A 115343-nucleotide genomic window follows, 5' to 3' on the forward strand; every position below is an offset into this window, starting at 1 on the left:
TTGTTTTTTTTCAGCTACTATTACTAATTGCTTAGGTTGGCCAAGACGAGATGAACTTCCAGCAGCCATTAATAATAGGGCTATTTTTTTATGCTTAAGTTCACAAATCATTAACAACTCTAGAATATAATATTAAGAAATAAAAGTAGGACTATAATTTTATAGTAGAACCACTTTGTCAAACACACTTAAAAAATAGAATTATCTTATAACTAGATTTCTCAATAAAAACACGATGTCTGCACAAGTCATTTAACATCTATTTCACTAAATGTATTGGACTATCAACCTTACTAGTTTTTGCTTCTTTAGGTGATGTAATCGATACATCTTTAGTGACAGATTCACCATTTTGATATCTGTGATATGAACACTGTTTTAAGCCTATTTGATAACAAAAATCATTAAAACTTTGTAAGTCATCACGAGTAATTGTCTCTCCTTCTTGAGTTAATAAGCCATCTATATACATAGAATCACCATTAATATTACAATTAGCAATAGCTGAATACGGTTTACCATACTCATCAACTTTTAACGCTCTGACCATTTTAACTTCGAAAATCCAATCACCAATTTGCACATGCTTTGACATTGACTCTGTCACTTGAAACTCCGAAAATAAAGTACATATAATAAGCTATTAATTATACATTTGATTAACATTAAAATCTAAATAAAACATTATTTTTATATTATATTAAAAACAGTAACTTAAGGTTTACTTTTATTTACAATTGAATAAAAGTAACAAAAGCTTCGCTAGTTTGTTTTAATCAGTTATTCTTTCTATCATTATTTCTCATCAATATTTTGACTACTATTCACTATGTTAAAAAGAATTATTATTTCTTTATTACTTATCAGCTCCCTTATTATCGCTTTTACCGCAACTTGGATATATAGCCAAATAGACAGTGCGTTACCTATTTTAGATGGTAAAAAAACAGTCTTTGGTTTAACAAAAAGTGCGACAATCGAACGCGATGAGCAAGGAATTGTCACAATAAAAGCCAGTAACCGGCTTGACGTTGCGGTAGCAACAGGTTTCGTTCATGCACAAGAACGCTTTTTTCAAATGGATTTATTAAGACGTAACTCAGCAGGTGAATTATCGAGTTTATTTGGCTCTGTTGCCCTTGAATATGATAAATCTATTCGTATTCACCGCTTTAGAGAAAGAGCGACTGACATAGTTAATCAGCTACCTGCAGAGCAAAAAGCATTACTAAAAGCTTATACTCGCGGCGTAAATCAAGGTTTAAAATACATAAGCTCACACCCCTTTGAATACCTTTTACTTCAACAAGAGCCCACACAGTGGAGCGAAGAAGACTCTATTTTAACTATTTTCAGTATGTATATAGACCTTCAATATACCGATGGAAAACGTGAACGTACTTTAGGTTTAATGAAAGCTATTTTATCTGCTGATGTTTATGATTTTTTAAACCCTAACGGAAGTATTTGGGATGCAACCATTGATAATAGCCAATATCAATCATCGAAAATGCCAACAGAGGCTTGGCCGTCTGCATCAAGTGCGAACATATATACCGAAAATAGCAGTGACTTAGTTAACAATAAAACTCCCTCAACATATCAAGCAGATGAATTTCCAGGATCGAATAACTGGGGAATATCAGGGAATATAAGCAGCACAGGCAGTGCCATTATTGCTAATGATATGCACTTAGGAATACGTGTACCTAATACTTGGTTTAGAGCAAGTTTTGAATATCCGAGCATAGCGAATAAAAAAGTAAAAATTACTGGAGCAACACTACCTGGTACACCTAACATTACTGTAGGTAGTAATGGTCAGGTTGCCTGGGGGTTTACTAATAGCTATGGTGATTATAGTGATGTAATTAAAATAAAAAGTGTTAATAACGACACCCAATATATGACCAACAATGGTGCTAAAGACTTCAGTTTTCATAAACAAATAATTGCCATTAAAGATGAACAGCCTGTTGAAATTACCATTAAAGAAACTATCTGGGGCCCTATTATAGGTAAAAATAGCCAAGGTGAATTACTTGCCTATCGTTGGGTTGCTCACGACAAAGAAGCCGTGAACTTTATAGCAACCGAATTAGAACTTGCGACCAGTGTAAAAGAAGCATTTACTATTGCCGCACGTAGTGGTATTCCATCACAGAACATGATGGTAGGGGATAAATCAGGTAACCTTGGCTGGACAATTATGGGCCCTATCCCAAAGAAATTTGGTAACACCGGCGAAACACCAACCTATTGGCATAATGGTGACAATGGCTGGACAGGCTATTTATCTCCTGCGCATTACCCTCAAGTTTTAAATCCAAAAGACAATCGATTATGGACGGCTAATTCTCGTGTTGTTGGTGGTGTGATGTTAGAAAAAATAGGTAATGGTGGTTATGCATTAGGAGCACGCTCTAAACAAATTCGTGATAACTTATTTTCACTTAACACGTTTAATGAAAAGTCTTTATTAGCTATTGGTTTAGATGATCGCGCTACATTTTTACAACCTTGGACAGATTTTCTTATCACTAAAGTACTTAATGACGACGCTTTAACCAAGGAAGCTATAGCGGCACATAAGCAATTTCAACAAGTTAAAGACTTACTATCAGAAGACAAGGCATTAAACGCGAGCATAGATTCAGTAAGTTATAGAATAGTAAGAAACTTTCGTATTAATGTTCGTGATTTAGTTTTTAGTGAACTTAATAGTACGCTCAAAAATATCGATGGTATCTATAGCTTTCGTAGTATTAGCGCTCAAATTGAAGTGCCTTTATGGCAATTGGTTAATCAACAACCTGATAATTTTTTAATGCGACCTTTAAATAGCTGGCAAGCAGTGTTTAACCAAGCACTACAACAAACAATTGATGATATGACCTATCTCGATGAAAACAACAAACAAGCGCTAACCAAAGCGACTTGGGGGCAACAAAATACAACCGAAATAAACCACCCGCTTAGTCAATCAATCCCCTTTATTGGCCAGTGGTTAGACATGCCAGCTAAAGCACTTTCAGGCGACAGCTATATGCCAAAAGTGCAAGGTAAACGCTTTGGTGCATCAGAGCGTATGGTCGTTTCACCCGGCCATGAAGAAACGGGTATTTTTCATATGCCAACAAGCCAATCTGGTCATCCATGGAGTCCTTACTACGGTAAAGGACATAGAGATTGGGAACAGGGGGTTGCCTCCCCTTTCCTACCAGGTGAAACTAAATATAAACTGACACTACTGAGTTATTAATCATTATTCTTAACTATAAAAACATTAACTTTAAAAATACTAACGATACAAAGGAAAAAAATGACGATATTAATTTGGTGCCTCTTTATTGCAGGGCTACTTCCATTAGTTGCTAAAGCCCCCGTAGTTTTCGCAATGAACAAACTTGGTGGTTACGACAACAATCACCCAAGAGAACAACAAAGCAAACTTACCGGGTTTGGCGCCCGAGCCTTAGCCGCGCACCAAAATGCGTTTGAATCATTTATTATCTTTGCACCAGCCGTATTGTTAGCAATAGCGACTCATCATATTGGTGCTAATATCACATTATTAGCCATAGTCCATGTTTGTGCGCGAGTGGCTTATAATATTCTTTATTTAATGAATATTGATAAACTACGCAGTGTGGTGTGGTTTATTTCAACCTTGAGCAGCCTTAGTATTATTGTTTTATGTATCCCATAAAGTACAATTACAACAAAAAACGGTCTAAATAAACTATTGACAGAAATCACTCAAGCTCGCTAGAGTAGTGGCTCTAGCGAAGTACTGATCTAAAACCTTCATTTGGAAGGTTTTTTCATAAACAGAACAGCATAAATTAGCAAAATAGGAAATAAAAGTGAGCGAAAAATTAGATTTGAATGAAATACGTAAAGAAATTACAAGCTTAGACAATGAACTATTAACCTTATTTGCTAAACGTCGCGCGCTCACACTTAATGTTGCTAAAAGTAAAGTGCAACAAATTCGTCCTATTCGTGATCAACAACGTGAACAAGAGCTATTAATTCGCTTAATCAAACAAGGCAAAGAATTAGGCTTAGACGCGCATTATGTTACAAGTGTTTTTCAAACTATTATTGAAGATTCAGTTTTAAATCAACAAGCTTATTTACAAAACTTAACAAATCCGAATATTCAAACACCTACGGTTAGTGTTGCCTTCTTAGGTGACAAAGGTTCATACAGCTACTTAGCAAGTCATCGTTACTTCTCAAGACGCGCTGAAAAAATTATAGAATCTGGTTGTCAAAATTTTGGTGATATTTTACAACAAGTGGAATCAGGTCAAGTTGACTACGGTATGTTACCTATTGAAAATACTAGCTCTGGTAGTATTAATCAGGTTTATGACTTACTTCAACATACCAATTTATTTATTGTTGGCGAAATAACCCAGCCTATTGAACATTGCTTGTTAACCGCAGTTAATACCTCTTTAGATAAAATAAAAACAATTTATGCTCATGGTCAACCTTTTGCACAATGTAGTAATTTTTTAGATAAACAAAACAATATTCGTATTGAGTATTGTGACAGCACCGCAGATGCCATGGTAAAAGTTTCAGAGCAACAAGATGAAACAATTGCAGTTATTGGTAGTGAAGAAGGTGGACAATTATATAAATTACAAGCCTTAGAAAAATCAATCGCCAATCAAAACGAAAACCATTCACGCTTTATTCTTGTGGCGAGAAAAGCGGTGGATGTAGCAGAGCAAATTCCAGCAAAAACCGCTATTATTTTAGCAACCGGTCAAAAAGCAGGAGCTTTAGTTGAATGCTTGTTAGTGCTAAAAGAAAAAGGCATTAATATGTGTAAACTTGAATCTCGTCCTATTCAGGGCCGTCCATGGGAAGAAATGTTTTATATTGATGTAGAAGCAAACTTAAAGAGTTTTGCTTTACAAGAAGCGATTAATGAAATTACTGCTCACACAAACTTCATTAAGGTATTAGGCTGTTACCCTATCGAACATATAAGCCCAACGAGTGTTCCAAGCAATAAGATTTAAAACCAAAAAATAACAATGTAGACGAGCTACCAATCGTCTACATTATTCTCTTCAGATATTACCTTCCACTTGCATAACCTTCTACGAATTAAAACTAATCAGAGCAATATTAATTAGAACAGCATTAATAATACCAGTTTCATTAATTAAGTGAACAATTTTATACGTAGAAAAAATCGCCTAATACAAGGCATTTATTTCAATAACTAGTTGTTCTAATTATTAAATAAATAACGATGTAGTTGGTGATTTTAGCAAGTAGAAATGATCACATAGCTAGTGAGATTGGTATAAATAGAAAAAAGTGCTAACTATAGCAAACCTCTCCAAGGAAACATTTCAAGTTAAAGACTCTAAACAATGATATCTACTGCATTATTTATGTCAGTTATCGGAATGTAATATAAAGGTAAAGGTACAGCTACAATAGTAATTAAACGCGACTAGCCTAATATAATTAAAAGCCTAATCGCGTAAATTTCATTATTCTTTTGTATCTAACGCTGTATTAGTTGTTAATGCTTTTTGCTTTTCTGCGATTTGATTCGCAATCGCTAATGGTGAACCCGTATTTCTACAAAGCCAGTAATAAGCTCCAGGCACAATAAACAAAGTAAACACACTCGCCAATGAAACACCGGCAAAAATAACAACACCAATAACCATTCTACTTTCAGCGCCAGGCCCTGATGCAAAAACTAATGGTACAGCACTCGTAACCGTAGTAAACGTTGTCATAACAATAGGTCTTAATCGTTGTTGTGCCGCGCTAATTAATGCTTCTTCAAACATAATACCTTTATCGCGAAGCTGGTTAGCAAATTCTACAATTAATATCCCATTTTTGGCGGACAGGCCAATTAACATCACAATACCAATTTGACTATATATATTTAAGCTCATCCCCATCAACTCAAGTCCCGTAAGCGCACCAACTAAACCTAAAGGAACAGTCAAAAGTATAACCAAAGGATGAACAAAACTTTCAAATTGTGCCGCTAGCACTAAAAAGGTAATTAACAAGGCTAATAAAAACACCAGTAAAATAGAGCTACCTGACTCTTTTAATAATAACGATTGTCCTTTGTAGTCTATTTGTGTTTCTTCAGGTAAATGTTGGTCCGCAACATTTTCTAAGAATTTTAAAGCGTCGCCCAAAGCATATCCATCGGCTAAGTTTGCAGTAATAGTAATGCTGCGTAATCGATTATAGCGATTCAGTTGAGATGACGTAGCGTCTTCAGTAATAGTAATTAAGTTTGATAACGGAATTAACTCATCTGAACTTGATGAACGAACATAAATATTGTCAATATCAGCAGGACTTCTATATTGCATTTCATCCCCTTCAACAATCACATCATACTCTTCACCACGATCAACAAACGTGGTTACTCGGCGCTGCCCTAACATGGTTTCTAACGTTTGTGCGATATCACCAACAGACACACCTAAATCGTAAGCTCTGTTACGGTCTATCTTCACCATAAGTTGTGGATACGTTTCTTTATAATCACTATCAATAGAGGATAAATTAGGATTCTTTTGCGCTTCCTCAATAACAATATCGCGCCACTTTGCTAGCTCACTGTAGGTATTACCTTGTAATACAAAAGCCACAGGCGAGCTACCGCCACCGCCGCCAATACCACGGCGCATAATAGCAAAAGCTCTTACATCGGTAACATCTTGTAATTCTTTATTTATTTTCCCAATAAATTCAAACGTATCAAAGCTTCGCTCGCCCCAATCAGGCATACCAACAACAGCAGTACCACCTTTCCCACCAAAACCAGGTACTCGTACTATTACGCGATCAAGCTCACTACGCTCTTGATACGCTAATAGCTTTTCTTCTATTGTTTGCATGTTTTTTACATTATTTTCGTAACTTGCACCCTCAGCACTTTGCATCACAATAAAAAAGTTACCACGGTCTTCTTTCGGTGTGTATTCAGCAGGTAGCTGTATAAATAACAAGTACACCGCGACAAGTGATACCGCTACAATACTAATAATAAGGAAAGGTTGATGAATACTTTTCGATAAAGCGCGCCCATAAGCAGCTTCAAAACTCGCAAAATTTCTATCTAAAAACTGACCAAATGACGAACTACGTTTTCTGTATTTCAACATTTTTGAACACATCATTGGCGTCAACGACAAAGCCGTAATACTTGAAAAAATAACAGCTGCTGCGATCGCAATAGCAAATTCTGTAAATAACCGACCGACATTACCTGATAAAAAGACTAAAGGCACAAATACTGCGACCAAAACCAAAGTAGTAGCAATAACAGCAAAAGCAACTTCTCGCCCGCCTTCATAAGCCGCCATTAAAGGCGTTTGTCCGTTTTCGATACGACGATAAATATTCTCTAAAACTACAATGGCATCATCAACCACCAAGCCTATTGCTAAAACAAGCGCTAGTAAGGTCAGTAAATTAATAGAAAAGCCAAACCAAGAAAGTGTCATCATTGATCCAATCAAGGCCACAGGTACAGTAACAGCAGGTATTATCGTTGCTCTAACATTCCCCAAAAATAAGAATATAACCAACACAACCATCAACATAGCGATAATTAGTGTGCTGTAAACCTCATCAATTGAGCCTTCTATAAAGACAGATGAGTCATAGCTGTTAATAATTTTAGTTCCAATAGGTAATGAACTACGTACTGCTATCATTTCCTTACGTGCTTCTTTTACTACTTCTAATGTATTCGCTTTTGACTGTTTGATAATACCCAGTCCAACCATGTTGTTGCCATTTCCACGGAACAAATTTTCATCATCTTGAGCGGCAACACTCACATGAGCTATATCGCCTAAACGCACCAACGAGTTGTCATCAGCTCGAGCAACAGCCATATTAGAAAAATCTTCCGCGGTTAAATAACTACGTTGTACTCTTATTGAGAAATCTCGCTCAATAGATTCAACTCGACCCGCCGGTAATTCAATATTCTCACTACGTAAGGTTGACTCTATATCTTGTACCGTTACGTTACGAGCAGCCATAGCAGAACGATTTAATAGTATTTTCATCGCATACGTCCGTCCCCCACCTACACGAACTCGGGCAACACCATCAACAACAGCAAATCGATCAACAATATATCTATTAGCATAATCGGTTAACTCTAACGTCGTCATATTCTCGCTTTGTAAGGCAAACCAAACAATAACGTCTTCGTCATCATTCGCTTTAGAAACTTCAGGAGGATCGGCTTGTTCAGGAATATTATTTAAGGCACGTGATATACGATCACGAACATCATTGGTCGCGGCATCAATATCACGGTCTAAATGAAATTCAATCGTAATATTTGATCGCCCTACTCGCGAGTTTGATGTTATGGTTTTAACCCCCTCAACACCACTAATTCTATCTTCAAGTACTTGCGTTATTTTTGTTTCAACAATGGCTGCCGAGGCACCAGGATAATTAGTATTAATGCTGACAACAGGTGGATCAATATCAGGGTATTCTCTTAAAGGTAATAGTAGAAAAGCGACAATACCAAACGTAACTATCAGTAAATTAATTACTGTGGCAAAAACAGGCCTTTTAACAGAGAGATCAGATAAAATCACTTAACTTCTCCCGCTACGATTGGGCTTTCAAACTGATTAATTATTTTTACTTTAGTGCCATCACGTAACTTCAATGCGCCTTCAATAACAACTAACTCTTGTTGCGTAACACCACCGATTATTTCAACTACTCCAGGTAAGCGACGTCCAATAGTCACACTTTTACGCATAGCAATTTTATCTTGTTCACTTTCTAGAATAACAAAAACATAATGCTTATCTTCTATAGGAATGATAGAGCTCTCAGGTAATTGCAATAATGTTTCAACTTGTCTTACTAATTCAATATTAAGTAACATACCCGGGCGTAACGCTAAATTTTCATTAGGGATTATCGCTCTTACTTTTAAAGAGCGTGTTATCGGATTAATACGAGTATCAATTGAGCTGATCTTTCCAATAAATTGTCGTTTCTTATAAGCAGAACTAAGGGCTGTAATTGATTGCCCTAATTTAATTGTCGGTAGAAATCGTTCAGGTAAATCAAAATCAACCTTAATTACAGATAAATCATCAAGGCTTGTAATCACGCTACCAGCATCAATGTAGCTTCCAACACTGACATCTCTAAAGCCTAAAACACCATCAAAAGGTGCTTTTATAATAGAATCATTTACCCGTGTACGTGCACTTCGCAATTGTGCAGCAATGGCTTTGGTTTTAGCTTCTTGTTGATCAACTATTGATTTAGAGGTTGCTTTTGAACTTAATAAGTCTTGAAAACGTTTTAATTGCGCGACTGATTCAGATAAATTAGCTTCTAACTCACTTACTTTGGCTAATTCTTCCTGATTATTTAAACGAACAAGTACATCACCCTTTTTTACTAGCTCGCCATCATTAAAAGAAATCTTCTCAACTAAATCTGCATACTTAGTTGTAATAAAAACTTTCTCATTCGCTCGGGTAGTCCCTATCGCTTCAATACTGTCCCTAAATTTATTAAATTTTGCAGTAGTTACTTTAACTGACACAATACGTTGATATTCTGCTTCTTCTTTTTCTTCGGCAGGCCATTGGATATAAACTACAATACTTATAAGTAAAAATAGAATAATAAATAAAGGTAAACGGTTCATGATAGAGCTGTTATTAGACATAGATTAAAGTCTCAATTTTTTAATAATTAGTATAAGAAAACTTTTATAGTATAAACTAATGCAATATACATGACATTTACCTGACCTACTATTTACCTTAGAATATCAACCATTAACCGCAAACGAGATACAACTTTGAATAAACTAGCTGTTTTAGCCTTTTCTATACTCATATTTTTAAGCACTATGCTTTGGTATTTAGCCAACGGATCCCTTAATGAATACATAAAAAGTCAAATAGAATTACAGGGACATTATTACAGTGGGCAAACAACATCACTTTTGCTAGCTGAATTTTCTGATAGTACTAATAGTGCTCAACTCAATCAACTTACTTTAGCCAATATAAGCCATTATCAAGCGGAAAATTTACTGACCGTTGATGAAGCTATTGTCGAATTATCTGCAATACAAAACCGCACTTTAGTTACTGCAATAAAGAAGGTAACAGTCAATAAACTCACCATAAATATTGAGGAAGATAAAAACAACATCAATAATATTGACCAACTTATACAAACAATCAGTCTAACACTTGCTAAGGACTACCCTCAAAGTTACCCGGCAATAAGTGCCAAGATATATGCCCAGGAACACCCAGATCTTGATGCTGAGCAATATGCAAAAAATCATCCCGAAGCAAGATCGATCGATGAGCCGACTAAAACAAAGAAAAGTAGAGGGAAAGCTAAACTAAAAGTGACAATAGCGGCTATCAACATTAAAGATCTAGAGCTAAATATTATAAGAAATGGCATCACCCAATCGATACTAAAACATAATATAACAATCGAAGGAATAGGTGGAGATGAGGGTTTAGAGGCGAATCAAATTGGCGGCGAAATTTTGCTAAAGATTCTTAGCTTAGCAAGTGATTAGCTCAGCATTAGATAGTTTGCGCTAATCTATAAGCAACTTGTGTTTTACAAAAGACAGATTAAGCTTAAATAGTATAAGTCTATAAAACGCTAAAAAATAATAAATAGGTGCATTCAGTCATGTCAATATTCAAGCTTTATCCTTGTAAATTAATAGTATTAGGCACCTTTTGTTTCATACAATTATCTTTAATTAATCTCCATGCAACTGAATTTGAAGTGACCTCAATGATTGGTCACAACTTAAGTCCAGATCTTAGCAGTAGTTCAACAGATACTTTACCAACCAGTAACGAAAATAATATTGCTTTAGCATTTGCATGGCAAGACTCCACATCAGGACAAGGTCAAATTTTAGTTAACTATATTTCTCGTGATTTTACTGATAATACTACCCAGTCAACACACTCTTTCGATACTCTTTATGCTCACTTTAGTGGTGTGGGTTACTTTAAAGAAAGAAACTATATAACTACCGTCAGCTTAGGTATTGGCGCAACTTACTTTAGTAGCGATTTTGATGATGTAATTTCACCTTCAATCACTGCAGCTATTGGCACTCGATATACGCTATCAGATTCGTTAACATTAATTACTGAAGTACGTGGATATGCCACACTAACTGACGATGACGACACTTTATTTTGCGAAGGCGATAACTGCTTAGCACATTTCGATGATGCAGTATGGTTTGATACGCAAATATCAATAGGGATAGCCTACAGTTTTTAGCTTCTTTCAAATCTGAAAAATTAATACCTTTTAGAAATAATAAACAAGTTCAAAGGCCGAGTTAGTTGAAATTAATAAAATTATTCTCTTAAAACTCGCTTTTATTTATTTAGATCAAGATAAAAAATAATAATACTGGTATGTTAGCTTAAATTTAACCTTAAGTTTTGTGAGGAAATGTGACATCAACAAGCCAGCAATTAATCTCTGTTACAGATCGTAATGGTGTATTTACCTATGTTAATGAACATTATTGTAATTCTACCGGTTATGACGCTTCCGAATTACAGACAAAGAACATCAAACAATTAACACATACAGATATGCCGAACATAGTGACTGATGAATTATCTGACACTTTATCAAAAGGCTTTTCTTGGCATGGGGTCATGCGAATAAAAACCAAGCAAAATGAAGATGTTTGGCTTGATACTTTTACTACTCCACAGTATGAAAAAGGCCAAGTAGTGGGTTACCAATCAATCAGTAAGATTGCTGATTCAAGCTTACAAAAAAATGCTCATAGTATTTACAATGCATTAAATAGAAAAAATAAATGGGCTATTTTTGAATTAACCAAAAACCACAAGTTTTTATTTTTAGTGCTCCTTTCAATAATAAGCCAAATATTTATTTATTTTTATATTGGATTAACCACCTCAATTATTGCGGCATTAAGCGCCATAGCCCCCATTTTAGTTTTTTGGTCAGATATAATTCCTACCGCCCAAAGAGCACAAAAAATGCAAAATGTATTCGACTCTATTTCTCGGAAAATTTATTTTGGTAAAGGCACAGCAAGTATATTTGATTTTAACTTTTCGATGTTAAAAACTAAAATCAAAGCCATTTTAGATCGCACAATAGATGCAGCTACGCCAATAAAAACGGTTATGGCCAAAGTATCAGAAGGTCTTGATGAGAGCAGAGAAACCTTAGCAGAACAAAAAAGAGGGATTGAAGAACTCAATACCTCAATGGCACAAATGCAATCATCAACCACAGAGATTGCACATAACACAACAATTGCGGCCGGTGATTTAGAAAGTACCTTTTCACAATGTGAACAAGCACAACAAGATATTTACCAAACCACAAATAAAATACAAAACTTAGCAAAATCAGTTGAAAGTGCATCAAGCTCAGCAAATAGCTTAACGCAATCGGCAAATGGCGTTGGAGAATTAATGGAAGATATTCAATCCATTGCTGATCAAACTAACCTACTTGCTTTGAATGCAGCAATTGAAGCGGCACGAGCAGGTGAACATGGACGAGGCTTTGCTGTTGTTGCTGGTGAAGTGAGAAACTTATCCTCACGTACTCAAGACTCCGCAAAAGAAATTCATCAACGTTTAACGGTTATGCTTAACACCATTCAACAGTGGGTTGAGCTAATGAATAAAAATAAAGAAGAAGCTAATTTTTGTGTTGAAAGCGCACATGCGTCACACAGTACAATAGATTTAGTTGTTGATAGAATGCAAAATATTAGCCACGCAGCAACACAAATAGCTATCGCAGCAGAAGAACAAAGCGTGGTATCGTCTCAAATAACCAGTCATCTTGATGATATTAGTAACACGACAGAAAAATCATTATCAGAAACAGATAATGTTGCGCAACAAATGCTATTACTTGCGAAAAGTGTTGAAGGGATTACCGATGTGGCAAACACTTTTATTCCTAAACAATAAAGCTAGGGGGAACTATAATTTATCCTAGCTTCCCCTAGCCTTAAATTTTGGTTTTTACCCATAGCTTTAATATTAGTTTTAATATTGGCTTTTAATGATTAAAGCTAATGTTTTTTCAATTCATTAGCTTTTAATAACATTGCCTTACTTTCTGCTAAAAAGTCATCGGCATAATCACCAAACCAATGAGAAACCTGTTTAAACATACTAACAAAAGCTTCTTTATCGCCTACTTCAACTTCTTCTAATAATTCTAAAAAGCGATAAGCAAAGCGTTTCATCATCGTGATATTATCGGGATTAGAGAAAATAATATCTGAATACAAAATAGGATCTTGAGCGAATAGTCGACCAACCATAATGAGCTCTAAACGATAAATAGGAGAACTCATATTGACCAAATTCTCAATATCAGCCCCTTCCGACATTAAATGATAACCATAAGCTATCGTAGAGAAATGTCGCATCACTTGTACCATTGACATAGCTTGATCATGCTCATGTGCTGACACTTGGTAGGTTTTAGCTCCCCATACTCTAAATTGTTGTAACAGCCATTCATATTTAGCTTTATCGCGGCCATCACAAACAATAATAGTTTGTTTAATGAGCCCAGTTACATCAGGACCAAACATAGGATGCAAGCCAACAACAGGTCCTTGATGCGCTTTCATCATTTCAAATAAAGGCGTTTCTTTGATACTGGTAAAATCAGCTAAAATACAGTCATCCGGTAAGTTATTTAACTCATGAATAACCTTAGAGGTTAAACGAATAGGCACGGCAACAATTACCACACTAGCATCGGCTAAAATGGCTTTACTTTGCGGCCAGTCTTCTTGTTCAATAACGGCAACTTGATAGCTAGAGCGCTGAAATAAATCAACAAAAATACTACCTAGTTGTCCTTTACCACCAACAATAACGACTTTATTGCAATTAGGGTTAATACATTGATAACCACTAGCATCTTGACTTATATAAGAATCACGCATTAATCGACGTAAAATATCTTCAATTAAATCGCCACTTAATCCGGCTTCTTCAGCTTGTTGCCGACGCTGCTGAATTAATGCTGCTTCTCTGTCGGGCGCAAAAATAGGCATGCCTTCCGCGCTTTTTAACTCGCCTACCTTTGTCGTCACAGCAAGTCGTTTAACTAATAACTTCACTAATTTACTATCAATGTCATCAATCTCATCGCGCAACACTTTAAGATTGTCATCAAAATTACTCATAGTTTCTCTTACAGCTAATTTAATAAACAACAGGTGCTTAATAAGTCTGATGCTGAATCCATTATAAATTCAGCATCCCACTGTGTTTAAACACGTTTCTTAAGCACCTCATGAAGCATAGCATCGGCTTCAACCAATAAGGCTTTAGTACTATCTAAGTCAATACAAGCATCAGTAACCGATACGCCATATTCCATATCGGCAATAGCTAAGTCACTACTTTGATTACCTGCTTTTATATTACTCTCAAGCATTATACCAATAATTGATTTATTTCCTTCAACAATTTGATTAAAAACATTCGTTGCAACCAGTGGTTGGCGACGGTAATCTTTATTTGAATTACCATGACTACAATCAACAACGATACCTGATTTTAAATTATGCTTAGCTAAAATGTCTTCACATTCTTTAATATTCACACTGTCATAATTTGGCTGTTTACCGCCACGTAAAATAACATGACCATCCGGGTTACCAGACGTTTTAATTAACGCTACCTGCCCTTGCGGATTAATTCCCATAAAGCGATGTGAAGAAGCTGCAGACTGTAATGCATTAATAGCCACATCTAAACTGCCATTTGTGCCATTTTTAAAACCTATAGGCATTGATAAACCACTTGCCATTTCTCTATGCGTTTGTGATTCAGTAGTACGCGCACCAATAGCTGACCAGCTAAATAATTCTGCTAAGTATTGTGGACTAATAGGATCAAGTGCTTCAGTAGCTAAAGGTAAGCCTAACTCTGTTAAGTAAATTAATAATTCACGTGCTTTTCTAAGACCTGACTCTACATCAAAAGATCCATCCATATGAGGATCATTAATTAAGCCTTTCCAACCAACAGTGGTACGAGGTTTCTCAAAATAAACGCGCATTACAATGTAGAGAGAATCTTGGTATTTATCATGAAGCTTCTTTAATTCACGTGCATACTCTTTAGCACCTTCTACATCATGTACTGAACATGGACCACTAATCACAAGAAAACGCGGGTCACGCTTATGCGTAATATCCGCAATGATTTTACGCGCAGATTTTACAAAAGCTCTACCTGGATCTTTTAAAGGTAACTCATTTCTAAGTTGCTCTGGCGTTATTAGTACATGCTCTTCATTAACATGAATATCATTTAAAGTGCTTTTGTGAGCCTTATTGTCAGCAGTTAAAGTTGCCATAATTATTTTCCTAAAATTAATAATCTAAAATTGATGATTGAAAATACACAGAATAAAACAAGATTTACAGAAAATATTGAAAAGATAAAATTGTAATTTTAGAGGCTTACAGCTTAATCAAAAATAAAAACATAAAATCGTAAAGATTTAATTACGTACTTTGTAATGTTATTTTTACACATAATTTTATTATAGTACAGCGTAAATTTTAAAAAATTCATCCGTCATTACCGCTTTCATATAACCGTAATATTTACGTTATGTAATTGTCATATTCAATTTCTACACTGTCACTAGATTAGTAAAGCTCTGATAAATAATTTTAATCACTCTTAATACTCAATAAAGTGAGAATAATATGAACAACATAATGAAAAGTAGATTAACAAAAATAGTATTTACTTTATCTTTAAGTACGACAGCGCTAATAACAAGTATGACTAGCGCCCATGCTAATAGTCGCGACACAATTACAGCTGTCGGCTCTTCCACGGTATACCCTTTTTCAACGGTTGTTGCTGAGCGTTTTGGTAAAAGTACCGACTTTAAAACATCAAAAATTGAATCTACCGGCACTGGTGCTATGAAACTATTCTGCTCTAGTAATGCGATTAACACACCCGATTTATCAAATGCTTCTCGCCGTATGCAAAAAAGCGAATTTGATATGTGTGCTAAAAACGGTGTAACAAGCATCACTGAAGTGCTTATTGGTTATGATGGTTATGTGAATATATTGTTTATTTAGTCGAAAGCAAAGATGTTCGACACGCTACAATGGAACAAATTAGAGCATCAATAGAAAAGTAACAAAAGAGTTTATTACACAGTAACTTACATCGTTAATGGTCTAAACAAGTAGGGTTTCGACTGATTCAACAGGTTAATGCTATTTTAACTCAGCCGACATCATTTACTTAGTAGACGCCTTTTAAAGAGAGATCCCACTGTTAGTCGCCTGTTTAATAATGCCTATCAATGAAAGATGCTTCAACTTTCCCATAAAACTTTGTAGACTCACTACACAAAAAATATCACTACTAAAGATAAAACCTATGCAAACAATAGTTACCCCAGAATCATGTCCTTTTTGTCAGGGGGATAATACTTGCATGGTTAATGATATAAAATCTTGTTGGTGTAGTAACACGCCAGTCCCTGCTGAATTAATTGCTTTAGTACCAACGCACCTACAACGTAAAGCATGTATTTGTGTTGCCTGTATAAATCTATTTAATGAGAACCCGTCACTCTTTATGAAAAAACACTCAAAAAGAACAGCTAACTAAGTATATAGTTAGATGAAAAAACTCATAGCACAGATTAAACAATGCCGCTTATGTGAAAATATTTTACCCTGCGAGCCTAACTCTGTATTTCAAATAAGCGAGCAAAGTAAAATTCTCATTTTAGGTCAAGCACCAGGAATAAAAGCTCATCAAACATCTATCCCTTTTGATGATAAAAGTGGCGATAGGTTAAGAGTATGGCTAGGCGTAAATAAATCCCAGTTTTATAATGACGAACTATTTGCCATTTTACCCATGAGCTTTTGTTATCCTGGTAAAGGTAAATCGGGTGATCTGCCACCACTGACTCTTTGTGCGCAAATATGGCGTGATGCACTATTGGCAAAGCTTACTAATGTAGAATTAACAATAATATTAGGGAAATATGCTATTGCATGGCATTTACATACCAAAGCCCCGGTTACACAGCTAGCACAGCAATGGCAAACGCTATTAAACTCAAAAAAAATTGTACTTCCACACCCCAGTCCTCGAAATAATATTTGGTTAAAGAAAAATAGCTGGTTTGAAGATGATGTTATTCCTAAACTTCAAAGTAAAATTCAAGAACTAATTTAAAAACAGGGAAAGGCAATCTATTCTATTTAAAAGATCGTTTATACATTCCTTAAAACGGTCTTTTATTGAAATAAAAGTCAATTCATCGTATCTTAATATTACTTGCTTATACTTTTTATATTAATCATATTGGATACGTTAAAATAATGAACAAACCCAACAGCTCATTGTTACTCTTCATTTTTATGTTAACAAGCCTCCTGTTGGGTTGTAACTCAAATAAAGAGCCTAAAATGTCTGAAAAAGAAGTGGCTACCTCTTTTTTTAATGCTATTTATAATGAAAAAGACATCGATAAAGCTCTAGCTTTAAGCTCCTCTGACTTTAAAAAAGAGTTAGAAAAGTACCATACCGCCAGCAATGTCGCTCGTCGTTTATTCAATATGAGCTTTGAATCTGTTTCATTACATACCTCAGCCCAGAAAAAACAAATACTTGATAATTATAATATTCAAGTAACTATGACGATACAGTTCAACGGCAAACGTAATGGTAATAATTACAAAGATTATAAAAAAATTAGATTAATTAGAGACAATAATCAATGGTTGGTCGATAAGTTAATGGAATACTAATCTTACTGTAAATTCTCCCTTAACATTAAGAGAAGTAATATCACTCAACTAAAAAAAGAGCATATATGTGCTCTTTTTTTTTGTTAAACATTATTTTTTGATTACTATCATTTAGCAAAAAATATCACTACATTAGCCCTAACAGGTTAATTAACAATTAAGCTTTTTCATTTTATTTATATTTCAATAATTAAAATGAATAATAATTATCACTAAAGTCTAACTCTCTTTTTTCACGCCGCTCATCTTTATAAGCCTCAATTTCTCGCCATTTACGCTTACTTTGTTTTTTGTTTTTCTTTTTTTCAAATTCTGTATCTTCTTCAAAATCACTAAAGTCTAATTCTTGCCATTGTTCATCTTGCATAATAAATACTCGTATAGGTAATGTTTATTGCAATATAAATAGCTAATATGACAATTTGTTTACAAAAAAATTAAAGTAAAATGATAGTTACTTTTTTAATGAAATAACCTCAATAAATAACTGATTTAAAGCTTACTTTACTTTAGCGAGTAAGTTGACAATAATGTAAATTCACAATATCAATATACCGCTGATATATAACACTATAAGAGTTTATTTATGACTACCAATAATAACCACAAAGATAACTTCACTATTCCACAAGAAGCATTTGATTGGTATGACGAATATGCTCATGGCATGATTGATAGAAGAACATTCATGAAACGTCTGGCAAGTTTAGCCGTTGTTGGTATGAGCACTAATATACTCGCCTCAGCATTATTACCAAACTACGCGCAAGCTGAACAAGTTTCATTTAATGACGAAGACATCACTGCAAGTTATGAAACATTTGAGTCGCCCCTAGGACTTGGTAGCGTTCAAGGTTACTTTGTTAAACCTGCTAATTTATCAGGCACTGCCCCTGCTATTTTGGTAGTACACGAAAATAGAGGATTAAACCCTTATATTAAAGATGTAGCTCGCCGAGCGGCTAAAGCTGGTTTCATTGCATTCGCTCCCGATATTTTACATACATTGGGTGGTTACCCGGGCAATGATGATGAAGGTAGAAAAATGCAACGCACGTTAGACCGTGCAAAAGTAGAACAAGATTTTATCGCTTCAGCTAAATATCTTAAAAGCCATGAATTATGTAATGGTAAACTTGGCGGTGTTGGTTTTTGCTTTGGTGGTTATGTAATTAATATGCTTGCTGCAAGAGCGCCAGAGGTTATCAATGCTGGCGTACCTTTTTATGGCACACCAGCCGCTAAAGAATTAAGAAAAAATATAAAATCACCTTTAATGATTCAACTAGGCGAATTAGATAAACGTGTTAATGCCACCTGGGATGAATATGAGCAAGATTTAAAAGCAAATAACGTTGATTATGTAATGCACATGTACGAAAACGCCAACCATGGCTTTCATAATGATTCAACCAGCCGTTATGTCCAAAAAAGCGCTGACTTAGCTTGGGAAAGAACAATCACTTTCTTTAATAAGCATTTATCTACAGCGCTGTAATTAACAGAATCATAATATGGGTAGCTTTATACTGTAATCTATTCAAAAAAAAGTGATGGTTGAGTCATGCTAGCCTACTCCTTACCTGAGTTTAATTAAAGCGCTCAACCATTATATTATCCCCCGGAAAAAAATTGCCGATTTGGCGGCAAAAAGTGTTTATTTATCCTTATACCAGTTTCATTAATTAGGTGAACAATTTTATACGTAGAAAAAATTGACAAATATAAGGTATTTATTTCAATAACTAGTTGTTCTAATTATTAAATAAATAACGATGTAGTTGGTGATTTTAGCAAGTAGAAATGATCACATAGCTAGTGAGATTGGTATTATATTCCCTTCATCCATTCCTCATCCAACAACCTGTTTACTATTCATAATATATGACAAAACGCTATGTAAGCTGAGCTAGGTTTAATAAATATTTCTCTAGCCGCTATTTTTACTGACTTCATCATAATGGCTCATATATTGCTATACCCTTGAGTAGCAAGATAATAATAGCAAACCCAACAATAAAGAAACGGATATTCATTATGATGATTTTTCACAATTATGCTCAAGCAATCTCAAATGCAAAAGCGAATAATGAGTCACAAGTAAATTTTAACAAACCTATAACCGCCGTAGAGGCAATTCCCAGTGAAAAAGACACAGTAACATTATCAGATAAAGCCCTAGCGATGATGAGCGGCCAAGAATATAGCGAAGAAGCACCAATTTATATTCGCCCTCAAACGTCAAAATCATTACTAGCAGCGAATGAAGCGCAAAACACCGTAGAAAATACTAAGGCTAATGAAGAAAAAGCACTTGATACTCGTTTTTCTGAAATGATGCAGACTATATTGGATAAACGATTAGGAATCGATAGTGAAAAACTGGAAGAAATAGAAGCTATGATCGAGCAAGTAGCTGATGATGATAGTTTGAGCCCAAAAGCGAAAAAAGAAGCCTTAGAAAAATTGGAAGAAATGAGAGAACAAATTTTTAAAGAAAGTAGAGAAATACTAGAAGCCACAGAAAAAACTGACTAATAAAATACCTTGTAAGATTTTACAAGCCTGTTTATTTAAACCGCTTTATAACGTTTATGTTAAGTGACTAATTAAAGGTAATAGAGTTTCTGGTCCTTATAACAAAGCTTATATAATTGTCGTTTTAGGTACTTATAAAATAACAAAGCTGCTCTTCCAATCTTGTCCGACCAACACCAAGCCCCCTTCACAAATGTATCAGCCAACAAAAGCGTTCATTTATTACATGATTGCATGAAATTCTAAGAAGCCAATCAATAATAGTTAAGCAGCACGTGATTACTCACTTAAACATCTATTTCATTAACCTTTACCTTATTAAATAATGCAATATTAGATACATTACTAATGTACTTAATATTACTAAATAACAAATTACGATAAAAAAACACTCACCACCATATAATTTAAAAACAAAAATGTAATAAAAAAACAATATAACAGAAGCAAAATCGTAACAAACAAGCTATAACCCTAAAATAAACGTCATTTAATTCCTTTTCTGTAATTTAATTACAAAAATATGTTTACATCCGTCAAAATATTAGTATAATTACTCTACTTCTTGAGGTGATAATCATTTCAATTCTTTTCTTACGTGATACAGAGGTCTACATGAAAAACTTATTGATAGCATTAACGTTAGTTTTAACTGCAACAACAGCAACAGCGTCAAATACAAATGTGAAATTTGTGACAGCTGATAACTCTACTGAAAGTAGCCTATGCATATCAGCCGCAAAAAATGGTTTGAAATCAGCGCTAAGAAAATCACACAAAAAATTAAACCATGACATTATTTGTAATGGTCAAAGCATAAGAGAATTCTCTAAAAACTATAATGTTGAAGCAAAGAAAGTAAATGACAACTTAACTACACAGTTTTTAGTTATACCAGCTAATGAGAATTCAGCATCAAAAGTTTGTGCACAAGCAGTAAGATCAGGCATCGATTCTGTTAAGAATACCGTAGACTTTAATGTTAAAAACATTACTTGCAATGGCAAAAGCATTTCTAAATTCGTTAAAGCATACAAGAACACATAGTTAAAAAATTTTTAGACTTTTTTATTCCCCGACAAAAAAGTTGCTTTAGCCACGTAATATTACGTGGCTTTTTTTTGCCTAAAAATTATAGCAAGTTGATTACCCTTTCCCCCCTCAGTAAGAATTCCCCCACCAACCTGCTTTAAGCTCCTTCATTACCTTGCCACATCCTTGCAATATAAAAGCAGATCCAAATAAAGGTTAATGTTACTCTGACCCTATTTATTATTGTATACAATGAGGACTTCACAATGACCATTGGCGTTGGCGGCTCTACCCCAGAAATAGAACTGAACAAATTAACAGATATGACAACAGATATTGTTGCTATTAGTGAGTGTGAATTTAACGCGCGTATTGCACAAGCACAAACCTATATGCTCGAACAAAACATTGATGCTATGTACTTAGATGCTGGCACAAACCTAACCTACTTTACAGGCTTAAAGTGGTATAAGAGTGAACGCTTAGTTGGCGCAATTTTACCTGCAAAAGGCGAGTTAGCGTTTATCGCACCACACTTTGAACAAGGCTCTTTGCTCGATCATATGATCATACAAGGTCAATTTAATGGTTGGCATGAACATGAAAGCCCGTATGCTTTATTTGCCCAAATATTAATAGGCATGAATATCCGTTCAGGTAATGTCGCAATAGATGAATCGGCACCTTTTTTTGTTTTTGATGGCTTTCGCAAAGCTGCTCCGCATATTAACTATACCAACGCATCAGATATTACCGCCCTGTGCCGACAAATAAAATCGAGCACTGAAATAGCGTTAATGCAACGCGCTAAAGACATGACTATTGAAGTACATAAAGCAACGGCACGCATACTAACACCCGGCATTAGCACGGTTGAAGTTACGCAATTTATTAATGAAGCTCATAAACGAGTTGGTGCAACCGGCTCATCATTTTGTATTGTGCTATTTGGCTTAGCGACATCATTTCCACATGGCGTAAAAAATCCACAAATTTTACAAGACAACGATTGGGTATTAATTGATACCGGATGCTTAGTACAAGGCTATAACTCCGACATTACACGAACTTACGCATACGGAGAAGCAACACCTGAGCAGCGTAAGGCTTGGCAAGTTGAAAAGGATGCCCAAATCAATGCTTTTAATGAAGCGAAACTCAATATGCCATGTGGTAATGTTGACGATGGTGCACGTGCCGTATTAGAAAAACACGGTTACGGACCCGATTATCAATTACCGGGCTTACCGCATCGCACTGGTCATGGCTGTGGTCTTGATATTCATGAATGGCCATATTTAGTTAAAGGCACTGAAACTAAACTACAAACTGGTATGGTATTTAGTAATGAGCCGATGCTAGTCATTCCCAATAAATTTGGTATTCGTTTAGAAGATCACTTTTACATGGATGAACAAGGCCCAGTGTGGTTTACCACCCCATCACACTCAATCGATGATCCCTTTGGATTAGAAGCCTAACTTTTATCTTACATATCAGATAATAGTGACTTACGAAATGACGATGTTGAGTGTAAATGTTAGCCAATGCCCATTCAGCTCTCGTCATTCACGTATCCTCATCATGGAGGGTTATACTTAATTATTGCTTGTCCTTGGTTCACTGTTCGCGTCGCGGTGGCGACAACACCCAAAGGGAGTCTGCCTCCGGCCTCCCCTTGGAACCCCACGGAGCCCCAACTCAGCAGCACATTCAATTATAAACGAGCGCAGTCCACGATACCTGCCGATTTATCGTCCATGAACAACGGCAGCCCTCGACGTCCTGTCTCGGGTCGAGGCCTACCTTTGCTCGTTTATCATTTCATTGCTGAGGTGGGTATTGAGGCACTTGGCTAATTTACTTCACACTAGCTAACTTGCGTCTTTTGATCATTCAAAAATAAAAATTAATGTTACTCTGACCCTATTTAATTGCTATTAGGCAAAGTCTTACCGCATTAACACGTAAACTTTCCCCTTATTAACTACCTTCCCCTGCAGATACTTACAATAATATATGTTTTTCAACAGCTTACAATGAATATAATATTTGGTACATACTTTGCTTTATAGCCACCATGACTACTGAATAGCTAAAAAGTACAAGGAATTACTCTAATGATGATGAACATTGATTATACAAGCATAATAGATAAAGCTAGAACAAGCGGAGCCACCCGTGTTGACTTTAATAACGCAAGCCCCGTTAAACCAATAGATCCAATATCAAGTCAACAAGATACAGTAACACTATCTAAGCAAGCTTTAGCACTAATGAATGGTGATAATGCGACTACTGAAGAAGCTGCCCCTACGTATATTAAGCCAGAAACAGCTAGTTCGTTATTAGCACAAAATGAAACAACATCAGCAGCAGACATTGAAAAATCAGAAAAAGCCATTCGCTTTGAAGAAATAATGCAAAGCGTTTTAGATCAACGTACAGGCATTGATCGCGATAAGCTCGCCGAAATAGACGCAATGATAGAAGAAGTTCAAAATAATGAAGATATGAGCCCAGAAGAAAAAGAAAAAACGATTGAAATGTTAGGAAAAATGAAAGAAGAAATCATTGAAGGGAGTATTGAACTACAAAAGATAGCCAAGCAAACGGATAAAAATAAAGAGGATGCTTAATAATTTAGAGTGAGTGTCCCACTAATTTTCTTATTTAAACATCCAAAGTCTCAAAATCAATATTATTATCCCCTCACCTATCAACACGCGCCAAGTCTGCTTGAATCAAGTGCCGTAATGAAAAGTAATATTCACGTATGTTCATCATGGATGATGAACAAAGCGATGTAGGGCATGGATGCCCGTTCAGCGCTGTTACGTCGAAGATATTACTTTTCATGGAGGAGCACACTTGATTAGCAGCTCCTAGGGAGTCCAGAGGGATGCCGGAGACAGTATCCCTTTGGGTGTCGTCGCCACCGCGACTACTGTAGATCAAGAGAATGAAAAATTAATGTTACTCTGACCCTATTTAATTACAAGCCCCGTTAAACCAATAGATCCAATATCAAGTCAACAAGATACAGTAACACTATCTAAACAAGCTGTAGCACTAATGAATGGTGATAATGCGACTACTGAAGAAGCTGCCCCTACGTATATTAAGCCAGAAACAGCTAGTTCGTTATTAGCACAAAATGAAACAACATCAGCAGCAGACATTCAAAAATCAGAAAAAGCCATTCGCTTTGAAGAAATAATGCAAAGCGTTTTAGATCAACGTACAGGCATTGATCGCGATAAGCTCGCCGAAATAAACGCAATGATAGAAGAAATTCAAAATAATGAAGATATGAGCCCAGAAGAAAAAGAAAAAACGATTGAAATGTTAGGAAAAATGAAAGAAGAAATCATTGAAGAGAGTATTGAACTACAAAAAGTAGCCAAGCAAACGGATAAAAATAAAGAGGATGCTTAATAATTTAGAGTGAGTGTCCCACTAATTTGCGTTACAAAGTTAAGCAATAACAGTGTTTATAACAAAACATCAAAAATAGAAATTAATGTTACTCTGACCCCACTTATTTTTTAAACATCAAAGTCTCAAAATCAATATTATTATCCCCTCAGCTATCAACACGCGCCAAGTCTGCTTGAATCAAGTGCCGTAATGAAAAGTAATATTCACGTATGTTCATCATGGATGATGAACAAAGCGATGTAGGGCATGGATGCCCGTTCAGCGCTGTTACGTCGAAGATATTACTTTTCATGGAGGAGCACACTTGATTAGCAGCGTCGGGGGATTCCAAAGGGGGTTCGGCGTTAAGCCCCCTTTGGGTGTCGTCGCCACCGCGACAATATAAACCGAAATATACAAAGTGACGTGGTTTAATTGATTCGACTACCCCAGTTAAGGAATAATGAACTTAACCGGAGAATGAAAATGACAACACGTAAAAAATATTCCAAGGAATTTAAACTTGATGCTATCTCTTTAGTCAGAGATCAAAACATTAGTATTTCTGAAGCTAGCAGGAATCTAGGGATTGGAAATCAAATGCTCGGCCGCTGGATCAAAGAAGCTGAAAATGAAGATGGTCAAGCTTTTCGAGGTAATGGAAAACTGACACCCGATCAAGAAGAAAATCGTCAATTAAAAGCGCAAGTCAAACGCCTAGAAATGGAGCGCGATATATTAAAAAAAGCGACGGTCTTCTTTGCAAAAGAAACGAAGTAAAATATTCGTTTATTACCCATCATAAGAAGATCTGGTCAGTGGTATTAATGTGCCGCGTATTGGGTGTGAAAACTAATAATTATTATAGTTATCAGAAACGTAATACAATAAAACAAATGATGCAACACATCAAGAAATGATTGAGTTAGTAAAGGATATTGCCAAATTCAGTGACAATACTTATGGCGAAAGGCGTATTAAAGCGGTACTGAATGCTTTGAGTTTTCCTATCAGTCGATGGAAAGTAGCCAAATTAATGAAAGAGGCAAATGTTTGGGTTCGCTATAAAAAGAAATATAAAGTCACTACTAATAGTGCTCACAATAAGCCACTTTATAAAAATGAACTTGAACAAAACTTTACCACAGAGCAAGCAAATCAAGCATTTGTCGGTGATATTACTTACATTTGGACAGCAGAAGGTTGGCTCTATTTAGCCGTTGTTATTGACTTGTACTCTCGTAAAGTTGTTGGTTGGAGCATGGGGTCGAGAATGAAAGCTCAACTTGTCTGTGATGCACTAACAATGGCTATTTGGCAAAGAAGCCCTGAGAAAGGACTTATTGTTCATTCCGATCAAGGTGTTCAATACGCAAGTCACCAGTATAGACAATTACTCAATAACAATGGCTTTATTGGTAGTATGAGTAAAAAGGGTTGCTGTTGGGATAATGCCGTTGCCGAAAGCTTCTTTGGCAGCCTAAAGCAAGAGCGTGTTCACTGGAAAAATTATGAAACACGCTATGAAGCTCAACAAGATATAATGAATTACATAACCATGTGGTACAACAGTAACCGACTACACTCTTACTTAGGGTATCAAAGCCCTAATGATTTTGAATTGAAAATTAATGAGTTAGAAAAAGTAGCTTAACTAGGGTGTCTGAATTTACTTGACCAGGTCAAAGCCTAAATAATTAAAACTATATAAGTTTCATAAAAAAATCAGTAATCTATACTGAGCAATTAGATCTAAGAATAAAATAATGAATAAAAAAGAAATTACAAATTTGATAATCCTTCTAACAATCCTAATAAGTGTATGTTTTGGGCTTGCAGGTGTTGCAGTATTGTTAAGTACAATACAAGTAAATAATGATGGCTTGACTGTAATATATGACACAATATCAGCAATCACCTCAATAATTAGTTCAGTAGCAACTGTACTAGCCTTATTGCTCGCATTTTCTGGTATTGACACATGGAAAAAACAGTTAAAATACGGAAAACACTTATCGATTATTTGGGATTCCAAGCATTGCTTAAGGGATCTACAAAGCTCAAGAATAAAATGGTATATTTATTTATATGCATTTGGTAAAAATGAATTAAATTCAAATGAAAATTTAAAACTGGAAGCACAAATATTAGAAAAAGATTTAGAGCAATTAAAAAAATCATTTACTGCCCTAGATACAATTATAGTTAAAAACAAATGGGAATGGTCTAATTACGCAGTTGAGTTAAATACTTCTTTCGGAGAAATATCTAAAATATTAAAAAACAATCAAAAAAATCCTCAAGATTTAGAGGAAAAACTACTAAAGCAAAATAACTTAATAGACAGTCATTTTATATATCTAGAAACTCAATTAGAAGAACTTGAGTTACAATACTCATAGAATAACAAAAAACCCGCATTCTTTTATAGAGAATGCGGGTTTTCATTAAGAACAACAGTTTGCAATCAAAAGCTGATTACCAACCTGTTTTCTCTTTAAGTGCATTGCCAATTTCAGCTAAAGAACGAACAGTTTTAACACCAGCCGCTTCTAGTGCTGCAAATTTCTCATCAGCAGTACCTTTACCGCCAGCGATAATTGCGCCAGCATGACCCATACGCTTACCTTCTGGTGCAGTAACACCAGCAATGTAAGATACGACAGGTTTAGTAACATTAGCTTTGATATATTCCGCAGCTTCTTCTTCAGCAGTACCACCAATTTCACCAATCATTACGATTGCTTCAGTTTGAGGATCGTTTTGGAACATTTCTAAAACGTCGATGAAGTTAGTACCTGGGATAGGATCACCACCAATACCTACACAAGTAGATTGGCCAAAACCAGCATCAGTAGTTTGTTTAACAGCTTCGTACGTTAATGTACCAGAACGTGAAACAATACCAACTTTACCTGGTAAATGAATGTGACCAGGCATGATACCAATCTTAGTTTCGCCAGGAGTAATAACACCTGGACAGTTAGGACCGATCATACGAACGCCAGATTGATCAAGCTTAGCTTTAACGTCAACCATATCTAAAGTTGGAATACCTTCAGTAATAGTTACGATAAGCGTGATGCCAGCATCAATGGCTTCTAAAATTGCATCTTTACAGAACGGAGCTGGAACGTAGATAACTGTAGCTGTTGCGCCAGTTGCTTCTACAGCTTCACGTACTGTGTTGAATACTGGAAGGCCTAAATGCGTTTGACCGCCTTTACCTGGGCTTACGCCACCAACCATTTGTGTACCATACTCAAGTGCTTGTTCTGAATGGAAAGTACCCTGACCACCAGTGAAACCTTGACAGATAACTTTAGTATCTTTGTTAATTAATACAGACATTATTTGCCCTCCGCAGCTGCTACAACTTTTGTTGCTGCATCAGTTAATGATTCAGCAGCAATGATGTCTAATCCAGAATTTTTAAGAACTTCACGACCTAATTCAGCATTAGTACCTTCTAAACGTACAACTACAGGAACTTTAACGCCTACTTCTTTAACCGCGCCGATAATACCTTCTGCAATCATGTCACAACGCACGATACCACCAAAGATGTTAACTAAAACAGCTTTAACGTTGTCGTCAGAAAGGATGATTTTGAAAGCTTCAGAAACACGCTCTTTAGTAGCACCGCCGCCAACATCTAAGAAGTTAGCTGGCTTGCCGCCGTGTAAGTTAACGATATCCATAGTACCCATTGCTAGGCCTGCACCGTTAACCATACAACCTACGTTGCCGTCTAAAGCTACGTAGTTTAATTCATATCTTGCAGCATGCGCTTCACGCTCATCTTCTTGAGATGGATCATGGAAAGCACGCATTTTAGGTTGACGGTATAAAGCATTACCATCAATACCAATTTTACCATCTAAACAGTGAAGATTACCTTCGTCAGTAATAACTAACGGGTTGATTTCTAATAAGGCGAAATCGAAATCTTCGAACATTTTAGCAAGACCTAAAAAGATCTTAACAAATTGCTTCATTTGCGTAGGGTTTAAACCTAACTTGAAACCTAGTTCACGAGCTTGGTATGGTTGTGCGCCAACAAGAGGGTCGATTTCAGCTTGATGAATTAACTCTGGAGTTTCTTCAGCAATCTTCTCAATATCAACACCGCCTTCAGTAGACGCCATAAATACTACTTTACGACTTGCGCGGTCAACAACAGCACCAAGGTATAATTCGTTAGCAATATCTGTACAGCTTTCTACTAATATTTTAGCAACAGGCTGTCCATTTTCGTCAGTTTGATAAGTAACTAAATTCTTACCTAACCAGTTTTGAGCGAAATCTTTAATTTCGTCTTTAGATTTAACTAGTTTAACACCACCAGCTTTGCCGCGTCCCCCCGCGTGTACTTGAGTTTTAACAACCCACATAGTGCCGCCAATTTTATCAGCAGCTTCTGCAGCTTCTTGAGGTGTATCGCAAGCGAAACCTTCAGAAACTGGTAACCCATATTCAGCGAATAATTGTTTCGCTTGATATTCGTGCAAATTCATGGTGTTTTATCCATTTATCTGTAAATGAAAGCGATTGAAATTTTCTATTTATTAAAATTATAAAAATTTACAAAAGCCAAGGAAAAGTCGACTAATTATAATACAAAAGCTCTAATGACGGTAGTCAAAAGAGCTAATACTATAGTCTACTTAATTACTGTTTTCGTTACTCAAAAACATATAGTTAATGTCTATACATCTAAAAGTAAACGAGCTGGGTCTTCTAGTAATTCTTTAATCGTTACTAAGAAGCCAACAGATTCTTTACCATCAATCAAACGGTGATCGTATGAAAGAGCTAAATACATCATAGGAAGTATTTCAACTTTTCCATCAACCGCCATAGGTCTATCTTGGATTTTATGCATTCCCAAAATAGCTGCTTGTGGTAGGTTTAGAATTGGTGTAGAAAGCAATGAACCAAATACGCCGCCATTAGTGATGGTAAAGTTACCACCCGTCATGTCTGCCATTGAAAGCTTGCCATCACGACCTTTAAGCGCTAAATCACGGATACCATTTTCAATACCAGCCATGCTTAATTGGTCTGAATCACGTAATACTGGTGTTACTAAACCGCGAGGAGTAGAAACAGCAATAGAGATATCGAAGAAGTTATGATAAACAATATCATCACCATCAATTGATGCATTCACAGCTGGGAAACGTTTAAGTGCTTCTGTTACCGCTTTAACGTAAAAAGACATAAAGCCTAAACGTGTATCATGCGTTTTCTCGAAGATATCTTTATATTGTTTACGTAAATCCATAATTGGCTTCATGTTAACTTCGTTGAACGTTGTTAACATAGCCGTTGAATTTTTCGCTTCTAATAAACGTGTTGCAATAGTTTTACGAAGACGTGTCATTGGTACACGTTTTTGAGTACGCTCACCAAGGTCTTGTACTACAGGTGCAGCTTTAGCTGGTGCTGCAGTTGTGTTTTTAGCTGCAAGGGCTGCTTCAACATCTTCTTTAGAGATGCGTCCGCCTTTGCCTGAGCCAGCAACGTCATTTGCTGATAAACCTTTTTCAGTCATCAAACGACGAACTGACGGGCTAGCTAGTTCATCAGAACTTACTGCTTCATCAGGTGTTGCTGTCGCTGTAGTGCTAGCTGCTGCGCCGGCATTTAATTCACCAATTTTTTGTGCGCCTAATACTGTATCGCCTTCAACATGGATTATTTTACCAATAACACCATTGTCTTGCGCTACAACTTCTAAGACTACTTTATCAGTTTCAATATCAACTAAGTTTTGGTCAACTGATACTGTATCGCCTTCAGCTACATGCCAAGTTGCTACCGTCGCATCTGCTACAGATTCTGGTAAAACTGGAACAACGATATCAATTACTTTAACTGCACCGCCGCCATTGCTTGCTGCTGGAGCAGAAGCTGGAGCAGCGTCTTCTTTAGGAGCTGCAGCTTCTGCACTACCTTCAGAGTATGTACCAATAACTTGGTCGCCTAATACAGTAGCGCCTTCAATTTGGCTGATATCAGTTAAAACGCCATCAGCTGTTGCTGGCACTTCTAAAACTACTTTATCAGTTTCAATATCTACTAATACTTGATCACGGCTAAATTTTTCGCCTACTTGTACATGCCAAGTAGCAACTGTTGCATCCGCAACTGATTCAGGTAATACCGGAACTTTTATTTCGGTTGTCATTTTATTTTATTCCTTACAAACTTTTTAGCACTTCACTGTTACTTATCTTTTTAAACAGAGTAAGCAGGAGCTAGTGCACTCAATAGTTAATCTAATTTTATCTAACATTAGCGCTTGAGTGACAAGCGCTTATTATTCACTAATGTTAGTCCAATGTTAACGCTTGAGTGACAAGCGCTTGTTGTTCTTTTACATGTAAAGCCATATAACCTACCGCTGGTGCTGCAGAAGCATTACGGCCAGCATAGCTTAAATAACTTGCATCAGGGATAGCTGCTCTAAAGTGATGTTGAGAACAATACCAAGCACCTTGGTTTTGCGGCTCTTCCTGACACCAAACAAATTGCTTCACATGCTGATAATCTTTAATAGCATCTTTAAGCTCTTTCTCTGGGAATGGATATAATTGTTCAATACGAACAATTGCAACATTATTTAGTTCATTCTTACGACGTTGTTCAAGTAGCTCGTAATAAACCTTACCACTACAGAATACAACACGCTCGACAGCTTTAGCATCTAACTCGTCTATTTCGCCGATCACATTTTTAAATTCACCAGTAGCAAGTTCTTCTAAAGAAGATACCGCTAATGGATGACGTAACAATGATTTAGGTGACATTACTACTAATGGACGACGCATAGGACGAACAACCTGACGACGTAACATGTTAAATACTTGTGCAGGTGTTGATGGCACACATACTTGCATATTATGGTCAGCACAAAGCTGTAAGAAACGCTCTAAACGGGCTGATGAATGCTCAGGACCTTGTCCTTCGTATCCATGTGGTAATAACATAGTTAAACCACATAAACGACCCCATTTTTGCTCACCTGAACTGATAAACTGATCAAAAACTACTTGTGCACAGTTAGCAAAATCACCAAATTGCGCTTCCCAAATAGTTAAACCAGCAGGTTCAGCTGTAGTATAGCCATATTCGAATGCCAACACTGACACTTCTGATAATACTGAATCATGTACATCAAAAGGACCTTGTCCTTCACGAATATTTTGTAGCGGTAAATACGTACTTGCATCATCTTGGTTATGTAAAACAGCATGACGATGGAAGAAAGTACCACGACCTGAATCTTGTCCAGTAATACGAACTCTTTGCCCTAAGTCAACAATAGAAGCATAAGCAATATTTTCAGCCATCCCCCAATCTAATAACTTTTCACCAGTTGCCATTTTCATGCGATCATCATAGATCTTTTTAACACGAGAATGTACAGGGTGATTTTCAGGGTAAGATGAAACTTTAATCGCTAATTCTTTTAGCTTCTCAATACTAATTTCTTTATCGTAGTCATCATCCCACTCATGACCAAGATAAGGAGTCCAATCAACTGAATGTGCAGTCATTGGTCGCCATTGCTCTACAGTACATTGACCTTCATCAAGCAATTTTCGATAGTATGAAGTTAATTCATCAATAGTATTTTTGTTTAAGCTACCTTCTGCTATCAATTGATCTGCATATAATTGACGAGGTGTGGCATGCTTTTTAACAATTTTATACATTAATGGTTGCGTAGCGCTTGGCTCATCCGCTTCATTATGACCATGACGACGGTAACAAACTAAATCAATAACAACATCACGTTTAAATTCGTTACGGTAATCTAATGCTATTTGTGTCGCTAAAATTACCGCTTCAGGATCATCACCATTAACATGAAGTATTGGTGCCTGAACCATCTTGGCAATTTCTGTACAATATTCGCCTGAACGCGTATCGGCTTCTTTCGATGTAGTAAAACCTACTTGGTTATTTACTACAATGCGAACAGTACCGCCAACTTTAAATGCACGCGCTTGCGACATATTAAAAGTTTCTTGTACAACACCCTGACCTGCAATAGCAGAATCACCATGAATGGTAATTGGTAGAACCAAATCGCCTTGATTGCCGTCACGTCTATCTAAACGTGCTCTTACGCTACCAATAACAACAGGGTTTACAATTTCAAGATGCGAAGGGTTAAACGCTAACGCCAAATGCACATTACCACCAGGGGTAACAAAGTCAGAAGAATAGCCTTGATGATACTTAACATCACCTGAGCCTAATATTCCGTCGTGCTTTCCGCCAAATTCATCAAATAATTTTGTTGGGTTTTTACCCATAACGTTAACTAAAACATTTAAACGGCCGCGATGAGCCATGCCCATTATTACTTCTTTAGTACCAGCAGCACCAGCACGAGTAATAAGCTCTTTAAGCATAGGAACAAGTGCGTCCCCACCTTCTAGAGAAAAGCGTTTAGCACCTGGGAATTTTGCACCTAGATATTTCTCTAAACCATCAGCTGCAATTAAGCCTTTTAGAATTTCAGTTTTTTCATCAACAGATAATTTTGGTACAGACTGCACTGATTCTAAACGATTTTGTAACCAACGTTTTTCATCTGTAGAAGTAATGTGCATATACTCTGCGCCAACTGAACCACAATAGGTTTTTTTCAGGGCTTTGTATAACTCACCTAACTTCATTGAGTCTTGACCAATATCTAATGAGCCGACATTATATTCTTTGTCGAAATCATTTTCTGATAGATCATGATGGGAAAGCTGTAAATCACGGACTTTATCACGTTGCCATAATCCTAATGGATCTAAATTGGCATTTTGATGACCTCGAACTCTGAAAGCATTAATAAGCTGTAAAACTTTAACTTGCTTGGCGTCACCGCCACTCGTAACAACTTGTTTTTTTTGTTGTTTAGCTAAAACTTTAAACTCATCGCGTATAGCGCTGTGGCGATATTCCACATCACTACCTTCAACTTTAGGAAGTTCTGAAAAGATTTCACGCCATTCTGCAGAAACAGAGGCCGAGTTATCTAAGTATGATTCGTACAATTCTTCAATATAAACGATGTTACCACCGTTTAAATGGGAAGACTCTAGCCAAGCCTTCATTACACCTTCTGGCATTGCCTTTTCCTTGCTGGGGTAAAGCAAAAAATAAATAATCGTATAAAAAAATACGGTTACGGTTAAATTGTAATAATGCGTATTTATCAAAGAAAATACGTAAAAAACTTTTTTATCTATTGGGTAATAGCTAATTTTAACGTTAACTATTACCACTATACGTTATTTTAAGCAGTTAAACAGCACGGCTTAATAACATAGATTTAATATGACCAATGGCTTTAGTTGGGTTTAATCCTTTTGGACAAACATCAACACAGTTCATTATGCCATGACAACGAAATACACTGTATGCATCTTGTAAGTCATCTAAACGTTCTTCTGTAGCAGTATCACGGCTATCGATTAAAAAACGATAAGCATGTAATAAACCAGCAGGCCCGATAAACTTATCAGGATTCCACCAGAACGACGGACAAGAAGTTGAACAACAAGCACATAATATACACTCATAAAGACCGTCTAGTTTGTCACGTTCTTCAATGGTTTGTATATTCTCACGCGCTGGTTGCTGAGCATCGTTGATTAAATATGGTTTAATCTTCTCATATTGCGCGTAAAACTGACTCATATCAATAATTAAATCACGTACTACTGGTAAACCAGGTAAAGGACGTAAAATAATTTTACTCGATTTCAACTCAGATAATGGCGTAATACAAGCTAAACCATTTTTACCATTCATATTCAAACCATCACTACCACAAACACCTTCACGGCATGAGCGACGGAAAGATAATGTAGGATCGGTCTCTTTCAACATAATTAATGCATCTAGCACCATCATGTCTGAACCATCAGGTATTTCTAGCTCATAGTCCTTCATGTAAGGTGCATTGTCTACATCAGGGTTATAACGGTAAATTGAAAATATCTGTTTCATCAAATTATTCCTTAGTAAACACGAGCTTTAGGTGGGAAAGCTTCACGATGAACTGGTGCCATATTTACATTACGCTTAGACATATCTTGTGTCTCAGGCGTGTAAATTGAATGACATAACCAATTAGCATCATCTCTATCCTGGAAATCTTCACGTGCATGTGCACCACGAGATTCCGTTCTAAAGTTAGCCGCTTTAGCTGTACTAAAGGCCGTTTCCATTAAGTTATCTAGCTCTAAACATTCAATACGTTGAGTATTAAAGTCTGAAGATTTATCACTTAAATGAGCCGTTTGTAAACGTTCACGGATTTCTGTTAATTCTTTCATTCCCTGTGCCATCGCTTCGCCTTCACGGAAAACAGAGAAATTAAACTGCATACATTTCTGTAGATCTTTGCGAATTTGAACAGGATCTTCACCTGATGTAGATGATTCCCAACGATTAGTACGTGCTAATGAAGCTTCTAAATCAGATTCTGAAGCTTCTTTACCAAATTCTGTATCATTTAAGTATGTACCTAAGAAGTTACCTGCGGCACGACCAAATACAACTAAATCAAGTAATGAGTTACCACCTAAGCGGTTTGCACCATGTACAGATACACAAGCTATTTCACCAACAGCAAATAAACCTTCAACAATAGTTTCTTTACCATCAGGGCCAATATTAAGTGCTTGACCATTAACATTACAAGGAACACCACCCATTTGGTAATGACATGTTGGAATGACTGGAATAGGCTCATCAGCAGGATCAACGTGTGCAAATGTTTTTGATAATTCACAAACACCTGGTAAACGTTTGTATAACGTTTCACGACCTAAATGATCAAGCTTAAGTTTAATGTGTGGACCATACGTTGGATGGTCACAACCGCGACCTTCACGTATTTCAGTCATCATAGAACGAGCTACAACATCACGACCAGCTAAATCTTTAGCGTTAGGTGCATAACGTTCCATGAAACGTTCGCCATCTTTATTTAAAAGATAACCACCTTCACCACGACAACCTTCAGTTACTAATGTACCCGCACCTGCAATACCTGTAGGGTGGAATTGCCACATTTCCATGTCTTGCATTTGAATGCCAGCACGAAGTGACATACCAACACCGTCACCAGTGTTAATATGAGCATTAGTTGTTGATGCGAAGATACGACCTGCACCACCAGTTGCTAAAACAGTAGCGCGTGCTTTAAAGTAAACAACTTCGCCTGTTTCAATACAAATAGCGGTAGCACCAACAACGGCACCGTCACTGTTTTTAACTAAATCTAATGCATACCATTCTGAGTAAACGTTAGTTTTATTTTTAACATTTTGTTGGTATAAACAATGTAATAACGCATGGCCTGTACGGTCAGCTGCTGCTGCTGTACGAGCGGCTTGCTCACCACCAAAGTTTTTAGATTGGCCACCGAATGGACGTTGGTAAATTTTACCTTCTTCCGTACGAGAGAATGGTAAACCCATCTTCTCAAGTTCGATAATAGACTCTGGGCCAGTTTTACACATGTATTCAATAGCGTCTTGGTCACCGATATAATCAGAGCCTTTAACAGTATCGTACATATGTTGTTCCCAGTGATCTTCATGAGCATTACCTAAAGCAACAGTAATACCACCTTGAGCAGATACAGTATGAGAACGAGTTGGAAATACTTTAGAAATCAAGGCACAAGATTTGCCTGACTCTGAAATTGCTAATGCAGCGCGCATGCCCGCGCCGCCTGCGCCAATAACAATGGCGTCAAATTCACGAATTGGAACGCTCACTTACACACCCCACACAATTGAGAAGCCAAACACTACGTAGGCTAGTAACAAAACTGAAAAGAAAAATTGCAATGCACCACGCAAAAATGCTGGCTTGATATAATCTGACAATACTTGCCAAACACCAATTTTAGCATGCACAAGTAACGCGAGTAGCGCTAACATTGTTGCAACTTTTACACTCATACAAGCAAAGAAGCCTTGCCATGCATCATAAGTGACACTTGGCGTTACTATAAAGAAGCCCGCAATAAGTAAAGTGTATAGCACAAGGATAATTGCACTAGCTCTCAGAAGAATAAAATCATGTACGCCATTACGGCCTACTGATGCGACGACGCTTACCATAACCAAACTCCTATTGCTGCCGATACAGCTAACCAAATAATCATAATAAATTTGGCACTTAAATTACCCGACACTAACTCTTCAAAGTGACCTAAATCCATTAACAAGTGACGAACACCTGCTAATAAATGATAAGTCAGCGCAGAAAGGCAGCCGAAAATAATAAATTTAAAGAACAAGCCATCAAGACATTCTTGAATGTTGGCAAATCCTTCAGCAGAAGAAAGAGAGGTAGAAAGCGTTAGCAATAAGATACCAATAGCAAATACCATAATTACACCGGAAATACGGTGAAGAATTGAAGCATTAGCTGCAGGATGCATCTTGATTGTAGTTAGATCTAGGTTTACAGGACGTTGTTTTTTCACAATTGTTGCCTAAAGAGCTCGAAAGCCTTCAACTTTTATTATTGTTACTCATGAACTACCTTTTTAGAATATTAGTATTCATTAACTTTGCATACACAAAAGAATACTAAAGAGATTACTAAATAAGTAATTCCCGAAATGCACGGTAACTGCTTTTTATTAATAAAAATAATCTATTATTACTTACTAAAGTTAACCGAACCGCATAATAATAACGAACTTAGCCTAATTTGGCTAAGCAATTCAATTAATACTTTAGTAAAAGAAGAAATTATTTTTATTATTAAAATAACCTCTAACTTAACAAGACATTTACTATTTATATATTCTTATTAAAGCTACAAAATATAAAAAACATTTACAGAACGAATTGATTATATAGTTGATATTACATAAATTCAATTTTCCTACAGCAATAATAAATTGTAATTTATTAAACGGTAGTTATTCATGGTTAATTATTGTACGATTCGATGAGCACCTTCAAACTTTAGTCGAATGGCTATTACATTTTAATTACAAATTGAGTTAGAATGTCGCCAGTTCAATTTACCCAAGTTAAGTATAAATACTGATTGTTATTTATTAATTACTTTAAATAAGATTAATTACTTATTTAAAGTAATTAAAAAGATGTTCAGAAATCAAAATTGTAAATTTTTAAAATTATAGGGGATAAAACATATGGCTGAATCTAAAGCCTTGCTAAGTATTGACGGCAAAGAAATTGCTGAACTGCCAGTTCTTAAAGGCACTGCAGGTACCGATGTAATAGATATTAGAACCTTAGGTAGTCACGGTTATTTCACTTACGATCCAGGCTTTTTAGCGACGGCATCTTGTGAGTCATCAATCACGTTTATTGATGGTGGCAAAGGTATTTTGCAACATCGTGGATATCCTATTGATAACTTAGCTAAAGAAGCTGATTATCTAGAAGTTTGCTATATTCTTCTTAATGGTGAAGCGCCAAATAAAGAACAATATGAAGAGTTTAAAATAATCATAACCAATCATACGATGGTTCATGAGAAAATAGCTCATTTCTTCCATGGTTTCTTACCTGATGCTCACCCAATGGCAATGCTTTGTGGTGTAGTTGGTGCTTTGTCATCTTTCTACCATAGCGATTTAGACATTAACGATCCTGAACAGCGTCATCGTAGCGCGCATCGTTTAATTGCTAAAATGCCAACTATTGCGGCAATGGCTTATAAGTATAGCGTTGGACAACCTTTTGTTTATCCACGTAATGATTTAACTTATGCAGAAAACTTCTTACACATGATGTTCTCTGTACCTGCTGAAGAATACAAAGTAAGTCCTATTATTGCTAAAGCAATGGATAGAATCTTCACTTTACATGCAGACCATGAGCAAAATGCTTCAACGTCAACAGTGCGTTTAGCTGGCTCTTCAGGTGCTAACCCTTATGCATGTATTGCAGCTGGTATTGCTTCTTTATGGGGCCCTGCACATGGCGGCGCTAACGAAGCATGTTTAACTATGCTTGAAGAAATTGGTGATATTTCTCGTGTTGATGAATACGTATTAAAAGCTAAAGATAAAGACGATTCGTTCCGTTTAATGGGCTTTGGTCATCGTGTTTACAAAAACTTCGATCCACGCGCTACTGTAATGCGTGAAACGTGTCATGAAGTACTAGCCGAATTAGGCATCAATGATCCATTGTTAGACGTTGCTATGGCACTTGAAAAAGTTGCATTAGAAGACGAATACTTTGTTCAAAGAAAACTTTACCCTAACGTAGATTTCTACTCAGGTATCATTCTTAAAGCAATTGGTATCCCTTCAAGCATGTTTACAGTTATTTTTGCTATGTCTAGAACTGTTGGTTGGATTGCTCACTGGGATGAGATGTTATCTCAACCAGGTCAAAAAATTGGTCGTCCTCGTCAAAAATATACTGGCGAAATTGACCGTACATTTGTTCCTTTATCTAAATAGTAATAGAAATATTATTTACGGGTAATATTTACACCCGCGATAAACGATATAAATGACGAAAAAAGGTAGCATTAGCTACCTTTTTTTATTGCCAAAAATCAAAAACCAGCCTTTTTCACCATAATGAAAAAGTCTATATTGCTTACTTTTAAGCCATAAAAAAGATGACAAAGGAGTAAATACTCTATTTTCATCATTCACAGCAACAATACCAATTATTCACACAAGACATACCAATAGTAGAGTTTTTAGTCTAAAACCCATCGTTTTAATATGATTTTCTACTCCCTTTTTTACTAAAATTTACCGCTTCACCATAAAAAAGTAACAAAATTTCACACAAATATCTCTTTCAATCAGGGATTACTAAGCAAATTAGTTTTCACGATAATGCTTAAGACGTTATAATAATGCCAATTTCGTATTACTTTTTTTTAAGAACATAATGTCAGATTACTCTCTAAGATTTGGTGGTATTGCCCGCCTTTATGGTTTACAAGGCGCTCAAGTCATCAAAGAATCACACTTTTGTGTTATTGGAATTGGTGGGGTTGGCTCTTGGGTGGCAGAAGCACTGGCTAGAAACGGTGTTGGTAATATCACGTTAATTGATCTTGATGATATATGCATTACTAATATCAACCGTCAAATACACGCATTAAGTGACACCATTGGTGAAAGTAAAGTAGAAGTAATGGCTGCACGTATTAACCAAATTAACCCTAATTGCCAAGTTAATGTTATTGAAGACTTTATCACTGTCGAAAACTTGTCTGACTTACTCAGTCATAATTATGATTACGTGATTGATGCTATTGATTCGGTCGATATAAAAACCCGACTCATTGCTTTTTGTAAACGCAATAAATTACCTGTAATTACTATTGGTGGTGCAGGTGGACAGGTTGATCCCAGTAAAATAGCTATCACAGACTTAAGTAAAACGTATCAAGATCCTTTATTAGCAAAAGTTAAAAACCAATTACGCCGTGAGTTTAACTTTCCGCGTTCGGATATTAAGAAAGCCAGCAAAAGAAAATTCTCTATTGATGCTGTTTTTTCTACTGAACAATTACGTTACCCAACAGAAGTTGGAGACGTTTGCTTAGCAAAGCCTGATGTAAGTGAGGGTAATACTAGTTCTATGCGATTAGACTGTAGTGGCGGCTTTGGTGCAACAACCCATGTAACGGCTACTTTTGCATTTTTTGCTGTTAGTAGAGCAATTGATAAGCTATTACAAAAATCAGCTTAGAATACCGAAAAACTTAACATTCAGTAATATACTGTCTTAACATTTCTCCTGGAATACCCAGCTTGAGCCTGTAAAAAATAGACAGTATTAACAGCTAGCACTAACAATTAGCAATAACCCACTATTACTAATTGTTAGTACGTCAGGCTACAAACTTTTATTAAACGACGCGACTGCATCTACTACTTCTCTTGCCCCAATTTGAATCTCATTCATTACGTTGCCAGCCTCGTTTGAAAGTTGTAACGCTTTCTCTGCTTCATTCATGCTCGCTTCAATAATGGAAACAGCATTTTCAGTTAATTGTTTATTCTTAGCAACAACACTAATGATTTCTTCCGTTGCGGTACTTGTACGTGAAGCAAGTAGCCTCACCTCATCGGCAACAACGGCAAAACCACGACCTTGCTCACCTGCCCTAGCCGCTTCAATTGCAGCATTAAGCGCAAGCAAATTAGTTTGATCGGCAATACCTCGAATATTATCTACAAGCAGCGACACTTTCTGAGATTGTTCATCTAACTCAAATATTCCTTTACTGGCATCACTCATTTGCTTTGAAAGTTGTCCCATGGTTTCTATTGTTGAATTAATAACATTGATTGCGTTTAATGTGTCATCATCCGTTTTTCGAGAAACTTCATAAGCAATTTCAGAAGTCTTAGCGATCGCTATTTCTCTATTTATCTGTTCAGTAATCACGGTTGCAAATTTAACAACTTTATATAAATCACCACTATCGTCATGAATAGGATTATAAGAGGCTTCAAGCCATACAACATTTCCATTACTATCTAAACGCTTAAATCTATCTGAAATAAATTCGCCTCTTTTTAGCCGTTCCCAAAAGGCTTTATATTCTTGAGACTTAACAAGCTCTGGCTCACAAAAAATACTGTGATGTTTACCAAGAATTTGATTCTGTTTATATTTAGTACCTTTTAGAAAGTTGTCATTTGCATATAAAATAATGCCATCTAAGTTAAACTCGATAACAGCCGAGGAACGCGTTAATGCAGCAAGCATATCTTTTTGTGCTCGGTATTCTGTAATCGTTTGGGTAAGCTCTGCAGAATATACAGCGAGTTTTTTTGAACAGGTTTTAGGCTGGATAATTGTTCGATACCAAATACTTTGATTTGATTTCGATATTAGATGCATTGCACCATGCCAATGAACACCTTTTTTTATACACTCCAACATTTTTTTACAAATAGCGCTTTCTTGTATTTTAGGAGACAGTAACATCTCAATAGGCTTATTAAGTACTTCATGCTCTGCATAGCCACATGACTTTAAGAAAATGTCATTAACTCTGGTAATATTCCCTTGGAAATCCAAAGAAAAGAATGCCATTTCACATTGAAGATCACTTTGAATATCATGAAAACAGGTTAACTCTTGTTCTAAATTTTCTATACGTGCTAATAGCTTACCTTTACCAAAAAACATATGTTTACCCTAATAATTATTATTTTTAATCACATACTCTAGATCTTGAGCGATATTTTATGAAAAAACACACCACAGTTTACTAATCTATTAAAAGATAAGTGTAGGAGATAGATTAATGCTTTGCCATACAATTTATCAATGATGATGGATGCATTCTCATAATAGTAACAACATAAATATTTATTGCTGATAACTTTTAACAAATAAATGAGCATGATTTAGACTCAATAGCCACATTTAAAATTTTAGCCGTTAACTAAAGCAAAGATATATCTGACAATTGGTAGCTATAAAGTTTAGAGGTTTAATACCAGTTTCATTAATTAGTGAGATTGGTATAAGTTCTTGAGGCGTACTAGGAGTTATTTGAAGCAGAGAAATAAGAAAGTTGTTTACAGACGACGTTATTTGCTCATTATTTCGCTTAGAGTAAATAACGCCATCAATATCTTTTGGCATAGCTGTTTTAGCTTAGCTGTTTTGGTTTAGCTTTTATAACTTAACTGTTATGACTACGCCTTAATTTCCCAAAGGTTATCTTGTGCAACAAGATCATATAAAACTTCAGCTTTGCTAATTAATACTTGAGCAAATTTCTCTTGTTCTTTTTCACCTGTTTGCAGTAATACTTCTGCCTGCATTTGCCATTTTAATGAAAAATGACGCGCAGCATCTCTAGCACTACCAGCAACATTTACAGCATTGTAATCACTAGGTAAGTCACCACAAATAACCCAATAATAATTACCATCAAGTGCCTTTAGTTTCCATACCGACATAAAAGGTATTAAATAACGACTTTCTTCAGCCGAAACACTATTCGTTACCAACCCTTGAGTTGCTAGGTACTTCGTAGCTATTTGATATTGTTCTCTAATCCATTGCTGTTGTTGTTCAACAGTCATTTTTTGTTCTTGTGCCATGAAAATCTCTTTATATTTTTAATAATAACGTTAATAAAAGAAAGGAACGAAAATTAATCAACCAACTGATATTGTTCACGTAAAATACTAACAATTTCAGCTTTAGGGTTATCACTCAATACGATTTTTTTACCCGTGATTTTTTCTGCAATATCAATATAAGTTTTAGACACATCCATCAATACCGATAAAGGTAACTCATTATCACGTGCTAGCGCTTCTCGTTCAGGCATACGTTCTTTATTTAATAGTATGTCAGCATCAGGGAAGTGTTGAAGTAATAATTGACGAAAGCCTTCTTTAGAGTTTTCAACAACCTTACCTGCTTGGTATTGTTCACCGTCCCAAATACGAGATGAGTCAGGCGTACCAACTTCATCCATGTAAATTAACTTATCATTACCTGCTTTGTCTTTTACATAGCCAAATTCGAATTTTGTATCAACAAAAATTTGGTCTATTTGACTTAACGCAGTTGAAATAACATCAAAACCTTCAGTCAGCAGTTTTTCATATAACGTAATGTCATCTTTAGATTTAAAATTAAATGCTGCAAAGTTGTCTTCAATATTCTTACGAGTAATATTTACATCATCCGCTTCTGGCACACCCGGAATTCCTTTTAGAATACCTTTGGTTGATGGTGTTTGTAATAACTCAGGCAACTTACTATCTTTAGCTAAACCTTCAGGTAGCTCGATACCACAAAAATCTCGTTCACCTTTTACATAGCTACGCCACATAGAGCCGGTAATGTACTGGCGACAAATCGCTTCAATCATTACGGGCTTGGCTTTTTGCACTATCCATACAAATGGATGAGGAATATCAAGAATATGACTATCTGCAAGGCCTTGCTCTTTAAACAGCTTAAACCAATGGTTTGAAATTGCATTAAGGGCTGCACCTTTACCTGGTACACCTTTCATACCGCCCTCACCTTGCCAAATGCAATCAAAAGCAGAGATACGATCACTGATAACCATAATTGCTAACGGTGTGTCGCTAGGCACATTATAGTTTTTTTCTTCAATTAAGCGCTTACTGTCACTTTCAGTTAACCAATAAACAGAACGAACTTTACCGCTATGAACGGGGGCATCGGTACGAATAGGTAAATCATTATTTATCGCTAAAACTTTATCAGCTAAATTCATGGAGGTAGACCTTAACATTAAGACTTAAAAATAATTGTAATGAATAATATCTTTAGTATTTATTAGGAGCAAATAAAATAGTATTTATTACGTTTATCTTTTTTATTAATATAATTTAGTTTTACATACCAGCTTTTATACAATTGATTTATACAATAGCTATTTGATCTGATTGAATTAATTTTGAGTAGTTTTTCTTACCAGTTAGTTCAATTTCAAAAAAATAAATGTACCAGGATTATACTTACTTATTAAGTATATTTAATGTAGAAATCAGCTTATACCAGTTTCATTAATTAAGTGAACAATTTTATGCGTAGAAAAAATTGCCAAATACAAGGCATTTATTTCAATAACTAGTTGTTCTAATTATTAAATAAATAACGATGTAATTGGTGATTTTAGCAAGTAGGAATGATCACATAGTTAGTGAGATGGGTATTAATACCAATTAAAATTAATTACTTAAAAAAGAAAAGGACGCCAATAGGCGTCCTTTTCTAGTAAAGCTTTTTTCAATTCTTATGCAGCTAAAGAAGCTTTCGCTTTTTCAACTAAGAATGTGAATGCTGCTTTGTCGTATACTGCGATGTCAGCTAGGATCTTACGATCAATTTCAATCGAAGCTATTTTCAAGCCATTGATGAATTTGCTGTAAGATAAACCATTTTGACGAGCTGCTGCGTTAATACGAGCGATCCAAAGCTGACGGAATTGACGTTTACGTTGACGACGATCGCGGTAAGCGTATTGACCTGCTTTAGTTACTGCTTGATAAGCAACACGGTAAACACGACTACGTGCTCCGTAATAACCTTTAGCTTGCTTTAGAACTTTTTTATGACGTGCACGAGCTTGTACACCACGTTTTACTCTAGCCATTTTCTATATCTCCTAATTAACCGTGACGTAAAAGTTTTTTAACTGACTTAATGTCAGATGCAGCGATCATGTGCTTAGCACGAAGATGACGCTTAACTTTAGTACGACGCTTAGTCAAGATATGACGAAGGCCAGCTTGTTTGAACTTGTAGCCAGAAGCTGTTTTTTTAAAGCGCTTTGCAGCACCTTTATTGGTTTTCATTTTAGGCATGTGAATAACTCTCAAATGTATACCTTGACCATAAAAATGGTGGGTATATGCCAAATATTAAGTAGCGAGGGCGAAATTATTATTAACACAAAGTGATAATAAACAATTTACTTGCAAGCCTGTACTACCAGCGTAAAGATAAAATTGGTGAATTAAGTTTTAAGCCTTATTTAAAAGGATAAAACTTAATTACTTGTCAAACCAAAGATTATCTATTTTTAGGGGCTAGAACCATCACCATTTGACGACCTTCCGCTCTACGCGGAAAGAATTCTAGAACAGTTAGTTCTGCTAAATCGTTTTTAACGCGAGTTAGTAGTTCTAAACCAAGTTCTTGGTGGGCCATTTCACGGCCACGGAAACGTAATGTTACCTTGACCTTGTCGCCGCCTTCTAAAAAGCGTTTCAGGTTACGTAATTTCACCTGATAATCGCCTTCATCTGTACCAGGACGGAATTTAATTTCCTTAACCTGTATTTGTTTCTGCTTTTTACGTTGCTCTTTCTGTTCTTTAGATTTCTCATAAAGAAACTTGCCGTAATCCATAACGCGGAGTACCGGAGGTTTAGCCGTAGGGCTTATTTCAACAAGATCGACACCTGCTTCTTCCGCTTGGTTCATAGCTTCATCTAATGTAACTATGCCACCCGCTTCGCCGTCAAACTTAATTAAACGAACTTCATTATCAGGAATACCTGTGATTAACTCATTTAAACGATGTGCTGGCTCTTTTTGCCCGCCTCGTTGTCCACCTTTAATAGCCATGTTCCTCCAAAGAACTTTGTTCCAAGTAATCGACGTTATTATAATTTAGCGATTACTCAGATTAAAAAATATTTTTATGTTTGTTTTATACTCTATTATAAGTAATTTTCTCTCTAAGTACGAGAACTAACTTCTTCACTTAATTTTGTAATAAAGCTATCAACAGACATTTTACCTAAATCTTCACCACTTCGAGTTCGTACTGCAATTTCGCCAGATTCCATTTCTTGATCACCGACTACTAACAAATATGGAACTCTCTTTAAAGTGTGCTCGCGGATTTTAAAGCCTATCTTCTCATTTCTCAAGTCTAACTTTGCTCTAAATCCATTTTCTTTTAGTTTTTTCACTACTTTTTGACAATATTCGCTCTGTTTGTCCGTAATATTCATTAATGTCACTTGAATTGGAGATAACCACGTTGGAAACTTCCCAGTGAACTCTTCAATTAAAATACCAATAAAACGTTCAAGTGAACCTAAAATTGCACGATGAATCATGACAGGAATATAGCGTTCGTTATCTTCACCAACATAAGTTGCGCCTAAACGCTCTGGTAAAGCAAAATCTAATTGCACTGTGCCACATTGCCAAGCACGACCTAAACAATCCATTAACGTGAATTCAATTTTAGGACCGTAAAAAGCACCTTCACCCGGTAAGTATTCAAACTTAATATTACTGTCTGTTAATGCTTGTGCTAAACCTGCTTCCGCTTTATCCCAAATTTCATCACTACCAATGCGATTTTCTGGACGCGTAGACAATTTAACAACAATATCTTCAAAGCCAAACGAACCGTAAACGTCATATACCATTTCGATACATTTTTTCACTTCGTCTTGAACTTGTGATTCCATACAGAAAATATGCGCATCATCTTGTGTAAAGCCACGAACACGCATTAAGCCATGTAAAGAGCCTGACGGTTCATTACGATGACAACAGCCAAATTCAGCAATACGTAAAGGTAAATCACGGTATGATTTTAAACCTTGGTTAAATATTTGCACATGACCAGGGCAGTTCATTGGTTTTATTGCGTATTCACGCTTTTCAGATTCAGTAGTAAACATGCCATCAGCATATTTGTCCCAGTGACCTGACTTTTCCCAAAGACTTCTGTCCATCATCATTGGTGCTTTAACTTCGTCGTAATCATACTCATGTAGTTTTTCACGCACGAATTTTTCTAATTCAGTGTAGATTGTCCAACCGTCGTTATGCCAAAACACCATGCCTGGCGCTTCTTCTTGCCAATGGAATAAATCTAATGTTTTACCAATTTTACGGTGATCACGCTTTTCAGCTTCAGCTAAACGAACAATATACGCTTTAAGTTGTTTTTTATCTGCCCATGCAGTGCCGTAAATACGTTGCAACATTTTGTTGTCTGAATTACCGCGCCAGTAAGCACCCGCAACTTTCATTAATTTAAAATGATGGCAATGACGCATACTTGGTACATGAGGACCACGACACATATCAATGTATTCTTGATGATGATATAGCGCAGGTGTGTCTGTTTTCTCGATGTTTTGATCAAGAATTTCTAATTTGTATGTTTCACCGCGTTCAGTAAATGCGTCGTAAGCATCTTGCCAAGAACCGGTTTTTTTCACAACTTCATAACCAGTACGGGCTAACTCAGTCATGCGTTTTTCTAATTTCACTAAATCATCTTCAGTGATTGATTCTTCTAAATCAACATCATAATAAAAACCATTATCGATGGTTGGGCCTATAGCCATTTTAACATTAGGGTATAGTTGCTTAATAGCATGCCCTAATAAATGCGCACATGAATGACGAATGATCTCAAGCCCTTCACTATCTTTACTGGTAATAAGTTGTAAAGCAGCATCTTGGGTGATTAATTCACAAGCATCAACAAGATTTCCGTCGATACGACCAGCAATAGTTGCTTTCGCTAAACCAGGGCCAATATCAAGTGCTACATCCATTACAGATACTGCATTGTCAAATGAACGTTGTGAACCATCTGGGAGAGTAATTACAGGCATTAAATTTCCTTGTCAGTGGCGACACACACTAAGTGCCGCTTGATGTTTATTATGTTTAAAGTAAATGAAAAATCGATAAATATTGGAGATTATTCTAACGCATTAAACTCAACTTACAGCTGCTTAGAATAATTCGAGGTCCGCAATATAGGGCAATTTAGCTTAATTTGCAATTTTTTTAGTCACTATAGTGACTATTCAAGCATTGATAACGCCATTGCTTCGGCTATTTTAATACCATCAATGCCCGCCGATAAAATACCACCGGCATAACCTGCGCCTTCACCTGCTGGGTATAAACCTTTAGTATTTAAACTTTGCAGTGTTGTTCTATCACGCGTTATTTGTATAGGTGAAGAGGTACGTGTTTCAACGGCAGTTAACGTAGCGTCTTTCATCGAGAAGCCTTTAATTTTACGCTCAAAAGCAGGTAACGCTTCTCTAATAGCCGTAACAGCATAATCAGGTAATGCTTCACTTAAATCACAATAAACCACACCTGGTTTATAAGAAGGTATAACACTACCGTGCTCACCCGTTTTATTTCCTACTAAAAAATCACCAACAAGCTGCACAGGTGCATCGTAATTTTCACCACCCATTCTAAAAGCTTGCTCTTCTAACCGACGTTGAAATTCAATACCCGCTAATACCGAGTCGTCTTTAGAGGCAAATTTACCCGAGGTATAATCTTTTGGCTCTATACCCACCACAATGGCACTGTTTGCATTACGCTCGTGGCGAGAGTATTGGCTCATACCATTAGTAACTAATCGACCTTCCTCTGATGCTGCAGCTACTACCGTACCACCTGGGCACATACAGAAACTATAAACACTTCGGCCATTACTCGCATGATGAACAAGTTTATAATCTGCCGCGCCTAAAATTTCATTACCGGCATTTTCACCAAAACGTGCTTCATCAATAACTGATTGCTCATGCTCGATACGAAAACCAACTGAAAAAGGTTTAGCTTTAATAAAAACACCTTCGTTATAAAGCATTTTAAAGGTGTCTCTTGCGCTATGCCCTATCGCCAAAGCAATGTGACTTGTTGCAATATGTTCACCACTTGCTAGCGTTAACCCCGTTACTTGTTTTGCAGTAAAGTCGGTTAGTTCATCTTCATCAAACGTAATACTTTCGTCATTTTCAAAATGAATTTGTTCAACCCTTTCACCAAAGCGCACTTCGCCGCCCAATTCAAAAATTTTCGCACGCATTTTTTCAACCATAGTCACTAGTTTAAACGTACCAATATGTGGCTTGCTTACATATAAAATTTCTTCTGGTGCGCCTGCATCAACAAACTCATGCAAAACTTTTCGGCTATAGTGCTTAGTATCTTTTACTTGGCTGTATAATTTGCCATCAGAGAACGTACCCGCCCCGCCTTCGCCAAACTGTACATTTGACTCAGTATTTAATATTTTTTTACGCCAAAAACCAAAGGTATCTTTAGTGCGCTCTCTTACTTCTTTACCACGTTCTAAAATAATTGGTTTAAAGCCCATTTGTGCTAATACTAAACCAACAAATAAACCACAAGGGCCCATACCAATAACAACAGGACGTTGTTTTAGTTTTTCAGGTGCTTGTGCGACAAACTTATAAGCCATGTCAGGCGTTACTTTCACATGCGGGTCTTTACTAAAAGCAGCCAGTAATGCTTCATCCTTAGTTGTAGTAATATCTAAGGTATAAATTAAGAAAATATTATTTTTTTTACGAGCATCATACCCACGTTTAAACACGGTAAAATTAACTAATTCAGCTTTAGTAATCGCAAGTTTTTCAAGTATTGCCTGCTCAATAGCATCAGCTGGATGATCTAAAGGTAATTTAATATCGGTTAAACGCAACATGGTCTGAGATCCAAAAATAAGGGCTGTATATAAAATATGGCGGCATTTTACCTGATAGTAAGACGCATACCAATTAAAACAAGAGATTGAATTTAAAATAAAGCAAGGTATGATCCACACCAAATTGATTAAAGAGTAAATAAATTATGGCTTTTGTTGTTACCGATAATTGTATTCGCTGTAAATACACAGATTGTGTTGCGGTATGTCCGGCAGACGCTTTTTTTGAAGGACCAAACTTTCTTGTTATTAACCCAGACGATTGTATTGACTGTGATTTATGCCCAGTAGAATGCCCTGCAGGTGCTATTTACCAAGAAGATGAAGTACCTGAAGATCAAAAAGAATTTATTAAATTAAATGCTGAACTATCACAAATATGGCCAAGAATTACTGAGATTAAAGACGCGCCTGATGATGCAAAAGAATGGGATGGTGTTGAGAATAAATTAAAATTTTTAGAAATTGAAGATTAACCAATAATTATATACTCAAGTTATCCGCTCAAAGACCGATATAAAGCTACTGAGGCAATCTTACTGATAACATAACTGATAACGTAACTAATATTAAGTTACCTTTTATTTGTCTTCAATACCTTATCAGTTCATCAATTTTATAAAATAGGAAGTCGTTATGGACAACATGACTGTTAATATAAAAACACCAAATCATCAACCCAATCAAATAAACAAGTTTTCGACAATAAAAGATGATGAAGCATTAAATACCAATCCCCTTGCTTCTACTGAAAATAGCAAAACGGAAGAAGGTGAAGAAAAAGAAGACCCGTTAGACCAAATGATAGAAGAATTAGAAGAGCAAATAGCCGAACTAGCACAAGAAATAGCACAAGAAATAGCACAACTTAATACCAATGATGAAAGCTCACAAGAAAAAGCAAAAATATTAAATGCTGAGTTAGCAGGATTACAGGCACAGTTAATTGAATTAGTAAGCCAGAAACTTGGATCTTAAAAAGTAATAAATACCCCCTGTAATGAAATCGTTTACAGGCTCATAATGATACCTAGCTATTTATTGTTAAACCTATCCTGAGTAATTATTCACTATGAATATGCGTAATAACAAACATTTTTTTAATAGTTAGCTGTAATGGTTGCCTGTGTTAGGCTTCTTCAATATGATGGCCTACCTTTAGACCTTTTATCTTATAGCCTACAGTCAAAACTTAATGAATCTTACTCCCTTTTACACAAATGTTAAAAGTTTAGCTAAACTTTCTTACCCTATTCTCATCGCACAGCTTATTCAAAATTTAATGGGATTCATTGATATTGTTATGGCTGGTCGAGTTAGCGCAATTGATATGGCTGCAGTCGCCGTAGCAAATAGTATTTGGCTACCCTTAATATTAACCATTTATGGCTTAGTGATGGCACTGGCTGTTATTGTTTCCCAACTAGCAGGTGCAAAAGACTACATAGCTATTAGTGAGCAAACCTATCAAACCGCTTGGATTGCGCTCGCATTAGGCCTATCGCTTATTGGGTTATATTACTTGCTGGCCCCCATGATCGCGCCAGCGATTGAATTAGAAGGCAACTTAAAACCATTACTGTTTGATTATTTACGTTACATTGTGTGGGGGGCCCCTGGTTATTGCCTTTATTTAGTGTTAAGAAATTACGCTGAAGGGCTTTCATATACTAAACCAACCATGGTTATTAGCATTATTGGCTTATTGGTAAACATTCCGGCTAATTATATATTCATTTACGGCGAATTTGGTGCACCTGCATTAGGTGGCGCCGGTTGTGGTGTTGCTACTGCAATCGTCTATTGGGCAATGTTTATTGGTATGTTTTTATATGCCTTTTATTCAAAAACATTAAAAAAATCATCGCTGTTTGATAAATGGTATTGGCCTAGTTGGTCTAAAATTAAAAACATTTTAAACCTAGGCACGCCTATCGCCTTATCCTTATTATTTGAAGTTAGCTTATTTGCCGTTGTTGCTATTATATTAGTGCCTTTTGGTGCTGAAACCGTTGCAAGCCATCAAATAGCGCTTAACTTTAGTGGCTTGATCTTTATGGTGCCATTAAGTTTGGCTATGGCGACTACGATAAAAGTTGGTAACGCATTAGGTAATAAAAATCACCAACAAGCAAAAGCCTATACCACGCACGCAATTGTTCTAGGCTTACTACTCGCTGTTTTTACCGCAATAATTACCCTAGTGTTCAGAGTACCTATTGTTGGCATTTATACTGATGAACTTCCTGTAATAGAGCTTGCAGCAAACATTATGCTTTTAGCAACCCTGTACCAGTTTTCAGACACCGTACAAGTTGTTTCCGCAGGCGCATTACGTGGCTATAAAGATACCAAATCTATTTTATATATCACGTTCGTTTCATATTGGTTAATTGGCTTGCCTGTAGGGATAGTGCTAGGCATTACCGACTGGTTTGTTCCCAAAATGGGCGCTTATGGTTTTTGGATAGGGTTTATCGTCGGTTTATCTACTGCGGCAGTATTACTTGCTTGGCGTTTAAAGGTAGTTCAAGCCCGTCTTGCGTTAAAAACAATCAATTAAACTTTATTTAAGCGAATTTAAGCAAAAGCGCTTGCAAGGACATAAGTTGACGGCTAACATAGCGCCCGTTGATTGATTCAATTAAGCATTTTGCTCGCTTAGCTCAGTTGGTTAGAGTACTTGCATGACATGCAAGGTGTCGCAGGTTCGAGTCCCGCAGCGAGCACCAAATTAGGTTCATTAAGAACCCAAAGAAACCCGTAATATTATAGAGATATAATGTTACGGGTTTTTTATTGTCTGTAACGTGCATAACAACCTAATACCATCCATTAAAAAAGCGGTACCATAAGCGGTACTGGTTTCAATTACATAATCTGGTACCGCTTTATGGCTAAAGTCACTCCCCTTTCAAACGCCTAAAGCAACTAATATGGCAAGCATTAGACCTGATGAACTTCGTAAGCTAATGAATGATTTAAGTTACGCCAGTATCAAGTTAGTTACGCGATGTTTAATTGAATGGCAATTGCATACCATGACACGTCCGAGTGAAAGTGCAAAAGTTCCTATAACCCCACAAACTATTGAAATTTTAGCCCGCTCCCCCCCTTCGCCAATATAAATAACCATAGAACATAAACTAAACGAACCTTTATTATTATTGTTATCTAGGTTAAAACAGAGTAAAACGAAACAAACGCTTATATTTTACAAAACCACTTGCTATACTCATAATAATATAAACGAATGTTTAGATATCATTATGAGTATACAGATAAAGAAAATAGAACAATTAGGATTATTGAGTAAATTGGTTAGAAAATCGCAAAATATTCGCCAAGATGACTTAGGCATGATGACAGATAATAGCCATGTTTTTATTGGTCAATTTGAAAACGGTAAAGATACCGTTGAAATAGGCCGGGTACTAAAAATCATGGAAGAACTGGGTATTCGTTTATATGCAGACCTGCCTCCAGAGTTAAATGAAAATGAGCTTAAAGAAAAAATAGCATTACTCTTATCGACAAGTAAGGACAAATAGCATGATAGCAATAGAAACTAGGCTATTAATTGTTTATTTCGAAAATCATGTTATTGGCAAGCTGCAAGAATATAATAATACTTGGCAGTTTACCTATCATGAAAGCTGGTTAACTACACCACTAGGATTTGATATATCACCCCATTTATCACGCCAAACTCAACCTCATATTGATGGTGCTAGTGAACGTCACGTGCAATGGTTTTTCGATAACTTACTGCCCGAAGAAGATGCTAGAACATTACTGGCTCGCGATGCGGAAGTAACTAAAGATGATGTGTTTGGTCTATTGGAATACTATGGAGCAGAATCTGCAGGGGCTTTAACATTGTTACCCGTGGGGAAAATAAATCCAGCGGGCACATTCGATGAATTATCATTAGAAGTGTTATCTGAGCGCATTAAAAAGCTACCGAAAATATCACTTAACAAAGGCGCAAAAAAAAGAATGTCGCTTGCTGGGGCTCAACACAAGCTTGCAGTCGTCTTTCATCAAGGACAATTATACGAGCCTTCTGGTTCAGCGCCTTCAAGTCATATATTAAAACCTGATCACCCTAAACCTGATGAGTATTGGCAATCAACAAGAAATGAATGGTTTGTTATGTCACTTGCCAAAAGCTTGGGATTTGATATTCCTGCTGTTAATTTAATTTATGTACCTGAGCCTGTTTATCTTGTTGAGCGTTTTGATCGTGACAATACATGGCCTGATCAAAGCAGACTTCACATGTTAGACGCATGCCAATTACTAGCGCTTGATAAAGCATTCAAATATAAAAGCAGTAATGTAGAGTCATTATGCATATTGAATGATCACTGTCGTAATAAAGCAAAAACCAGAATGCTATTGTTTAACTGGGCGGTGTTTAATGCCATTGTTGGCAATACTGACGCTCATTTGAAAAACTTATCTTTTTTTATAACGAACGATGCTATTACGTTAACACCCCATTATGACCTATTGAGTACAGCTATATATGCTGATAGTAATCGTTTATTTGATGATGAATTATCTCAGCCTATGGGCGAAGCGAGAACACTTGGTCAATTAACCGTTAAAGATGTTGTCTTATTTGGTGAATCTTTAGGGTTGAAGGAAAAGCAGTGTTTAAAGCAACTGAAAGCCTTATTATCTTCAATAGAAGAAAGAGCGATGCTTTTATATTCTGAAGTAGAAGCATTACCTACTAATATTTATAAAGCAGGTGAATTACGCATGCTTCGAGAGATAATACACATCATCATAAAAGAAATGGTTAAAAGACTTTCTTAACCAATAAACATCAAATTAATTAGCATACAGATACGGACATTCACCGCTTAGCAAGTTAATATCATTGTGTTGCTTGGTAAATAAGGACTCACCGAAAAGCGATACCAATGCTGACATACTTCATCTCAAGCGAGAAAGTAAGTGTAATAGTAAAGAGGTGACGTTTAATCAGAAGTTTATGGATGTACCATTGTTCTTCCCATGTTAACGTCTATTGAGAGGGTATCGGTAACAGCTTCTTTTCAACAAGCGCTTGCTCATCGAAATAAGGGTTATTAATGATAATTATTTTTCGGTCTTTTAAATTTGCACGGTCAATATCTTCTTTATAATATTTATTAAAGAGGTCTTTTAGCTCACCATTTTCAAGCATCATCTGTAAACCATATTCAAATCTTTTAATAATAGTTAATTCGTCTGTTGACACATAAATATAAGACACCATAGGAATATAGAGCGCAAGTGTAGGCTCAACCATAATATTTTCTAATGTACTTATTCTATCGTCTAATTCGTTATAAGCTTCATAAATAGCTCGGGGGAAATAATCAAACCGATTTTTATTGAGCATTAAAAAGAGCCCTTCAAAATTACTACCAATGACTGTTTCTATATTCGATTTATGTAATAAACTATTAATAGTCCAGCCTTGTTGTACACCGGCGGTTAAATTTTTGAGGTCGTCAAATGAATTGACAAGCGCAAACTTTTCAAGATTACTTTTATTAATTAATAATAAACGATAGCTTAATTGCCCAAACCTAATAGGTATTCTAATAGGGGTTGCCACACGATTCCATTCTGTACTTGCTGCGGCAATAAATACATTAATCATTTTATCAACTTTAAGAGAATGAAGCGCTCTTATTGTCGTCATGTCGACATTTATAAATTCTAAAGTAAAAGGGCCAAAATTTGATTCTGAAATTTCTAATGCACGCTGTATTACTTCATCTTTATGCAATGATCTTTTATCTTCTCTTAGAATAGGCTTATGCATTTTTATATTATCTATCGCATATGACGTATTCATAATAGCTAAGATAAATAAAACACAAATTAATTTTATAAGATGCATAGTATGTAATTACCTTTAAGTCTATTTCACTAGAGTATAGGTGGTTATTACTTTTATGCTAGCGACACTCGGGAGTCAAGAGCTTAATAAAGCCTGCAACGGTAAGCTTATAGTCGACATAGGCCATACACGCCAATACCGCCTTTTCATAAAGCATTGCTTGTGACTTAAATCGCCCTTCCCAAAGCCTACCTTTGCAATTATCTTCAATATTGGCTTTACGCGCGATATGTTCATTTAAGTTGCGCATCAGCGAAGATAAATCACTTAAGCGGTTTCGCCATTCATTAATAATATCATGCGCTTTGTCTTTTTCAGCTTGGCAGCTACTTTGTTATTTTTGTAAACGCTCAACTAGCGGGTGATTATGGTAAAACTGTTGCCAACGCTGAGAGACTTTCTCTTAACTACAAGCGAAAGCTTCACTTTCATCAACATAAACAACCAAGTGAAATGACATGGTGTATTGGCATAAATTATAAAGGATAGTCATTTAAATTTGAACAACACTTACAATTCAACTAATGCTTTATAAGCGACTATCCTTATTATTTTGGTTACCCATTTAGCTTCATTGCGAGATGCTTTTCGTAACTTCTTATCAGAGATAGTTAATTCACCACAATTAATGGCAGTTTTGGCTTTTGGAAGTACTCCTCTCTACTAGGTTTGGTTTTTCTGAGGTCGTCTTTGTTAATTTGCATTGCTGAATGCATGACATATATCCTGTTAACGCTTTGGTATTACTGGGCTTATGTTTGCTATTGACGAGATTATATCAAGATTATTTGGAACTGACTGAAATCATTCTTAATATTTCTTAATTTATTCAGCAATAAGCTTTGGCTTGAAGTAAACTACACCGCGACAATTATCTTATATTATCTAAAAACAGTAAAACTTCTATGCAGACTCTATCTCAATTAAAAAATGGTGACTTACTGGGTGTTAAACGCTTAGCACTTTCTGAAAACTTAACTTCATTTCCTCTAGAGATTTTAAGTTTGGCTGACAGCTTAGAAATATTAGATTTATCGAATAATCAATTAACCTCTTTGCCTAAAGAGTTAGTTCAATTAACTAAACTCAAAATAATTTTTGCTTCTGATAATCCTTTTACTACCTTGCCTGAAGTACTTGGACAATGTGAAAGTTTAGAAATGATCGGCTTTAAAGCGAATAAAATTAAAACGGTACCTGCTAATGCCTTACCTAAAAAGTTACGCTGGTTAATATTAACGGATAATTGTATTGAGCTTTTACCTGATACTTTAGGCGAATGCCCTCGATTACAAAAACTCATGGTTGCAGGTAATCAATTAACTGAACTGCCACTCACCATGGCGAAGCTGACAAATCTTGAGTTAGTGCGTATTTCAGCTAATCAACTCAACGAGTGCCCTACTCATTTATTAAAGTTGCCTAAGCTTGCTTGGCTGGCTTTTTCTGGCAATCCTTTTAGCAAAACTGAAACAGATACTGCTAGCTTTGATGAAGTTGAGGTGAAAGAAGCAAACATTCAGACTTCCGTTCCTTTAGTCCCATCTTCTAGTTACGTCTTACAAGATGAACTCGGGCGCGGTGCATCAGGTGTTATTTCACGCGCCGTATGGAAAGAAAGCCAGTCAAAGTTCCCTAATGAAATTGCAGTAAAAGTATTTAAAGGCGAAATCACTAGTGACGGTTACCCTGAAGATGAATTACAAGTTTGTTTAAAAACAGGTAACCACAAAAATATTGTTCGCTCTTTAGCCCAAATAAACGAAGAAGGCTATTTAGCGCTTATTATGGGATTGATACCAGCAGGTTATAATAATTTAGGCTTACCACCCTCTTTGAAAAGCTGTACTCGAGATACTTTTCCCACTGACTTCACTTTAAGTATTCATCAAATAAGTAAAATAGTGATGCAGATGCAAGACGTTTTTGAACATTTACATAGCAACCAAGTTTCTCATGGCGATTTGTATGCTCATAACACCTTATTTGATGATAAAGCCAATATTATATTTGGTGATTTTGGCGCAGCAACCATGTACCACAAGCTAACAAGCGAACAGCAGCTATTAATCCAACAGATTGAAACGCGTGCTTTAAATCACTTTATTGATGATCTATTGGGTGTTTGCTGTGAGCAAGATAAACACAGCGAAGTTTATAAAGAATTACTCAAAAAAATAGGCTAAACATTTAGTTTCTAATAATATTTGATGGGATAACTATTCATTCAATTACAGTGAAATAAGCATGTAAAATTGAATGAATAGATGAATATTAACAGGTACTCATGTCTCAGCTTATTAAGACGCTTGTTTTGGAAAAGCGGTTATATCTTCTGGAATAACAAACCAACTGAGCTTTTAGCTAACCCATACATGAACACTAGGTTCCAAAAAATTTAACGAGTACAGTCGCTCAAAGTTCTTTTCTCAAAGTAACTTTTGTTGCAGTTCAACTTGTTTTATTGGTGAAGCCATTCCTGACCTCTTACTGTTTATACTCCTAGCCCATCCTCCTAAAGTATTAAAAATATAAGCGACTAACCTTGTTAATTTCTCGAATTCATGTTCTATATCCACCTAAATTTGCTATCATAACGGCTTTCAAAGCAGCATTAAAAACAATAAGGCAGCAGTACTGAGTGGCAGCTTTCCAACTTAGAGATTATCAACAAGAAGCCGTATCGAAGGTGCTTAAACACTTTAAAAGAACCAACGAATCTGCAGTGATTGTTTTACCTACGGGCTCAGGTAAAAGCCTGGTAATCGCCGAACTTGCTCGCTTAGCAAAACGAAAGATACTCGTGTTAACGCACGTAAAAGAGTTGGTCGAGCAAAATCATCAAAAATTTGAAAGCTATGGTGTTACTGCCGGAATTTACTCTGCGGGATTAAAACTTAAAGAAACTCAACACCAAGTCACGTTCGCCAGCATACAATCGGCAGCCCGCAATTTAGATGATTTTAATACCCCCTACTCCTTAATTATTATTGATGAATGTCATCGCGTTAACCTAGCCAGTACTGACTTGACTGGTGAGCAGTCTGATGTGCCGTCTAAAGGCTTGCTTATAGATAAGTCTCAATCCCTGCTTAAAGATAGGTCTAAATTCCAGCTTAAAGATAAGACTAAAGACGCGCTAAATGGCGAATCAAAAGAAAGCGCAAGTAAACTGGGCAATAGTAATCAGTATCAACAAATCATTGATAAGTTAATGCAAGTAAATCCCGAAGTGAAATTATTAGGTTTAACCGCAACCCCTTATCGTTTAGGCATGGGCTGGATTTATAAAAAGCATTACCGTGGCTTTGTGCGAACCCAAGAGAAACGACCTTTTGAACACTGTATTTATGAACTACCTCTGCACTATTTAATTAAGAAAAACTATTTAACCAAGCCCAATTTAGTTGATGCCACCATAGAACATTATGATTTTAGTAGCCTGCGAGCAAACGCTTCTGGCGACTATAGTCCTACGGATATGAATTATCTATTAAATAAAAACCCAAGGGTGACACAAAGCATTATTGAACAGGTCATTGAGTTAGGTGAAAAACGCCAAGGTATTATGATTTTTGCCGCCACAGTTGAACATGCTAAAGAGGTTTATAGTTATTTACCCGCCACATTAAGTGCCTTAATTACTGGCGCTACCGACAATACTGAGCGCGACGCGTTAATTAAAGCATTCAAGCGAAAAGACATTAAATATCTGGTTAATGTGTCGGTATTAACCACTGGTTTTGATGCGCCCCATGTCGATATGATTGCGATATTGCGTCCAACACAATCAGTTAGTCTTTATCAGCAAATAATTGGTCGTGGCCTGCGCTTAAGTGAAAACAAGAAAGATTGCTTGGTGATTGACTATACCGGCAATGATTTTGACCTTTATCAACCCGAAGTAGGTGAGAAAAAGCCAAATAGTAAAAGCCAGCCGGTGCAAGTTGTTTGCCCTAGTTGTGAATTTCCCAATATATTTTGGGGTATTTGTGATGATGACGGCTATTTAGTAGAGCACTACGGCAGACGATGCCAAGGCCTGGTTTATGCTCCCGCTGAAGAGCAAGAACAGCAAGAGCAACCAGAGCAGCAGATCAGCGAGAGCCAATGTGACTACCGCTTTGTTTTTAAAGAATGTCCTCACTGTGGTGGTGAAAATGACATAGCTGCGCGTACCTGTTTACAGTGCTTTGAGGTCTTGGTCGACCCCGATGATATGTTAAAAAAGGCACTGCAACTTAAAGATTCAAAAATAATTCGCTGCGCAGGTCTTAATTTAACCCGAGTTAATGGTAAGGTGAGTGATAAAGGCGCTGATAAGTTAAAAATCATTTACCATGATGAAGAAGGTACTGAGCTTAATGAGTCTTTTGACTTTGCTAGGCCTAATCAGGTTAAAGCGTTCAATGCTATTTTTGCTAAACGCCTAAGCGCTAAATTAAATGTTCAACTGGGTTCAACTGAGTCGTTTGAAGTGACTACTTTAGATCAAGCATTAAAGCTAGCGAACCTATTGCCTTGTCCTGATTTTGTCATTGCCAGAAAACAAAAATACTATTGGCGTATTAAAGACAGACTTTTTGATTATCATGGTAAATACCGAAAAGCCAATGCGCTTAAATAACCTGAACTCTGGATAAGCAATATGACTCAAGTCGACTTACTTTATGAGGTGATGATTTTTAATAATAATTTATCCTCATATTTGATATAAGTATTACTCACCAACACATTTATTCTTTGCTTGTTTTTCTTTTAACGCCACATCTGAACTCACAGAAAAAAAATAATATGTATATCTTTATCAATTAAGATTGAGACAGTCATTAATTTTGATCTTTAAATTGATGGGTGACCTAATTGTTTATTGTGACTGTAACCAATTTTCTATACTTTCACTTTTATCTCTTTGTATCCACTTTGAGCGACTGTCCTTGTTAATTGATGATAACCTCAAAACTATAAGGTATATTTTAATTAGCAAAACGATAATATGTTAATTTTGAAAGTAATAATCAATGGAGTCAAGTTCATAGAGAGATGGACTTTATAAATCTATTAGATTCATTAAAAAGTTATGATAACTAATGTTAATTTAATTATAGACAATTACTCAATAACAATGGCTTTATTGGTAGTATGAGTAAGAAGGGTTGCTGTTGGGATAATGCCGTTGCTGAAAGCTTCTTTGGCAGCCTAAAGCAAGAGCGTGTTCACTGGAAAAATTATGAAACACGCTATGAAGCTCAACAAGATATAATGAATTACATAACCATGTGGTACAACAGTAACCGACTACACTCTTACTTAGGGTATCAAAGCCCTAATGATTTTGAATTGAAAATTAATGAGTTAGAAAAAGTAGCTTAACTAGGGTGTCTGAATTTACTTGACCAGGTCACGTCGATATCATCTTTAATGCTTACCTGAGTAACATCAGCTAAAAATGACTGATATGAATTAAGCGCGGCACTATACATGCCATTACCCTTATCATTTTTCAGCTTAAACTCCTCAACTTGCATAGCCTTGCTAGCAACAATTGAGTATTTAGCATAAGAGCCTATCGATAATAAATTATCTTGTGATATACCAGCGTCAAACAACCAATTTGAAATTGAACCCTTTAATGCTGTGGTATATTTTTTAACAGTACTTTCTGACTTACCTAGTGTTAATGCCCAACGTTGATATTGAGCTTCAAGGCTACCTAAATTTTGTGTTAAAGCGTCTTTTAATGCTGGCCTTGTTATGGGGCTCTTTAAGTAATCAAAAAGTTCATCATCAACATATGCAAAATTTACGCACCGATCAATCGCAGCATTAGAAGCCGATTTAAGTTGCTTAAATTATTGTTGATATTCTGAGTTGATATTCAGATGCCAAAAAGGGCTACTTTGTAGATGATAAAAAGGTAAGAATGGCGTGTCTTTATCGTTACCCTGCTTTAACTGATTAAAGTAATGAGTAAAACTCGATTTTAATTGTTCAACATATTGAATTTGATTGTGGGTAATAGTACCTTGTTCTATAAGGTCAATAATCGCCAGCATTAAACACACTTTATGTGGTTTAGTATGACCACTCGATTTATCAAGCTTCAGCGATTGAAATTTTTCAACGTAGTACTGTACGGTCATGTTTAGTCCCTTTCGAAAACAAGTGTTTGCCAGGTTACATTTGAACGCTGCATTTTATCATTTGAAATATTATTAATTTTAATTGTTAACTTGTTATTTTTAGCTTGCTCAACTAATTCATCAGCATTAAACGGATATGCTGTACGTCCATCCTCGAAGTTACCAACCCTTATGGTTATTACCAACAATCCTCTAAACTTAATTAAAGGCATTAATCGCTCAAGAGATTTACACTGATTGATGGGGGATAAATGCATCCAAACGGCACTCACTAAAACGACATCAAAACAACATTCATTATTAATAGTTTTCAACGATGGCAATGAATCGTTTAACCACTGGATATTATTATGAGGAAAATTTTTTTTTGCTTGGGAGAGTAATTTCTTAGCTGGTTCTAATGCTGTAACTTGGAAGTTTTGGTTGGCTAACCAACTAGCATCTCTGCCAGAGCCAGCACCTACATCTAGTGCTGTTTTAGTTGCCTTGTCTAACTTCAATAAAAGATGTTTCCAACTGCCATGAACAATACTAGCTGAAATGGATTTGTATTGTACAGCTAAAAACTCAGCATTGGCGTTGTAAAAATTGATGTTTTCGTTCAATCAGTTAATCCTTTTATAACTTTATTATTTAGTGCTATATAAAGCATTCCTTTATTCAAGAGATAAGGTGCAACAAATGTAATTCATTGTCAAACCAATAAGATTAAGAACTAATTTAAATCAACGCATTATTTATAAAAAACAAATGACATCCAAAAACTTTAATAATAAGCAATACCGTACATAAATAACTTTGCCAAATTAGGCGATGGTATAAATTTAATTGTTCTATGCACTTATTCAGCTAATCTAGCTTGTGAAACGACAAATCAATGAAGTAAGCCGTTACAGTTATTCATTGCACTTTATGTGACTAAATCAGGCCAGTTTATTTTTGATTGGTCTACACTGCCTTTACAGCTCATCGGTTCATTGCCTTTATAATTTCGACATCCCCAAAACTCACCCTTTTTACTTGAACGTAAAACCATTTCTGCATTACATTTAGCGCAGGTTGGTATCAGAGTTTTGCATGCCTCATTTAGGCAAGATTTAAAGCCTGAGTGGCGTTTTCTTGTCATAGGGCTTTCACATTGGGTACAAGACTTTTCTTTATGATCACAACGAGGAAAGTGTGAGCAGGAAAAAAATGCACCATATTGTCCTGTTCGTTTTTTTAGTATACCGGTTTCACAAACCAAACAATTTATGTCGCCTACAAATGACTGACTCACTGTCGCGTCAAATTCATTGCATTCAATGTTATGCTCATCAACAAGTTCTTTAACAAAGCTGCTGGCATCTGCCATGTCTGCAATAATATAGGCTCTGTCTTTGGCTCGAGTTAGCGCTACATAGAATAATCGCCTTTCTTCTGCATATTTAAACGCTTCTTTTTTCGCAAGTAATGCATCAAGCAATGGCGGCGTTACTTTTTCAGAAGGAAAACCGTGTATCCCCTTTTTTAATCCCATAATAATTACATAATCAGCTTCTTTGCCTTTAGATGCATGAAAAGATTGAGATTCAATCGTTAGTAGCGGGTATCGGTTGTTTAATCGATTAATGTCAGTTTGGTTGGGTAATAGAAACCAAAATCGAGCTAATAAAAAAATGTTAACGGGTTTGCATGTTTTAGAGGAAATAGCCGTTAAAATATCGTCAATAGCACCATTTGCCATTTCATCAACAATACCCGTTTTGTGCGAATTGGTTTGACTGCTATCTCTTTTGAGTAGCGAAACCGCAGGTGCTTTAACTTGCTTTAAAGACTTAATCACTTTAGGAATTTGTACCGGATTTTTACTGATAAAATCTGTGGCTACTTTACCTATTTGGTTATTAAACCGAAACGTTTGATCTAACACTGACTGAGTTGTTGCCCCAAAATATTGTGCAAATTGCGTGGTTAACGATAAATCAGCGCCACTAAATCGATAAATGGCCTGCCAATCATCCCCTACCGCAAAAACAGAACATTCTTTGTTGTCACGCAACGCTTTTACTAAACGTGCTCTAGGCTCTGATATATCTTGAAACTCATCTACCATGATGTAACGCCAAGGCGATTGAAACTTTCCTGCCTGAACATACTTTATCGCTTTGTTTACCATGTCTTCAAAGTCAATGTCATTATGGGATTTTAGGTGGTTTTCATAAGCGGTTAAAATGGGTTTGAGCAGCTTTAATGCTTGTTCTGTTTGTTTTGGATCTGTAGCATTAGCGATAATCTCATGTTCTAAGCGACTGTCTAGACAGGCCGCTTTGTAGAGCCCTACAAGCTGAGTAAAGATTTTAGCAAGCGCTGATATTCTGCCACTTTCATGTAGTGTTGTGAGCATTTGTTCTTCAGTTAACGGTTTAAATTGAATTTTCAGCTCATTTAGGGAATTTTCTAGGTAGCTAAGTAACTTACCCTGCTTGTGATGGGCATAGGTAAATTCAAGACAATGAGTGCCATATTCACGATGGGTGTTTTGTTTCCATTGAATACTTTCATGGTATTCATCTTTGTTTATATAGGGAGCAGTCTCTCCGTTTTCGTCTATCCCGTAATATTCAATATATATGTTTAGCTCAGGAAGGAAGAAGTCTGGCTGATATTGTTTGCGCTCAACTGTAGTAACATTATGGGCATATTTTGCTTCATAGTGATATTTTATCCCGTTAGAAAACAACCAGTTTGCAATATAAAGTTCGCCAAAACTTTTAACCTTTTCATCTTTCAAGGTGCGAATATCATTGTCATTATAATACTGGTGGCGTTCACCTAAACTTTTGAAGTGAAAATCATTTTTCTCAACGTAATAATATTTACTAAAATAGACAAGAATAAGCGCGCGATACTGGGCATTTTCACAAATCAACGTTTCAAAGCAGGCTTGTATCCATTTAGATTTTGCTTTTTCGTCTTCAGCAAATAACGATAAACTTGGTTTTCCCCCTTCAACTTGCGCGATAATATTAAGCCCTAAACTATGAAAGGTTGTTGCTTTTACTTTATCAGTTTGCAGCTTATCTTTTATCCGTTCATCCATTTCATCCGCAGCTTTACGACCGTAGGCTAACAATAATATGTCACTATGATTCGCCTTCAGGCTATTGATTAAATAACCTGTTCTGCCCACCATTACACTTGTTTTTCCTGTCCCTGCGCCAGCGAGTAACAAGTTGTTATCATTGTCGATAATACAGGCTCTGCGCTGTTTGAGGGTTAAAGGGTTCGATTCAACCTTTTCAAAAAACGCTTGATGTTCATGAAGCTGTTTATTTATATAGTGTTCACGACAATCATTTATTTCCTGCTCTTGCCAATTTTGGTAATAAGATAATCGCTGAAGTTTCTCAGAGAAAATAGCCAGTGCTTTTTTTGACTTAACTGATTTACTTGATTTAACTGATTTAAGCCAAGGAAGCCAACGTTTATACTCCTGATTAACAGCTAATCGAATACGTTCAACATTTGAATGTCGTAAGTATCGATTAGTCGTGATCTTTTTTATTTTTATTAATAAGGTATCAACACGGTTAATATTGGCCGATGCCCAAAATTGTTCGCAATTACTCTTTTGCATTCGTTTACTGTTATACGTAAGCATTGTAAAAACATAATTTTTATTTTTTGTTTTAAATGAAAGGATTTGTCCAAAAAAACTTATTTGAAATAGTGGTGGCGCTAGCAGATCTTCCCATGAAACATGACTAAAATCATTTTCAACTTCAATATCTAACCCACTATCACTTAATTTTATTATTGTTGGGGTACCAATAAAACGCCCCAAAAAACTCGAAGAAATACATTTCATTTACAGCAAAATCCAAATAGGGAAAATAGAAAAATCAGGAGAGTGAATATTCTACCATTAGTACGATGTTCAGGTAAAAAATGAAGTGATAAAAACGATAGAAAACAATATCAAAGAATAAATAAGAATAGAAATGTTCGGGAATGATGTACGATAATTTGCATTAGTACTTGCACTGAACCTGTACTAAACCTGTACTAAACCGGCACTAAACCGGCACTAAAAATAGAAACAGCACTTAATTGATGCAAACATTTGCTAATTATTAGTATAAAAGAAAATCACTGTAAATTATTTAAACTTTACTACTCAAATACAAGCCCCCTATTTTATAGCCCTGAAGGATGTTATTAGCTACAAATTTTGCCGGCAGCATTACCATAAATGGATAAGTGTGATATTTACCGAAAAAATAGAGGTTTATTGTGCGGTTTGTACTAAACCTGCCATTTTAGCCCTAATCGGACTTAACTCTAAACAGGCTATACAGACCAGAACCGCTTTTTTATCAAGCAGTGCTAGCGACTTAAACCTCCCTTCCCAGAATCGGCTTTTTTTCAATAAAATTATAAACACATCATTTATATTTAAACGAGAAAAACTATAAATGGTAACTTTAATATCCTTTGTGATCATTAAACATATTAACAAAAAAATATAAGTTTGATTATAGAATAAACTTAAGGGTGAAATATTGACAATAGGTGGATTAGGTACTAAAAATACTACTAATGGTTACTTATCGTTCGATATAATGTTAACGAACCATAACTCACACGCTTAGATGGTAATAATTATCAATAAATAACAGGAGGTTATATTGGTTAAATCTACTTATTCATTCGTATTTTTAGAAGAAAAAGATAAAAGTCAAAAAGATTCCGAGCAACTTAGTAAAGTTTGGAAAGTACTAAGTGTTGAAGATGACTTAGACTACCAAAACGCTCTAGTTTCCAGCTTGGAAGCATTGATTTTACCTAATAATATTCAACTGAAGATACTCACCGCTAATTCTGCTTTTGAAGCGTCAAATGTTCTAAGTGCACATAAAGACATCGGTCTTATTTTATTAGATGTGGTAATGGAGGATGACGATACTGGCCTGCGTTTAGTCAGTACCATTAGAGAAGAGCTTGGAAACGCGTTAGTGAGAATTGTATTGGTAACAGGCCAACCAGGATTTGCCCCTGAAAAAGAAGTAATGAGCGCCTTAGACATAGATGAATATTGGAATAAAGCCGATTTAAAACTGAATAAACTGCATTCGATAGTTTCTAGCAACATGCGGACGTGGAATTATATATCTGAGCTTGCAGACGCCAGACAAGGTTTGAAAGTTGTGTTAGATGCGGCTCGAACTATTAACAGTCGTTATGACCTTGCTACTTTACCCGCACCGTATTAGCTGAAATTGGTAATATTATTGGCCTGAATTCAGGCGGTATATTCTGTATTGGTAATAGTATAGATCCTATCGAAAATGCTCAGGTGCTAACAGCAACCGGGAGTTTTTCAAAACTGGAAGGACTCAAACTTTCAGATGATAATCTCGGTAATATTTTTTCAGATGTACAACTTGCGCTAAACGAAAAGCAGCATGTTATCGACCGACTACATTCAGTCCTTTATTTTGAAACTAAAGATATAAACGAAAAATGCTACTTAATTGTAGTGAAATCGTCTAAGCCCTTAACAGATGAAAATATCAATTTGCTTAAAGTGTTTAGTGAAAACATCAGTAGTGGCTTTACGAATATAGCGTTACTTAACCGTGTGACTGAACTTGCCTATACCCATATTGATCTTAATATCCCCAACCGTAATTGGTTAAAAAAAGAACTTAAAAATATGAGTGGTTTTGAATGGAGACAAACCCGCTTATTAATGCTTGAAGTAAAACATTTTGATGAAATGAAGTTCACTTTTGGCTATGAATTTACTCAGAACGTATTAAGCTATATTTATCAAACTTTACGTCAACTTTTGCCACCTAGCTCACAAATAACACTGTCAAGTCATAAACAATTTTCTATTTTACTCGATGCTAATTTTGAATTATCGCCTGAAATAATTAATAAACTGACCTATAACGAAATTGAAGTTGATGGTGTAGCGCATGTATCCTCATTTACTTTACTAGACATGCAACTCGAAACACTTGAGCAAAGGTCAGCCATCAAAATAATCAGTATGGCAGAGTCGGAGCTCAAACAGGCCTCTCTAAACAATATCGTTTATATACAACATTCACAGCAAGAAACCGACTTAATAAATCGTCGTTATAGCTTAATGGGAGAGTTACGTCACACTATTCGTGAACGTAAGTTGAGCGTTATGCTGCAACCTAAAGTGAGCTTGTCCACAGGAAAAGTTGTTGGTTTTGAATCTTTAGCCCGTTGGCAACGTGATGATGGCAGTTTTATTCCACCCGATGAATTCATCGCTATTGCAGAAGCCGCCGGATTGATTATTAAGCTTGATTGCCTGATATTCGAAAAAACCATGGAAGCATTAAAAATTTTGGTTGATTTAGGCTACCAAATCCCTGTCGCTTTTAACGCGTCTTCTTTTGACTTGTTACACCCAGATTATTTCAACTTTATCTCGAGTTGCATTAATCGCTATGGCTTCCCCGTTGAGTTATTAGAGCTAGAAGTCACAGAAACTCAGGCTATTTCAGATTACGATCGCATCCAACTATGTCTGCAACGTTTTGTGGCCTTGGGTATGAAAATAAGTCTTGATGATTTTGGTACGGGTTATTCATCTCTTGCGCATTTATCCAACATTACCGCACATTGCATAAAAATCGACCGCAGTTTTGTTAGTAAATTAGAAACCGATAAAAACAGTGAACATGTCATCAATATGATTTTGAAATTAGGTAAACAATTCAATTTCAGCATAGTAGCCGAAGGTATTGAAACTGAATATCAAAAGCAGTGGCTTAGCGATGCAGGCTGTGACACAGCCCAAGGTTATTTATTTTCTAAGCCCTTACCCATCAATGATTTAATCAAATGGTTAACTGCATTTAACAAATTATAGAGCGCACTACTTATGCCTTTAATTAATACTGATCTAGCCATACAAAAACATCATATATTGATGAGGTCGGGGTTGATGTTGATATTTTCGGTATTACTAGGGTGGCTGGCCTACTTGATTATTTATAACAACAAAGTAGATGAAATAAAAAAAATCAAGATCAGAAACTGTTTATCACGACCAATCTATTTAACCGTGAATTGGGCGGTTTAGGAAATTTATTAACTTTATTGGCAAGTGGTCACGCTCTTTCCCGCGAAAATGATGGAAATAGACAGTTTCAAGGGTTATCGCTTACAACACAGAAAAAAGTTCAGGATTATTTCATTAAATTTGGCAAAGCCTCAACTAGAATTGCGCAAATTAGGTGGCTTGATGGCAGCGGACAAGAAGTCGTCCGCGTAGACTTTACTGCTGGTGATGCTGTAGTCTCGCAAGAAACAAGTCTACAAAACAAAAAAACACGCTATTATTTTAACCAAGGAATACAAGTCGCCGCACCCAAAGTTTATTTTTCTCCTATTGACTTGAATGTTGAGCACGGTGAGATAGTAACTCCCTTTGAGCCTAGTATCAGAGGTACTCTGCAAACATCGTCAGAGACACATTTAATATCTGGCTTGCTCATCGTCAATTATCGACTCGATAGCTTACTGACAACCATTAGGGATCATAGTATTCCTGAGGCTCAAATTTACATTGCAAGTCGTGAAGGATATTGGTTATTAAACTCAAAACCCATTAAGGAATGGGGTTTTATGTTAGATCAGCCACAGTTAAATTTAAAAGCTGAATCACCCGATTTTTGGCACTACCAAAACCAACACTCTGATGGCGGCGAATATATTTCTGATAACGTACTCAGTAGCTTTATTCCTTTAGCAACTTTTTTAGGGGGACAGACAGGTGTTGATACCAATCAATTGTTATTGTATACAAACAGTAATCAAAGGTTTTTGTCGCAGGCACGTACCCAGTCTTTATTTTTCGCATTCATACTTTTTTTGAGTTTGGCGATTTCTAGTTTACTGATCATCTGGCGAGGCCATCGTTATCAGAACAAGCTAATTGAACTTTCTTTCAAACTGAGTAGCGAGCAACAAGACCTAAAACGCGTTAACGACTCATTAACTAAAAATATTGCCAGACAGCAACTATTGCAGGACGAGTTAGTTGAAGCCAATAAATTATCGTCTTTAGGGTTAATGGTTGCAGGTATTGCCCATGAACTTAACACGCCTATTGGCGGGGCAATTATCTGTGTATCCAATGCTGACAACACCAACAACAACTTAAAAAAAGCAATGCAAGAGGGCTTATCAAAAAGCCAGTTTAGCGAAGCCATTGACTTAATGCACAGCAGCCTACATCTCGCTACCGTGAATTTAGATAAAGCTGTTAATCACATAAAACACTTTAAGCGCTTAGCAATTGACCGTGTAAATGAAGATTATGTTGAGTGCCGGCTAGATGACGTTGTCAGCGATTTGGTTACGAGTTTACGGCCCTTATTTAAAAAGAGTAAAGTTGACCTTGTTGAAGATATTGAAGCAAACTTAGCATTAGTGAGTCGTCCCGGTATTATTTCTCAAGTGCTAGAGAATTTGATCGTAAATAGTTTAAACCACGGTTTTATTCCAGGCCAACCAGGTATCATTGAAATAAAAGCACGTAGGCTAGACGTAAATCAAATATCCATTACAGTTTCAGACAATGGCTCAGGTATTCCATTAGTCATGCAAAATAATCTATTTGACCCCTTTGTTACTAGCGGTAGAGGTAAGGGTAATATTGGTCTGGGTTTATATATGGTTAATCAATGGGTAACCAAAATATTGGCTGGCAAGCTAAGTTTTATTTCTGATCAAAATGGTCGAGATAAATTTACCACTCAATTTACAGTTTTACTTCCAGTCAAGTCGAAAGTTCCAGAAATTAGCAATAGCCATGATTAGAAATAACAGTGCTCCCAGTGTAAATATAAATATTTTTATAAAAACGTACTCGTTTTGCTCAGTTTGCTAAGTAAAAATTTAATATTCTTCAATTATCTGGTTTGCGTAAAGCTGGGGGATAACTCAGATTAACGAATGTTTAACTCATTTTTAACTAAAGCTTTTCTAAAGACTAACTAATAAGCACAACGCGCCAATTATATGCCTGCTATTTTACCATCCACTATTCGTACAATATCATCACAGTTTGCGGCGACGTTGTTGTCATGGGTAGAAATTAAAAACGTGGTGTTATCTGTTTGGTTTATATCACGAAGTAAAGTCATCACTTGCTTTGCTGTGTCTTGATCTAAATTACCCGTGGGTTCATCGGCAAAAACAAGTTTGGGGTTATTTATCAGCGATCGGGCAATAGCGACACGTTGTTTTTGTCCTCCCGATAATTGACTTGCCAAAAAATGACTACGGTCGCTCAGACCAACTTTATCAAGTAATAATAAAGCACGTTTTTTAATCTCACTGGTTAGCCGCCCTGTTGGCGCTGCTGCAGGAAAAGCGACATTTTCTAACGCGGTAAAATCAGGTAATAAATTGTGATATTGGAAAACAAAACCAAGGTGTTGATTACGATAAGTAGACAGCTGTGCATCAGATAAATCTGTTAATGAATGATCTAACAGCATTAACTCGCCTGATGTTGGCCGCATTAACAAACCAAGAATATTAAGTAATGTTGACTTTCCTGAGCCAGAAGCGCCCTGCAATGCCATCATTTTTCCGTGCGGGATAGATAAATTAATGCCCTTAAGCACACAGGTTTCGTGCTCACCATTGCGAAAGGTTTTTATAATATTGTTCGCGAGCAGCAGTGTATTTGTCATTGTTGAATGGCCTCAACAGGATCTACCGCAGACGCGGATCTTGCAGGTAATACAGCAGCCAAAGCAGAGCCAACAATGGTCAATATTATGACTAACATATAACTGCCCTCACTTGGCGCTATTGGTAACATTGCACTGCCATCAGCCTTAGTAATAGAAGCTAATTGAACGCATAATTGATAGCCTGCCGCTGCGCCTAAAAAAGCGCCTAGCGCGCCGATAAAAACACCTTGTAAAATAAATACAGTAGCGACAAATTGTCGAGATATTCCCGTTGCCCGCATAATACCAATTTCGGCGCGGCGGCGATAAGTCGATAATAAAAGGGCACTAGAAATAGAGATAATAATGGCTAGCAATGCAAAGCCTTGTATGAAATTACCTGTGCGTCCCTGCGCATCGGTAGCGTCTTGTAAGCTCTTGTTCTTTTCTTGCCAAGGGGTCGATTTTAACTGTGTAGAATTTTGTAATACCATTGCAATCGCTGGTGCGCCAGCAGGATTATCCACTTTTAACCCTAATGACGTGATGCCATCTGGCAACTCGAATAATGGCCTTGCGACATTAATTGATAAAAAACCAACTCGTTGATCTAAACTGGCTAAATTCACTCTAAAAATTCCCGTAATAGGCAACAAACGTTCTGGACCACGTTCCGACTTCAACAATACCGGTGTACCAACAAATAGCCCTAATTCATCGGCTAAATCAGCACCAATGATTAAACCGCCCGTAGTTAACTCAGCAGTCCCTTTTATTATATAACGGCTAATGTTAGTAATTGCATCAACCTTACTCGGTTCAATGCCTTGAATAGCGATTGGTTTAGTTGCCTCACCGCGAACCAAGAACGCATTGCCATCAACAATTGGGCTGATCACACTCACGCCCGGCGTTGATTGTGCAATATCAATAACTTGCTGCCAGTTTCGTATTTGTTTTCGTTGTAAAGTAGAGACAGGTTGCGCCACAAAGCGATTGTCGTTGGTTAATACTCTCGCTATTTTATTTGCAGGCTCTAGTTCTATGTGGGCAATTTTACTGGTGGTTTCTTGTGTTAAAAAAATACTTAAACCGTTAATTAATGCAGTAATAAACACGAATACCACAACGCTAAGCGACACACCAAGCACCAGTAATAGGGTTTGTAGGCTATTGGCGGTAATATAACGCCATGCGACTAGCAATGAAAATGGCATTAATGATTCTCTTTACTAACATGCATTTGTGCTGCATTAGCATCAACAAGACTCGTTTTACCTGAACTGTTTTTACTAGAGATAGTTTTACGAGGAGTAACACGCTTGTTTTCAGCTAACGCTTGAGCCGCAATAGTCGCATCAAGCACAACTAAGGCGTTCGAATCTAGCCCTGATTTTAATACCACCGAACTTCCAGGCCAGTCAATAAACGTGACAACTGTAGGTTTAACTTTTTGATCAACAATCGTGTAAACAAGCCAAGTCTTTCCTTGTTTTCTCAGGGCACTTCTTGGCACACTTAACACTTTATCAAAGGATTTTACTAAAATATTTACATCAATTGAACGCCCAGGCACAAAGTCAGCATTCGCTTTATCTAACATGATGCGCGTAAGTCTTGAGCCATTTAGCGGATTCACTCTTGGCGATATTTCAGAAATAAAACCGTTTTCAATTTTCTGCTTACCCGTAGGAGCCACTAAGGCTTGCATGTGTAATGAGAGATCTGACGCATAAACTTCATCAATTTCGGCTTCAATTTCAACGGGACCAAGCGAGCCTATTTGAAAAAGCGTGTCACTAACACTCACAACTTGCCCTTGATCTATCGGGCGATACAGCACAATACCATCAAGCGGACTTTTTATAAGGTAATCATTAACACGAATAACGGCCTGATTACGCGCTTCTTTCGCGGCCATTAATTTTGATTTAGCGGTAGCAAGGTTAGTGCGTGATTGATCAAGTAATAAATTAGCAACTAAGCCTTTTTTTGATAACTCAGTAATACGGCTAAAGTCTTGCTGAGCAAATTGTAGCTGCGCCTCAAGTGTGTGTAGATTAGCTTCAGCCTCGGCAAGTGCGGTTTGCTGTGATGCAGAGCGCAATTCTGCAATGATTTGTCCGCTTTTTACTTTATCGCCTTCATCCGCTAACAAAGTAATAATTTTACCCGGAAATTCTACTCGAACATTCACGACATCTTTCGTTCGAACGCGCCCGACTACCGCTAACACTAATTCAGCTTCATCGGCATTCACTTGAAAAACATCAACAGTTAATGGCGCGCTACTTTGTTCGTAGGCATACTTAGCAATAAATACTATGGCGAGCATACAGCAGATGATCAAAAATGGTTTTTGATATTTACGCATAGCTAAAAGTAACTTCCTACTTATTTGAATTGATGGTAATTATAATAAGTTAAAGCAATATTCTCAAACTTACTATCTAAATAACCTGAGTTCATCTTATATTAAACCGAGTTAATAATTTTATAATTCTCTTCACTCCTATCATTATTATTTATCACCGCTTGTACCTGCACTAACAATCAGAATTGCACTAAATAAAAGTTGCACTAAATAAGTGCTTTGATTTGCTACCTATTGGTACAAAATAAAAAGTTAATACAAATTTAATACAAATTTATTCACTCTATAGTATTTAAATAAGAACACATATTACATAGCCTTGAAAGGCGTTATTCGCTATAAATTTGCTGGTATTATTAGCAAAAAAAGATAGGCACGATATTTGCTGACACTATAGTCAACTTTTAATAAACAAGCTGGGTGAATTTACATATGTCGTATTTAAAATATGCTAGCAAGGCATTTTTTGTATTGTTATCTTTAAGTGTCTTTAGTAACCAAATTGCTAATGCTGCTTCTACAGAAATTATTCCCATTAAAACCGTAGTCGTGACCATGTTTGAAGATGGTGAAGCAATGGGAGATGAGCCGGGTGAATTGCAACTATGGTTAGAGCGAGGAGATTTTTCTACTAAATTAGATTTCCCTTTAGGCATGTATGATTTATATCTTAATAAAGAAGGTGTATTAGTTATTTGTGTTGGTGGTGGTATTCCTAATGCAACAGCTTCAATTATGGCCCTTGGCCTTGATCCTCGCTTTGATTTAAGTAAATCGTATTGGTTAATTACGGGTATCGCTGGTGGCGATCCTCAAGATGTATCATTAGCAAGCGCGGCTTGGGCTAAACATATTGTAGATGGTGATCTTATTTATCAAGTAGATGCCCGAGAAATACCCGCGTCATGGCCTTATGGCATTATTCCGCTTGGTGCAAAAGCGCCAGCTGAAAAACCAGAAGATATATCAACAGGCTGGTCTTTAGATACCGTTTCTTTTGATTTAAATAGTCAATTAGCTGATTGGGCTTATACTCAAACAAAAGATGTGAAAATTGATGATTCACCCGCTATTAAAAAGTTTAGAGCCTTATACAAAACTTATCCTAATGCACAAAAACCGCCATTTGTTACGATCGGTGATACCTTAAGTGCCAGTAAATATTGGCATGGTAAATACCTAAATCAATGGGCGAATGATTGGTTAAAACTGTACGGTGGTGAGTCAGCTAATTTCATGACCAGTAATATGGAAGATTCGGGTACGATGACCTCTTTAATGCGCTTAGCGCGTATCGATAAAGTTGATCCAAATAGAGTTATGGTGTTAAGAACGGTCAGTAATTACACAATGGCACCGGCAGATAAAGAGACGAGTTGGAGTATTACAGCGCCTTATCCTGATGGTGGTTTTCCAGCACTAAATGCAGCGTATGTGGTTGGAAATACGGTTGTGCAAGAAATAATTAACAATTGGGACAAATATGAAAACGCCCTACCTTACCAAGTAAAATAATCGTTGGTTGTAACGAAAGTGAAAAACCTTCACTTTCGTTACAAGTAATACCAATTCTATTAAATTATTGCCCACTTGTGCTGGTTAAAATAAGCCAAGGTTACGTTGCTTTCAATCATAATAACCCGCTATTACTCAATCAAGCGCCTTACCTTGATCTATTTTTCCTTCGCACAACAAGCTCACAAACTTAATTGAAATGGTATAAATCCGTTTTATCTAAAATAAATCTAAGCCTGGTATAGCCGCTTTTTCAGGATAAATACAATGATACAAGTATATTGCAAGTCCTGCATCTCCAGTCCATAAGGTAAATCGGCCTTGCACGTAGTTAGAAAGTGCTCTCTGGCACTGTTCAATAGCATGCTTTGCAAATTTTCTTGCTCTATCAAGCCATACTGGCTTCCCTGTTCTTTGGTACATATATAAAAAAGCGTAACCGTTACCAGATGTCCCATGGCAAATACTAGAACCTTTTGCGAGAGGCCCTGCTTACCAAACTAGCTCAGCTGTTTTATCTAGCAAATCATCAAGCAATATGGACTCAAGTGAATCAATGACTGGTGTTCTTGCCATTGCGGTAACAATACCTGCTGCTCCGTGACACCATTGAACAAGTAATTTATCAATGTCAGGTTTAGTACAAAGCGCCCAATTTGTGACATTATTTTTTTGTTTCGCTGAAATATTTAACGTAGTAACCGTACGCTTAATTATCATTTCAGTGTAACCTTCAGGTAATAATTCTGCGCCTTGTATAAGAATATTGGCATTACCAGCTACACCATGACAAGCACCATAATAATGACGTTTAGGCCCAAAGACTTGGCTTTGCCAAAGCCATTCACCTGTATTGGTATCATGTGTCCAATTATCCATTAATGACTTAGCGCCTTTAATAAAAAAATCTTTCCAATGCTGTTCACCTGATTTTCGATAAAGCGCTAAGGCAGCATGCATCATCCCACTTTGCCCTGACGTTATTTCATACAAAGGCAAATTAATGGTGTCTTCCATACATCGCATAACGAGTTTTGATAATTTTACGTCATTAGGTTTTGCTAAAATTGCAGGCATCAATATGCCGAGTTCACCTATTTGTAAACCTGGCTCTACTGAAACATCAGGTTTTTTCAAAAATAACAGGTAAATATCTTCTATTAATTCAGACAAGTCATTGACGTTGTAACCATATCCCCTTAAAAGCTGTAACCCATGAATTGTACCCGCTGCTCCTGCATATGCAGACCATTTTGGTCCCTTTCTAGAGTAGCTTTCAGCATCTAGTGGATGCGTTGGCCAATAAATATCAGGTAATAGTGACGCTTGAATATCATCTATAATAGAAGATATTTCTGCCTGTACAATACTTATATTCCATGGGGTTTTGGTGAGAGATTCGTGACGTTCTTTATCAAATAGCATTATATATAACTTTTCGTCAGATTAAGATTGATACACCTATTATGTTCACGCTTTAAATAATAAACTTACTTAGCTATATACAAGCTGAGGTGACAAGTAGATTAATAAGAGTAATAACTTTATACCTAAATTAATTAACAGGGCGTTAGAATATGCTCTGTTCTTTCATCCTTGCATTCATACGACCCCATTTCGAATTCTCGACAAATTAAAGGTCGATTTTCATAAATAGAACACATAAGCGTTTCACGATCTAATGCAGAGCACCAACCATCATCTAAACGCAACATAGTTTCACTGCCCCATTTATCAACAGCAATATGTTGGTCTGGAACACCTGTAACGGTTATCACCATTACCTCTAAACGACAGCAGCAAGCCTTACAGTTTGAACAAGAGACTTCCGTTGTAGATACATTTTTAATATTAATTGTCATACATATCATCAGATAAAATAATTGTACATTTTACCTTAAATTGTCGATATTCGATATGTATTTAACTCAGATGAAAATAGCATTTTATAGTAATAACTATTTCTCATAGGGACTTATTTATAATATCTGCACAAAACGGATAATTTATATAAAAGCTATTCAATCTAGGTTTTTATTTTTCATCACATAAGTAAATAAGATATAAGTAAAAAGTTGCCCATTAATTATTCATTAATAATGCTTTTTATTAAAACGTTGCTATCTTTACTACATTACAAGGAAATACATAAATACGGAATAGACTACTTATGGCACAATTTTTTTCATTATCAATTAAACTTTCTAACTTACTCTCATTTAAAGCTAAATTTTTACTCGTTTCTTTATTTTGTATTATCCCCTTATTATTTTTCTTTTTTACCTTGACCAAGTTGCAATGGCAACAAGTCGAACGAGCAAACTATAAATTAAATGCATCTACTTATATTGTTCCTTTAAGACAGTTAGTTGAACATGTGGCACAAACGCGTGGAATGACAAATGTTTATTTAAACGGAAATAAATCAGTTGCTAATAAAATAATGGCTAAGCGACAAGTTGTTGAAAGTAACTTTGCGCAATTATTATCTGTTGAGAGTAAATTGGGTGAAGCACTAGGAAGCAATAATTTTCCAGCATCGCTAAAAAAACGCTGGACAACTATATCAAGCAACGCTTTTAACACAGAGGCCAATGAAGTTTTCTCGCTTTATACCCTATTAATTGCTGATATTATTGATTTTATGGATACCATTGGCCGCCAAGGTAAAATGCTACAAGACGAAGATGCAGCGAATAGTTATTTAATTAACAGCTTATTGCATACCATTCCAGCTCAAGTAGAGTCGCTAGGAAGGTTACGAGGAAAAGGCTCTGGTGTATTAGCGGCTAATGCTTTAACCACCGACAATAAATTACAAGTTGCCGCCTTATCGAGTACTCGTAATGAAAAGATTTTACAAAAAGACATGCATTACCTTTTTCTAACATCTGCAAAATTGAAATCTGCTTTACAACAACCTTATCAAGATGCAGAAATGAAATTAGATAAATACCTAACCTTTGCAGATAAAGCCATTATTCATGCTGAAAAAGTAGCAACCTCACCAGAAGAGTTCTTTGCAGAAGGAACACGTGCTATTTCTAGTTTATTAGCGTTATGTGATGCTATGCAGCCCTTACTAGAACAGCGCATGGTATCTCAAATAAAAGCCGCTGAAGCGAATATTAACTTTTATTTACTGATTATTATTTTGGTTATTGCCCTACTGACGTATTTTTATATTGGTATTTATTTATCTATTAAACAAAGCCTAACTAGCATGACTAAAACTGCCCATGCTATTTGTGACGGTGAACTCGACACTCGATTATCACTTGAAACTAAAGACGAACTGCAAGTGATTGCCCAATGTATCAATGAAATAACAGAAGGGCTAAGCCGCTCAATTATTGCGGTAAGAGCGTCTAGTCAAGCTATTGCTAATGCTGCTGATGAAATAGCGTGTGAAAGTAAAATGGCGGCAGATGGCATGGAAACACAATCTCAAGAATTAGCAATTACAGCTACAGCGGTAACGCAAATGAGTGTATCAGTTCAAGAAGTAGCTAAAAATACAGAGCTGAGTTCAGTGTCATCACAACGAGTTAGTGAAGAGGTTATTGGTGGTATCGCCGTTGTATCTACAACTGTTGAAGCCATAACTCAATTGGCAGAAAACATTAATATTTCGACTAAAGGAATACACAAGTTAGAAGAAAATAGCCACAACATAACCAATATATTAGATGTTATTAAAAGTATTGCAGACCAAACCAACTTACTAGCATTAAATGCAGCGATAGAAGCTGCTCGTGCAGGCGACCAAGGTCGCGGTTTTTCTGTTGTTGCCGATGAAGTAAGAACGTTAGCTCAACGAACGCAAGATTCAACGCTTGAAATTCAAACCATGATCGAATTAATACAAGCAGGTATTTCAGAAGTTTCCTTGAGTATGGAACAAAGTCAGGAGTTTGCAAATAACTCTGTTTTACAAGTAGAGCAAACCGGAAAATCGTTATCTTCTATCGCGACTTCTGTGAATGAAATTAACGACATGAGCATTCAAATTGCTACTGCAACAGAAGAACAATCTTGTGTTGCCGAAGAAATATCTCAAAGTATTGTTACTATAAGTGATGTAGCTGACAGTGCGTCAAAGGGTGCTAAAACATTAGCTCTTACTGGCTGTAGATTATCCGCAATGTCAAAAGAAATGCGCCTTGTTATTCAGCGTTACACTATTGATGTAGACGTATTTACAGAAAACGAGCAGAAGTTACGCTTAGTGCATTGGGAGCCAAAAAGTATTATTGGTATTGACGAAGCCGATCGTCAACATGAAAAAATGATTGATATGATAAATGACGTTCATATTATGTCTAACCAAAAACGCAGTAGTGCCGCAATAACGAATGCGATTAGCGCTTTATTGGAATATGCAAAAGTGCATTTTTCTTGGGAAGAGGACCTATTTGACAGCTACAATTATGCTAAAGCGTTGGCTCATAAAGAAAGTCATCAAAAATTAATCAATAAGATGATTCAACATATTGATAAAATCAATATCGCTACCCCTTCAGAAATAAGTGCTCAAATGAAAGAGTTTAATATGTGGTTAAAGAGTCACATTGAACATGACGATACTGACTATGCAAAGTTTATTAAAAATCAACAAGATTAAAAACTAGCATGACTAATGAATTAACATTCGTGCCCCAAATTTACGCTGAAATATAAAAATAAGGACCGGTTATTAAATCCAAACTGATTATCCAACTGGTCTTTAGTACGAATACTCATAATAATAACTTTATTTTTTATCAACGTTGCTTTATTTCATTAACCCTATCGTTGTTGGTAACCATTCACTTAAGGCTGGAATGAACGTAACAAGCATTAGTACAACTATCATTGCTAAATAAAGTGGCATCATCGGTTTAATAATTTTTTCTATCGATGTTTTAGCCACTGAACAACTGACAAAAAGTACAGAGCCTACTGGCGGAGAGCATAAACCAATCGATAAATTTAATACCATCATAATACCAAAGTGAATAGGTGAAACGCCTATACTTTCAGCGACAGGTAGAAAAATAGGGGTAAATATTAATACCGCGGGAGTCATATCCATAAAAGCTCCCACCAAAAGTAAAATAATATTAATAAGCAGCAAAATCATCAGTGGATTTTCACTTAAACCTAACATTACTTCGGTAATAGTTTGCGGTATATTTTCGTAAGACAGTATCCATGACATTGCTGAAGACGCGGCAATTAAAAACATAACAATCGCGGTAATACCTGCTGCTTTTAATAATAAGTCAGGTAATTCTGTTACTTTAACTTCTTTATAAATACATACGGATAAAAACAATGAGTATACAACTGCGATAACACCCGCTTCTGTTGCTGTAAAGACGCCGCCAACAATACCGCCAATAACAATAAATATAAGCATTAAACTGGGTATTGCTCTAGCAACAGTTTTTACAATAGTTTTAAAAGGTAATGCAGGCTCTGTTGGAAAATTATTTTTTTTAGCAGTGTAAACACAGACCAACATTAGCGCTAAAGCGACTAATATTCCAGGTAAATAACCTGCTACAAACAAAGCAGAAATAGAAACACCGCCACTGGCTATGGCATAAATAATAAGAATATTACTAGGAGGAATGATCATACCCGTTGTTGCAGCCGTTGCGGTTACGGCTGCTGCAAAGTTACGATCATAACCCTTTTTTTCCATTTCGGGGATCATAAAACTCCCAATAGCACTAGTTGCTGCAACAGCCGACCCTGATATGCCACCAAATAAGGTACAAGACAGCACATTAACAAGTGATAATCCTCCAGGTAACATACCAATTAAGGCCATAGCACATTCAATCAGTCGTTTAGCTATACCCCCTTGTCCCATAATAAGGCCTGAAAGTATGAAGAATGGAATAGCTAACAAAGCGAAGCTATTTATTCCTCCTGTCATGCGTTGGGCCACAGTAGTAATGGCCGGTAAAAAATCGATGCTGTAAAGCATGGTTGCTAACGTTGCAATACCAATACTAAAAGAAATAGGAACATTCAATAAAAGTAAAATAAAGAAAGTAACAAGTAAGATAATAATACTAAGTTCCATTAGAGATTCTCCTGCACTGATGATTTGCTTTTAACGCTTAACATTAATTCATTCAAGGCGTACACACTCATTAAAAAACCGGTTAATGGTAGAACCGTATAAACGTAACCTATATGAAAACCTAACGCGGGTGATATTTGTACCGGATTAAAAGTAATCAGCACGAGATTACTGCCACCTACCAATAATACTAATAAAGAAAAGAGCAACACCATAAAATGACAAAACATGGTGGCAAATTGCTGTTGTTTATCTGACATTTTTTTTACAACAATATCTAAACCTAAATGTAGTTTTATACGGTAACTATAAGCGGCACCGAGTAGTGAAATCCAAATCAATAAAAATCGAGCTATTTCTTCAGATCCTGAACTTGGTGATGTTAACAAATAACGTGACAATACTTGCCATAACACAGCAAGCACTATGGCTATTATCAAAAAAATCAGCATATACTTTAAGAGATAATCGATTACCGAAACAATCTTATTCATTGTTTTCTCCTAACAATTCACCTTTCACAGAGATACGCGTTAAATAATCACCAACCAAAGTGTCATGAAATGTGGCATGAAAAGGCAATACGGCTTCAATAAATGGTTTTTTATCAGGATAATATACTTCAACGCCTGCTTTTATTACTTCTTCTAATGCTTCATTTTCTGCTTGTTCCCATAAAGATTTTTGTAGCTCTACCGCATCGTTCATAGCGTGCTTCAACCATTTTTTTTGTTGCTCAGACAATGAATCCATTACATGTTTACTCGCAACAATAACATCAGGTACTGACGCATGTTCATTGAGTGAGTAATAGGGACATATTTCATAATGACGTGAAGAATAAAAACTGGGCGGATTATTTTCTGCGCCTTCAACAACGCCTTGCTGCATTGCGGCATATAGCTCCCCCCAAGAAATAGGAGTCGCTGCACCACCAAAAGACGCTACCATTTTAACGGCGGCTTGACTGTTCATCACTCGGATTTTTTTACCCATTAAATCATCAGGTGAACGGATCATTTCGTTACAAGTATAAAAACTCCGACTACCGGCATCAAAATATCCTAACCCTTTTAAATGTGCTTTTTCAAGAGAAAGTAATATATCCTCGCCTATTTCACTTTGCAGAACCTGCCAACGATGTTCTCGACTACGAAAAATATATGGAATACTAAATACTTTCATATCAACAACAAAACCCTCAAGCGCTGCTGCTGAAACTTTAGTCATCGCAAGACTGCCTATTTGTAATAACTCAACCATATCTCTTTCTGAGCCAAGTTGCCCATTTGGATATATTTTCATGGTTAATTCCCCGTTAGAATAGGAATTAAGGTTTGCGGCCATGGTAACTAATGCTTTATGCACTACATGTTTAGTTTCTAAGGTATGACCAACCCTAAGAACTTTTGTTGATTTATCAGCACCACAGCCAACGATAACGAAAATACATAAAGAACATACAATTTTAACTAGAATATTCATCAACTTTAAACCCAAAACTAGTCGTTAATATCGCTAGTTATTATTATTAGTTTTAAAAATTTTAAAAGTATTATCATTACTTTTAAAATTGCTCCCCACTACAAACTCACCTACTTTATATAGAAGGTTTTTGGTATTAGAGATAATACCTCTATTATTTAATATGCTTGAATTACGGTTTTATCTCGAAACAAAAGATATCGCATAGTAAGATATCATACAAGTAAAGTTACCGTTTTATGTCAAACAAATAACGGTATGTTTTTGGTTACAGAGCCATTTAGCCTCAGCCCTTATAAAACAGATTAACGAGAAAATAAACAAGGGCTCTCCATTCTCATTTATAGTTAATGGAGTGACTTATACCAATTTCACTAACCATGTGATCATTTTTACTGGTTAAAACAACCAACGACTGCGTTATTTATTTAATAATTAGAACAACTAGTTATTAAAATAAATGCCTTGTATTTGGCCATTTTTCCTGCGTATAAAGTAGATCACTTAATTAATGAAACTGGTATTAAAACTACATTAGACTTTTGAAAGAGCAACCTGAACAGTTAATCCATGCTGACTTTTAATTATGATTTCAGTGCTACCTTGCTTTTGCTGCAAAGAAGTAACGCTGTTGTTTACCTTAGAAAGCTTCCATAAACCTTTTATCGTCAATTTTAGTAAGACCGGTTGACTAAAGCCTTGTATAGGATGCGCTTTGTCAAAGTTTAGATCAGGTTGAGTGGCAGCTAGCGTTATACTATTTTCTTCTTTTTGTTCAATTAACACTAATGCTGGATCAGACGACGCCAACAGCAAACCATAATTAATAGGCTTATCTACCGAGAATATCGCATACCCGGTCATATCACTTTCATTATCCGTCACTATGTGTGACTGATCATCTGCTTTTATAATTTTATAAGACGGTGCTTGTAAAACCTTAGTAGCAAAGTGTTCTCTTTCATCGGCATTCATAAACGGATAAATAACATATTGATAAGATTCATTTTTAGGCGCTACGCCATGATCTAGCCAAGCAACAGCAAAATCGCCTTGGGTGGTTTTTTTCCCTTTAGCCCTAGCCCCATGTTTACCTGTTTTTAAAGAATATTTGTCGTGATAGGAATGTTGAGTGCTTACTTCTAGACTTAGATTATTCGACGACAGTATGTGATAACCATTATTGTAAGAGTCTATTAACCAGTTATTACCACTTGTTTTCGCGTTATTTTTATAGGGAAATACAACACTTTCTGCTTGATTTTCGCGAGTAATATTAACTTGATCTTTATTGATAGAAGTTTGAAATAACGTGGTCTCAACAGCATTATTCTGATCCACACTACTTATCCCAGTACCAATTAATATTATTTTATCGCCAAAAGAAAAAACCGATTTTTTCGCTTTTAATTGCGTAGGAAACATAACAATATCATTCGTTTCATGGTTTACGCCTTTACTGTCGTTAAGCTGCATAGCGAATAGACCATTTTTATTTAAGCTAACGCTACCCGCAAAAGACTCAGCCGAGCGAAACATTAATAAGGGTTTATTTGTTTCTAGCTCGCTAAAAGGTAAATTTACCGATGTACCACCAGGGAAACGATTCCAATCCCAACCATCTTCAATAAAACCACTACCTTTTTCACCTTGCTGATTAAGTAACTGTACTGTGCCATTTGCAGGATATCGACCATAACGATTAGACGCTGCATAAATTTCTGACGACCAAACATACTTACTATAACCTTTAATTAAGGCGGCCCAATGGTTTCTTCGATGTACTGCTGTTGCCGCATACGGAAAGCTATAATACCCAGATAGAACTTCTGCACTAATACCCGCATCGTTAAAAAGTGCTTTATATTTTGCATCTTCATTACCCCATAATCGTAAATAGGCTGCAGCAATATCTGCATCAATATTGCTTAGATGCTCAGGGTCACCCGAAAAAGCTAATTGTAGATATTGTTTTTTTAACGAAGAAAAATTGCCATCAAAAGGATGGCGACCCGCATTACCGAAACCAAAATCAAACGACTGGCTATAAAGTCGACTGGCAAGAAATGCTTTCTTAAAATTTGCATGCCCTGCTGTACTTATTTGAAAAGGTGTACCTGAAAGTGCCCAAATTGTTTGAGGGATTTTTTGAAAAGCACCTAATGCATAAGCAGGATAATGCCCACCATGATGCCATGCTGTACCATCAATTTTGAAAACACCACGTGCATCGTCTTGCGCTAATATAGTAGAAATATACGTTGAGTATTTATGTAATAAAGCGGCTTTAATTTCATTGTCGTTACTTAAAAATATAAGCAATAAATGATAAAACGCTTGAGTGTTCATGTAATCAATATTCGCGTTAAAACTACTTTTATCTTTTAATATGCTACCTAAATTTGAAAACCATTGCAGACCTTTAGAAGTACTCGTTAATAAATCAGCTTGTTGTAATACTTTACGCATAATAAAGAAAGCTTCGGTTAACTCTCTGGTACTGTAACCTATGTGGTGAGTACTACTCATAGAAGAGCCATACTGCCAACCTTGATCTAAGTAATATCGCGTAGCAGTAATAAATAGCGTGGCTAATTCATTCTTACCTTTACCTTCTAGCAAAGTGTACTCAATCGCGATAGCCTTTAAAATCTTACCGAAATCCCGTAATTTATTATGTATTTTTACCCCTTGGAAAGTGGCATCATAATGTGTTTCTTCAGGTCTAAAAGTTAATGGTGGACCCACAACACTACTACCATTATCTTTTAATAATAACGTATCGAATTGACTTTTTAGCTCAACGAGTTTCATGCCTTTACTATTAACAGGTAAAAGTAATGATTGAATTTTTTCTTCTATTTTTTCTAACTGAATTAGATCTGTGTTATCTAATTTATTAGGCAAAACATTCTCAATGTTATCCATGTATCTAAATAATGGCATCCATAAATCGTTACCCGATAATTGTGTTTCTTTTTGAATAAAAGGCACTTGTTCACTTGGATACGGATGGCGATCATCTTGGTATTGCGAATAGACTATGTCATCAATATATATTTCACCGGCATTATTGCCCTGAGCCTCTACCGTAAATGTGTCGTAGTTAACAGCGTCATTAATGTTAGGTGGTGTGCCATTCATTTCGTAAAAGGGAACCGCAACCGTGCGCCAGCCAGAAAAGTTAATCGGTAATTCAAACCACACTAATTCTTGCTGCTGTTTTGAATAACTAAGCCTTAATACCGTGTTTTGTTTGTGTTCGCTATAAAGCGAGATGATTAATGTAGGGCTTGCAGGAAAATGTTTCCCATACGGTAATGGGCTTTGTGCATGCGTGAGTAAACTAAAATTTTGCGTACTTATTTTACTATTGCCTCGCCACTGCCATTGTAGCGATTGTTGTCCAAACTTATGATGTTTATTAGACAAAGATACTGTACTATTTTTTGAGTGATGGAAATTTGCAAGTGAGTGTTCAAATTCGAATGACTCTACCCTTGGAATGGCTTCATTATTTATCGGTATTGAGCCTGTTTTTTCGGCCAAGGCATTCCAACTGATTAAAGTGAAAAATAAATATAATGAATAGCGTTTTTTACTTTGAACAATCATTTATTGCCTCAATGAGCAGCGTTAAAATATAGCGCCTGTGTACTTCTCAATAGGCAATATATAAGGAAATAGATACGCCAGATAATTACTCACCCTAAAAATTTATAGCCTTGTAAGGTATCTGACGTAATGTGCCTAAAGAAAGGCTTTGCTTATTACTTTACTGAATTAACGTAAATTTAATTACCGCTTACTTTGATGATAATTTATAAATTTCCGTACCAGATAAAAGGAATGCACCAATAGCAAAAACTTGTGTGTCTTCACTTGAAACACTGTCAGGTGCATAACCAATTTTTTGCACCCATCCAAGCTTACCACTGGGCTGAACAGCATCAACCAAACCAGCCCAAGCTTTTGATATTACTGGTAGATATTTTTGTTTATCTAAAATACCTTGATTAATACCTGATGCGTAAGCAAAAGTAATTAACGCTGTGCCGCTAGACTCTTTAAAAGGTTTAGATTCAGGCGCTAAAACAGAAGGTCTCCATAAGCCATCGTCTTGTTGACTACCGGCTAAACGCGCCATCATTCTTTTAAACGTGTCTTCATATTTTGGTCTGTCGACATGATCTGCTGGCAAACTCTCTAATATTCTTGCAAGCCCCGCGGCTACCCAACCAACACCTCTAGCCCAAATGACTTTTTCTCCGTTAGCTTCGCGTTTGTCAAAGAAGCGTGAGTCACGGAAAAATAAATCGTCTTTGTCATCCCACAAATAATTAGCAGTCGCCCAAAACTCTTTGTTGGCAAATTCAAGGTATCTTTTATCACCAGTCACTTCTGATAAATGTATCCATACAGGTGGTCCCATGAAAAATGAGTCAGCCCAACACCAACGACTTTTACACGGTGCTAAAGGAAAACTACGACCGGCAAATTCTTCAGCCATGTGACTTTCTTTATGAGCAAAGTTTTGTGTAACTTTCTCAAAATCAAGATCAACCGTGGCAGGGTTTTGCATAATCAACTCAAAGATAACCTTTAAAGGCACTAACATCTCTGGGTCTTTGTATTTTTCATATAAATCTAAATACAGCTGACCAATAGCGTAATCGTCAGCATTATAAACACGCGGAGCAAATAGGTACTTATTCTTCTTTGCTATGTCGTGTTGTAGTTGAATATATTTTTTTTCACCCTGCGTTTCAGCTAATGATGACCAACGCGACATACCAACATGAAATGCCGCATACACCCAGCCTTGAGGATGACTATCAGCATCGGTTGAACTCATGTATGCGTCATTTTCATACCCTTCAAATAAGTTGGTTTCCTTATTGAAGCGAGTAAGTTGCCAATCAATCACTTTTTTCATGGCTTGATAAACCGCAGGTTTCGAAAATTCAGCTGAAATATTTTCTACTTGCGAATTTTCGGTCGCTGTTTGGTTGATATTGCTAGACTGACAACTAAATAGCATTAAGGTGCAGGATAAAAAAATAATTTTCTTTAAATACATAAAATTCTCTTTTTTATAAAGTAATTGTAAAAAAACAGGTGAAAAATAAATTTCCACCTGCTTTTTTACACTAAATGTTTACTCTTAAAATGAAGCGCGTACACCTACAGAATATCGAACACCAGTATCAGTAATACTTTCAGTACGGTTTTTATATTTTGCATATTTATATGGGTCTTCATCTAATAAATTAGTTACATCTGCAAATATAGAGACTGTTTCTGTAACGTCATAACTAGCTGAGGCATCAACTTGTCCGTAGTCATCAATTAATTCTGGATCTCCCCATGAACAACTTGTACATGTGGTATAACCTTCACGCCAATTGTAAGCTACTCGAGCTTGAAAAGCGCCATTCTCATAAAAACCAATAACATTATATGAGCTATCTGATAAGCCTGTCATACTTACTCTTGAATCACTACCAGCACTTGATGCGGCAGTAGTATCAATCATAGTGTAATTCAGTTGAATACCAAAACCACTTTCAAAGTTGTGCAACATGGCTAACTCAATACCACTGACTTCTGCAGACTCTACGTTTCTTGGTGCTGTACGTTGGAAAGTAAGGTTAACCTCTTGAATTGAATCGTATCTCTCTTCATCAACCGTTTCGGTGACAATCCAGTCACTTAAATCTTTAGAGAAGTAAGTTGCACCAATATAGCTTTCTGGTGCGTAATACCATTCTATAGCGACATCAATATTATCTGAAATATAAGGTTTTAAATCAGGGTTTTGACCTGTCGCTTTAAGATCCCAATCAACTTGCCCTGCAACGGCACTATCAGTACCAACCGCAGAAATAGTTTCACCTAAAATTAATTGCGACAGACTAGGTCTAGTTAATGTTTTTGAATAAGCAAAACGAGTAACAATATCTTCTGTTATGTCGTACTTAACATTCAAACTAGGTAATAATTGTGAATAACTGCCTTTCCCTACAGAAATTTGTCCTGATTCACTTTCTTTAGCGTAAGCGCCTTGACCGGGTAATAATCTCATACCAATAAACACTTCATTTGCACTATATGATGTAGTATCAGTCGTTACATAACGTAAACCAACATTACCTGACCAGTTCTCGCCTTCTAAACTTGCTTGAACATAAGCGCTTAATGTTTCTTCGTTTACTTCCCATGATTTAGCCGGAAGATGAACAGGTGTATAAGGTCCATATTCACCCGTATATTTAGCAAAACCAGCTTCAATATTCGCTAATTTTGCAGCTGATGCAGCATCGGCTGCGGCTTGTGCTTCAGCTTCATTAGCGTATGTTGGATCACCGTTGGCAAAATTATTCATAATTTGATCGCCAACATGAGAAGCGCTTTGTCGTGCTTCATCACTCACTAAATAATCGAATACGTCATCTGGATCAAATGATACCCAGTTATCAATAAACCCACCGGTATTGTGGTCTGATAAAAATCCACCAGATGGTGCAACATCATAAAAAATATCAGATGGTACATTAGCTACATAACCACCATAAAAACCAACAACGACATCAGTCCAAGGTGTTTCGCCACGATCATAACTTTTCGTACGATCTGAGTAATGTATGCCTGAACTAATTGAAGTAAGCACTCCAGTGTCTTCTAATTCCCATTGGGTATCAATTCTTAGCTCTGTAACATCATCATCAGTCGCTTCTGACACTTGATAAACATTACCTGTATGATAATTATTTAAATCACCTATATAACCTTCTGAATCATCTTCCCAGTTAAATGAATTACCGGTATCTTCCCACTGTGCAGATTCTAAAGTACCTACAGAAAGGTTTATATAAGGGTTATTTGGCGAACGACTATCCGCTTTTGATGTATGTAAATCAACTTCAACGTTAAATGTATCTGACACATCCCAATCAAAGTTTAAGCCAAACATCGTTGTATCACTATCTCGGTCAAGGCCTTTGTAGTTAATACCATTCCATTGACCTGTTGGTAACTTGTTACCATCTTCCCATAATTGATGTACACCTGGAGCAACATAAGGTTTAACTGAACGATCAAACTCGACTACAGAACCATTATCATCAACTACCGCATTAAATTGTGGATCAGAATACCAACGACCAATTTCATAACTTTCTTTTTGTGCGCTATATGCTGAATATAAAACATCCGCAGTGATGCGTAAGTCATCACTCGCTTGCCATTGACCGACTAATGTTGCACCAAGACGTTCTCGATCGGCTAATTCATATTTTTGAAATGATGTTTGTGGACGCCAATATTGCTCTTCGGTTGCAGCAGTCCCTTCATCACCTAATAAAACATTACTCGGTCTAAATCGAAGAGAGCCCGCTTGATCCATACGGCTATCACGTTGTTGGTAAGCAAAAGATGCTAAAATACCAAAATCACTATCAAAATTTTGACTAATTAACCCTGAAACATAAGGATTACTGCTATCAGCTAGCGTATCTTGTACAACCTTAGCTGAAGCTGCACCTTTAAAACCATCAAAGTCGAATGGTCGAGCTGTATGTACATTTACTGTACCGCCTAAGCCACCTTCTACAACATCAGCTTTCATTGTTTTATAAACATCAGCACCGCTCACTAATTCAGCAGCAATTAAATCAAACGAAAAGCCACGTGCATTATTATCGGTTGGCATTGTTCGGCCATTGAATAATACGTTATTAAATTGTGGGCCAAAACCACGAATAGAAATTTTTTGTCCTTCACCAGATTCACCACGGTCAATTGTAACACCCGTTATACGTTGTAATGATTCAGCAACGTTTTGATCTGGAAATTTACCAATATCTTCAGCAGAAATACCATCAACTACACTGTCAGCAGAACGTTTATCAAATAATGAACGTACCAAACTGCCGCGTATACCTGTAACTTGAATAGTTTCAATTTCTTTAACTTGTTTTTCTGCAGTTTCTTCAGCTGTAGCTGAGAAACTAGATACTGCGGTTATAATTGCCGCAGATAAAATACTCTTATTTAAATTCATGACTTTATCCCTTCGTTATTTATAAAAGTAATGTTTTTAGCTATTGGTTCATTTTAAACTCTTGTAACCTAATATATCTATAAACCTACCCGTTTCAGTTCAAACTATTTATATTTATGTTGTTAGTTGTCTGACAACAGATAACATCTCATTACGTTAACGAGATGTCAAGTCAATAAAATGAAATTGATATGTAAAAGGTGAGTGAAAAAACACTATAAATAAATTAATCATTGTTTTTAAAGTAAAAAAATAATTAAAATTTATATCTATTTTAATTCCCTGACACCTAACACATTAAAAACAGGTGTTCATTATTATAATTCAACATGAAAATCAAAGACTTATTTTAAGGCTCATTCAAATTTTGATTTTAATTTTGGACGTTACAAACTTATTTATTTTAGGTGTTAATAAATATATCTAATAAAAGAGTAACTGCGGTATCTTGGTTATAAAGAGAGGCTATAACAATACTAACTATAATAAATAGTACTATGTTAGTAGCTCTAAGTAGTTTAGCTACGTTAGCTAAACTACAATACTTTCAAGCTATTTTATTGTTTAGTTAAAGAGTAATGGCTTAAATACTGCTGCCACTCCTGTTCCGTTGTTATCTGCTCGGCCTTTGTCCAGCCGAAACCAGAAAAATAGTTGAGCTGACCAAGTTCATCTGTATGAGAAATTATCCAGATGTGACTTTGGTCTTGCACTTCAGATACAACATGCTTAATGCTCTCAACGTTTTCTGGTGAAACAACAACACCAGTACCTAAAGCATAACCGTCAATGCTCTCCCATGCAGCGACCCAACCTAGCTTTTTATTTTCACTTACCTTCGCTTTTTCATCATGCGTTGTTACACCAATAGCTACCTTAAGATCTTTCGCTGGTAAGCCATTAATAAAGAAACTAGAAGTAACTTCAAATAATTGAGAGCCTAGTGTTAAGCTAATTCTCTTAACTTCAGTCACATTACCGATTGGCGCTTGATAGGCATAATCTAGTTCAAAAATAACTGTGTCAGAATTATTCTCAATGATACGCCATGCATTGTATGTAGTTGCTGGATAAGGTTTGTCATTTATCCACAACGCTGCACTACCTACACCTCTTGATGTCCCAGTATGATAAGGATCATGACCTTCCCCCCAATCTGTGTGATAACTCACTTTATTTAAAAAATTGTCATACCATTTATCTATAATTGAATAATCAACACGCTTGAGCCAAGCGTCTACTCCGCTAGAAGCATTATTTGCCGTTGCAGGTGAAGATGGACCATAAACACGAAAGGCCACTAAGTCATTTTCCCAAGTAAAATCATCTTCTCTTTCTGGTACATATTTAGCGTAAGCTTTTATTTTTTGCTTACTTAATTCAACTGTATTCTTCTTTTTTTCTTGTTGAAGAAGTTCTTCTTGTGATTGCTGAGCACAACTAGCAGTAAGGAGTACAACAACATTTAACACGAGCATTTTAGATAAAAATTTCATTTATATTACCTTTTCTATATTAAAACTCTTGGTATAAAATATCATACTCATAATCAATATAGTGACACATTATTTATCATGAGCTAGGGTAACAGCGTAACAATATAAAATATGTCCCTTTATCACTTGTATGATAACATGAGGACTGATATCTTAGCGATATATAACATTTAATACAATATGGAGTTTAAATAATGAGTAATCCTGATCTATCATTATTTTCGTTAGAAGGTAAAACTGCCCTTGTTACAGGTGCAAGCAGAGGCCTTGGACAAGCAATTGCTATAGGGCTAGCTAAAGCTGGAGCTACCGTTATTTGTAGTAGTTCTAAAAACAACGGTACCTTAGCAACAGAAAAAATAATAAACGACAATGGAGGGAAAGCATATTCCATAAGTGCCGACCTATCTGACCAAGACGCTATTCACTCAATGGTTGAAGAAGCATTTTCTCTTACCGGTACAATCGATATATTGGTAAATAATGGCGGCACTATTTCCCGATATCCTGCAGATAAGTACCCGTTAAATGAATGGCAAAAAGTTATTGATGTTAATTTAAGCGCTGTTTTCTTACTGAGCCAATTAGTTGGTATAAAGATGCTAGAAAAACAACAAGGAAAAATTATTAACATCGCTTCTATGTTGTCTTTTACTGGCGGCATAACAGTGCCAGCCTATACGGCGAGTAAGCATGGTGTTGTAGGCATAACTAAAGCATTAGCAAATGAATGGGCGAGTAAAAACATTCAAGTGAATGCAATAGCACCGGGATATTTCCGTACAGACAATACCCAAGCACTCCAGGACAATCCTGAACGCAATACAGATATAGAAAAAAGAATTCCTGCAGGAAAATGGGGAGAACCAGAGCAATTAGTTGGTGCGGTTACTTTCCTAGCAAGCTCAGCTAGTGACTATGTAAATGGCCATATATTAGCCGTAGATGGTGGTTGGTTGGCACGCTAACGCTATCATTCCCTTTAACTTTTTCAAATAGAGAATATTATGACTTTAGAATATGAAACCCGTTACGCTGTTGGGCATAATGAAGCAAAAAGCTTTGATACAGAACAATTACGTGAAGCTTTTTTATTACCCGATCTTTTCCAAGAAGATAAAATAAAATTAGTATATACCCACTACGATCGTTTCATTGTTGGTGGTATTGTACCAACAAACAACGCTTTAAATTTAGATAGTATAGATCCATTAAAAGCTAGTTACTTTTTAGAGCGTCGTGAGTTGGGTGTAATCAATATCGGCGCTACTGGTTCAGTAACTGTTGACGGCGATGAATATATATTAGAGCGTAACGAAGCTTTATATGTAGGCTCTGGAAATAAATCCGTTATTTTTACGAGTACAGATAATAAGGCACCAGCAAAATTTTATATAAATTCAGCACCCGCACACGCTGCATACCCAACTAAAAAAGTTACTCATAAAAACGCTAATGTTTTAGAATTAGGTTCGCCAGCAACGTCGAACGAGCGTTCTATTTACCAGCTTATTATTAATGGCGTAGTAGAAACTTGTCAGTTACAAATGGGGATGACTTGTTTAAAACCAGGTAGTGTATGGAACACTATGCCAGCACATCAACATGATCGTAGAATGGAAGCTTACCTTTATTTTGATTTACCTAAAGATCAAGCGGTAAGTCATTTTATGGGCGAGCCTAAAGAAACTCGTCATATTTGGACATGTAATGAACAAGCCGTTGTATCACCTGCCTGGTCAATACACAGTGGTGCTGGTACCTCTAATTACTCATTTATTTGGGGAATGGCGGGTGAAAACTTAGATTATGATGATATGGATAAATACGGCCCGACTGAATTAAAGTAGTATTAAGCATAAAGCGCTTTTCTGAAGGAAAATGTACGGGAAGCGCTCACATATTTTAAGTCAATATCCTAAAAAACGGCTTGGTTCAACTTTCAATAACGGTTTAACAACGTCAATTTAGCCGTAATTAAAGGTGATCTAAGTTATCTACTTATGATTTAGCAGCTAACTCTTCTTTGTATTTTTTAACTATTTGTATATGACGACTACGACTATTATTTAAATGCTCATAAATAGCCGCCCTTGCAGAAACTTGGTCCTTTGCATCAATCGCTGAAGCAATATTTTTATGTTCTTTTTGAATAATAGCTAAATACTCTTGAGAGTCTAGCGACTTTTCATTCTCAGTAATTATCTCTCTTGATGGAATGACACCTTCACCAATATACTTAATAAACCTTGAAAAATAAGGGTTACCTGAAGCATCAGCAATCGCTAAATGAAAAGCAATATCTTCTTTAAGCGCATCATTGCCACTATCAATTTGTTTATCAAAAGCATCTAAAGCTGACCAAATATTTTTCATATGTTTTGCTGTTCTTTTTTTAGCTGCCATAGTTGCCATTTCTAATTCTACAGCCATTCTTAATTCTAAAATTTGTACAGCATCTTCTATTGAACTAAATTCATCTGAATCAATTTTAAAAGATTTTTTTACCGTGTTATTGGCAACAAACATGCCAACACCTTGTTTACTAATGATTAAACCTTCAGCTCTAAGTGCAGCTACAGCTTCACGAACAACACTTCGGCTAACACCCGCTTTTTCTTCTATATCACGCGCAGCAGGAAGTTTAGTACCTGGTTGTAAATTACCACCAACAATTTGGTTTCTAAGTGACTCAACAAGGTCGTTAGTAAGACTACGAGAGCCTTGTAACTGTTCAATATTAAAGTTGTCTGCTGTCAAAATTCTATCCATAGTGAAAAAGGTTATCAGATAACAATACTACTATAAATCAATACTTATTTTAACTAAAATTTTAGCTCAATTTAGCAAACTGTGTTTTTAATTTATTGCTATAAATTACGAATTTTCAGTGCCACAATTCCAACATACTTCAAATGACGATGCGTTTTGTTCTGAACATTTTTGGCAAACCCAATCTTCACCTTCATTACTGCTTTGCAATTCATTTATTATTTCTGTAGCGCGTTCAAAATCCTTGTTATTTGTAACCCAGACTTCCGGCCAAGCATCGAAAGCCGATATTTCACCTAAAGCGCCTTGAGAAAATTCATTTTTTATAAAGGTACTTATACCTTCAGCCGAAATAAGGTTTTTAACATTAGTAACAAAAAAAATACTTTCGTTGGAATAGACAATTTTCATATTTGAGTACTCATAATTAAATAGCGACTACAATAATACCAATCGGACTAATTAATTGATCACTTAGCGAGAATTAAAAGGCTTAGAGGCACAAGTTATACGTTCCAAACATAACTTAAGTACCGACATCCATGTCGGCAAGGCATTGATTGAAGATAATGGTTATTCTCGGTAACTGCTCCTGCGTTACCCTAATACCCCACATCCATGTGGGAACCTTGTCAAAATCAATAACGCGGCATATAAGCCTTATAAACTCGCCCTTCGGGAGCTCATTAGCAAACTGATAACCGCACAAAATGAATGAAATATAGAATGACTATAATTAACTCATTGTGTTTGTTCTAAGCTCGCTAATGTAGCTCTAAGTTGCTCAATTTAATAATCCGTTTGGTATCATACCTCAATGATCAGACTAAAGATCATTGAGGCATTATCAATTGTAACGATTTTTAAACCTGTTATCACAATGACAAGCGGCCTAAATGCCGTTTCACTCATACTTTATTTTAGCCGCCAAATTGAAAGCGTAAGCCTGCATTAACAGTAAACCCATCATTTTTTGACCAAATATCTGTCGTCCATCGTCCACTAGCGGCTTGTTCTGGTAACAATAAAGATTCTTCTTTAGTTTGTCGTACGTTTAACAAGTTTTCCGCATTAACAAATAAGCTTATTTTTCCTATGGTTATCTGACCTAATAACCCTAAGTGCCAATAAGGATCACTTTGCTGACGATAGGGGTTATTCTCAAGACGTTGAGTACCCGTATAATAAGCTTCAAATCCAAGTAAATGGCTGCCATGCTCTTCCCACATCACCACAAGGCCAGCAGAATGTGTAGGTGTAAGTGCTAAAGGTATTCGGCCAGTGCCGATATCATTTTCTTTCGTTGCATCAGTATATAAATAACTCCCTGTGAACTTAATATTTCGCCAGCGATAACGGAGCAATAATTCAGCACCATTAATTTTACTTTTACCTTCAGCGTTAACAATGCGAACTTGTTTACCGAACGCTTTATCAATATCATTTATATTTTCTAACTCAGTAACATTTTCAATCTCTGACGTAAATAAGGTCATGCTCGTTTCTACACTACCTAAGGCATAGCTAACATCTATTGAAGCGGTTGACGCTTGTTCTTCAGTAATATTTTCTAGGGGCGCAAGGTGTGATAAACCGGCTTCATCAATGTCTTCAATAAATGGGCTTGGCGCAAAAAAACCTTGACCATAAGCCCCTCGAACAGTCCAGTTTTCAGGGCTGTACAATAATGAAATACGAGGACTTACTTGTGTGCCATATTCGCTATGCCAATCAGTACGAGCACTAAGTGACATTGAAACATCATCACTTGCTTCATAATCTAGTTGCGAAAACAATCCTGGTACTTGATATGAATAATTAAATTCTGAAAATGTATCGGAGTCGAATTTTTCAGATTGTAACGCTACACCTACTAACCACGCTGTTTTGTCAGAGTATCCTGACAAGCTTGACTCTATTAAATAGCTTTGGTGATTATCATCTTCAAGAACAGCGCCAAATTCATGTTCGTGATCTTGGTTCATGCCAGAGCCACGTACATTAATGTTCATCACGTCACCTACAGGTTTGTCGTAGATAAAACCAAGATCTGTTCTTAATGTCGATTGTGTTTGGGCGAATGTACTACCGTCGGGTAATGTGGCATTACCTAAAGTGCCGCCTTCCCTCTCTTCCTTCATTGCACCCATTGTAAGGTAAAGGTTGGCACCATCGTCACCTTGCCAATAGAGTCGAGGACGTACACTGCCTCTTTCGTAGCCAGCCATGTCAATCCAGCCATCGTCGTCTAAATCTTGCTTTTCTTGATGATGAACGCCAGCAGTAACTGAGCCGCTTAAATCATCTGTTAACGGTGATGCGAAATACGAAGTCACATCTTGACCGTTTTTAGACGTAGCATTAATTAACACTTCACCTTCATAAGCATCTGCTGGTGTTCGTGAAATAAGATTAATAACCCCACCTAGTGCAGAGCCTCCATATAAAGAAGAAGCCGAGCCTTTAATGATTTCTACATTAGCCAGATCTGTTGGTGGAATTTGTAATAAGCCAATGGAAGCTGTTTGACCTCCGTATAAAGGCAAGCCATCACTTAACAATTGTGTATAACGCCCATATAATCCTTGAAGTCTAATATTGGCACTGCCTAGCGTAGGTGAAGTAGTTTGCACCCTAACACCACCAGTTTCAGCTACTAACATAGAAATATTACCTGGGCGCATGAGTGCTTTTTCTTGTATTTCTTCGCCGTTAATAATTTCTGTTCTGGTTGCAGATTCGGTGACAATACGACCTAAGCGAGAAGCGCTTACTTGTATTTTTTCAATATTATTATCACTATGTTCATGGTGCTCATGATCATCATGCTTTTCTTGATGGCCTTGCTTTTCTTGATAACTATGTTCGTGTTCAGTTGAGTTTTTATTTGAACTCTCATTTGCAAAGACAAACGCTGGTACTAACAGTATTGCTACTGCCATTGTTAAATTTTTTTTAAACATTTTTACCTCAGGTATAACGTGGTAATACTTCAGCGCAATAGTTCCGTAGAACCAAGTGCTGATAAATTTGTGACGTTCTAAGTCGTAGACAATTTAGCCTACTAAAAGTGTTATGAGATAAAAATAGGAGGACGATACAGCAGCGTTACAATAGATTTAGGCTGCTCAAAGTTTGAAATGTAAAATGTTTCATTGACAGTAATGGTTCTATTTAAGCCGACATTGGTAGAGAAATAGGTACTAGAGGAACAGACATGAGCCATACAAATACAATCCATATCGCAACATTCAATACTGCAACAGTCTTCAGCGCTATCCGTATCTATAATGCTTGAATCATTGTTTTCTAACTTATGATTCTTAATAAGAGAATGAGATTCTACAGAGGTTTCACAAGCCATTGAGGTATTAAAAGCTAGTACTTGCCCAATAAAGGCAACAAGCATGACGACAAAAAATAATACTCTTGAAACTGCTTTAAACATCTTAACCTCAAATTAAAGTACGGTGAGTAGTTTAAACTTTTATTATTAAGATGTGAAGAATTAAACATAATTTCAGTCATATAGCATTATGTCTTATATGGGTAATTTTAGCTCTGAATAGGTAAGATAATTAACACACTAAGACCACCTTGTGTTCGGTTTTTAAACACTAACCGGCCATTATGCGCTTCAATAATTTCACGACAAAGCGCTAACCCCAACCCAGTTCCTGAATGTTTGGTGGAATAAAAAGGTAATAAGGCATTTTGAATAACTTCTGCCGACATACCACTACCATTGTCATTAATACTAATTTCGACAACATCACTAGACTCTTGAAAAGACAGCGTAACATTGCCAGCTTCATCAGCTTCATGGGCATTTTTAAGAATATTTATTAATACTTGTTCAAACTGTGCAATGTCCACATTCATCATAGCATTTGGTAATGGTGTGATAAGTGAAAATGGGTAAAGTATTTGTAGTTGTTCAATTAATACAGCCCAATTAATGGCTTGTTTATTAGGAAGTTTAACTTTTGTCAGTGTCGCATACCCCTTAATGAAGTCATTAAGGTGGTTAACTCTACCGCTAATGGTATTAAATACTCGGTTTAGTCTGGGTTCATTTAAGTTTTGAGCCAATAATTCGCCGCTATGACACATAGAGCTAATAGGCGCGATAGAGTTGTTTAGTTCATGACTAATAACACTAATAACTTTCTTCCAAGTAGCCACTTCTTGTTTTGATAACTCTTGGGTGATGGTTTTAAGTAAGAATAATTGATGTTGCGCTTGATGGATAGTCACGCTTGAATTAGTCACATGCCAGGCCTGTTGGGAGCCTTGTTTATCGGTTAAAGTGAAAATAGATTCACCTTGATGCTTTAACGCATGTTGAAACTCGGGTGCTAACGACTCAACTAAGGTTGTCCATTGTCGTCCTACAATTGAACCATTTAATTCAAACGCTTGCTGCGCACTATTATTGGTAAAAGTGATGGTATCGCGGTGATCAACTAAAATAGTTACCATCGGCGAAGCATTCAACACTTTGTCTAACATCATTTCACGTTGGTAAAGACGCTGTCGTTCATCTCGTAGTTTATTACTGGTTTGATTAAACGCTTCAATCACAGTGTTGTAATTTGCTTGTTTTTGCTGATTTAAACTCACCGAGAAATCATTGTCACGTAAACGTTGTAAACCATGAGTTAAGCTTTGCAAAATGATTTGCTGGCGCTTATATTGTTTTGTTAATAAATGAAATGTCGCTAATAATACAAGCACTAACAGCAAACTAATATACATAGGATGCTGTGCAACAAAGTAGTACACCATCACTATTAATGTTGTGTGTAACGCACCTAATAGAATAATTAATCGCATTTAATGCTCTTCTGTTTGACTAAGTTGATGCTTTTCAATGCGTCGATAGAGCGCTTGTCGGCTTAATCCCAATTCATTCGCCGCTCTTGCAATCACCCATTCATGTTTGTCTAACACGGCTTGCAAGTTTACTTTATCAGCACTTGCGTCTAGCGCTATACTTTCTGCTTTATTGATTGATAAAGAACAATCGACCTTGGCTGAATTTGCTCCAAGCATAAAGTGCTCAGGTAATAACATTTCATCGGCACACAACACCATAGCCCGTTGACAATGATTTTCTAATTCTCGCACATTACCCGGCCAAGGTTGTTGTTTAAGCAGCGATGCAGCTTGCTCGCTCAATTGATGAGAGCCTGAAATAAAATGACGTGCTAAAGGGATAATGTCATCTTGTCGCTGCGCAAGCGGCGGTAAATTAAGTTCAACAACGTTAAGACGATAATATAAATCTTCACGAAAGGTATTATCTTCAATTGCTTGCGGTAAATGACTGTTGGTAGCACTAATAACCCGTACATCTACCGTAATTGTTTCGCTAGAGCCAACACGTTCAAACTGTCCAGTTTGTAATACCCGTAATAACTTCATTTGCCCCGCTAACGACAAATTACCAATTTCATCTAAAAATAATGTACCGCCATTCGCTGCTTCAAATCGCCCTTTTCGCATAGCCGTTGCGCCTGTGTAGGCACCTTTTTCAGCGCCAAATAGCTCTGCCTCCATTAGTTCACTGGCCAGTGCGCCCATATTCACTTTAGTAAAAGGATTAGTATGTCGCGGCGAATTTTGGTGAATATAATCAGCAATACGTTCTTTACCACTACCATTTGCACCTGTGATTAAAACACTAATATCACTATTAGCGACTTTATTTGCCATCGCAACAAGCTGTTTCATCGGCTGGCTTTCTACAATAAAATTGGATGATGTATTTTCTGTGGTGTTATTGTTTTTTTGAGCTGACTTTTCGTTACTATTATTCGCTGGTTCTATAATATTTTCCGCAATAATATCGAGTAGTTTTATATCATTCCACGGTTTAGGTAAATAATCTGCTGCGCCGGCTTTAACTAATTCAACCGCAATTTCAAGCTGTCCCCAAGCAGTAATAATAATAATAGGTGTAGTCGGCACAATTTCTTGAAGTTGATAAAATAGGCATCTGCCCTCTTCTCCTGATGTTGTTCCTTGACTAAAATTCATATCTTGAATAATAAGATCAATACGCTGATTGTTAGCTGCAAATAACGCCTCTTTAATCGTGCTAGCCGTAATTACTTGATAATTATGCAAACTCAGTAATAAATCTAATGCATCTAAAATATCAGGATTATCGTCGACGACTAATATTCGCTTCATTGTGTAAAACCTTGGTTGTTTATGTTTTTTTATTTACAGTAATTAGCTGCCATCATTAGCCGTCACATGCGCAACGGCTAATGATGGCAAACTGTATTACAATGTTTTCGTTGCAATAACGGGCGATATTTTTGTTGTTTTATAAGCGGGTAGCCAAGTGGCTAAAGAGCCAGCAACAAATATGACTAATACCGCAAGAGCATACAATACTATTGTTGGCTTTTCGATAGTAATGACTTGTGATAGCGCGATATTTAAGCCAATCATAGTAGCGATACCCAGTAAGCTAGCGCCAATGTTTAATATCCAGTTTTCACTAAATACATAAAGCATAATATCTTTTTTGCGCGCGCCTAACGCCCGGCGTATACCAATAAACTTACGTTGTTGTGTTACATGAAAATGCGCATGCGCAAAGCTACTAACGATAGTCACCAAAATCATTAACGCCGACAACATAGCAAACAAACTCGCTAAACCCGCATCTTGACTGTAAAAGTTTTTCAATCGCTCTGCCATACTCTGCACACGTATAATGTCACGTTCTGCTTGTACGGATAAAATGGTGTCGCTGAGCTGTGCTTGCACTTGTGCTAGTTTTCCTGGCTCAACACGTACCACATAATGTTGCTCATAATCTGATTGTGAAAACATAAAGTTGCCAAATAAACCAAAAGTTTTATCTATGCCTTTACGCGCAGGGCTAATACTAAAGTCACGCGCAATACCTATCACTCGTCCATTATTCGTGAGTTCACCTAACGCCGATTTATTTGGAAATATTGCTTTAGCTAATGACTGCGTAATAATAATATTTTGTTCTATTTCTCCTCTATCTTTCAAGGTATAGAAATCCTTGGTTATATCATCAGCATCGGTGAGTTTTCGCCCCTCAATAATTTCCACGCCTAAATTTTCCAATCCAATTTTACTACTGTAAAACATCTGTACATAACGTAATTCTGTAGGTAAAACAGCATCTTTTGGGAAGTCAGCTGCTTGCATATTACCGTTCCAACTCCCTCGTTGAATTGGTAATTGGTTATAATGAGCCGCGCTAATAACACCGTCTATCGCTGATATTTTTGCAATATCTTGCTGGGTAATCGATTGGTAATAATCGGTATCACGATAGGCACCAGAGGTTGGCATTAAATCAACGGTAATAAGCTGTTCAACGTCAAAGCCTAATGGTTTATTGAGTTTTTCAATCGTACTCGCCGTTAATATAACTGTATTAACCATTAAACCTATGGTTAAACTGAGTTGTAATATTAATAATGTTGTGGCAAATTTACGCAAACGTAATGCCTTAAGTAATGCTTTAATATTCATAGTAATACCTTATTTCAACGTCGTTGATAGAGACGTTCTACAAGAACGAATTAACGGATACAACATGCTAATAAATGAAGTGATTAACGCAATAGCAATCCCCATCAATATTAATGTTATGTCTATATCGCTAGTTTGTTTTAGTGCTGGAAATAATGTCATTGATATTTGCAGAAACACCCAACCAAATAAAAGTGTTAATACTGCGCAACATAATCCAATCAACATGCTTTCAACAACGCCTTGATAGAAAACATCTTTCATTCGAGCACCAACCGCACGTCTAAGCCCAGTTTCAAATCTTGCGCTATGATAACGAGCGAGTAATAAACTACTGGCATTAAAAATACAGACAGCTAAAAAGAGTGAACTAGCTAAAGCGAAGGCCAACATACGTTCATCTACAACCTTTTGGTGTGTTAGCCACTCATTAACATCCAATAAACGATTGTCATTCGCGCGCAAATATTCGCCTTGCGCTTTGCGGTGTTGTGAGTAGTTATCAAGGTATTGTTGCATTAAATTCTTCTGATCAAGCGTATCGAGCTGTACAAAAGCTTGAATAAAAAATCCATTTTTTCCACGGTTATCAGATACTGAATTAATTCGATCAGTTGACATGTTTCGCAAAACTATAGCCCATTCATTATCCATTGCAGTTTCAATGGGTGCATAAATGTCATCGGTTGGTTCAAATGCTTGCTCAAATGCAGCTTTATAAAAAGCAGGTTTTAAACTCCATGGTTTTAGGACACCAACAATTTCAAAAGGTTTACCATCAATTTCAAGGGTTTTACCGACACTATTGCCGCCGCCAAAAACTTGTTGGTTAAACGTATCACCAATAACAATCTGCTTGGCATAGTCTTGCTGCCAAGCACCGCCAAAGGCAAAAGGTGCATCTGTTAACGGGAAAAACCCAGGTGTGGTAGCTCGTACTACTGCTTGGTGGCGCGTTAGACTTTTAGCATTAATATCTCTGGTGTAAACGGATGATTGGTAATGCACCATAGTGTTAGTTGCTATGTCATTTTTTAAAATATGCATAGCATCGTTATATCGCATAACTTCAATTAACTCTGCATCAGGGTTATCGTTAGACCAAATATTAAGTGACACATTAAAAATACGTTCGCTCTTATGAGGAATAGGATCCGATGACATTGACTTAATAATAGCGACATTAGCTAAGAACACACCTACACCAACCGCTAAAGTAGAAATCATTAAGATAAAAAACAGTCGATTACGGATTAAATTCCGAAAACTCAATTTTAGGTAATATTTAAACATTTCCATAACGAATCCTTAAATATTAACGGCAATAGGGGCATTATGATGCGTTGGTGCATAAACGCTGTGATCGGTAATTTGACCATCAATCACTTGCACATTACGGCCAACAGCACGGGCTTGCTCTGGATCGTGCGTTACCATAATAATGGTGCTACCTGCTTCGTTTAAAGTATGCAGTAATTCCATTACTTGGCGTGCCATTAGTGAGTCAAGGTTACCTGTGGGTTCATCCGCTAATAATATTTTTGGCTCACCGGCTAAGGCTCGGGCAATAGCCACACGTTGTTGTTGTCCACCGGATAACTGACTTGGTAAGTAGTTAGCACGACTAGCTAAACCAACTTGCTCCAAAGCGCCATCAATGCGGCGCTTTCTTTGTGCTGCATTAAAACCGCGATAGCGTAATGGCATATCAATATTATCAAACAGGTTAAAGTCAGGGATTAGGTTATAGTTTTGAAAAATAAAACCAATTTTTTCGTTACGTAAGCGCGATAATTCATCATCATTAAGTCCTTGAATATTGACACCGTCGAGTTCATAAGAGCCTTTATCGAAACTGTCCAACAGCCCTGCGACGTTTAAAAATGTTGATTTACCTGAGCCAGACGGCCCCGTTACCGCAACAAACTCGCCGGCATTTACGTGTAAATTAAAATCACGTAATGCATGGGTTTGAATAGTGTCACTACGATAAATTCGACTAATATTTTTCATGTTAAGCATAATTTTCTTCCTAAAAGGCCTTTTAGCAACCTGCTGTTTTATGGATAGTTTTATTGTTAATTTTATAATTGGTTTGTTCTTTATTTGTTCTTAATTTAGTGAAATCGTTGAGTGCATATCAAACGTTTCCGTTGATGAAATAATAATGCTGTCTCCTGATTTTAGTCCTGATGTTATTTCAATAAATTCAATACTTTGCGAACCTGTTGTTATGGGGATTAACTTGGCTTCGTCTCCATTGATAACATAAGCTGCTTGACCACCATGACTCGCTTGAAAGCCACCACGTTTAACCATTAATACGTTTTCTTTATTTTCAAATTCGATACGGGCATTCAAACGTTGATTTTGGCGTAGTTGAATTTCGGCTAAGTTATCAATTGACACTCTTACCATGACTTGACTGTTTTTAACTTCAGGTGAAACTGAAATAACTTTACCAATAAGTGATTTTCCTGATATTTGCATTTTCACATCAAGACCAAGTCCTAAATCATCGGCGTAAAATTCAGGTACGTTAAGCTCTGCTTCATACTGACTTAAATCAACAATAGTCATAATGGCTTGGGTATCGCTAACTCGTTCTTTTTTCTGTACTAACCAGTTACCAACAATACCATCAACAGGTGCTCGAATATTCAGTAGCTCAACACGTCGCTGCAGTTCATCAACGACTAATTGTTGGCTCTTTACTAAAAGATCACGTGTTTGGTTTTCAAATTCAAGACGTTGTATTGCTAGTTCAACGCGTTTTTTGGCATGTTCGAATAGTAAGTCATTTTCAAGCTTTGCATCACGTTTACTGACTAGGTAAAGCTGACTAACCACTTGTTTTTCATATGATAGCTCTGCACGGGTTAATTCTCGGGTACTAGCATTAGTACGAACACGTGCAGTATCAAGCACTTGCTCTAAATCAAGCTGAGCTTCACGATCACGTAATTCACTTCTTCTAGCATCAATTTTTAAACTTTCTAACTTAGCTGTAGCTTGCTTAACTGTTGATTGTAATTCAGGGCTTAATATAGTTGCCACAATGGCATCTTTTTTAACGATATCACCTGGTTTAGCTAATAAAGTAACTTGTCCGGGCTCAGAGCTATAAATGGTAGGAGCATTCGCGGCAACTAATTTACCATTAACAGCGATATCACGAATTAAAGTACCGTTAACAACGGTAGCACGGGTAATAGTTTGTGGGTTAACACTTGGAATACCGCCCGACCATTGACTTAAGGTTGGTAAAATAAACCAAACCGCGCCAATAAATACAAGCGCACCAAGTGTTAATTTAGCCCAAGGCTTTTTATTGGCAACTTTACTTATTACTTCGTCTTGTCCGTCGGTAGAGCTAATCATATTTATTTCACTGTATTGTCATATATATACAGGATATAGCGAGTAACATGCCAACAATTAAATAAATATATAACAATATGTTTTTAAAAGATAAAAATAAAAAACACAATAACTAAAGTGTCCGATATTTTGATAATAAGTGTCCGTTCGGACGGTGTGAGTGTCCGATTTATTTAAGCGGACATTACTTTAAGCAGACCATAATTTAAGTGCTGATAGTTTAAAATAGGTGATAATTTAAGTAGGTGATAGTTTAAACAACTGAGAACTTAAACAGGCAATAGGTATATAGAGTCGCACGAAGTTTTACAATTCGGCAATGAAAATCAAAAATAGAAAGGTAGTTGATAAGAAGGTAAAGTGGCGTATGCCAAATGAATGAGTTATCGCTATTTATATATAAATAACGATAACTTAATTTTAGATGCTTAAAAATAGTCGCGTTATTTAGCCAAAAATAGCACGCATTAGTGCGATAACTTTTTCAACACTCTTACCTTTTTTTACTTGGGCAATAATTGAGTCACGTTTACTTAACATATACTCTGGTAGGTCTTCGGACATTAATGCTTTATCTACCATTTCTTCAACAGTCTCTTTACTATTTTTTCTAAAGGTAGTGTTTGATTTTTTTGGTGCTTTGTTAAGTGCTTTATCACGAGCACGAATGTAATTCGAGTTTTGTGATAAGTCAGCATCGGCAAATAAAAACAAATCAATTAATATGGCACGATTGTGCCAGATAGTAAGCTCAAGATTAGTATTATCTTTTTCGTCAATGGCTTCTTCTTGCTCTGTAATTACGTCAGTTCCAATGGTAGAACTAACATCAGAGCTATTATCATCAAGACTTTCTGCTGTATTACTATCTGTAATAGTTTGCTCTGGCTCTGCTTGATTCCACCATGGCAACGTACGTAAAGTGCCAATCATATCGTGCCAATACGATGAAAAATCGGTGTTTGAAAATTTCACAATAGATAGCCCTTTGCAGAACATATCAATTTTATTATTGTTTAAGGCGATAAACTGATCGGGACGACGCATCGCGAGCAATCGTGTTGCGGCAGGTAATGGTGCTTTACTTTTAACTGAGCTATCTGCCGACTGCTCTTGAGCATAGTCTGAAAATATTTTCTGAAAATCAGTAACAAATTTTTGATATTCGTCATAGTTCACATCACCCGTTAATGGGATATGTGCTAATGCCACATCAAACTTTTCAGGGCACTGTTCAAGTAACAAATGAAAAAGCTTAGCGCCTTTGGTACTTGCAAACCATTCAGTATCAAAGTTATAAGTATGATATACATGGTTTGCCGTATGCTTACCGGCAAACACTAATCGGTCTTCAAGACTTAAATCAGCTAACGGAAGTTGGCAATTGTTCTTCACATAATTCAATAAACGTAGTCGCTCATCTAAAGCATGTAATTCATTTTGTTGTTCAACAAAACCAATAAATATCGGCCAAGGTGCAATACGTGCCATTTTACACTGGCTAATAGTAAAGCCGGCTTCTAATGAATCTTGTAATTTTTTTAATGGTAAAAACTGTTCTTCATCTAAAAGTTCCATATTAAGCTCTTCACGGCATAGCCTAATGAACTCTCGACACCACCCTGTAAATTCATCAGGTCTATTTACCACTTTCACTGCCATTAAATTTAAACTTAACGGCGTGAAATATTTAAGTACATTTTGATAAATCTGATTTTCAGCAGCAGACAATGGCATTTTTACAGGCGAAGATAACAATTTTCTCATTAAATTTTACACACTCTTATTGATGATTTACTTCTAGTGATACAAGCTAATATCGGCTAAAAATAATAGTGAAAGTCGCGCATAATACGGATTTATTGAGGCATTGCAATGAATAGTAAATATTATTCTATTTTAGCTTTATACTTGTACTATTGTTGATTAAAAATAATACTAACAAACAACAATACTGATAAGTTTGAACAATTGTGAATAGGAAAGAATGTACTTTCTCAACGCGGTCAAATTATACGCTATTGTATAAAAGCGACTTTTTTTTGCTTAATTGGCGCTATTTTAATCCTTTACTTTACTGGCTTAAAAAAATTCGTGCATTTCCTATATAAAATAGTATCGACTCCCGTATAATCTATCAATAAGCCTTAGTATAATCACAGAGCCTAATTAATGAGCTACATCCCACTAGAACAATTAAAAAATGCTTGGATCTTTAAACATAAAAGCCTTCCAATTAGTGAAAACGATTTAACTAAAATTAAACCTATGGCAAAAGATCGCGCGAATGTATTGTGGGATACTTTTATTAGTCGTCAAGTAGATCATCCTGATTTTTTTAAAAAAGGCGACTGGCCTTTCGACAAAAATAATTGGAAAGAGCAAGGCAAATGGGAAAGCATTTGGGACAGCAACGATGAAGATTTACCTGAATTGATCAATGCACATATTGCTTGGGACAATAACACTGTCGTTTATTATTGTTCAAATAGAGAGAATATTATTGAAACAACATGGGCTGTGTTTAAACGTTGTTGGAAAAACTTCTTATTTATGGATGATGGTCCAATTTTAATAGGAAAAAAACGTCAACAAGTGGTGCAATTTACCAGTAATGGTTATTTTAAAATTGGTGATAAACCAAAATAATGACTATAAAAACCGCATTACACCCACGTAATAAACATCGCCATGGCTACGACTTTGCTACCTTAACAAAGATCCACGCCCTTTTATCAGCGTTTATTATCAAAAACCAATACAATCAACAAGACACCATTGATTTTAGCAATGCTAATGCAGTAAAAGCCTTAAACGCTGCTTTACTAAAAAAACATTATCAAATAGAGCATTGGGACTTTCCGCAAGGTTATTTATGCCCTCCTATTCCTGGGCGTGTTGATTATATTCATTACCTTGCTGACTTATTAAAAGAAAGTAAGGTATTAATAGCGGAAAATGATAAAGCCATTGGCAGTAAAATATCCGTATTAGATATTGGCACTGGCGCTACCTGTATTTATCCTATGTTAGGCGCTAGTGAATATGATTGGTCTTTTGTCGCTTCAGATATAGATCCAATTTCTATAAAAGCGGCAAATGCAAATATTAATGCCAACCCAAAGATCAAGCAGCAAATAAGCTGTCGTTTGCAAAATAATAGCACTAAGATTTTTGAAGGTATTATTAAGCCAAATGAATTTTATCATCTCACTTTATGTAATCCTCCCTTTCATAAATCATTAACTGATGCTGCAACAGGCACTAACCGTAAATGGAAAAATTTAAATAAAGGTAAAACAGCTGATAAAAAAGAGAATAAAGCAGATACATTAAATTTTGGCGGTCAAAAAGCTGAGTTATGGTGTCAAGGCGGAGAATTGGCGTTTATTCGTCAAATGATCAACGAAAGTAAAATATTCCAAAGCCAAGTACTCTGGTTTACTTGTTTAGTGTCAAATAAAGATCATTTATCTAAAATAAAACTATCGTTAAAAAAAGCGAAAGCGTCAGAAATTAAAGTTTTTAACATGGCTCAAGGACAAAAAATCAGTCGTTTTATTGCTTGGCGTTTTGTTAAAAGTGATCTAAACACAAAGTAACTGATACTAAATTACAATTAAACAAAGCCCCAAAAACAAACATTAACAACCACCATTAAACACTAATTATCAATGAGTTAAGATAAGTTTACAATAGTGAAACAAGGGCGATATAGCCCTTGTAAAATCATCAAATGTACACGCCTTAACGGCAATTAAAATTATAAGATGTCCTAAAAAACAGTCCATTGGCATAGTTTAAGCATAACCACTATTGGAAATGAATCTTAAACCAACTAATAACTATAAAAGGAAAAATGCATGTTAAGTTCAATTGTACTTTCAATGGCTATGTCAGTTTCACCTGTTGCAGCAACAGATGCTAATGTTTTAGATATTCAAGAAGTTAGCGCTAAACGTGGCTCTCGTCGATTAAGTGATGAATTCAATCTAGATGTTCAAGAAGTGAGTGCTAAACGTGGCTCTCGCCGATTAAGCGATGTATTTAATTTAGATGTTCAGGAAGTGAGTGCTAAACGTGGCTCTCGTCGTTTAAGTGATGAATTTAATTTAGATGTTCAGGAAGTGAGTGCTAAACGTGGCTCTCGTCGTTTAAGTGATGAATTTAACTTAGATGTTCAAGAAGTAAGTGCTAAACGTGGCTCTCGTCGTTTAAGTGATGAATTTAACTTAGATATTCAAGAAGTAAGTGCTAAACGTGGCTCTCGTCGTTTAAGCGATGAAAATAGCTTAGATATGCAAGAAGTTAGCGCTAAACGTGGTTCTCGTAGACTTTAGTATTTAAAATAAGTTTAATTTCAGAGGTCAACCATGTTCAATTTATTAAAGTCGTTTTTCAATACCAGCAAAGCTAAAAAAGTTAATCCTATTGCTGCTCGTATCGAGATAAAAGAAACCTCTGCCAATACTTGGTGGATATAAGTTATTAATAACTTATATTTTTAATTGAAAAGCGTAATTATCTGGTAAATCAATTGCCAGAAACGATAAATAAATATCTAACATGGATGTTAGATATTTATTTAATAGCGATACGCTCACTTAAGGTCCACGCTTTACAATAGAAACTACGCCCTAAAAATAAGCTGTTCAAAACCAAACAAGCTATTTAACCGCATACGCTTCTTCATAACAAACATAGGCCATATAAGTGGGCCAAATATTATTCCAGCAACAGTCCATCTTTTACGATCAAAACCTGCAACTAATGCCTAACAATAGAAAAAAGCACCACAAAAAACGCTTAATAATATGCCTAAAAACACTAAAAATAACGACATAGTTCCTCGCCTAAATATCTGTACTCAACAGATATTTATCTATACCTAAAACGTCAAAAAATCGACGGTAATATAATTAACTGTACCTTTTTATTCAAGCTAAAGGACTAATAGCTACTATTCATAACAGAAATAATACGGAATATTTTATCCTTCATCCATGGCTAATTGTTACCACAAAGCGGCTAAATATAACCCTAAATCGTGTTAATAAACATAGATTAAGGTAAAACACTAACACCAAAACTTGATGTTGATATTTTTATTAAAAAGAAGCTGCACCTTTTTATCAGACGACATAAAAAGTAATATTAAATATTTTTTGAAAGTTTATTTTTAAAAGAGCTCAGCATAGCCAGGGTAATTCAGTATGCTGAGCTAATTAGGTGTGAGAGCGTTTTACCCAACGAGTAGAGTAAAACGCTTTGCTATGTCACTTAACTATATCGCTTAACTATACAGCCTAAGTATGCTGCTTAGTTATAAGGTTAATAAAATGACAATTTTTAACGTTCTTAATTTCAATTACAGCATTTGTATTAGTTTAATAAGAGCTTAATAATAGCTACTACCATTTTCAGCCATTGTAATTAAAGCTTCACAAGGTGCGTAACGTTCGCCATGCTGTTGTGACCACTGTGTTAATTGTGCAACTAAAGATTGAGCACCAATATTGTCAATATAACGTAAAGGGCCGCCTAAAAATGGTGGGAAGCCTATACCAAAGATAGCGCCAATATCACCGTCGCGAGCATTACGAACAATACCTTCATCAACACAACGTGCAGCTTCATTAAGCATCAAGTAAGTACAACGTTTGACTATTTCATTACTTGATAAGCTACCAGCTGGATTTAAGTTTAATAAAGTATAAACCCCTTCATCAACTTGCTTCTTACCTTTTTTAGCTTGCTTGCCGTATAAATAAAAACCTTTATTTGTTTTTTTACCTAAACGGCCATCATCTAATAACTTTGAAAAAGCAGGTGGAGCAGCAAATCGTTCACCTAAATCAGCTTCTAAAATAGGTCCTATTTTAGCGCCAACATCAATACCTACTTCATCAAGTAATTGCATTGGCCCGACTGGGAAACCAAAATCAACTAATGCTTTATCAAGCTTATCAATTGGCTCACCTGCCAATAATAATATAGCGGCTTCGTTCATATAAGGCGCTAAAATACGGTTAACATAAAAACCCGCTTTATCTTTAACTACAATAGGTGTTTTACCTTGTTTTTTAGCAAAAGCTACCGTGGTCGAAATAGTTTGATCTGAAGTTGTAGCATGAGGAATTATTTCTACTAACGGCATTTTATCTACCGGTGAAAAATAATGTAAACCAATAACGTTCTCAGGTCGTGCTGCTTTCTCAGCTATTTTTCCAATCGGTAAACTAGAAGTGTTGCTGGCAAAAATGGTTGAATCTTTAGTTTTACTTTCTATTTCAACAACCATATTTTGTTTTAATTCTAAGTTTTCAAATACTGCTTCAACAACAATATCTACATTTTTAAAACCAGAGTAATCAGTACAGCCAGTGATCATAGACATTTGCTTTTGCATTTCACTTTTTCGCATAAAGCGACGTTTAACTTTTTTGTTAAGTAAATCGTAGCTATATTTCAACGCATGGCCGATGCCTTCGTGACTAATATCTTTAATTCGCGCTGGAATATTCGCTTTAGTTGCCGTAACAAAAGCAATGCCGCCGCCCATTAAGCCACCACCAAGCACACCGGCTTTGAGGACTTTGTTCGGCATAACATTTTCAACACCTTGCTCTTTCTTCATTTCTGTTGTTGCAAAGAAAATATTACGAAGTTGTGCCGATTCTGGGCTCATCGCTAGCTCAGCAAAATGCTCAGCTTCAACTTGATAGCCTTTCGCCGCTGATTCTTCTACACCGGTTTTAACACAGTGGATAATTTTCATTGGTGAAGGATAGTTACCTTTTGTTTTAGACAAAACTGATTTCTCAGCCTGCTTATAAACAATACCGCGACCAATAGATGTGCCTTCTAAAAACTTATTAATCAATGAAGATTTAAACTTCACTGTTCGTTTAAATTTACCCGAAAGCGCCATTTTTTCAGCTGTTTCAATTAAGATGCTATTTGGAACCACATCGTCAACCAAACCTAATTTCAACGCTTGTTTTGCGCGAAGTTGTTTTCCAGTTAACATCATATCTAACGCTTTTTGGATACCAACAAGTTTAGGTAATCGTTGTGTTCCACCGCTTCCTGGTAATAAGCCTAATTGAACTTCAGGAACGCCTAACGCTGTTTTAACATTGTCACTACACACACGTGCATGACATGCCATCGCAAGCTCTAAACCGCCGCCTAAACAAGCACCATTAATAGCGGCTACAACAGGTATATTCAATTGTTCAAGCTGTGAAAAAATCATTTGCCCTTGACGAGAAAGCGACACTACTTCTTCTTTTGTTTGGCAATTATTGATCATATTAATATCAGCGCCAGCAACAAAAGAGTCTTGCTTACCGCTACATAGCACAATACCCGTAATAGCGGTATCAGACTTGATTTCAGCTAAAACATCAGCAACCTGCTCTGTAAATTCAGCTTTTAACGTATTCATCGTATCGCCAACTACATCCATAACCAAATGGGCAATACCATTTTCCTGACGGACTAAGGTGAAAGCGCTATTGCTATTGATTGTATTATCATCAGTTGAAACTGATGATGTTTCACTCGTTACTACTTCTTTATTATCACTCATTATGCTGTCTCCACTACCATAGCTGCACCCAAACCACCTGCCGCACAAGCAGTTGTTAATCCAATACCACCGCCACGTCTATTTAATTCATTTAGCGTTTGTGTAATTAAACGAGCGCCTGTTGCAGCAAACGGATGACCGTAAGCTAATGAACCACCCATAACGTTAAACTTGCTCATATCTATTTCGCCAATAGCTTTATCGCGCCCTAAATGCTCTTGAGCAAATTTGTCACTAGCAAACATTTTCATATTAGCAAGTGCTTGAGCTGCAAAGGCTTCATGCATTTCTATTAAATCTAAATCAGCTAACTCTAATCCAGCACGCTTTAAAGCAATAGGTGTTGCATAGCTTGGGCCCATCAGCATATCTTGCCAAACATCAATTGCGGCAAAACCATAACTTCGAATATAGCCCAATGGCGTATAACCTAGCTCTTTTGCTCGGCCTTCGCGCATTAATAAAATAGCCGCACCACCATCAGTTAACGCCGTACTAGTCGCAGCTGTTACGGTGCCGTGTTTTCTATCAAAGCAAGGACGTAATTTTGCATAGCCTTCTAATACTGAGTTTTCTCGAATACAGTTATCTTTATCAATAAAGCGATTATAAGGTTCGCTGTGTGTACTCATCACTTCACCGGCTAATTTACCTTCCGCCCAGCTTTGAGTCGCTAACGTATGTGATCTATGAGCAAGTGCATCTTGGTCTTCACGCGAAATATTATATGTTTTGGCCATTTGCTCAGCCGTTTGTCCCATAGAAATTCCCGTTGAATATTCAGCAACAGCTGGTGCCACTGGCAAAATATCTTTTAATCCTAATTTACGGATTAATGCTATTTTTTGTCCAAGAGTTTTTGTCTTACTTAAGTCTAATAAAGTACGCGCAAACTTTTTAGATACACCAATAGGTGCTACTGACGATGAGTCTGCACCACCAGCAATACCAACATCAACAAAACCAGCCATAATAGATTCAGCAACATTTACTGTTGACTGAAAACTAGTAGCACATGCTCGCGATACACTATAAGCATCGGTATGCACATTCATCCCCGTGCCTAAAACAATTTCACGTGCAATGTTTGGCGCTTCAGGCATTTGTACTACTTGGCCAAATACACACTGATCAATAATTTTTGGATCAATATCATGTTTTTGTAATAATTCGTTGACTACTAATTTACCTAAATCAACGGCCGGTACACCATGAAAAGCAGTTGCTTGTTTAGCAAATGGGGTTCTAAGCCCTGCTACAACAGCAATTCGCTCACCTGTTGATGTGGTCATTTTTATTGTCATGTACTTTTTCTCCTATTAGTAGCGCTTCTCTTAATAAAAAAGATGAAGCACAAGAGG

Annotated in this window: 89 protein-coding genes, 1 tRNA gene and 6 pseudogenes (1 of these 96 cut by a window edge); 40 read left to right on the forward strand and 56 right to left on the reverse strand. The window is 36.3% G+C overall.

What is annotated here, in order from left to right:
• Positions 1-111, reverse strand: partial view of a nucleotidyltransferase family protein gene (locus GQS55_RS12715; protein WP_159820875.1) — the 5' portion only. The gene continues 531 nt to the left of window position 1, outside the view; only the first 111 of its 642 coding nucleotides appear in the window; its start codon is at positions 109-111; its stop codon lies beyond the left edge, outside the window.
• A 148-nt stretch (positions 112-259) separates the two neighbouring features.
• Entirely contained in the window at positions 260-607 is a 348-nt protein-coding gene (locus tag GQS55_RS12720) for a hypothetical protein (RefSeq protein WP_236559634.1), read from the reverse strand.
• A gap of 222 nt (positions 608-829) precedes the next feature.
• On the opposite strand from GQS55_RS12720, the gene GQS55_RS12725 reads away from it, so the two are divergent.
• From GQS55_RS12725 to pheA, 3 genes are all read left to right on the forward strand, one after another.
• Positions 830-3262 (forward strand): penicillin acylase family protein, encoded by a 2433-nt coding sequence (locus tag GQS55_RS12725; RefSeq protein ID WP_159820876.1) that lies wholly within the window; start codon positions 830-832, stop codon positions 3260-3262.
• Positions 3263-3322: 60 nt separating this feature from the next.
• The gene (locus GQS55_RS12730; protein WP_159820877.1) at positions 3323-3709 is read left to right on the forward strand and encodes an MAPEG family protein; all 387 of its coding nucleotides are present in this window, start codon (positions 3323-3325) and stop codon (positions 3707-3709) included.
• A gap of 157 nt (positions 3710-3866) precedes the next feature.
• A complete protein-coding gene (gene pheA, locus GQS55_RS12735; protein WP_159820878.1) occupies positions 3867-5042 on the forward strand; it encodes a prephenate dehydratase in 1176 nt (391 codons plus the stop codon).
• A gap of 483 nt (positions 5043-5525) precedes the next feature.
• On the opposite strand, the gene GQS55_RS12740 is transcribed toward pheA, so the two are convergent.
• Together GQS55_RS12740 and GQS55_RS12745 are read right to left on the reverse strand one after the other, a co-directional pair.
• A complete protein-coding gene (locus GQS55_RS12740) occupies positions 5526-8642 on the reverse strand; it encodes an efflux RND transporter permease subunit (RefSeq protein WP_159820879.1) in 3117 nt (1038 codons plus the stop codon).
• The gene (locus GQS55_RS12745) at positions 8639-9742 is read right to left on the reverse strand and encodes an efflux RND transporter periplasmic adaptor subunit (RefSeq protein WP_159820880.1); all 1104 of its coding nucleotides are present in this window, start codon (positions 9740-9742) and stop codon (positions 8639-8641) included. The genes GQS55_RS12740 and GQS55_RS12745 overlap by 4 nt, the downstream gene beginning before the upstream one ends.
• Before the next feature lie 135 nt (positions 9743-9877).
• On the opposite strand from GQS55_RS12745, the gene GQS55_RS12750 reads away from it, so the two are divergent.
• The 3 genes from GQS55_RS12750 to GQS55_RS12760 all read left to right on the forward strand — a co-directional run bounded on the left by GQS55_RS12750 (position 9878) and on the right by GQS55_RS12760 (position 13049).
• Positions 9878-10621 carry a hypothetical protein gene (locus GQS55_RS12750; protein ID WP_159820881.1) on the forward strand — a complete coding sequence of 248 codons (744 nt, stop codon included), beginning with the start codon at positions 9878-9880 and terminating at the stop codon, positions 10619-10621.
• Between the two features lie 227 nt (positions 10622-10848).
• On the forward strand, positions 10849-11352 hold the full coding sequence (locus GQS55_RS12755; RefSeq protein WP_159820882.1) for a hypothetical protein: 504 nt from the start codon (positions 10849-10851) through the stop codon (positions 11350-11352).
• A 179-nt stretch (positions 11353-11531) separates the two neighbouring features.
• On the forward strand, positions 11532-13049 hold the full coding sequence (locus GQS55_RS12760) for a methyl-accepting chemotaxis protein (protein WP_159820883.1): 1518 nt from the start codon (positions 11532-11534) through the stop codon (positions 13047-13049).
• A 104-nt stretch (positions 13050-13153) separates the two neighbouring features.
• On the opposite strand, the gene tyrA is transcribed toward GQS55_RS12760, so the two are convergent.
• Together tyrA and GQS55_RS12770 are read right to left on the reverse strand one after the other, a co-directional pair.
• Positions 13154-14287, reverse strand: a complete 1134-nt coding sequence (tyrA, locus tag GQS55_RS12765) for a bifunctional chorismate mutase/prephenate dehydrogenase (RefSeq protein ID WP_159820884.1) — start codon at positions 14285-14287, stop codon at positions 13154-13156.
• 86 nt (positions 14288-14373) lie between these two features.
• Positions 14374-15468 carry a 3-deoxy-7-phosphoheptulonate synthase gene (locus tag GQS55_RS12770; RefSeq protein WP_159820885.1) on the reverse strand — a complete coding sequence of 365 codons (1095 nt, stop codon included), beginning with the start codon at positions 15466-15468 and terminating at the stop codon, positions 14374-14376.
• A 358-nt stretch (positions 15469-15826) separates the two neighbouring features.
• Here GQS55_RS12770 and GQS55_RS12775 point away from each other — a divergent pair, with 358 nt between their 5' ends.
• The 4 genes from GQS55_RS12775 to GQS55_RS12790 all read left to right on the forward strand — a co-directional run bounded on the left by GQS55_RS12775 (position 15827) and on the right by GQS55_RS12790 (position 17911).
• Positions 15827-16216: a substrate-binding domain-containing protein gene (locus GQS55_RS12775; protein WP_236559635.1), complete on the forward strand. Its 390-nt coding sequence runs from the start codon at positions 15827-15829 to the stop codon at positions 16214-16216.
• 307 nt (positions 16217-16523) lie between these two features.
• Positions 16524-16757, forward strand: a complete 234-nt coding sequence (locus tag GQS55_RS12780) for a cysteine-rich CWC family protein (protein ID WP_159820886.1) — start codon at positions 16524-16526, stop codon at positions 16755-16757.
• A 12-nt stretch (positions 16758-16769) separates the two neighbouring features.
• Positions 16770-17336 (forward strand): uracil-DNA glycosylase family protein, encoded by a 567-nt coding sequence (locus GQS55_RS12785; RefSeq protein ID WP_159820887.1) that lies wholly within the window; start codon positions 16770-16772, stop codon positions 17334-17336.
• A 233-nt stretch (positions 17337-17569) separates the two neighbouring features.
• Positions 17570-17911 carry a hypothetical protein gene (locus GQS55_RS12790; protein ID WP_159820888.1) on the forward strand — a complete coding sequence of 114 codons (342 nt, stop codon included), beginning with the start codon at positions 17570-17572 and terminating at the stop codon, positions 17909-17911.
• Between the two features lie 190 nt (positions 17912-18101).
• Here GQS55_RS12790 and GQS55_RS12795 read toward each other — a convergent pair whose 3' ends face one another.
• Complete coding sequence (locus GQS55_RS12795; protein WP_159820889.1) at positions 18102-18278, reverse strand: DUF3545 family protein; 177 nt, start codon at positions 18276-18278, stop codon at positions 18102-18104.
• Between the two features lie 219 nt (positions 18279-18497).
• On the opposite strand from GQS55_RS12795, the gene GQS55_RS12800 reads away from it, so the two are divergent.
• The 8 genes and pseudogenes from GQS55_RS12800 to GQS55_RS12835 all read left to right on the forward strand — a co-directional run bounded on the left by GQS55_RS12800 (position 18498) and on the right by GQS55_RS12835 (position 27303).
• Positions 18498-19409 carry a dienelactone hydrolase family protein gene (locus tag GQS55_RS12800; RefSeq protein ID WP_159820890.1) on the forward strand — a complete coding sequence of 304 codons (912 nt, stop codon included), beginning with the start codon at positions 18498-18500 and terminating at the stop codon, positions 19407-19409.
• 539 nt (positions 19410-19948) lie between these two features.
• Positions 19949-20449 carry a hypothetical protein gene (locus GQS55_RS19885; protein ID WP_201294512.1) on the forward strand — a complete coding sequence of 167 codons (501 nt, stop codon included), beginning with the start codon at positions 19949-19951 and terminating at the stop codon, positions 20447-20449.
• A gap of 615 nt (positions 20450-21064) precedes the next feature.
• A complete protein-coding gene (locus tag GQS55_RS12810; protein WP_159820891.1) occupies positions 21065-21496 on the forward strand; it encodes a hypothetical protein in 432 nt (143 codons plus the stop codon).
• A 251-nt stretch (positions 21497-21747) separates the two neighbouring features.
• Positions 21748-22962, forward strand: a complete 1215-nt coding sequence (locus GQS55_RS12815; RefSeq protein ID WP_159820892.1) for a M24 family metallopeptidase — start codon at positions 21748-21750, stop codon at positions 22960-22962.
• 639 nt (positions 22963-23601) lie between these two features.
• On the forward strand, positions 23602-24120 hold the full coding sequence (locus GQS55_RS12820) for a hypothetical protein (protein WP_159820893.1): 519 nt from the start codon (positions 23602-23604) through the stop codon (positions 24118-24120).
• 436 nt (positions 24121-24556) lie between these two features.
• Positions 24557-24919: a hypothetical protein gene (locus GQS55_RS12825; protein ID WP_159820894.1), complete on the forward strand. Its 363-nt coding sequence runs from the start codon at positions 24557-24559 to the stop codon at positions 24917-24919.
• 468 nt (positions 24920-25387) lie between these two features.
• Positions 25388-26555, forward strand: a pseudogene (locus GQS55_RS12830) (IS3 family transposase).
• Positions 26556-26667: 112 nt separating this feature from the next.
• Positions 26668-27303 (forward strand): hypothetical protein, encoded by a 636-nt coding sequence (locus GQS55_RS12835; protein ID WP_159820895.1) that lies wholly within the window; start codon positions 26668-26670, stop codon positions 27301-27303.
• A 76-nt stretch (positions 27304-27379) separates the two neighbouring features.
• Here GQS55_RS12835 and sucD read toward each other — a convergent pair whose 3' ends face one another.
• From sucD to sdhC, 8 genes are all read right to left on the reverse strand, one after another.
• Positions 27380-28252, reverse strand: coding sequence for a succinate--CoA ligase subunit alpha (gene sucD / locus GQS55_RS12840; protein WP_159820896.1), 873 nt, complete (start codon positions 28250-28252; stop codon positions 27380-27382).
• Positions 28252-29418 carry an ADP-forming succinate--CoA ligase subunit beta gene (gene sucC, locus GQS55_RS12845; protein WP_159820897.1) on the reverse strand — a complete coding sequence of 389 codons (1167 nt, stop codon included), beginning with the start codon at positions 29416-29418 and terminating at the stop codon, positions 28252-28254. The genes sucD and sucC overlap by 1 nt, the downstream gene beginning before the upstream one ends.
• 191 nt (positions 29419-29609) lie before the next feature.
• Positions 29610-31094 (reverse strand): 2-oxoglutarate dehydrogenase complex dihydrolipoyllysine-residue succinyltransferase, encoded by a 1485-nt coding sequence (gene odhB / locus GQS55_RS12850; protein WP_159820898.1) that lies wholly within the window; start codon positions 31092-31094, stop codon positions 29610-29612.
• Between the two features lie 145 nt (positions 31095-31239).
• Positions 31240-34041: a 2-oxoglutarate dehydrogenase E1 component gene (gene sucA, locus GQS55_RS12855; RefSeq protein WP_159820899.1), complete on the reverse strand. Its 2802-nt coding sequence runs from the start codon at positions 34039-34041 to the stop codon at positions 31240-31242.
• A 175-nt stretch (positions 34042-34216) separates the two neighbouring features.
• On the reverse strand, positions 34217-34924 hold the full coding sequence (locus GQS55_RS12860; RefSeq protein WP_159820900.1) for a succinate dehydrogenase iron-sulfur subunit: 708 nt from the start codon (positions 34922-34924) through the stop codon (positions 34217-34219).
• An 11-nt stretch (positions 34925-34935) separates the two neighbouring features.
• The gene (gene sdhA, locus GQS55_RS12865; protein ID WP_159820901.1) at positions 34936-36705 is read right to left on the reverse strand and encodes a succinate dehydrogenase flavoprotein subunit; all 1770 of its coding nucleotides are present in this window, start codon (positions 36703-36705) and stop codon (positions 34936-34938) included.
• On the reverse strand, positions 36706-37053 hold the full coding sequence (gene sdhD / locus GQS55_RS12870; RefSeq protein WP_159820902.1) for a succinate dehydrogenase, hydrophobic membrane anchor protein: 348 nt from the start codon (positions 37051-37053) through the stop codon (positions 36706-36708).
• The gene (gene sdhC, locus GQS55_RS12875) at positions 37047-37421 is read right to left on the reverse strand and encodes a succinate dehydrogenase, cytochrome b556 subunit (protein WP_159820903.1); all 375 of its coding nucleotides are present in this window, start codon (positions 37419-37421) and stop codon (positions 37047-37049) included. Before sdhC ends, sdhD begins: the two co-directional genes overlap by 7 nt.
• Before the next feature lie 684 nt (positions 37422-38105).
• Between sdhC and GQS55_RS12880 the strand changes: the two genes are divergently transcribed.
• Together GQS55_RS12880 and tcdA are read left to right on the forward strand one after the other, a co-directional pair.
• The gene (locus tag GQS55_RS12880) at positions 38106-39389 is read left to right on the forward strand and encodes a citrate synthase (protein ID WP_159820904.1); all 1284 of its coding nucleotides are present in this window, start codon (positions 38106-38108) and stop codon (positions 39387-39389) included.
• A 445-nt stretch (positions 39390-39834) separates the two neighbouring features.
• Positions 39835-40644, forward strand: a complete 810-nt coding sequence (gene tcdA / locus GQS55_RS12885) for a tRNA cyclic N6-threonylcarbamoyladenosine(37) synthase TcdA (protein WP_159820905.1) — start codon at positions 39835-39837, stop codon at positions 40642-40644.
• Positions 40645-40791: 147 nt separating this feature from the next.
• Here tcdA and GQS55_RS20320 read toward each other — a convergent pair whose 3' ends face one another.
• The 9 genes and pseudogenes from GQS55_RS20320 to GQS55_RS12925 form a co-directional block, all read right to left on the reverse strand.
• On the reverse strand, positions 40792-41217 hold the full coding sequence (locus tag GQS55_RS20320; RefSeq protein WP_442872197.1) for a methyl-accepting chemotaxis protein: 426 nt from the start codon (positions 41215-41217) through the stop codon (positions 40792-40794).
• A gap of 114 nt (positions 41218-41331) precedes the next feature.
• Positions 41332-42096, reverse strand: a pseudogene (locus GQS55_RS20325) (PAS domain-containing protein); the annotation flags it as partial.
• Between the two features lie 515 nt (positions 42097-42611).
• A complete protein-coding gene (locus GQS55_RS12895) occupies positions 42612-43022 on the reverse strand; it encodes a DUF4826 family protein (RefSeq protein ID WP_236559636.1) in 411 nt (136 codons plus the stop codon).
• A gap of 53 nt (positions 43023-43075) precedes the next feature.
• On the reverse strand, positions 43076-44179 hold the full coding sequence (locus GQS55_RS12900; RefSeq protein ID WP_159820907.1) for a phosphoribosylaminoimidazolesuccinocarboxamide synthase: 1104 nt from the start codon (positions 44177-44179) through the stop codon (positions 43076-43078).
• A 522-nt stretch (positions 44180-44701) separates the two neighbouring features.
• The gene (gene rplT, locus GQS55_RS12905; RefSeq protein WP_159820908.1) at positions 44702-45061 is read right to left on the reverse strand and encodes a 50S ribosomal protein L20; all 360 of its coding nucleotides are present in this window, start codon (positions 45059-45061) and stop codon (positions 44702-44704) included.
• Positions 45062-45077: 16 nt separating this feature from the next.
• A complete protein-coding gene (rpmI, locus tag GQS55_RS12910; RefSeq protein WP_159820909.1) occupies positions 45078-45272 on the reverse strand; it encodes a 50S ribosomal protein L35 in 195 nt (64 codons plus the stop codon).
• Positions 45273-45480: 208 nt separating this feature from the next.
• Positions 45481-46038 carry a translation initiation factor IF-3 gene (infC, locus tag GQS55_RS12915; protein ID WP_159820910.1) on the reverse strand — a complete coding sequence of 186 codons (558 nt, stop codon included), beginning with the start codon at positions 46036-46038 and terminating at the stop codon, positions 45481-45483.
• A gap of 113 nt (positions 46039-46151) precedes the next feature.
• Positions 46152-48062 carry a threonine--tRNA ligase gene (thrS, locus tag GQS55_RS12920; protein WP_159820911.1) on the reverse strand — a complete coding sequence of 637 codons (1911 nt, stop codon included), beginning with the start codon at positions 48060-48062 and terminating at the stop codon, positions 46152-46154.
• A gap of 194 nt (positions 48063-48256) precedes the next feature.
• Positions 48257-49930, reverse strand: coding sequence for an NAD(P)/FAD-dependent oxidoreductase (locus tag GQS55_RS12925; protein WP_159820912.1), 1674 nt, complete (start codon positions 49928-49930; stop codon positions 48257-48259).
• A 146-nt stretch (positions 49931-50076) separates the two neighbouring features.
• Between GQS55_RS12925 and fdxA the strand changes: the two genes are divergently transcribed.
• The 7 genes and pseudogenes from fdxA to GQS55_RS12960 all read left to right on the forward strand — a co-directional run bounded on the left by fdxA (position 50077) and on the right by GQS55_RS12960 (position 54757).
• Positions 50077-50406, forward strand: coding sequence for a ferredoxin FdxA (gene fdxA / locus GQS55_RS12930; RefSeq protein WP_159820913.1), 330 nt, complete (start codon positions 50077-50079; stop codon positions 50404-50406).
• Between the two features lie 160 nt (positions 50407-50566).
• Complete coding sequence (locus GQS55_RS12935) at positions 50567-50908, forward strand: hypothetical protein (protein WP_159820914.1); 342 nt, start codon at positions 50567-50569, stop codon at positions 50906-50908.
• A 217-nt stretch (positions 50909-51125) separates the two neighbouring features.
• Positions 51126-52493, forward strand: a complete 1368-nt coding sequence (locus tag GQS55_RS12940; protein ID WP_159820915.1) for an MATE family efflux transporter — start codon at positions 51126-51128, stop codon at positions 52491-52493.
• 92 nt (positions 52494-52585) lie between these two features.
• Positions 52586-52662 (forward strand) — tRNA-Val (locus GQS55_RS12945).
• A 180-nt stretch (positions 52663-52842) separates the two neighbouring features.
• Positions 52843-53046, forward strand: a pseudogene (locus GQS55_RS12950) (integrase); the annotation flags it as partial.
• Between the two features lie 153 nt (positions 53047-53199).
• Positions 53200-53481, forward strand: a complete 282-nt coding sequence (locus tag GQS55_RS12955; protein WP_159820916.1) for a helix-turn-helix domain-containing protein — start codon at positions 53200-53202, stop codon at positions 53479-53481.
• Position 53482: 1 nt separating this feature from the next.
• Positions 53483-54757, forward strand: coding sequence for a HipA domain-containing protein (locus GQS55_RS12960; RefSeq protein WP_159820917.1), 1275 nt, complete (start codon positions 53483-53485; stop codon positions 54755-54757).
• 211 nt (positions 54758-54968) lie between these two features.
• On the opposite strand, the gene GQS55_RS12965 is transcribed toward GQS55_RS12960, so the two are convergent.
• On the reverse strand, positions 54969-55835 hold the full coding sequence (locus tag GQS55_RS12965; protein WP_159820918.1) for a hypothetical protein: 867 nt from the start codon (positions 55833-55835) through the stop codon (positions 54969-54971).
• Between the two features lie 58 nt (positions 55836-55893).
• Positions 55894-56085: a hypothetical protein gene (locus GQS55_RS12970; RefSeq protein WP_159820919.1), complete on the reverse strand. Its 192-nt coding sequence runs from the start codon at positions 56083-56085 to the stop codon at positions 55894-55896.
• A gap of 655 nt (positions 56086-56740) precedes the next feature.
• Between GQS55_RS12970 and GQS55_RS12975 the strand changes: the two genes are divergently transcribed.
• From GQS55_RS12975 to GQS55_RS12985, 3 genes and pseudogenes are all read left to right on the forward strand, one after another.
• A complete protein-coding gene (locus GQS55_RS12975; RefSeq protein ID WP_159820920.1) occupies positions 56741-58021 on the forward strand; it encodes a leucine-rich repeat-containing protein kinase family protein in 1281 nt (426 codons plus the stop codon).
• A gap of 455 nt (positions 58022-58476) precedes the next feature.
• Positions 58477-60462, forward strand: a complete 1986-nt coding sequence (locus tag GQS55_RS12980) for a DEAD/DEAH box helicase (RefSeq protein WP_159820921.1) — start codon at positions 58477-58479, stop codon at positions 60460-60462.
• Positions 60463-60938: 476 nt separating this feature from the next.
• Positions 60939-61208, forward strand: a pseudogene (locus GQS55_RS12985) (IS3 family transposase); the annotation flags it as partial.
• Here GQS55_RS12985 and GQS55_RS12990 read toward each other — a convergent pair.
• From GQS55_RS12990 to GQS55_RS20065, 5 genes and pseudogenes are all read right to left on the reverse strand, one after another.
• Complete coding sequence (locus GQS55_RS12990; RefSeq protein WP_159820922.1) at positions 61205-61444, reverse strand: hypothetical protein; 240 nt, start codon at positions 61442-61444, stop codon at positions 61205-61207. The pseudogene GQS55_RS12985 and the gene GQS55_RS12990 overlap by 4 nt on opposite strands.
• Before the next feature lie 243 nt (positions 61445-61687).
• On the reverse strand, positions 61688-61978 hold the full coding sequence (locus tag GQS55_RS12995) for a hypothetical protein (RefSeq protein WP_159820923.1): 291 nt from the start codon (positions 61976-61978) through the stop codon (positions 61688-61690).
• 2 nt (positions 61979-61980) lie between these two features.
• A complete protein-coding gene (locus GQS55_RS13000; protein ID WP_159820924.1) occupies positions 61981-62583 on the reverse strand; it encodes a class I SAM-dependent methyltransferase in 603 nt (200 codons plus the stop codon).
• A 305-nt stretch (positions 62584-62888) separates the two neighbouring features.
• Entirely contained in the window at positions 62889-65828 is a 2940-nt protein-coding gene (locus GQS55_RS13005) for a UvrD-helicase domain-containing protein (RefSeq protein WP_159820925.1), read from the reverse strand.
• A gap of 423 nt (positions 65829-66251) precedes the next feature.
• Positions 66252-66377, reverse strand: a pseudogene (locus GQS55_RS20065) (transposase); the annotation flags it as partial.
• Between the two features lie 271 nt (positions 66378-66648).
• On the opposite strand from GQS55_RS20065, the gene GQS55_RS20070 reads away from it, so the two are divergent.
• From GQS55_RS20070 to GQS55_RS13015, 3 genes are all read left to right on the forward strand, one after another.
• The gene (locus GQS55_RS20070) at positions 66649-67233 is read left to right on the forward strand and encodes a response regulator (protein ID WP_236559637.1); all 585 of its coding nucleotides are present in this window, start codon (positions 66649-66651) and stop codon (positions 67231-67233) included.
• Positions 67234-67271: 38 nt separating this feature from the next.
• Positions 67272-68876 carry a sensor domain-containing phosphodiesterase gene (locus GQS55_RS13010; protein ID WP_236559853.1) on the forward strand — a complete coding sequence of 535 codons (1605 nt, stop codon included), beginning with the start codon at positions 67272-67274 and terminating at the stop codon, positions 68874-68876.
• A gap of 230 nt (positions 68877-69106) precedes the next feature.
• On the forward strand, positions 69107-70831 hold the full coding sequence (locus GQS55_RS13015) for a sensor histidine kinase (RefSeq protein WP_236559638.1): 1725 nt from the start codon (positions 69107-69109) through the stop codon (positions 70829-70831).
• A 197-nt stretch (positions 70832-71028) separates the two neighbouring features.
• Here GQS55_RS13015 and GQS55_RS13020 read toward each other — a convergent pair whose 3' ends face one another.
• The 3 genes from GQS55_RS13020 to GQS55_RS13030 are packed head-to-tail and all read right to left on the reverse strand — an operon-like array spanning position 71029 to position 74068.
• Positions 71029-71712 (reverse strand): ABC transporter ATP-binding protein, encoded by a 684-nt coding sequence (locus GQS55_RS13020; RefSeq protein ID WP_159820926.1) that lies wholly within the window; start codon positions 71710-71712, stop codon positions 71029-71031.
• Entirely contained in the window at positions 71709-72911 is a 1203-nt protein-coding gene (locus GQS55_RS13025; protein WP_159820927.1) for an ABC transporter permease, read from the reverse strand. The genes GQS55_RS13020 and GQS55_RS13025 overlap by 4 nt, the downstream gene beginning before the upstream one ends.
• On the reverse strand, positions 72911-74068 hold the full coding sequence (locus GQS55_RS13030) for an efflux RND transporter periplasmic adaptor subunit (protein ID WP_159820928.1): 1158 nt from the start codon (positions 74066-74068) through the stop codon (positions 72911-72913). Before GQS55_RS13030 ends, GQS55_RS13025 begins: the two co-directional genes overlap by 1 nt.
• 432 nt (positions 74069-74500) lie before the next feature.
• Between GQS55_RS13030 and GQS55_RS13035 the strand changes: the two genes are divergently transcribed.
• Entirely contained in the window at positions 74501-75583 is a 1083-nt protein-coding gene (locus tag GQS55_RS13035) for a purine-nucleoside phosphorylase (RefSeq protein ID WP_159820929.1), read from the forward strand.
• Positions 75584-75802: 219 nt separating this feature from the next.
• Here GQS55_RS13035 and GQS55_RS13045 read toward each other — a convergent pair.
• Positions 75803-77008: pseudogene (locus tag GQS55_RS13045) on the reverse strand (lanthionine synthetase C family protein).
• Positions 77009-77142: 134 nt separating this feature from the next.
• A complete protein-coding gene (locus GQS55_RS13050) occupies positions 77143-77445 on the reverse strand; it encodes a YkgJ family cysteine cluster protein (protein WP_159820931.1) in 303 nt (100 codons plus the stop codon).
• Between the two features lie 308 nt (positions 77446-77753).
• Between GQS55_RS13050 and GQS55_RS13055 the strand changes: the two genes are divergently transcribed.
• Positions 77754-80207: a bacteriohemerythrin gene (locus GQS55_RS13055; RefSeq protein ID WP_159820932.1), complete on the forward strand. Its 2454-nt coding sequence runs from the start codon at positions 77754-77756 to the stop codon at positions 80205-80207.
• Positions 80208-80357: 150 nt separating this feature from the next.
• On the opposite strand, the gene GQS55_RS13060 is transcribed toward GQS55_RS13055, so the two are convergent.
• The 7 genes from GQS55_RS13060 to GQS55_RS13090 form a co-directional block, all read right to left on the reverse strand.
• Positions 80358-81659 (reverse strand): TRAP transporter large permease, encoded by a 1302-nt coding sequence (locus GQS55_RS13060; RefSeq protein ID WP_159820933.1) that lies wholly within the window; start codon positions 81657-81659, stop codon positions 80358-80360.
• Positions 81659-82153, reverse strand: coding sequence for a TRAP transporter small permease (locus GQS55_RS13065; protein ID WP_159820934.1), 495 nt, complete (start codon positions 82151-82153; stop codon positions 81659-81661). The genes GQS55_RS13060 and GQS55_RS13065 overlap by 1 nt, the downstream gene beginning before the upstream one ends.
• Entirely contained in the window at positions 82146-83144 is a 999-nt protein-coding gene (locus GQS55_RS13070) for a TRAP transporter substrate-binding protein (protein ID WP_159820935.1), read from the reverse strand. The genes GQS55_RS13065 and GQS55_RS13070 overlap by 8 nt, the downstream gene beginning before the upstream one ends.
• A 534-nt stretch (positions 83145-83678) precedes the next feature.
• Positions 83679-86759, reverse strand: a complete 3081-nt coding sequence (locus tag GQS55_RS13075; RefSeq protein ID WP_159820936.1) for a chondroitinase family polysaccharide lyase — start codon at positions 86757-86759, stop codon at positions 83679-83681.
• Positions 86760-86949: 190 nt separating this feature from the next.
• Complete coding sequence (locus GQS55_RS13080) at positions 86950-88224, reverse strand: glycoside hydrolase family 88/105 protein (RefSeq protein WP_159820937.1); 1275 nt, start codon at positions 88222-88224, stop codon at positions 86950-86952.
• 84 nt (positions 88225-88308) lie between these two features.
• On the reverse strand, positions 88309-91206 hold the full coding sequence (locus GQS55_RS13085) for a TonB-dependent receptor (protein WP_159820938.1): 2898 nt from the start codon (positions 91204-91206) through the stop codon (positions 88309-88311).
• Between the two features lie 557 nt (positions 91207-91763).
• Positions 91764-92702 (reverse strand): DUF4861 family protein, encoded by a 939-nt coding sequence (locus tag GQS55_RS13090; RefSeq protein ID WP_159820939.1) that lies wholly within the window; start codon positions 92700-92702, stop codon positions 91764-91766.
• Positions 92703-92896: 194 nt separating this feature from the next.
• On the opposite strand from GQS55_RS13090, the gene kduD reads away from it, so the two are divergent.
• Entirely contained in the window at positions 92897-93670 is a 774-nt protein-coding gene (gene kduD, locus GQS55_RS13095) for a 2-dehydro-3-deoxy-D-gluconate 5-dehydrogenase KduD (protein WP_159820940.1), read from the forward strand.
• Between the two features lie 39 nt (positions 93671-93709).
• Entirely contained in the window at positions 93710-94552 is an 843-nt protein-coding gene (gene kduI, locus GQS55_RS13100; protein WP_159820941.1) for a 5-dehydro-4-deoxy-D-glucuronate isomerase, read from the forward strand.
• 151 nt (positions 94553-94703) lie between these two features.
• Here kduI and GQS55_RS13105 read toward each other — a convergent pair whose 3' ends face one another.
• The 11 genes from GQS55_RS13105 to GQS55_RS13155 all read right to left on the reverse strand — a co-directional run bounded on the left by GQS55_RS13105 (position 94704) and on the right by GQS55_RS13155 (position 108155).
• A complete protein-coding gene (locus GQS55_RS13105; RefSeq protein ID WP_159820942.1) occupies positions 94704-95462 on the reverse strand; it encodes a FadR/GntR family transcriptional regulator in 759 nt (252 codons plus the stop codon).
• A gap of 117 nt (positions 95463-95579) precedes the next feature.
• On the reverse strand, positions 95580-95885 hold the full coding sequence (locus GQS55_RS13110; protein ID WP_159820943.1) for a putative signal transducing protein: 306 nt from the start codon (positions 95883-95885) through the stop codon (positions 95580-95582).
• Positions 95886-96394: 509 nt separating this feature from the next.
• Positions 96395-98437 carry a TonB-dependent receptor plug domain-containing protein gene (locus tag GQS55_RS13115; RefSeq protein WP_159820944.1) on the reverse strand — a complete coding sequence of 681 codons (2043 nt, stop codon included), beginning with the start codon at positions 98435-98437 and terminating at the stop codon, positions 96395-96397.
• A gap of 110 nt (positions 98438-98547) precedes the next feature.
• A complete protein-coding gene (locus tag GQS55_RS13120; protein ID WP_159820945.1) occupies positions 98548-98922 on the reverse strand; it encodes a hypothetical protein in 375 nt (124 codons plus the stop codon).
• Positions 98923-99029: 107 nt separating this feature from the next.
• Positions 99030-100310, reverse strand: coding sequence for a sensor histidine kinase (locus GQS55_RS13125; protein ID WP_159820946.1), 1281 nt, complete (start codon positions 100308-100310; stop codon positions 99030-99032).
• Entirely contained in the window at positions 100311-101672 is a 1362-nt protein-coding gene (locus GQS55_RS13130; protein WP_159820947.1) for a sigma-54-dependent transcriptional regulator, read from the reverse strand.
• Between the two features lie 96 nt (positions 101673-101768).
• Positions 101769-103007: an FtsX-like permease family protein gene (locus GQS55_RS13135; protein WP_159820948.1), complete on the reverse strand. Its 1239-nt coding sequence runs from the start codon at positions 103005-103007 to the stop codon at positions 101769-101771.
• A gap of 9 nt (positions 103008-103016) precedes the next feature.
• Positions 103017-104306 carry an ABC transporter permease gene (locus GQS55_RS13140; protein ID WP_159820949.1) on the reverse strand — a complete coding sequence of 430 codons (1290 nt, stop codon included), beginning with the start codon at positions 104304-104306 and terminating at the stop codon, positions 103017-103019.
• A 9-nt stretch (positions 104307-104315) separates the two neighbouring features.
• Positions 104316-105029 carry an ABC transporter ATP-binding protein gene (locus GQS55_RS13145; protein ID WP_159820950.1) on the reverse strand — a complete coding sequence of 238 codons (714 nt, stop codon included), beginning with the start codon at positions 105027-105029 and terminating at the stop codon, positions 104316-104318.
• 90 nt (positions 105030-105119) lie between these two features.
• Positions 105120-106388, reverse strand: a complete 1269-nt coding sequence (locus GQS55_RS13150) for an efflux RND transporter periplasmic adaptor subunit (RefSeq protein ID WP_236559639.1) — start codon at positions 106386-106388, stop codon at positions 105120-105122.
• Positions 106389-106835: 447 nt separating this feature from the next.
• Positions 106836-108155 carry a hypothetical protein gene (locus GQS55_RS13155; RefSeq protein ID WP_159820951.1) on the reverse strand — a complete coding sequence of 440 codons (1320 nt, stop codon included), beginning with the start codon at positions 108153-108155 and terminating at the stop codon, positions 106836-106838.
• Positions 108156-108560: 405 nt separating this feature from the next.
• Between GQS55_RS13155 and GQS55_RS13160 the strand changes: the two genes are divergently transcribed.
• From GQS55_RS13160 to GQS55_RS13170, 3 genes are all read left to right on the forward strand, one after another.
• Positions 108561-109037 (forward strand): DUF2947 domain-containing protein, encoded by a 477-nt coding sequence (locus tag GQS55_RS13160; protein ID WP_159820952.1) that lies wholly within the window; start codon positions 108561-108563, stop codon positions 109035-109037.
• Entirely contained in the window at positions 109037-109990 is a 954-nt protein-coding gene (gene rlmF, locus GQS55_RS13165) for a 23S rRNA (adenine(1618)-N(6))-methyltransferase RlmF (RefSeq protein ID WP_159820953.1), read from the forward strand. Before GQS55_RS13160 ends, rlmF begins: the two co-directional genes overlap by 1 nt.
• Before the next feature lie 261 nt (positions 109991-110251).
• Positions 110252-110728 (forward strand): hypothetical protein, encoded by a 477-nt coding sequence (locus tag GQS55_RS13170; protein WP_159820954.1) that lies wholly within the window; start codon positions 110252-110254, stop codon positions 110726-110728.
• A gap of 1058 nt (positions 110729-111786) precedes the next feature.
• Here GQS55_RS13170 and fadJ read toward each other — a convergent pair.
• Together fadJ and fadI are read right to left on the reverse strand one after the other, a co-directional pair.
• On the reverse strand, positions 111787-113982 hold the full coding sequence (fadJ, locus tag GQS55_RS13175) for a fatty acid oxidation complex subunit alpha FadJ (protein ID WP_159820955.1): 2196 nt from the start codon (positions 113980-113982) through the stop codon (positions 111787-111789).
• Positions 113982-115286, reverse strand: coding sequence for an acetyl-CoA C-acyltransferase FadI (fadI, locus tag GQS55_RS13180; protein WP_159820956.1), 1305 nt, complete (start codon positions 115284-115286; stop codon positions 113982-113984). Before fadI ends, fadJ begins: the two co-directional genes overlap by 1 nt.
• Positions 115287-115343: the final 57 nt, after the last annotated feature.

The organism is Colwellia sp. 20A7 (genome assembly GCF_009832865.1).
Taxonomy (GTDB): Bacteria; Pseudomonadota; Gammaproteobacteria; order Enterobacterales; family Alteromonadaceae; genus Colwellia.

Bases quoted from the DNA above. Each gene is read 5' to 3' on its own strand.
- GQS55_RS20320 (WP_442872197.1), bottom strand. From the start codon at position 41,217: ATGGGACAACTTTCAAAGCAAATGAGTGATGCCAGTAAAGGAATATTT.
- GQS55_RS13060 (WP_159820933.1), bottom strand. From the start codon at position 81,659: ATGGAACTTAGTATTATTATCTTACTTGTTACTTTCTTTATTTTACTT.
- GQS55_RS12895 (WP_236559636.1), bottom strand. From the start codon at position 43,022: ATGGCACAAGAACAAAAAATGACTGTTGAACAACAACAGCAATGGATT.
- rlmF (WP_159820953.1), top strand. From the start codon at position 109,037: ATGACTATAAAAACCGCATTACACCCACGTAATAAACATCGCCATGGC.
- GQS55_RS13090 (WP_159820939.1), bottom strand. From the start codon at position 92,702: ATGAAATTTTTATCTAAAATGCTCGTGTTAAATGTTGTTGTACTCCTT.
- fadI (WP_159820956.1), bottom strand. From the start codon at position 115,286: ATGACAATAAAAATGACCACATCAACAGGTGAGCGAATTGCTGTTGTA.
- GQS55_RS13145 (WP_159820950.1), bottom strand. From the start codon at position 105,029: ATGCTTAACATGAAAAATATTAGTCGAATTTATCGTAGTGACACTATT.
- GQS55_RS13080 (WP_159820937.1), bottom strand. From the start codon at position 88,224: ATGTATTTAAAGAAAATTATTTTTTTATCCTGCACCTTAATGCTATTT.
- GQS55_RS13140 (WP_159820949.1), bottom strand. From the start codon at position 104,306: ATGGAAATGTTTAAATATTACCTAAAATTGAGTTTTCGGAATTTAATC.
- GQS55_RS13075 (WP_159820936.1), bottom strand. From the start codon at position 86,759: ATGATTGTTCAAAGTAAAAAACGCTATTCATTATATTTATTTTTCACT.
- GQS55_RS12975 (WP_159820920.1), top strand. From the start codon at position 56,741: ATGCAGACTCTATCTCAATTAAAAAATGGTGACTTACTGGGTGTTAAA.
- GQS55_RS12960 (WP_159820917.1), top strand. From the start codon at position 53,483: ATGATAGCAATAGAAACTAGGCTATTAATTGTTTATTTCGAAAATCAT.
- GQS55_RS12835 (WP_159820895.1), top strand. From the start codon at position 26,668: ATGAATAAAAAAGAAATTACAAATTTGATAATCCTTCTAACAATCCTA.
- GQS55_RS13150 (WP_236559639.1), bottom strand. From the start codon at position 106,388: ATGATTAGCTCTACCGACGGACAAGACGAAGTAATAAGTAAAGTTGCC.
- sucA (WP_159820899.1), bottom strand. From the start codon at position 34,041: ATGCCAGAAGGTGTAATGAAGGCTTGGCTAGAGTCTTCCCATTTAAAC.
- GQS55_RS12780 (WP_159820886.1), top strand. From the start codon at position 16,524: ATGCAAACAATAGTTACCCCAGAATCATGTCCTTTTTGTCAGGGGGAT.
- GQS55_RS12755 (WP_159820882.1), top strand. From the start codon at position 10,849: ATGATTGGTCACAACTTAAGTCCAGATCTTAGCAGTAGTTCAACAGAT.
- rplT (WP_159820908.1), bottom strand. From the start codon at position 45,061: ATGGCTAGAGTAAAACGTGGTGTACAAGCTCGTGCACGTCATAAAAAA.
- GQS55_RS12900 (WP_159820907.1), bottom strand. From the start codon at position 44,179: ATGAATTTAGCTGATAAAGTTTTAGCGATAAATAATGATTTACCTATT.
- kduD (WP_159820940.1), top strand. From the start codon at position 92,897: ATGAGTAATCCTGATCTATCATTATTTTCGTTAGAAGGTAAAACTGCC.
- GQS55_RS13135 (WP_159820948.1), bottom strand. From the start codon at position 103,007: ATGAATATTAAAGCATTACTTAAGGCATTACGTTTGCGTAAATTTGCC.
- GQS55_RS13125 (WP_159820946.1), bottom strand. From the start codon at position 100,310: ATGCGATTAATTATTCTATTAGGTGCGTTACACACAACATTAATAGTG.
- GQS55_RS12775 (WP_236559635.1), top strand. From the start codon at position 15,827: ATGAACAACATAATGAAAAGTAGATTAACAAAAATAGTATTTACTTTA.
- odhB (WP_159820898.1), bottom strand. From the start codon at position 31,094: ATGACAACCGAAATAAAAGTTCCGGTATTACCTGAATCAGTTGCGGAT.
- GQS55_RS12800 (WP_159820890.1), top strand. From the start codon at position 18,498: ATGACTACCAATAATAACCACAAAGATAACTTCACTATTCCACAAGAA.
- GQS55_RS13110 (WP_159820943.1), bottom strand. From the start codon at position 95,885: ATGAAAATTGTCTATTCCAACGAAAGTATTTTTTTTGTTACTAATGTT.
- GQS55_RS13170 (WP_159820954.1), top strand. From the start codon at position 110,252: ATGTTAAGTTCAATTGTACTTTCAATGGCTATGTCAGTTTCACCTGTT.
- GQS55_RS12815 (WP_159820892.1), top strand. From the start codon at position 21,748: ATGACCATTGGCGTTGGCGGCTCTACCCCAGAAATAGAACTGAACAAA.
- tyrA (WP_159820884.1), bottom strand. From the start codon at position 14,287: ATGAGTAATTTTGATGACAATCTTAAAGTGTTGCGCGATGAGATTGAT.
- GQS55_RS13085 (WP_159820938.1), bottom strand. From the start codon at position 91,206: ATGAATTTAAATAAGAGTATTTTATCTGCGGCAATTATAACCGCAGTA.
- GQS55_RS13115 (WP_159820944.1), bottom strand. From the start codon at position 98,437: ATGTTTAAAAAAAATTTAACAATGGCAGTAGCAATACTGTTAGTACCA.
- GQS55_RS12725 (WP_159820876.1), top strand. From the start codon at position 830: ATGTTAAAAAGAATTATTATTTCTTTATTACTTATCAGCTCCCTTATT.
- GQS55_RS12880 (WP_159820904.1), top strand. From the start codon at position 38,106: ATGGCTGAATCTAAAGCCTTGCTAAGTATTGACGGCAAAGAAATTGCT.
- GQS55_RS12965 (WP_159820918.1), bottom strand. From the start codon at position 55,835: ATGCATCTTATAAAATTAATTTGTGTTTTATTTATCTTAGCTATTATG.
- sucD (WP_159820896.1), bottom strand. From the start codon at position 28,252: ATGTCTGTATTAATTAACAAAGATACTAAAGTTATCTGTCAAGGTTTC.
- GQS55_RS12825 (WP_159820894.1), top strand. From the start codon at position 24,557: ATGAATGGTGATAATGCGACTACTGAAGAAGCTGCCCCTACGTATATT.
- GQS55_RS12770 (WP_159820885.1), bottom strand. From the start codon at position 15,468: ATGGCAACTTTAACTGCTGACAATAAGGCTCACAAAAGCACTTTAAAT.
- GQS55_RS13120 (WP_159820945.1), bottom strand. From the start codon at position 98,922: ATGTTTAAAGCAGTTTCAAGAGTATTATTTTTTGTCGTCATGCTTGTT.
- GQS55_RS13020 (WP_159820926.1), bottom strand. From the start codon at position 71,712: ATGACAAATACACTGCTGCTCGCGAACAATATTATAAAAACCTTTCGC.
- GQS55_RS13030 (WP_159820928.1), bottom strand. From the start codon at position 74,068: ATGCGTAAATATCAAAAACCATTTTTGATCATCTGCTGTATGCTCGCC.
- GQS55_RS12745 (WP_159820880.1), bottom strand. From the start codon at position 9,742: ATGTCTAATAACAGCTCTATCATGAACCGTTTACCTTTATTTATTATT.
- GQS55_RS12795 (WP_159820889.1), bottom strand. From the start codon at position 18,278: ATGCAAGATGAACAATGGCAAGAATTAGACTTTAGTGATTTTGAAGAA.
- GQS55_RS13065 (WP_159820934.1), bottom strand. From the start codon at position 82,153: ATGAATAAGATTGTTTCGGTAATCGATTATCTCTTAAAGTATATGCTG.
- rpmI (WP_159820909.1), bottom strand. From the start codon at position 45,272: ATGCCTAAAATGAAAACCAATAAAGGTGCTGCAAAGCGCTTTAAAAAA.
- GQS55_RS12970 (WP_159820919.1), bottom strand. From the start codon at position 56,085: ATGCGCAACTTAAATGAACATATCGCGCGTAAAGCCAATATTGAAGAT.
- GQS55_RS12810 (WP_159820891.1), top strand. From the start codon at position 21,065: ATGAAAAACTTATTGATAGCATTAACGTTAGTTTTAACTGCAACAACA.
- sucC (WP_159820897.1), bottom strand. From the start codon at position 29,418: ATGAATTTGCACGAATATCAAGCGAAACAATTATTCGCTGAATATGGG.
- GQS55_RS13025 (WP_159820927.1), bottom strand. From the start codon at position 72,911: ATGCCATTTTCATTGCTAGTCGCATGGCGTTATATTACCGCCAATAGC.
- tcdA (WP_159820905.1), top strand. From the start codon at position 39,835: ATGTCAGATTACTCTCTAAGATTTGGTGGTATTGCCCGCCTTTATGGT.
- GQS55_RS19885 (WP_201294512.1), top strand. From the start codon at position 19,949: ATGATGATTTTTCACAATTATGCTCAAGCAATCTCAAATGCAAAAGCG.
- GQS55_RS13130 (WP_159820947.1), bottom strand. From the start codon at position 101,672: ATGAAGCGAATATTAGTCGTCGACGATAATCCTGATATTTTAGATGCA.
- kduI (WP_159820941.1), top strand. From the start codon at position 93,710: ATGACTTTAGAATATGAAACCCGTTACGCTGTTGGGCATAATGAAGCA.
- GQS55_RS12955 (WP_159820916.1), top strand. From the start codon at position 53,200: ATGAGTATACAGATAAAGAAAATAGAACAATTAGGATTATTGAGTAAA.
- GQS55_RS13070 (WP_159820935.1), bottom strand. From the start codon at position 83,144: ATGAATATTCTAGTTAAAATTGTATGTTCTTTATGTATTTTCGTTATC.
- GQS55_RS13035 (WP_159820929.1), top strand. From the start codon at position 74,501: ATGTCGTATTTAAAATATGCTAGCAAGGCATTTTTTGTATTGTTATCT.
- sdhD (WP_159820902.1), bottom strand. From the start codon at position 37,053: ATGGTAAGCGTCGTCGCATCAGTAGGCCGTAATGGCGTACATGATTTT.
- GQS55_RS12785 (WP_159820887.1), top strand. From the start codon at position 16,770: ATGAAAAAACTCATAGCACAGATTAAACAATGCCGCTTATGTGAAAAT.
- GQS55_RS13050 (WP_159820931.1), bottom strand. From the start codon at position 77,445: ATGACAATTAATATTAAAAATGTATCTACAACGGAAGTCTCTTGTTCA.
- GQS55_RS13055 (WP_159820932.1), top strand. From the start codon at position 77,754: ATGGCACAATTTTTTTCATTATCAATTAAACTTTCTAACTTACTCTCA.
- fdxA (WP_159820913.1), top strand. From the start codon at position 50,077: ATGGCTTTTGTTGTTACCGATAATTGTATTCGCTGTAAATACACAGAT.
- GQS55_RS12790 (WP_159820888.1), top strand. From the start codon at position 17,570: ATGTCTGAAAAAGAAGTGGCTACCTCTTTTTTTAATGCTATTTATAAT.
- GQS55_RS12730 (WP_159820877.1), top strand. From the start codon at position 3,323: ATGACGATATTAATTTGGTGCCTCTTTATTGCAGGGCTACTTCCATTA.
- GQS55_RS13155 (WP_159820951.1), bottom strand. From the start codon at position 108,155: ATGAGAAAATTGTTATCTTCGCCTGTAAAAATGCCATTGTCTGCTGCT.
- infC (WP_159820910.1), bottom strand. From the start codon at position 46,038: ATGGCTATTAAAGGTGGACAACGAGGCGGGCAAAAAGAGCCAGCACAT.
- thrS (WP_159820911.1), bottom strand. From the start codon at position 48,062: ATGCCTGTAATTACTCTCCCAGATGGTTCACAACGTTCATTTGACAAT.
- GQS55_RS12995 (WP_159820923.1), bottom strand. From the start codon at position 61,978: ATGACCGTACAGTACTACGTTGAAAAATTTCAATCGCTGAAGCTTGAT.
- GQS55_RS13160 (WP_159820952.1), top strand. From the start codon at position 108,561: ATGAGCTACATCCCACTAGAACAATTAAAAAATGCTTGGATCTTTAAA.
- GQS55_RS12940 (WP_159820915.1), top strand. From the start codon at position 51,126: ATGAATCTTACTCCCTTTTACACAAATGTTAAAAGTTTAGCTAAACTT.
- GQS55_RS13005 (WP_159820925.1), bottom strand. From the start codon at position 65,828: ATGAAATGTATTTCTTCGAGTTTTTTGGGGCGTTTTATTGGTACCCCA.
- GQS55_RS12935 (WP_159820914.1), top strand. From the start codon at position 50,567: ATGGACAACATGACTGTTAATATAAAAACACCAAATCATCAACCCAAT.
- fadJ (WP_159820955.1), bottom strand. From the start codon at position 113,982: ATGAGTGATAATAAAGAAGTAGTAACGAGTGAAACATCATCAGTTTCA.
- GQS55_RS12860 (WP_159820900.1), bottom strand. From the start codon at position 34,924: ATGAAACAGATATTTTCAATTTACCGTTATAACCCTGATGTAGACAAT.
- GQS55_RS12925 (WP_159820912.1), bottom strand. From the start codon at position 49,930: ATGTTGCGTTTAACCGATATTAAATTACCTTTAGATCATCCAGCTGAT.
- GQS55_RS12820 (WP_159820893.1), top strand. From the start codon at position 23,602: ATGATGATGAACATTGATTATACAAGCATAATAGATAAAGCTAGAACA.